91 protein-coding genes and 1 tRNA gene are annotated in these 100,232 nt (G+C 60.5%); 49 read left to right on the top strand and 43 right to left on the bottom strand.

What is annotated here, in order from left to right:
- The first annotated feature begins 182 nt into the window (after window positions 1–182).
- Window positions 183–851 (top strand): PAQR family membrane homeostasis protein TrhA, encoded by a 669-nt coding sequence (gene trhA, locus ACPYOP_RS17420; RefSeq protein WP_481411611.1) that lies wholly within the window; start codon window positions 183–185, stop codon window positions 849–851.
- On the opposite strand, the gene ACPYOP_RS17415 is transcribed toward trhA, so the two are convergent.
- On the bottom strand, window positions 826–1,341 hold the full coding sequence (locus ACPYOP_RS17415) for a hypothetical protein (RefSeq protein WP_481411610.1): 516 nt from the start codon (window positions 1,339–1,341) through the stop codon (window positions 826–828). The two genes, trhA and ACPYOP_RS17415, sit on opposite strands and share 26 nt — an antisense overlap.
- A gap of 345 nt (window positions 1,342–1,686) precedes the next feature.
- Here ACPYOP_RS17415 and ACPYOP_RS17410 point away from each other — a divergent pair, with 345 nt between their 5' ends.
- The 8 genes from ACPYOP_RS17410 to ACPYOP_RS17375 all read left to right on the top strand — a co-directional run bounded on the left by ACPYOP_RS17410 (window position 1,687) and on the right by ACPYOP_RS17375 (window position 8,613).
- Complete coding sequence (locus ACPYOP_RS17410; protein ID WP_481411609.1) at window positions 1,687–4,083, top strand: putative monovalent cation/H+ antiporter subunit A; 2,397 nt, start codon at window positions 1,687–1,689, stop codon at window positions 4,081–4,083.
- Complete coding sequence (locus tag ACPYOP_RS17405) at window positions 4,080–4,499, top strand: Na+/H+ antiporter subunit B (protein WP_481411608.1); 420 nt, start codon at window positions 4,080–4,082, stop codon at window positions 4,497–4,499. Before ACPYOP_RS17410 ends, ACPYOP_RS17405 begins: the two co-directional genes overlap by 4 nt.
- Entirely contained in the window at window positions 4,499–4,876 is a 378-nt protein-coding gene (locus tag ACPYOP_RS17400; RefSeq protein WP_481411607.1) for a Na+/H+ antiporter subunit C, read from the top strand. Before ACPYOP_RS17405 ends, ACPYOP_RS17400 begins: the two co-directional genes overlap by 1 nt.
- A 4-nt stretch (window positions 4,877–4,880) precedes the next feature.
- The gene (locus ACPYOP_RS17395; RefSeq protein WP_481411606.1) at window positions 4,881–6,443 is read left to right on the top strand and encodes a Na+/H+ antiporter subunit D; all 1,563 of its coding nucleotides are present in this window, start codon (window positions 4,881–4,883) and stop codon (window positions 6,441–6,443) included.
- Window positions 6,440–6,913, top strand: a complete 474-nt coding sequence (locus ACPYOP_RS17390) for a Na+/H+ antiporter subunit E (RefSeq protein ID WP_481411605.1) — start codon at window positions 6,440–6,442, stop codon at window positions 6,911–6,913. Before ACPYOP_RS17395 ends, ACPYOP_RS17390 begins: the two co-directional genes overlap by 4 nt.
- Window positions 6,910–7,287, top strand: a complete 378-nt coding sequence (locus ACPYOP_RS17385; protein ID WP_481411604.1) for a cation:proton antiporter — start codon at window positions 6,910–6,912, stop codon at window positions 7,285–7,287. Before ACPYOP_RS17390 ends, ACPYOP_RS17385 begins: the two co-directional genes overlap by 4 nt.
- The gene (gene mnhG / locus ACPYOP_RS17380) at window positions 7,287–7,652 is read left to right on the top strand and encodes a monovalent cation/H(+) antiporter subunit G (RefSeq protein ID WP_481411603.1); all 366 of its coding nucleotides are present in this window, start codon (window positions 7,287–7,289) and stop codon (window positions 7,650–7,652) included. Before ACPYOP_RS17385 ends, mnhG begins: the two co-directional genes overlap by 1 nt.
- 529 nt (window positions 7,653–8,181) lie before the next feature.
- Window positions 8,182–8,613, top strand: coding sequence for a Ros/MucR family transcriptional regulator (locus tag ACPYOP_RS17375; protein ID WP_047627360.1), 432 nt, complete (start codon window positions 8,182–8,184; stop codon window positions 8,611–8,613).
- Window positions 8,614–8,689: 76 nt separating this feature from the next.
- Here the strand turns inward: ACPYOP_RS17375 and ACPYOP_RS17370 are convergent, their stop codons facing one another.
- Window positions 8,690–9,112, bottom strand: a complete 423-nt coding sequence (locus tag ACPYOP_RS17370; protein ID WP_481411602.1) for a SufE family protein — start codon at window positions 9,110–9,112, stop codon at window positions 8,690–8,692.
- A 129-nt stretch (window positions 9,113–9,241) separates the two neighbouring features.
- Window positions 9,242–9,706, bottom strand: a complete 465-nt coding sequence (locus ACPYOP_RS17365; protein WP_481411601.1) for a DUF5330 domain-containing protein — start codon at window positions 9,704–9,706, stop codon at window positions 9,242–9,244.
- Between the two features lie 470 nt (window positions 9,707–10,176).
- Here ACPYOP_RS17365 and ACPYOP_RS17360 point away from each other — a divergent pair, with 470 nt between their 5' ends.
- The 3 genes from ACPYOP_RS17360 to ACPYOP_RS17350 all read left to right on the top strand — a co-directional run bounded on the left by ACPYOP_RS17360 (window position 10,177) and on the right by ACPYOP_RS17350 (window position 13,172).
- A complete protein-coding gene (locus tag ACPYOP_RS17360) occupies window positions 10,177–11,712 on the top strand; it encodes a sensor histidine kinase (RefSeq protein WP_481411618.1) in 1,536 nt (511 codons plus the stop codon).
- Window positions 11,684–12,718, top strand: a complete 1,035-nt coding sequence (locus tag ACPYOP_RS17355; RefSeq protein ID WP_481411600.1) for a peptidoglycan-binding domain-containing protein — start codon at window positions 11,684–11,686, stop codon at window positions 12,716–12,718. Before ACPYOP_RS17360 ends, ACPYOP_RS17355 begins: the two co-directional genes overlap by 29 nt.
- Window positions 12,719–12,812: 94 nt before the next feature.
- Window positions 12,813–13,172 carry a DUF1491 family protein gene (locus tag ACPYOP_RS17350; RefSeq protein ID WP_481411599.1) on the top strand — a complete coding sequence of 120 codons (360 nt, stop codon included), beginning with the start codon at window positions 12,813–12,815 and terminating at the stop codon, window positions 13,170–13,172.
- A 7-nt stretch (window positions 13,173–13,179) separates the two neighbouring features.
- Here the strand turns inward: ACPYOP_RS17350 and ACPYOP_RS17345 are convergent, their stop codons facing one another.
- Entirely contained in the window at window positions 13,180–14,187 is a 1,008-nt protein-coding gene (locus ACPYOP_RS17345) for a DUF2336 domain-containing protein (RefSeq protein ID WP_481411617.1), read from the bottom strand.
- 454 nt (window positions 14,188–14,641) lie between these two features.
- Entirely contained in the window at window positions 14,642–14,848 is a 207-nt protein-coding gene (locus ACPYOP_RS17340) for a hypothetical protein (protein ID WP_481411598.1), read from the bottom strand.
- A 521-nt stretch (window positions 14,849–15,369) separates the two neighbouring features.
- On the opposite strand from ACPYOP_RS17340, the gene ACPYOP_RS17335 reads away from it, so the two are divergent.
- Complete coding sequence (locus tag ACPYOP_RS17335; RefSeq protein ID WP_481411597.1) at window positions 15,370–15,537, top strand: hypothetical protein; 168 nt, start codon at window positions 15,370–15,372, stop codon at window positions 15,535–15,537.
- A gap of 138 nt (window positions 15,538–15,675) precedes the next feature.
- Here the strand turns inward: ACPYOP_RS17335 and ACPYOP_RS17330 are convergent, their stop codons facing one another.
- From ACPYOP_RS17330 to ACPYOP_RS17320, 3 genes are all read right to left on the bottom strand, one after another.
- Window positions 15,676–16,224 (bottom strand): DUF1254 domain-containing protein, encoded by a 549-nt coding sequence (locus tag ACPYOP_RS17330; protein ID WP_481411596.1) that lies wholly within the window; start codon window positions 16,222–16,224, stop codon window positions 15,676–15,678.
- Window positions 16,217–16,807 carry a DUF1214 domain-containing protein gene (locus tag ACPYOP_RS17325; RefSeq protein WP_481411595.1) on the bottom strand — a complete coding sequence of 197 codons (591 nt, stop codon included), beginning with the start codon at window positions 16,805–16,807 and terminating at the stop codon, window positions 16,217–16,219. The genes ACPYOP_RS17330 and ACPYOP_RS17325 overlap by 8 nt, the downstream gene beginning before the upstream one ends.
- Window positions 16,808–17,077: 270 nt before the next feature.
- On the bottom strand, window positions 17,078–19,273 hold the full coding sequence (locus tag ACPYOP_RS17320) for a transglycosylase domain-containing protein (protein WP_481411594.1): 2,196 nt from the start codon (window positions 19,271–19,273) through the stop codon (window positions 17,078–17,080).
- 166 nt (window positions 19,274–19,439) lie between these two features.
- On the opposite strand from ACPYOP_RS17320, the gene ACPYOP_RS17315 reads away from it, so the two are divergent.
- Window positions 19,440–19,928, top strand: coding sequence for a YcgN family cysteine cluster protein (locus tag ACPYOP_RS17315; protein WP_481411593.1), 489 nt, complete (start codon window positions 19,440–19,442; stop codon window positions 19,926–19,928).
- Here the strand turns inward: ACPYOP_RS17315 and ACPYOP_RS17310 are convergent.
- Window positions 19,906–20,235, bottom strand: coding sequence for an MmcQ/YjbR family DNA-binding protein (locus tag ACPYOP_RS17310; protein ID WP_481411592.1), 330 nt, complete (start codon window positions 20,233–20,235; stop codon window positions 19,906–19,908). The two genes, ACPYOP_RS17315 and ACPYOP_RS17310, sit on opposite strands and share 23 nt — an antisense overlap.
- A 157-nt stretch (window positions 20,236–20,392) precedes the next feature.
- Here ACPYOP_RS17310 and ACPYOP_RS17305 point away from each other — a divergent pair, with 157 nt between their 5' ends.
- Window positions 20,393–20,701 carry a Dabb family protein gene (locus ACPYOP_RS17305; RefSeq protein WP_481411591.1) on the top strand — a complete coding sequence of 103 codons (309 nt, stop codon included), beginning with the start codon at window positions 20,393–20,395 and terminating at the stop codon, window positions 20,699–20,701.
- A 93-nt stretch (window positions 20,702–20,794) separates the two neighbouring features.
- On the opposite strand, the gene ACPYOP_RS17300 is transcribed toward ACPYOP_RS17305, so the two are convergent.
- The gene (locus tag ACPYOP_RS17300; RefSeq protein WP_481411590.1) at window positions 20,795–21,115 is read right to left on the bottom strand and encodes a hypothetical protein; all 321 of its coding nucleotides are present in this window, start codon (window positions 21,113–21,115) and stop codon (window positions 20,795–20,797) included.
- 140 nt (window positions 21,116–21,255) lie between these two features.
- Between ACPYOP_RS17300 and ACPYOP_RS17295 the strand changes: the two genes are divergently transcribed.
- The 12 genes from ACPYOP_RS17295 (at window position 21,256) to ACPYOP_RS17240 (ending at window position 35,741) form a co-directional block, all read left to right on the top strand.
- Window positions 21,256–21,510: a hypothetical protein gene (locus ACPYOP_RS17295; RefSeq protein ID WP_481411589.1), complete on the top strand. Its 255-nt coding sequence runs from the start codon at window positions 21,256–21,258 to the stop codon at window positions 21,508–21,510.
- A 137-nt stretch (window positions 21,511–21,647) separates the two neighbouring features.
- Window positions 21,648–22,319 (top strand): response regulator transcription factor, encoded by a 672-nt coding sequence (locus ACPYOP_RS17290; protein WP_481411588.1) that lies wholly within the window; start codon window positions 21,648–21,650, stop codon window positions 22,317–22,319.
- On the top strand, window positions 22,309–23,706 hold the full coding sequence (locus tag ACPYOP_RS17285; protein ID WP_481411587.1) for an ATP-binding protein: 1,398 nt from the start codon (window positions 22,309–22,311) through the stop codon (window positions 23,704–23,706). Before ACPYOP_RS17290 ends, ACPYOP_RS17285 begins: the two co-directional genes overlap by 11 nt.
- A gap of 90 nt (window positions 23,707–23,796) precedes the next feature.
- Window positions 23,797–24,228 (top strand): hypothetical protein, encoded by a 432-nt coding sequence (locus ACPYOP_RS17280; protein WP_481411586.1) that lies wholly within the window; start codon window positions 23,797–23,799, stop codon window positions 24,226–24,228.
- Between the two features lie 95 nt (window positions 24,229–24,323).
- Complete coding sequence (gene ccmI, locus ACPYOP_RS17275) at window positions 24,324–25,466, top strand: c-type cytochrome biogenesis protein CcmI (protein ID WP_481411585.1); 1,143 nt, start codon at window positions 24,324–24,326, stop codon at window positions 25,464–25,466.
- Window positions 25,463–25,912 carry a cytochrome c maturation protein CcmE gene (gene ccmE, locus ACPYOP_RS17270; protein WP_481411584.1) on the top strand — a complete coding sequence of 150 codons (450 nt, stop codon included), beginning with the start codon at window positions 25,463–25,465 and terminating at the stop codon, window positions 25,910–25,912. Before ccmI ends, ccmE begins: the two co-directional genes overlap by 4 nt.
- Complete coding sequence (locus tag ACPYOP_RS17265) at window positions 25,909–27,897, top strand: heme lyase CcmF/NrfE family subunit (RefSeq protein ID WP_481411583.1); 1,989 nt, start codon at window positions 25,909–25,911, stop codon at window positions 27,895–27,897. The genes ccmE and ACPYOP_RS17265 overlap by 4 nt, the downstream gene beginning before the upstream one ends.
- Before the next feature lie 65 nt (window positions 27,898–27,962).
- Window positions 27,963–28,418: a cytochrome c-type biogenesis protein gene (locus ACPYOP_RS17260; RefSeq protein ID WP_481411582.1), complete on the top strand. Its 456-nt coding sequence runs from the start codon at window positions 27,963–27,965 to the stop codon at window positions 28,416–28,418.
- 166 nt (window positions 28,419–28,584) lie between these two features.
- Complete coding sequence (locus ACPYOP_RS17255) at window positions 28,585–30,138, top strand: Do family serine endopeptidase (RefSeq protein ID WP_481411581.1); 1,554 nt, start codon at window positions 28,585–28,587, stop codon at window positions 30,136–30,138.
- 318 nt (window positions 30,139–30,456) lie between these two features.
- Window positions 30,457–31,215: a response regulator transcription factor gene (locus tag ACPYOP_RS17250; RefSeq protein WP_481411580.1), complete on the top strand. Its 759-nt coding sequence runs from the start codon at window positions 30,457–30,459 to the stop codon at window positions 31,213–31,215.
- Complete coding sequence (locus tag ACPYOP_RS17245; protein WP_481411579.1) at window positions 31,212–32,627, top strand: sensor histidine kinase; 1,416 nt, start codon at window positions 31,212–31,214, stop codon at window positions 32,625–32,627. The genes ACPYOP_RS17250 and ACPYOP_RS17245 overlap by 4 nt, the downstream gene beginning before the upstream one ends.
- 153 nt (window positions 32,628–32,780) lie before the next feature.
- Window positions 32,781–35,741, top strand: coding sequence for a bifunctional [glutamine synthetase] adenylyltransferase/[glutamine synthetase]-adenylyl-L-tyrosine phosphorylase (locus tag ACPYOP_RS17240; RefSeq protein ID WP_481411578.1), 2,961 nt, complete (start codon window positions 32,781–32,783; stop codon window positions 35,739–35,741).
- On the opposite strand, the gene ACPYOP_RS17235 is transcribed toward ACPYOP_RS17240, so the two are convergent.
- Together ACPYOP_RS17235 and pepN are read right to left on the bottom strand one after the other, a co-directional pair.
- On the bottom strand, window positions 35,742–38,057 hold the full coding sequence (locus ACPYOP_RS17235) for a PAS domain-containing sensor histidine kinase (protein ID WP_481411577.1): 2,316 nt from the start codon (window positions 38,055–38,057) through the stop codon (window positions 35,742–35,744).
- A gap of 229 nt (window positions 38,058–38,286) precedes the next feature.
- Window positions 38,287–40,935 (bottom strand): aminopeptidase N, encoded by a 2,649-nt coding sequence (gene pepN / locus ACPYOP_RS17230; protein WP_481411576.1) that lies wholly within the window; start codon window positions 40,933–40,935, stop codon window positions 38,287–38,289.
- A gap of 489 nt (window positions 40,936–41,424) precedes the next feature.
- Between pepN and ACPYOP_RS17225 the strand changes: the two genes are divergently transcribed.
- Window positions 41,425–42,303: a hypothetical protein gene (locus ACPYOP_RS17225; RefSeq protein WP_481411575.1), complete on the top strand. Its 879-nt coding sequence runs from the start codon at window positions 41,425–41,427 to the stop codon at window positions 42,301–42,303.
- Window positions 42,304–42,687: 384 nt separating this feature from the next.
- Here the strand turns inward: ACPYOP_RS17225 and ACPYOP_RS17220 are convergent, their stop codons facing one another.
- The 6 genes from ACPYOP_RS17220 to ACPYOP_RS17195 all read right to left on the bottom strand — a co-directional run bounded on the left by ACPYOP_RS17220 (window position 42,688) and on the right by ACPYOP_RS17195 (window position 51,049).
- On the bottom strand, window positions 42,688–42,879 hold the full coding sequence (locus ACPYOP_RS17220; RefSeq protein ID WP_481411574.1) for a hypothetical protein: 192 nt from the start codon (window positions 42,877–42,879) through the stop codon (window positions 42,688–42,690).
- A 138-nt stretch (window positions 42,880–43,017) separates the two neighbouring features.
- The gene (locus ACPYOP_RS17215; RefSeq protein WP_481411573.1) at window positions 43,018–43,902 is read right to left on the bottom strand and encodes a uracil-DNA glycosylase; all 885 of its coding nucleotides are present in this window, start codon (window positions 43,900–43,902) and stop codon (window positions 43,018–43,020) included.
- Window positions 43,903–43,956: 54 nt separating this feature from the next.
- Window positions 43,957–45,246 (bottom strand): Hsp70 family protein, encoded by a 1,290-nt coding sequence (locus tag ACPYOP_RS17210; protein WP_481411572.1) that lies wholly within the window; start codon window positions 45,244–45,246, stop codon window positions 43,957–43,959.
- A gap of 229 nt (window positions 45,247–45,475) precedes the next feature.
- Window positions 45,476–48,595 (bottom strand): efflux RND transporter permease subunit, encoded by a 3,120-nt coding sequence (locus ACPYOP_RS17205; protein ID WP_481411571.1) that lies wholly within the window; start codon window positions 48,593–48,595, stop codon window positions 45,476–45,478.
- Entirely contained in the window at window positions 48,592–49,833 is a 1,242-nt protein-coding gene (locus tag ACPYOP_RS17200; RefSeq protein ID WP_481411570.1) for an efflux RND transporter periplasmic adaptor subunit, read from the bottom strand. The genes ACPYOP_RS17205 and ACPYOP_RS17200 overlap by 4 nt, the downstream gene beginning before the upstream one ends.
- Before the next feature lie 427 nt (window positions 49,834–50,260).
- Complete coding sequence (locus ACPYOP_RS17195) at window positions 50,261–51,049, bottom strand: SDR family oxidoreductase (protein ID WP_481411569.1); 789 nt, start codon at window positions 51,047–51,049, stop codon at window positions 50,261–50,263.
- 290 nt (window positions 51,050–51,339) lie between these two features.
- Here ACPYOP_RS17195 and ACPYOP_RS17190 point away from each other — a divergent pair, with 290 nt between their 5' ends.
- On the top strand, window positions 51,340–53,004 hold the full coding sequence (locus ACPYOP_RS17190; RefSeq protein WP_481411568.1) for an electron transfer flavoprotein-ubiquinone oxidoreductase: 1,665 nt from the start codon (window positions 51,340–51,342) through the stop codon (window positions 53,002–53,004).
- Between the two features lie 6 nt (window positions 53,005–53,010).
- Entirely contained in the window at window positions 53,011–53,538 is a 528-nt protein-coding gene (locus ACPYOP_RS17185) for a GNAT family N-acetyltransferase (protein WP_481411567.1), read from the top strand.
- A gap of 86 nt (window positions 53,539–53,624) precedes the next feature.
- Here the strand turns inward: ACPYOP_RS17185 and ACPYOP_RS17180 are convergent, their stop codons facing one another.
- Window positions 53,625–54,539, bottom strand: coding sequence for a DMT family transporter (locus tag ACPYOP_RS17180; RefSeq protein WP_481411566.1), 915 nt, complete (start codon window positions 54,537–54,539; stop codon window positions 53,625–53,627).
- 96 nt (window positions 54,540–54,635) lie between these two features.
- Between ACPYOP_RS17180 and ACPYOP_RS17175 the strand changes: the two genes are divergently transcribed.
- The gene (locus tag ACPYOP_RS17175) at window positions 54,636–55,157 is read left to right on the top strand and encodes an Lrp/AsnC family transcriptional regulator (protein ID WP_481411565.1); all 522 of its coding nucleotides are present in this window, start codon (window positions 54,636–54,638) and stop codon (window positions 55,155–55,157) included.
- 52 nt (window positions 55,158–55,209) lie between these two features.
- On the opposite strand, the gene mgtE is transcribed toward ACPYOP_RS17175, so the two are convergent.
- Together mgtE and ACPYOP_RS17165 are read right to left on the bottom strand one after the other, a co-directional pair.
- Complete coding sequence (gene mgtE, locus ACPYOP_RS17170) at window positions 55,210–56,583, bottom strand: magnesium transporter (RefSeq protein WP_481411564.1); 1,374 nt, start codon at window positions 56,581–56,583, stop codon at window positions 55,210–55,212.
- Window positions 56,584–56,936: 353 nt separating this feature from the next.
- Entirely contained in the window at window positions 56,937–57,950 is a 1,014-nt protein-coding gene (locus ACPYOP_RS17165) for a zinc-binding alcohol dehydrogenase family protein (protein WP_481411563.1), read from the bottom strand.
- A gap of 104 nt (window positions 57,951–58,054) precedes the next feature.
- Here ACPYOP_RS17165 and ACPYOP_RS17160 point away from each other — a divergent pair, with 104 nt between their 5' ends.
- On the top strand, window positions 58,055–58,459 hold the full coding sequence (locus tag ACPYOP_RS17160) for a winged helix-turn-helix transcriptional regulator (protein WP_481411616.1): 405 nt from the start codon (window positions 58,055–58,057) through the stop codon (window positions 58,457–58,459).
- On the opposite strand, the gene ACPYOP_RS17155 is transcribed toward ACPYOP_RS17160, so the two are convergent.
- Window positions 58,424–59,632, bottom strand: coding sequence for an MFS transporter (locus ACPYOP_RS17155; protein ID WP_481411615.1), 1,209 nt, complete (start codon window positions 59,630–59,632; stop codon window positions 58,424–58,426). The genes ACPYOP_RS17160 and ACPYOP_RS17155 overlap by 36 nt on opposite strands.
- A 329-nt stretch (window positions 59,633–59,961) precedes the next feature.
- On the opposite strand from ACPYOP_RS17155, the gene ACPYOP_RS17150 reads away from it, so the two are divergent.
- Window positions 59,962–60,909 carry a diacylglycerol/lipid kinase family protein gene (locus tag ACPYOP_RS17150; protein ID WP_481411562.1) on the top strand — a complete coding sequence of 316 codons (948 nt, stop codon included), beginning with the start codon at window positions 59,962–59,964 and terminating at the stop codon, window positions 60,907–60,909.
- Between the two features lie 5 nt (window positions 60,910–60,914).
- Here the strand turns inward: ACPYOP_RS17150 and ACPYOP_RS17145 are convergent, their stop codons facing one another.
- On the bottom strand, window positions 60,915–62,255 hold the full coding sequence (locus ACPYOP_RS17145; RefSeq protein WP_481411561.1) for a glutamine synthetase family protein: 1,341 nt from the start codon (window positions 62,253–62,255) through the stop codon (window positions 60,915–60,917).
- A 289-nt stretch (window positions 62,256–62,544) separates the two neighbouring features.
- Here ACPYOP_RS17145 and ACPYOP_RS17140 point away from each other — a divergent pair, with 289 nt between their 5' ends.
- Window positions 62,545–63,912 carry an aspartate aminotransferase family protein gene (locus tag ACPYOP_RS17140; protein ID WP_481411560.1) on the top strand — a complete coding sequence of 456 codons (1,368 nt, stop codon included), beginning with the start codon at window positions 62,545–62,547 and terminating at the stop codon, window positions 63,910–63,912.
- Here the strand turns inward: ACPYOP_RS17140 and ACPYOP_RS17135 are convergent, their stop codons facing one another.
- On the bottom strand, window positions 63,913–64,533 hold the full coding sequence (locus tag ACPYOP_RS17135) for an NUDIX hydrolase (RefSeq protein WP_481411559.1): 621 nt from the start codon (window positions 64,531–64,533) through the stop codon (window positions 63,913–63,915). It lies immediately after the preceding gene.
- A 50-nt stretch (window positions 64,534–64,583) separates the two neighbouring features.
- Window positions 64,584–65,603 (bottom strand): glycosyltransferase family 2 protein, encoded by a 1,020-nt coding sequence (locus ACPYOP_RS17130; RefSeq protein ID WP_481411614.1) that lies wholly within the window; start codon window positions 65,601–65,603, stop codon window positions 64,584–64,586.
- Between the two features lie 95 nt (window positions 65,604–65,698).
- Between ACPYOP_RS17130 and ACPYOP_RS17125 the strand changes: the two genes are divergently transcribed.
- Window positions 65,699–66,658 (top strand): lysylphosphatidylglycerol synthase domain-containing protein, encoded by a 960-nt coding sequence (locus tag ACPYOP_RS17125; protein WP_481411558.1) that lies wholly within the window; start codon window positions 65,699–65,701, stop codon window positions 66,656–66,658.
- Window positions 66,659–66,663: 5 nt separating this feature from the next.
- On the opposite strand, the gene ACPYOP_RS17120 is transcribed toward ACPYOP_RS17125, so the two are convergent.
- The 4 genes from ACPYOP_RS17120 to ACPYOP_RS17105 are packed head-to-tail and all read right to left on the bottom strand — an operon-like array spanning window position 66,664 to window position 69,043.
- Window positions 66,664–67,905: an RNA polymerase sigma factor gene (locus tag ACPYOP_RS17120; protein ID WP_481411613.1), complete on the bottom strand. Its 1,242-nt coding sequence runs from the start codon at window positions 67,903–67,905 to the stop codon at window positions 66,664–66,666.
- A 10-nt stretch (window positions 67,906–67,915) separates the two neighbouring features.
- A complete protein-coding gene (locus tag ACPYOP_RS17115) occupies window positions 67,916–68,293 on the bottom strand; it encodes a YciI family protein (RefSeq protein ID WP_481411557.1) in 378 nt (125 codons plus the stop codon).
- A gap of 17 nt (window positions 68,294–68,310) precedes the next feature.
- Window positions 68,311–68,673 (bottom strand): YciI family protein, encoded by a 363-nt coding sequence (locus ACPYOP_RS17110; RefSeq protein ID WP_481411556.1) that lies wholly within the window; start codon window positions 68,671–68,673, stop codon window positions 68,311–68,313.
- Window positions 68,674–68,683: 10 nt separating this feature from the next.
- The gene (locus ACPYOP_RS17105; protein WP_481411555.1) at window positions 68,684–69,043 is read right to left on the bottom strand and encodes a YciI family protein; all 360 of its coding nucleotides are present in this window, start codon (window positions 69,041–69,043) and stop codon (window positions 68,684–68,686) included.
- Between the two features lie 154 nt (window positions 69,044–69,197).
- Here ACPYOP_RS17105 and ACPYOP_RS17100 point away from each other — a divergent pair, with 154 nt between their 5' ends.
- A complete protein-coding gene (locus ACPYOP_RS17100) occupies window positions 69,198–69,428 on the top strand; it encodes a hypothetical protein (protein ID WP_481411554.1) in 231 nt (76 codons plus the stop codon).
- 32 nt (window positions 69,429–69,460) lie between these two features.
- Here ACPYOP_RS17100 and ACPYOP_RS17095 read toward each other — a convergent pair whose 3' ends face one another.
- The 3 genes from ACPYOP_RS17095 to ACPYOP_RS17085 form a co-directional block, all read right to left on the bottom strand.
- Window positions 69,461–70,963, bottom strand: a complete 1,503-nt coding sequence (locus ACPYOP_RS17095; protein WP_481411553.1) for an AMP nucleosidase — start codon at window positions 70,961–70,963, stop codon at window positions 69,461–69,463.
- 119 nt (window positions 70,964–71,082) lie between these two features.
- Window positions 71,083–71,244 (bottom strand): hypothetical protein, encoded by a 162-nt coding sequence (locus ACPYOP_RS17090; RefSeq protein ID WP_162737025.1) that lies wholly within the window; start codon window positions 71,242–71,244, stop codon window positions 71,083–71,085.
- A 221-nt stretch (window positions 71,245–71,465) separates the two neighbouring features.
- Window positions 71,466–71,804 carry a DUF2147 domain-containing protein gene (locus ACPYOP_RS17085; protein ID WP_481411552.1) on the bottom strand — a complete coding sequence of 113 codons (339 nt, stop codon included), beginning with the start codon at window positions 71,802–71,804 and terminating at the stop codon, window positions 71,466–71,468.
- Window positions 71,805–72,274: 470 nt separating this feature from the next.
- Between ACPYOP_RS17085 and ACPYOP_RS17080 the strand changes: the two genes are divergently transcribed.
- Entirely contained in the window at window positions 72,275–72,538 is a 264-nt protein-coding gene (locus tag ACPYOP_RS17080; RefSeq protein ID WP_481411551.1) for a sel1 repeat family protein, read from the top strand.
- Between the two features lie 222 nt (window positions 72,539–72,760).
- Here ACPYOP_RS17080 and ACPYOP_RS17075 read toward each other — a convergent pair whose 3' ends face one another.
- Window positions 72,761–73,873 (bottom strand): pyridoxal phosphate-dependent aminotransferase, encoded by a 1,113-nt coding sequence (locus ACPYOP_RS17075; RefSeq protein ID WP_481411550.1) that lies wholly within the window; start codon window positions 73,871–73,873, stop codon window positions 72,761–72,763.
- Between the two features lie 308 nt (window positions 73,874–74,181).
- A complete protein-coding gene (locus tag ACPYOP_RS17070) occupies window positions 74,182–74,805 on the bottom strand; it encodes a pyridoxamine 5'-phosphate oxidase family protein (protein ID WP_481411612.1) in 624 nt (207 codons plus the stop codon).
- A gap of 175 nt (window positions 74,806–74,980) precedes the next feature.
- Here ACPYOP_RS17070 and ACPYOP_RS17065 point away from each other — a divergent pair, with 175 nt between their 5' ends.
- Window positions 74,981–75,919 carry a LysR family transcriptional regulator gene (locus ACPYOP_RS17065; RefSeq protein ID WP_481411549.1) on the top strand — a complete coding sequence of 313 codons (939 nt, stop codon included), beginning with the start codon at window positions 74,981–74,983 and terminating at the stop codon, window positions 75,917–75,919.
- A 13-nt stretch (window positions 75,920–75,932) separates the two neighbouring features.
- On the opposite strand, the gene ACPYOP_RS17060 is transcribed toward ACPYOP_RS17065, so the two are convergent.
- Window positions 75,933–76,325 carry a PilZ domain-containing protein gene (locus ACPYOP_RS17060; RefSeq protein ID WP_481411548.1) on the bottom strand — a complete coding sequence of 131 codons (393 nt, stop codon included), beginning with the start codon at window positions 76,323–76,325 and terminating at the stop codon, window positions 75,933–75,935.
- A gap of 309 nt (window positions 76,326–76,634) precedes the next feature.
- Here ACPYOP_RS17060 and ACPYOP_RS17055 point away from each other — a divergent pair, with 309 nt between their 5' ends.
- Window positions 76,635–77,069 (top strand): glyoxalase superfamily protein, encoded by a 435-nt coding sequence (locus ACPYOP_RS17055; RefSeq protein WP_481411547.1) that lies wholly within the window; start codon window positions 76,635–76,637, stop codon window positions 77,067–77,069.
- A gap of 60 nt (window positions 77,070–77,129) precedes the next feature.
- Window positions 77,130–78,497, top strand: a complete 1,368-nt coding sequence (locus tag ACPYOP_RS17050) for an MATE family efflux transporter (protein ID WP_481411546.1) — start codon at window positions 77,130–77,132, stop codon at window positions 78,495–78,497.
- Between the two features lie 194 nt (window positions 78,498–78,691).
- On the opposite strand, the gene iolB is transcribed toward ACPYOP_RS17050, so the two are convergent.
- The 5 genes from iolB to ACPYOP_RS17025 all read right to left on the bottom strand — a co-directional run bounded on the left by iolB (window position 78,692) and on the right by ACPYOP_RS17025 (window position 85,507).
- A complete protein-coding gene (gene iolB / locus ACPYOP_RS17045) occupies window positions 78,692–79,489 on the bottom strand; it encodes a 5-deoxy-glucuronate isomerase (RefSeq protein WP_481411545.1) in 798 nt (265 codons plus the stop codon).
- 174 nt (window positions 79,490–79,663) lie between these two features.
- Window positions 79,664–80,581 (bottom strand): myo-inosose-2 dehydratase, encoded by a 918-nt coding sequence (iolE, locus tag ACPYOP_RS17040; protein ID WP_481411544.1) that lies wholly within the window; start codon window positions 80,579–80,581, stop codon window positions 79,664–79,666.
- A 67-nt stretch (window positions 80,582–80,648) separates the two neighbouring features.
- Window positions 80,649–82,499, bottom strand: coding sequence for a 3D-(3,5/4)-trihydroxycyclohexane-1,2-dione acylhydrolase (decyclizing) (gene iolD, locus ACPYOP_RS17035; RefSeq protein WP_481411543.1), 1,851 nt, complete (start codon window positions 82,497–82,499; stop codon window positions 80,649–80,651).
- Between the two features lie 25 nt (window positions 82,500–82,524).
- Window positions 82,525–84,459: a bifunctional 5-dehydro-2-deoxygluconokinase/5-dehydro-2-deoxyphosphogluconate aldolase gene (locus ACPYOP_RS17030; RefSeq protein ID WP_481411542.1), complete on the bottom strand. Its 1,935-nt coding sequence runs from the start codon at window positions 84,457–84,459 to the stop codon at window positions 82,525–82,527.
- A 178-nt stretch (window positions 84,460–84,637) separates the two neighbouring features.
- Window positions 84,638–85,507, bottom strand: a complete 870-nt coding sequence (locus tag ACPYOP_RS17025) for a MurR/RpiR family transcriptional regulator (RefSeq protein ID WP_481411541.1) — start codon at window positions 85,505–85,507, stop codon at window positions 84,638–84,640.
- Between the two features lie 232 nt (window positions 85,508–85,739).
- On the opposite strand from ACPYOP_RS17025, the gene ACPYOP_RS17020 reads away from it, so the two are divergent.
- The 5 genes from ACPYOP_RS17020 to ACPYOP_RS17000 all read left to right on the top strand — a co-directional run bounded on the left by ACPYOP_RS17020 (window position 85,740) and on the right by ACPYOP_RS17000 (window position 91,696).
- The gene (locus tag ACPYOP_RS17020) at window positions 85,740–86,858 is read left to right on the top strand and encodes a Gfo/Idh/MocA family protein (RefSeq protein ID WP_481411540.1); all 1,119 of its coding nucleotides are present in this window, start codon (window positions 85,740–85,742) and stop codon (window positions 86,856–86,858) included.
- 141 nt (window positions 86,859–86,999) lie between these two features.
- A complete protein-coding gene (locus ACPYOP_RS17015; protein ID WP_481411539.1) occupies window positions 87,000–88,217 on the top strand; it encodes an NAD(P)/FAD-dependent oxidoreductase in 1,218 nt (405 codons plus the stop codon).
- A gap of 130 nt (window positions 88,218–88,347) precedes the next feature.
- A tRNA-Ser gene (locus tag ACPYOP_RS17010) sits at window positions 88,348–88,437 on the top strand.
- Between the two features lie 681 nt (window positions 88,438–89,118).
- Complete coding sequence (locus ACPYOP_RS17005; RefSeq protein ID WP_481411538.1) at window positions 89,119–90,180, top strand: porin; 1,062 nt, start codon at window positions 89,119–89,121, stop codon at window positions 90,178–90,180.
- Window positions 90,181–90,628: 448 nt separating this feature from the next.
- Window positions 90,629–91,696 carry a porin gene (locus tag ACPYOP_RS17000; protein ID WP_481411537.1) on the top strand — a complete coding sequence of 356 codons (1,068 nt, stop codon included), beginning with the start codon at window positions 90,629–90,631 and terminating at the stop codon, window positions 91,694–91,696.
- A gap of 126 nt (window positions 91,697–91,822) precedes the next feature.
- Here the strand turns inward: ACPYOP_RS17000 and ACPYOP_RS16995 are convergent, their stop codons facing one another.
- Both ACPYOP_RS16995 and ACPYOP_RS16990 read right to left on the bottom strand, forming a co-directional pair.
- Entirely contained in the window at window positions 91,823–92,716 is an 894-nt protein-coding gene (locus ACPYOP_RS16995) for an alpha/beta fold hydrolase (protein ID WP_481411536.1), read from the bottom strand.
- Window positions 92,717–92,791: 75 nt separating this feature from the next.
- Window positions 92,792–94,843 carry a lytic transglycosylase domain-containing protein gene (locus tag ACPYOP_RS16990; RefSeq protein WP_481411535.1) on the bottom strand — a complete coding sequence of 684 codons (2,052 nt, stop codon included), beginning with the start codon at window positions 94,841–94,843 and terminating at the stop codon, window positions 92,792–92,794.
- A 217-nt stretch (window positions 94,844–95,060) separates the two neighbouring features.
- Here ACPYOP_RS16990 and dapA point away from each other — a divergent pair, with 217 nt between their 5' ends.
- Both dapA and smpB read left to right on the top strand, forming a co-directional pair.
- A complete protein-coding gene (gene dapA, locus ACPYOP_RS16985; protein WP_481411534.1) occupies window positions 95,061–95,945 on the top strand; it encodes a 4-hydroxy-tetrahydrodipicolinate synthase in 885 nt (294 codons plus the stop codon).
- 137 nt (window positions 95,946–96,082) lie between these two features.
- Window positions 96,083–96,562, top strand: coding sequence for an SsrA-binding protein SmpB (gene smpB / locus ACPYOP_RS16980; RefSeq protein WP_481411533.1), 480 nt, complete (start codon window positions 96,083–96,085; stop codon window positions 96,560–96,562).
- Between the two features lie 174 nt (window positions 96,563–96,736).
- Here the strand turns inward: smpB and ACPYOP_RS16975 are convergent, their stop codons facing one another.
- A complete protein-coding gene (locus ACPYOP_RS16975) occupies window positions 96,737–97,321 on the bottom strand; it encodes a LabA-like NYN domain-containing protein (protein ID WP_120663417.1) in 585 nt (194 codons plus the stop codon).
- Window positions 97,322–97,632: 311 nt separating this feature from the next.
- Here ACPYOP_RS16975 and rpoZ point away from each other — a divergent pair, with 311 nt between their 5' ends.
- Together rpoZ and ACPYOP_RS16965 are read left to right on the top strand one after the other, a co-directional pair.
- Window positions 97,633–98,031 carry a DNA-directed RNA polymerase subunit omega gene (gene rpoZ / locus ACPYOP_RS16970; protein WP_069616142.1) on the top strand — a complete coding sequence of 133 codons (399 nt, stop codon included), beginning with the start codon at window positions 97,633–97,635 and terminating at the stop codon, window positions 98,029–98,031.
- Between the two features lie 100 nt (window positions 98,032–98,131).
- Window positions 98,132–100,232, top strand: a 2,101-nt coding sequence (locus tag ACPYOP_RS16965; RefSeq protein ID WP_481411532.1) for a RelA/SpoT family protein, incomplete at its 3' end; no start/stop codon positions are given.

Below are 100,232 nucleotides of genomic sequence, written 5' to 3'. Positions count from 1 at the left end.
AGATGTGTATAAGAGACAGGTTCACAGAAGCCTATAAATTGCGGATTGAGCGTTCGCTTTCCATTGACGGATGGGGTGGGTAGGCTGTTTACGAAGATTGATCGATGCGCGCGTTTGGCGCAGTTGCTTCCGCATCGTCCCGGTGCAAAGATCGATTGCGGACGGAAACGGAACCGAATGAAATGACCGAATATAGGGGCATCCGTTGGGCCTATGATCGCTATGAGATTATCGCCGACAGCATAGTCAATGGTGTCGGCGTCGTCTTTGCATTGATCGGTGCGACCGTATTGATCTTCTATGCGACGGTCTGGAGCTCCCACGGAGGAATTGCAGCGGCCTGGATCTATGGGGTCGGCCTGGTGCTGACGCTCGGAATGTCCTTCACCTATAATCTCTGGCCGGTGTCGAAGACGAAATGGTTTCTCCGGCGTTTCGACCATTCCTTCATCTATGTCCTGATCGCCGCCACCTACACGCCCTTTCTCGAGCGGGGAGCCGAGGACCCGCTGTTGCTCGGCGTGCTGATTGTCGTCTGGATCTTCGCCGCCTTCGGCATCATCCTGAAATGTCTGTTTCCAGGGCGCTACGACCGATTGGCGATCCTGCTTTACCTGGCCATGGGGTGGAGCGGCATCCTTGTCGCCAAGCCGGTTTCCATGCATATCCCATTCGCCTCGATGCTGCTCATCGTCATCGGCGGCGTGATCTACTCGCTTGGCGTGATCTTTCACGTCTGGGAAAAGCTGCGCTTCCAGAATGCCATCTGGCACGGCTTCGTCGTCGCCGCGGCCGCCGTGCATTATTCGGCGGTGCTGACCTGCTTCAGCCTGTCACCGGAAAGCTTTTGACGATCTCAGCCGTTGGCGTGCACTTCCTGGTCGAGCGCAGGCTGCGCACCAGGCGCATGACAATGGCGTCGTAGCGCTGCATATCCGTTTTTGAATAATCCATCTGGAAGAAGGCGGCCGCCCCATTGCAGAGCGCGACGCCGCGCACATAGACGATCCGTCCCTGCTTGGTGCCCGAGAAGCTGATGCCGCGCGAGTTCGATTTGGAATAGGAGATCTTCCAGCCGTCGTCTTTCGCCAGCGCCACGCGCCCATTCGCTTCCGACGCAAAGTCGCCATTGGCGATCATCGTGCTGAAAACCTGCAGTGTCGCCGAGCGGTCCGCCGGCGACAGCGAGAGCCGATCTGTATCGCTGGAGGGAGCCGCAGGATGGAATTCCGGCGGCAGCTCAATCGCATAGCCGAGACCTGCATTGTCATAGGGCCGCCAATCCGCGGCAAAGGCCGAGGCGGGGGAAAGAAGCAGGAGAGCGATCAGGCGGGCGAGCATTGCGGTTCCTGGGAGGCTGGATCTGCATACCGATCAAGATTAGCGCATTTTTCGGCAAAAATTCCATAGCGATTCAAGATGCGAGCGTAAATTAGCGCCAATTCGTTACAACTTCATTGCGAGCTATGCGCAATTGGCTGTTTACCGCGATCATATCAAGCAGTTTGCGGAGCTGCGGTGGCTCCAGAATTTGCAACTTCTACAGGCTGCCGTTTCAAAACCGATTTCGGTGGTTTACGTCCGCTTTTCCTTCTCCAGGGCTTGAGGCGATGTGCCCTTTCGCCTATCCCTTCAAGTCAGCTCCGGTATTGACGGATTCGATGATCATTCAGCAAAGGGGGGAACATGGCCGCCGCCACCGCGGGCCTGACATTCCTGGCACTATGCCTGCCCTTTCTCGGTGCATTGATCGCGCCCATCGCTGTTCGGCGGCTAGGTCATAACGCGGCCTGGCTCTTGGCGTTGTTCCCAGTGCTCGCCGTCCTTCATTTCGTGGGTTTCCTTCCTGCAATCGCAGCCGGGCAGGTTGAATCGGGCGGCTTCGATTGGGTGCCAAGCCTCAATCTGCGGTTTTCCTGGCTGATCGACGGCCTGTCGCTGACTTTCGCCTTGCTCATCACCGGCATCGGCGCGCTGATCGTCCTCTATGCCGGCGGCTACCTGAAGGGGCACGCGGATCTTGGCCGCTTCTTCTCCTTCATCTTCCTCTTCATGGGCTCGATGCTCGGCCTTGTCGTCTCGGATAGCTTCCTGACGCTGTTCGTCTTCTGGGAGCTGACCTCGATCACCTCCTTCCTCCTGATCGGTTTTGACCATCAGCGGGAAGCCTCGCGCCGGGCGGCGCTGCAGGCGCTGGTCGTGACCGGCGGCGGAGGGCTGCTGCTGCTGGCCGGCCTGTTACTGCTCTGGCAGATAACCGGCATCACCGCCATGTCCGACCTGTTGAAAGCCGGCGATGTCGTGCGTGCGAGCCCGCTCTATCTTGCGGCCCTGATCCTGGTGCTGGGCGGCGCCTTCACCAAGTCGGCGCAGTTTCCGTTTCATTTCTGGCTGCCGAATGCCATGGAAGCGCCGACGCCCGTTTCGGCCTATCTCCACTCGGCAACCATGGTGAAGGCGGGCGTTTATCTCGTGATGCGGCTCAATCCGGTCCTCGGCGATACGCTGGCCTGGCAGACGATCCTGCCGGCTTTTGGTGCCGCCACGCTGCTCGTCGGAACACTGCTTGCCATCCGCCAGACCGATCTGAAACTGAAGCTCGCCTATACGACGGTTTCCTCGCTCGGCTTGCTGGTAATGCTCACCGGCTTCGGCACGGATTATGCCATCGAAGCCGCCGTCCTCTATCTGGTGGCGCATTCGCTGTTCAAGGGCGCGCTGTTCATGGTCGCCGGCATCGTCGACCATGAGACGGGAACGCGTGATATCACCCGGCTGGGCGGCCTGCGCTCGGCCATGCCGCTGACCTTTGCCGCGGCTTTGGTTGCGGCGGTGTCGATGGGAGGACTGCCGCCGGCTTTCGGTTTCCTGGCCAAGGAAGAGATTTACGCCGCGCTGGCGCAGACATCGCCGGCTGCGATCATCCTGACGATCATTGCCGTAGCCGGCAACGCGCTGATGTTCGCCATCGCCTTTGCCGTCGCGCTGAAGCCTTTCCTGGGGCCGCTGACCGAGACGCCGCGCCATCCGCATGAAGCGCCGCCCTTGCTTTGGCTCGGGCCGGTCACGCTTGCCTTGCTCGGCATCGCGTCGGCTTTGTTCGCGGCGCCGTGGCACGCCTATGTCTCCTCACCGATGGCAAGCGCCGTCAGTGGCAAGGGTTTACAGATCGCGGTTTCGCTGGCCCCGCATATCGGCGTGCCTTTGGTACTCTCCATCGTGACCGTGCTGATCGGCATCCTTGTCTATTGGCAGCTCGACCGCGCGCGTTTTTTCATGTCCGTTGTCCTGCGGATGCTGGGACCGGGGCCGGACCGTGGCTTCGACGGGTTCATCTCCGGCCTAGTGCGGCTGTCGCATGCGGTATCGCGTGTGCTGCAGCCTGGGCGGCTGGAAATCTACGTCACCGTCACCTTCCTCTGCCTGGCGGCGATGCTGCTGATCCCCCTTGTCATCCACGGTGAATTGCCTCACATGCCCGCCTGGCCGAACCTGCAGTGGCACGAAGCGACGATCTTCCTGATCGCCATTATCGGCGTTGCCGCGGTCGTGTTTGCGCGAGACCGGCTGACAGCCATCGTTTCGCTCGGCATTCAGGGCTTTGCCGTCGCCGTCATCTTCCTCTTGTTCGGGGCACCGGATCTATCCTTCACGCAGTTCATGGTCGAGACTCTTTCGGTCGTGATCCTCGCCCTGGTGATGACGCGCCTGCGCCTCTCGCCTTCGGATCGCCGGCCGCTGCTTGCCAGGGTCGCTCATGCCGTGCTGGCGATTGCCTGCGGCATCGGCTTTGCGCTTCTGTTGCTGAAGGCGACCCAGGCGCCGTTCGACCTGACGCTGACGGCCTTCTTCAATCAATATTCGAAGCTGATCGCGCATGGCGACAATGTGGTGAATGTCATCATCGTCGATTTCCGCGGCACGGACACGCTCGGCGAGATCGCAGTCGTCGCCATGACCGGCCTTGCGATCCTGGCGCTGATCCGCATCCGCACAGGCGGCGGGCGCAAGCTCGCGGCCAACGACCCCGATCTTGAGGAGAAGGCCGGTCTCGGCGAGAGGATGGAGGCCGAGCGCTCGTGAATACGCTGATCTTCCGCACCGCCGCGCCGTTTCTGACCGCCCTAATGCTGCTCTTTTCCGTTTTCGTGCTGCTGCGCGGCCATAACGAACCCGGCGGCGGCTTTATCGGCGGCTTGATCGCAGCCTCGGCGCTGGCGATCTACGGCATTGCCTGCGGCGTGACGGCAGTCCGGCAAGCCATCATCTTTCATCCGCTGGCGATCGCCGGCTTCGGCCTGCTGGCGGCGACCCTTGCCGGCTTCCTGTCCGTCTTTTCCGGCGTGCCGTTCATGACCGGCCTTTGGATCTATCCGCATCTCTTCGGCGTCGAGGTGCCGCTTTCGACCGTCATGCTCTTCGATATCGGCGTCTATCTGGTGGTCGTCGGAGCCATTACCTCGATCGCGCTGGCGCTCGAAGAGCGGGAGGTGGATTGATGGAGGTTGTCTTTGCCCTCGTCGTCGGTCTCTTCTTCGCCGCCGCGATCTATCTGATGCTGTCGAAATTCACGATCCGCATCATGCTCGGCATCGCCATTCTCGGCAATGCCGTCAATCTTCTGCTTTTTACCGCCGGCCGGGTCACGCCCGAGGTGCCTCCCATCATCCAGAAAGGGGCGAGCACGCTCGACAATGCAGCCGCCAATCCGCTGCCGCAGGCATTGATCCTGACGGCGATCGTCATTTCCTTTTCGTTCCTCGCTTTTCTGCTTGTCCTGACCTATCGCGCCTATCAAGACCTGAGGACCGACAATACCGGCGAGATGCTGGTGGCCGAACCGGACGAGCGGCCACTGCCGCCCTTGGGATACTGACGCAATGGCCGGACCGACCGATATTCCCGTCGATCTCTCCGCCGCGCTGGTCGCGGCCCCCGTGCCGCTGGGGCATTGGCTTGTCATCCTGCCGGTCGCTCTGTGCATCGGGCTCGGTGCTATTCTGCTGATGGTGCGCAACCGCACCGAATGGCATGCCGCGATCGCTATTCCCGGGCTCGTATTGCTGGTGCTCATCGACGCCGCCTTGCTCTACAAGGTCGTCAGCGACGGCGCCATGACGATGGTCATGGGACGATGGCTGCCGCCGTTCGGCATCGCCTTCAGCGTCGATATTTTCAGTGCGCTCATGGCCCTGACGGCGGCGATCGTTGCCCTGTTGGCGAGTTTCTACGCGCTCGGCGAAATCACCGTAAGCGGCCGGCGATACGGTTTCTTCCCCTTCCTGATGCTGTTGCTGGCAGGCGTCAGTGGTGCCTTCCTGACGGGCGATGTCTTCAATCTCTATGTCTGGTTCGAGGTGCTGCTGATCTCGTCCTTCGGCCTGCTGATCCTCGGCTCGGAGCGCGAGCAGATCGACGGCGCGCTGAAATATGCCGTCCTCAATCTCATCGCCACCACGCTGTTCCTTGTTTCCGTCGGTTATCTCTATGCCGTCTTCGGCACGCTCAACATGGCCGATATCGCCATGAAGGCGAGAGCGGACGACGGCAATGCGCCGCTGACGACCTTGGCAGGCCTGTTCCTGCTGGCCTTCGGCATGAAGGCGGCGGCCTTCCCGGTCAATTTCTGGCTGCCGGCTTCCTATCACACGCCCCGTATCACCGTTTCGGCGCTTTTCGCCGGTCTTTTGACCAAGGTCGGCATCTATGCGCTCATCCGGGTTCTGGTCATGCTGCTGCCGGTCGAGCGGGCAGGGCTGGATCCGCTCATCACGGTCATCGCCATCGCGACCATGCTTGTCGGGGTCATGGGTGCGCTTGGGGCAAACGATATCCGCCGCATGCTGGGCTATATCGTCATATCGGGCATCGGCACGATGCTGGCGGGTGCGGCCCTCGGCAACGCCGACGGCCTCAGCGGGGCGATCTTCTATGCGTTGCATTCGATGGTATTGATGACCGCGCTTTATCTACTTGCGGGGCAGGCGGCACGGCTCGGCGGCAGCTTTTCGCTCGCGGCACTCGGCGGGCTCTATCGGCGGAGCGGCTGGTTTGCCGGCCTCTCGCTGGTGCTCTTCTTTGCCATCAGCGGTTTGCCGCCCTTTTCGGGCTTCTGGCCCAAGGTCGTGCTGGTAAAGGCTGCGCTCGCAACGGGCGCTTGGTGGCTCGCTGCAACAATCCTGCTGGCCGGTTTCCTGACGATGATCGTTTTCGGGCGGGTGTTCCTCCTGGCCTATTGGCGTCCCGCGGCGAATGACGCCATGGCGGCGGAGCCGATCAGGTGGCAGGCCGCTTTGCCGCTCCTTGCACTTTCGCTGCTTGTTATCGGCTTCGGCCTGTTTCCGGAGCGGCTCCTGCACCTGACGCAGGCGGCCGCTACCGGCCTCGAGCAGCCATCGGCCTATCTGCACTCCGTCTTTCCCACGGCGGGAGGGGCTCAATGATCCTCTTTATCTTCAATCTGCTGCTTGCCATCGTCTGGGTCGCCGTAACCGGCAGCGCGTCCTTCATCAATCTGGTCTTCGGCTTCGTCCTTGCGGCGATTGCGCTCGCGACCGTGCGATCGTCCTACGGAGGCGTGCTCTATCTCGGTCGTATCAGCCGCATCCTTGCGCTCCTGGTGCTGTTCATATGCGAGCTCGCAAAGTCTGTCTGGGCGGTTGCTGTGGCCGTCATGAGCCCCAGGATCGATGTGAAACCCGGGATTTTCGCCTTTCCCCTGACGGTCGACCGCGATTTCGAAATCACGCTGCTTGCTAATCTCATCACGCTGACGCCGGGCACGCTGTCCGTCGATGTTTCCGATGATCGTAAGATACTCTATGTCCATGCGCTCGATTGCTCCGATCCGGACACCATCAGACGCGGCATTGCCGACGGCTTCGAGCGCCGCATCATGGAGGCTTTCCGATGATGGCCGCATCCATCGTTTCGGTAGCAGCCATGGTGGCGCTCGGCATTCTGAGCATCGCCTTCCTGTTTACGGTCTATCGCGTGGTTGCCGGTCCGACATTGCCGGACCGGGTTCTGGCGCTCGATATGCTGGTGGCAATCGCTATCGGCTTCATTGCCGTCATCGCCATCAAGACCGGCTTCACGCTTTACATCGATATTGCCATTTCGCTGGGCCTCGTCGGTTTCCTCGCTACCGTCGCCTTCGCCCGGTTCATCCTGACGCGGGCGCAACCCGATATTTCGAGCCGGCATGCCGAACGCCCGGACACTATAGGCGCGTCCAAAAGCAAGAAGACGCGCAAGCGGAACAAGCCGCAGAAAGGAGGGCGCTGATGGATTTGCTTTGGGCTGTCCTGGTTGCCGTGCTTTTACTGGCCGGCGCATTGTTCTCGCTTATTGCCGCCATCGGCATTGTTCGTCTTCCCGATCTTTATAGCCGCATGCATGCGGCATCGAAGGCAGGCACGGTGGGTTCCGGCCTGTTGCTACTTGCGGTCGGTATTCATTCGCAGGACCTGTCGATATTGGCGCGGGCGCTGGCCGGATTTGTCTTTTTCGTATTGACCGCGCCGATTTCGGCACATCTTCTTGCGCGTGCGGCGCACAAGGCGGGACATCGCTTAACCGCACCTTCGGTGCGCGATGAATTGTGGCGGCAGGGGCCGCTCGCGAAACGCGGGAATGGAAAAAAGAGCTAACAAACGCAGAAATTGTTAATGAAGGAATATCTGTTCGCGTTATTAGTTATCCATTTTTTAGTAGATGAATTTTTTGCGAAGAAATGTTGGGATTAAAAACTGGACATTTGGGTAAAGAGTGCTAATTCAGATTCAAGTAGAGTTCTGATGTTAAGTTAGTCTCGACCGGGTTTAAGCTCTCAATGCTTTTATCTTTCCTTGATACAAAGCTGAGCAAAACTTTGTTCCGATCAGCGATTAGAGATCGCTATCGTGGTCGCTAATTCTGATATCAGGCAGCAAGGGGCGGTTTTCCCTCGCATGAAGTCTAGGGGTGGATTTCACGCGTTAAGAAATGTGGCGTTATGCACCGTTTTCTTGCTGATGGCTGCTACGAATACGGGCGATACGTTTGCGCGGATTGCTCGGCGCTGGGACACTCCGGAATCAGCAGATTTCCGAAGCCAGGCGCAGATTATACAGCAACGCTGTGCCCTGTGCTCTTTTGGAGGCTCGGCGCGGCAAGCAAGCCGATGAACAGGAGAACACAATGACAGATGCGGCCCTTGGCAACGGGCAGGAGTTACTGGTTGAACTGACCGCCGACATCGTTGCGGCCTATGTCAGCAACCATGTCGTACCGGTCAGCGACCTTCCGAACTTGATTTCCGACGTACATTCCGCCTTGAGCAACACCTCGGCTCCGGCACCTGCCGTAACCGTGGTCGAAAAGCAGAAGCCGGCCGTATCCGTTCGTAAGTCCGTGCAGGATGATCAGATCACCTGCCTGGAATGTGGTGGCAGCTTCAAGTCGCTGAAGCGCCATCTCATGACCCATCATGGTCTTTCGCCGGAAGAATATCGCGAGAAGTGGGATTTGGCCGCCGATTACCCGATGGTGGCACCGGCCTATGCCGAAGCCCGTTCGCGCCTTGCAAAGGAAATGGGCCTCGGCCAGCGCCGCAAGCGCGGCAGCCGCTGAGAGTTCCATTGCTGAACCAAAGAAAAACCCGGCTCTCGAGCCGGGTTTTTTATCTACGGATATCGTAAATCCGAGCCTATGCCGCGGCTCTGACGCGGGCTTCCTCGCGGATGCGCTTGATCATCGACCGCAGCCCATTGGCGCGCTGCGACGAGAGATGCTCCACGAGACCGATCTTGCCGAAGACGTCGAGTGCATCGAGCGCAGCGATTTCAGAGGCGGGCTTGCCCGAATAGGTCGCCATCACGATTGCCACCAATCCACGCACGATATGAGCGTCGGAATCGCCTTCGAACGTCAAGACCGGGTTCTCGGGATCGCCGGACGTATGCGTGACGAGCCAGACCTGGCTGGCGCAGCCCTGTACCTTGTTTTCCAGCGTCCGCTTCTCTTCCGGCAGATCAGGCAATGCCTTGCCGAGTTCGATCACGTAGCGATAGCGATCCTCCCAGTCGTCCAGGAAGGAAAAGTCGTCGATGATCTTTTCAAGCGATGCCATTGCAATGATCCAGATTGTCCATATGCCTTGGATATAGGCGAAGTGACGGGCAATTTGAACCCGTGACAAAAAAGAACGCCGCTGACCATGGGCAGGTCACGGCGTTCAGGCTGGGCCAATGGAGAAGCGTCAGATGCGTGGGCGCGGCGTCGGCAGCGGAATGGAGGATGGCAGCCGGACCGTGCCGGTAACGACCACATCGGCCGTTTCGGCGTTGGTCACGCGCTTGGCCGGCATCGGCTGGGCCATGGCGGCGACCTGATCGACGCTTGCGTTGATCGATGCGGCATCAGCGGATGCATTTGCCGGCTGATCCTTGAAGTGGCGGCCGAGCATATCGTAGGCGACGCGGGCGCCGTCACCAACCTGATATCCGAGGGCCGTCAGCGTTTCGCCACCCTTTAAGCAGACATCCGGTTTCTCGGTGCACATGGCGCCGACATATTGAACGACGCCCGAGGCAGCCGAAATCGCGTCGGAAACCTGTACCGTCGATTCGCCTGCCGGCCGCGGATCACCCTGGGGTTTTGCGAAGATCGGCAGGAACATGAGAACCAGCGAAAACCAGAACCCCGCTCTAATCAGAAACCACATTGCCTTGCCCATCCTCTCTGTCGTTCGGCCCGGCGGCCGATTCGGACTTGCTCGTCCGATCTGCTTCGAAGCCTATCCGGCAGAGGACAACAGCGCTTTTCAAAACTCGGCGGCATTTTTCGCTAATTTGATTCAAATTTTAGCTTTCCAAATTCGAGCCGGATTTAGATCAAATTGTAGCGTTTGCTGTTAAGCATGTCTCGTCTGATCCTGTTGATATGCAGGGCTTTGCGGGTTTCAGTCTTGTCACAAAAGTTAACGCACGCCGGAAATATGAATAAAATCCGTTGCTTACCTGCTGTTAACCACAAAAAACAAAGGTCCCGCATTCTGCGCCAAAACGGGATTTTGGCGCCTTTTGAACCATCCGGCGCGTTCCTCCTTTATTCTTTCCTTAAGCCCGCAAGGCCTATTGTGCAGTCCAATAAGTGACCGTTTTGACGGGTTGTAGTGTGCGTGTATTGAGTGACATGGCTGTCGGGGCTGGGGCCTTCGTAGACCGGGTGGGCGGAAGCTGGCTCTCCCGGACGAGCGGGAATGGCGAAGTCCATGGGCAGGAGCTGGCGATCCTTCGCCGGCTTGCGCTCGTCTCCTCCGTTGCCCTCTTTGCTGTTCCCGTGGGCCTCTCCTTCGTTACCAGCCCGGCCGTGGCCCTGCCCGTGGGTGTCGCCACGGTCTGCGCCGCTTTCCTGTTTTCGGCCGTCGGCAGCATCGCGCTGTCGCGTCAGCGGCCATCGTCTCTTCCCGCGGAAGCCGTGGTCGTCGAACACCGCGACCTGATGCTGGAAGCCGCGTTCGGCCTGGTATTGCTGCTTGATCCGCAGGGAAACGTGACGACCGTCGGCGGCCGTGACCGTGTCGAATTCCTGAGCTGGATGCGCGATCCGACGGGCCGCGGCTTCGTCGAGCAAATCCACGTTTCGGACCGCATCGTCTTCCTGCAGGCGATCGACATACTTCGTCAGGGCCGGGATTCTTACGGCGTCGATCTGCGCCTGGAACGTTCCGCGGTTGTCGGCGGCGACGCCCAGTTCGTCCATGTCCGCATGGAGCTGACGGCGCGCCGGGACGGCGAGGGACGCCTGACCGCGATCGTCAGCCAGCTGCGCGACATCTCTCAGGACCAGCAGCTTCGTGAAGACGCAGCCCGCAAGGCAGCCGAGGCGGAATCGGCCAATGATGCGAAATCGCGTTTCCTGGCTGCTGTCAGCCATGAACTGCGCACGCCGCTCAATGCGATCCTGGGCTTCTCCGACATCCTCAGCGGAGAATATTTCGGCAAGCTCGAAAACAACCGCCAGCGTGAATATGTCGGCCTGATCCGCCAGTCGGGCGCGCATCTGCTGTCGGTGGTCAACACCATGCTCGATATGAGCAAGATCGAGGCGGGCCGCTACGAATTGCTGCTCGAATCCTTCTCGATCGAGGAATCCATCGCGACATGCGAAGCGATGCTGGGTCTGCAGGCCAAGGAGAAGGGGCTCACCTTGACGAGCCGCATCCAGCGCGGCCTCGGGGAGATCGTTGCCGATCAGCGTGCCATCCAGCAGATCCTCATCAACCTCGTCGGCAATGCCATCAAGTTCACCGATGCGGGCGGCGCGATCACCATCGATGCGGCATTGACCGATGGCATGCTGAAGCTGTCGATCGGCGATACCGGGATTGGCATCGCAAGCGAGCGGTTGGCCTCCCTCGGTCAGCCTTTCGTGCAGATCCAGAACGACTATACGCGCCGATATGCCGGCACCGGTCTCGGCCTGTCGCTGGTCAAGGGCCTCGTCGGCCTGCACGGCGGAAACTTTTCCATCGCCAGCGCACCGGGTGAAGGCACGGTGATCACCATCCTGATCCCGTTCGACGGCTCGGGGGTCGTGGCGGTGCAACAGCCTGTGGATGTCAATCGCCCCGTCGATTTTCCGCCACGCCTGAAACATACAACGGAGACGAACGAAGGGCGAAACAAGGAAGGGATGAATGGCCCCGCAAAAGCGAAAATCGCCTAAGGGAAGAGGAAAGGGCAGGCGCAAGCAGCCCGGTCTTGCTTCTCGTGGAGCGGTTGCCCTGGGCAGCCTCAGCCTGCGCGGCAGTACTGCGCTGGGTGGCCTCGGCCTTCGCGGTATGGGCGCACTCGCCGGTCTGATCGGCGGCGCGGTCGGTCGCCATCCCGTCATTGCCGGCGGTGTCGCGCTCTTCTTCGGCGTTTTCGGCTTCGTAACCGCAAACGCACTTTGGTACCAGACCGGCACGCACCCATCACCCATGCTGCGCACCCGTGATCCCGGTTCGCCCTATCAGATTCCCGGCCGCAGATCGTTCCTGCACGCACAGCAGGCCGATGCCGGCAACGTCACGACATTCCGGATAGAGCGGCAGGATTCGGCCTCCGGTCCCGCCGCACCCGCATCAGGCGGGCAGGTAGCGAGCCCGCCCTCGGCGCAGCCATCCGCCGCTCCATCGAAGCTGGTTGCCGATTTGCAGGCGGAACTTATCCGTCACGGCCTTTATGATGGCGTTGCCGACGGAAAGCCTGGATCGCGCACGACATCGGCCATTCTCTTCTTCCAGGAGGCCTCTGGCCTGGCTCAGACCGGCGTACCGACGCCGGAGCTTCTGGCGGCCCTGAAAGCCGGCAATGTTGCCGACACGACGCCGGCCGGCGGCAGGGCAGGCGCTGCCGCCGTGCCTGCCGAGCGTCCCGTCAATGTGTCCGCCACCGCAGGCGCTGTCGATCCGGTTGCCGCCGCCATTCAGAACGCGGAGAAGAATTTGAAGACCGGCGCCGTCGCGGTGAAGGCTGTCCCGAGCGATGCGGTCAACAAGATCAATCTGGTCATGCAGATCCAGAAGGGCCTGAGCAACATCGCCTACACCAATGTCAGCATCGATGGCGTCGCCGGGGAGCAAACCAAGGCCGCCATCCGCCGCTTCCAGAAGCACTACCGTCTGCCCGAGACCGGCGAGCCGAATATGGCGGTGCTGAAAAAACTGCAGGATATCGGCGCGCTCTGAAGCTTGCCGAAAGCATATCTGCAAACTCCGCATATCGATGCACTCCGAGCCGGCTTGAATTGCCTTGGCCGCCTCGCGCCGCTATAGCTCGCCTATGAGATTGCGCAGCGACATCTTTGTTTCCGCTCTTGTCCGCCGCCTGTTCGCCCGTGGCGATTTTGCCGCCGTCGAGCGGAAGGGGGAGGAGCACGCGGGCGCGATCTTCATTCGGCAGCGTTTCCGCGATGGTACGGAAACCCTTTACGCACCCGCTCCGCAGAGCCTGTTCGATGAGGAGGAGAGCGGAACGCGACTCTTCGAAATCCGCATCGAGCGGAAGGAACCGCATGATATCCGCGAGACCCTCGATCGCGAACTGAAATTCGATCCGGATTTGTGGGTCGTCGAGCTGGAGACGGACGATATCGCCGATATCGTCCCCTTGGCCGGTTTACGCGCCAATCCGCTGGATTGAGCCGTCTTTATCGCCGGTTTGCCACCCGCAATTCGCGGATACTACCTGACTTCGCGCCAAACAACGACGCTGCGGGCCGCTGTGCCGGCTTTTCCTGCGGTAGATAGGTGTAGCTGTCGGCGCGGCGCCACGCCTCGACGCGGGCCTGGCTCTCTTCCGCATCGATATCGTCGAGCACCAGCCATGCCCGACTGACGCTGCCATGCCGTTCCGCCAGATGCGGATAGAAGCGTTCGAGCGAATAGACGGCATCGGCGATGCCCATGCCGAGGCTGACGAGCGTGACGGCAAGCTGTTGGCCCGAGGTGTCGAGCAGGATGCGCTCCGCGAGCCAGTGGCTGGAGGAAAGCGCGTCCGCGAGCGTTGTCGCAAATTGCCGCGCATCGCGTTCGCGGGCAAACCGCACAAGCAGGGCTTCCTGCGTTTCGTTGAGGCTGCGCAGGCCGAGGCGATCCTTGTCGTCACGGCCCATATGGCGGGCGGCCTGCTTTATCTGCTGACGCAAGACCTCTTCGCGCGAAAGCCGCTCGGTTTCCGTTATCTCTGCCTGAGTCGAGATAGCTTCCGTTTGCTGCTCCGCCACAGTCATGCCGCGCTCCGGCTCGGCCTGATGCAGGCCGACGAGAGCGTCGATGACTTTGGGGGAGAGGGACGACCGGCGGACGATCGCCCGCGCATGGGCAGCGCCCTGCGTGCGGGCGATGGTGATCAGCGTGTCGTCGTCGATCGCCTGCGAGCCCGTGAGGAAAGGGGCGGCGATGGCGATCGGCTGACAGCCGATGAACAGCGCAACCGCCTGCGGCACAGTCTGACATTGGGAAAGGGCGGCGACGGCCTGTCGCTTCGCCTCCTCCGAAGACGCCTGGAAAACGGGCGTGAAAAGCTCGGCGAATTGGCGGAGTTCCGATTTGGATGGGTGCCCCATGCTCTCGAAGCTGGTGATCGTCGCCATCAGAACCACGTCCTTCTTGCGGACTGTCGCAGGCTCTTCAAGGTCTCGAAACCGGTCACGCACGCCAACACCCATACTGATACTCGGAACAAAAAAGCAGGGAGCCGGACGGTCGACCATGGATCCCGCAGCGCTTCTTTCCGATCGTGCCGAACGGCCCTTTCGATGAAGAAGGCGTCTTCGGCGGCGAGTGTCGAAACGGGTATGGACACGGTCGTCCTTATCTGGCTTTCGCGAAAGACTAAGGCCGCCAAGGTTAATGGTTCGTGAAAACTTTATTAAAATCCGAATAAAAATTACGCGTTAAGCTTGCGCGGGGACGACCGCCCGACATCGGCCATATCCACGGCGGCTTAGCGGACCAGGCCTCCTGTGGATAACCTTTCGCAGGATGCGCGTCAGTGTAGGTGTTCAACCTATGGGGGTTTTACTTGAAAAGCGTTACCGGCGCCATACTGCCATGTCTGCGAAATGCAGTCTGGGTCTCGGCCGGTGCCGTGATAAGAATGAGGATAGTTCAGAGGCCTTTATGCTCGCGCATGGCGGCGAGCAGCTTTTCCGAAGTGTTATAGCCCGATTGAAAAAGGCCGATCGCGGCCGTGGCCGCGAACTCAGCTTCGGCACTTTTTATATCGATCCGCTTTTCCTGACACCACTCGTCAAGCGCACCGCGCAGGATGATGACATCCTCTGGAGAAAAGACGGAACTGCCCGCCATATTCATTGATCGCCCTCGAATTTCAACATTACAATACGTTAATTTTTCGTGAGCGCAAATAATATTTGCGTGACGTTTTTCTGCAACGGATCGGCTCAATTTCAATTACCGGCAACACCATCCGTTTACCTAAGAATTTGATATCGCTTGATTTCCCGGCGAAATCGGTTCCGACGATTTTTCGTCGGCCGATGAAACTAAAGCCGTCGCCACAGCGTTATTAGGGCAGTACGACTCATGCCGAGGGTGACGAGCGACGATGATTAGCATTCTGTTAACTGCGATATGTCTGAATTCCGACTGGAAGCAGCGATTGGCAGAATGTGATTGAGTGTAAGAGGAGCATGGAGGTCGCAAATGGCGGACCATGCCACGGTGTCAGGGAAATGCCGTGAGAAGGCGCGAATGCCTCTGTTGTAGCCCAGGAAACAAGGCTGAATGGAGGGAAGCGTTAGCCCGTTTCAGCGGCGGGCAGGGTGAAATCAAGTCGCAAGTTCATCCGTCTCGAGACATAAATGGAGACGAGAATGGCAAAGATTATATCTCTTTCGGATTGGCGATTGCGCATGATGCCGCGCGCCCAGAAGGAGCCGGTGGAAGCAAAGATCCTTTTGTTTACCGGCGTGCGCTACGAACATCTGGATACGCCCACTCATCGGCCGGGAGCCGGGCCGAAGCGGGCAAAGGGAAAGTAGTGCTCGGGAAGGGCGCGTCCATGCACGCATCTCCCGGTTGCTGATATAATTCAGCCGTCGCCCATTGCGGCGAGACGGCGCGTTAGATCGCGCAAATCCCCCTGCCGCCAGAAGCCCAGGTCTCCCAGCCCAGTTATCTCAGCCATTGTCAAATTCGTCGCAACCCGCTTCCGATAGGAATTCGCGGGCGGCGTTATCAAAGCTGCCTTGCGGCGCCATCGTATGCAGCACCGCATAGCCTTGGGCGCGCGGCACTTCCACCAGGATCGATTGGGCGAGGGCTGGCGGCAACGCCTTGCGTATGCCCGTGAGCTGGACAGGGGATGCGAGCAATAAATCGAGCGCACCGCCGACGGATGTGCGGTCGCTCATGCTGAACACTTCATTCGATGCGGCATCATAGACGGCGAGCGACCAGAAAGGCACTTTGCCTTTCGCGGTCAAATGAACGGGAGTGTCCTCGATATCGAATGCGCAGACGGCGGTGCGGATATAGGGATCGGTGTTGGAAAGCCCCGCCTCGTCATCCTTGTCGTCGAGCATGTAGAAATGGTTCTCGTCGCCCTCGTCCGATACGCGGGTATAGGCATCGCGGTCGGAAAAATGCGGCAAGGAGAGGATGATGACAATGTGCAGCAGAGCTGCGCCGAACAAGCCTGTCATGGTCGCGAAAACGAATCTAAACATTGCCGCACCCGATTTTTTCGAGTTTCGGCATGCCGAGATCGATCAGGCCGGAATTGCCGGCGGCCGGCGAATCCAGCAGCGTCCACACGAGACGGAAATTGCCGGCGGCGGGCAAGGCGAGCCAGTTGCCCGCCTCGGCATTGGGCGAAACCGTGATGCTGAAGCTCGAATCCGGATTGCGCAGGACGATCCAGGAATTGATAGTGGAGGGACGTCCGGCGGCGACGCCTTCGATCGGTTGCCCGTCATTGCCCGCGATGAACAGCGTCCAGAGTCTTGCCGGCGGTGTCTGACCGCTGATGCGGTAGCTGCAAGATGTCGTCAGCCGCGCGCCGGCATCGTCATCGGAGGCGGTAAACACCAGCCCCTCCGCGGTGCCGTAGAGCAAGCGTCCGGCGCGAGCCCTATGGGATTTCGCATAAGGATCGGCATCGGCCGTCTGCATTTCCGGGAAGGCCTGCCAGGCACCGAGCTTGATCGCGCCAAAACCGGAGGTCGCATCCAGCGCCAGGAGCGTGAACACGATCCCGCCGCCGAAGGCGATGACAAGCGAAAGCGCAACAAGAAGGGGAACTCGGAACACCCTAGGATCGTCCTCGTGACAAATCAGTGTCGATTTATTCCTGATTCTGCCGGAAGGGGGAAGGGCGGGGCTCTCTCGGACTGCGGTCATACAGAAATGCAGCCGGCAAAAGAACCAAGGGGTCTGCGGCCGAAACGCCAGCTGCTGTCGGGCCATTCGCCTGTCGGCCGGCCTTGTTGCGACCGCGGCGTATTCCCTCATATTTTCGTTGGAAAACCTGCCCCGAGGCCGCCTATGCGGCCTCCGTTATCGTCTCTGCTTGGATAATCTCTATTCCGCCGTCGCCACCTTCTGCACGCCGAGCCGGTTTGCGGCCTTCAGCCTTTCGCCGATATCACGCAGGATATTCGTGGAATCCACCGAAAGCGAGCGTGGTCGCATGAGGGGAGGCAGGCTGGGAGTGGAGGTTTCGGCCGGCTTCTTGGCTGCGACGGTTTGCGGCTTCTGCACCGGGAACGGGTTGCTGATGCCGGGTATGGGTTTCAAGACGATGCCCTGATGCGCGTAGTCCATGATCTTCTTGAAGGTCATCGCCGGCAGCGTGCCGCCCGTCATGTTGTTGGTCGAGGTATAATCATCGTTGCCGAACCAGACGGCGCAGGTGTAGTTGCCGGTAAAGCCGATGAACCAGGCATCGCGGTAGGCCTGCGTGGTGCCGGTCTTGCCGCCGACCACGATGCCGTTGTCGAGCGCTGCCCTGCGGCCGGTGCCGATGACCGGAACCTGTGTCAGCATCTGGTTCATATAGGACGCCGCCTTTTCGCTGAGGACGCGCTTGGGCAGCTGCTCGTCATGACCGAAATCGTAGAGCACCTTGCCGTCATAGCCGGTGATCTGATCGATGCCGTGACGCCGCGACTGCATGCCGTTGGCCGGAAAGACGGCATAGGCCGTCGCCTGGTCGAGAACGGTCACTTCCGAGGTGCCGATCGGAATGGTCTTGTCGTTGCGGATCGGCGTTTCCACGCCCATGGCCTTGGCCATGTTGCGAATGGGCTGGATGCCGAACTTCTCCTTCGCCAGCCGCACCGGGATTGTGTTGATCGACTGCGTAATTGCCTGCGTCAGCGTCACCTTGCCTTCATAGCGGTTCTCGTAATTGTGCGGGCTCCAGTTGCCCCAGGAAATCGGCGCGTCGACGATGGTGGATGTCGGCGTCATGCCGTTCTCCATCGCGACGGAGTAAGTGTAGATCTTGAAGGAGGAGCCCGGCTGGCGCAGCGCCTTGGTCGCGCGGTTGAACTGGCTTTCGCCATAGTCGCTGCCGCCGACCATGGCACGAACGGCGCCGCCATTTTCGATCATGACACTGGCGCCCTGCTTGGCATGGTAACGTTCGCCGAACTCCATCAGGCTGGATTGAACGGAATCTTCCGCCGCCTTCTGCAGCCCCATGTCGATGGTAGTGCGAACGATCAGCGAACGCTCGGGGAACCGCGTCGCGAGCCGCTGCACTTCGTCGAAGGCCCAGTCGAGGAAATAGTCCGGGGATTCGATTTGGGCGCGGTCGACGATGGAGGCCGGATTGCGCCGTGCGGCGATCACCTGCCCTTCGGTCATCAGCCCGCTCTGAACGAGGTTGGAAAGCACATCGTTGGCGCGGGCGCGGGCGGCTGGCAGATTGACGTGCGGCGCATATTTCGCCGGCGCCTTGAACAGGCCGGCCAGCATCGCAGCCTCCGCCAGATTGACGTCGGCAATGCTCTTGCCGAAATAGAATTGCGCAGCTGCCGCCGCGCCGAAGGTGCCGCCGCCCATGTAGGTGCGGTCGAGATAGAGGCTCAGAATCTCCTTCTTGGAGAGATTGGCTTCGAGCCAGATCGCCAGGAAGGCTTCCTTGACCTTGCGTTCGATGGAGCGCTCGTTGCTGAGGAAGATGTTCTTGGCGAGCTGCTGTGTCAGCGTCGAGCCGCCCTGGACGACGCCGCCGGCCTGCGCATTGACACTCACGGCACGGAAAAGGCCGATCACGTCGATGCCGAAATGGTCGAAGAAGCGCCGGTCCTCGGTGGCGAGCACCGCCTTGACGAAATAGTCCGGCAACTGGTCGACCGGCACGGAATTCTCATGAATGATGCCGCGGTGGCCGATGACATTGCCGTAGCGGTCGAGGAAGGTGACGGCGAAATTGCCGCGATTGCGCCAATCGCCCTGCGTCGCCTCGAAGGCGGGCATCGCAAGCATCAGCATCACGACCGAGCCGGCCGCACCCAGCGTCAGGCCTTCGCCGAGCAGCTCGAAAACGATGCGTTTCCAGCCACGCACGCGGAAACGGCGGAAGAAGATCGTGATCTCCTCCCAGGCTTCCGCAAGGCCGAAACCGGCATTCCATAAGGTGGAGTCGATCCATGAATCGAGGCGCAGAAAGAAGTAACGTTTCCGCCGCCGCGGCTTTTCGGCCCTGCTGTCCTTCTGCGTCTCAGGCTCCGCCTTCGGCCCGTTTTCTGGATTGGATGGGTCTTCCACGCTCTACTTCCCGACCACACTATTGCTGCGTGCTTCCTTGTGGCGCACACAAAGCTCATTATCTCATAGAACGGCTATTTGAATAATTGGTTGATTTAGAGAAAAGAACAAGAGACATGCATGCCGCAGCCCGAATTCTCCTTCTCGGGTGGCGAGGAAGACGATGATGACAGACGAGCTACCCTTCTGGAAAACCAAGACCCTGGCGGAAATGAGTTCGTCGGAATGGGAAAGCCTTTGCGACGGCTGCGGTCTCTGTTGTCTCAACAAGCTGGAGGACTGGGATAGCGGCGATGTCTATTTCACCTCCGTCCGCTGCAAGCTCATGGATGGTGAGAGCTGTCGTTGCACCAGCTATCCGAACCGTTGGGATTTCGTGCCGGATTGCGTGCAATTGACGCCGGAGAAAGTGCCGGAGCTGGCATGGCTGCCACCCACCTGCGCCTACCGTCTCGTCGAGGAAGGCCGTGATCTCTACTGGTGGCACCCGCTGATCTCGGGCGATCCGGAAACGGTGCATATCGCCGGTGTTTCCGCCCGAGGACGCACCATCAGCGAGAACGATGTCGATGTCGAGGATTTCGAGGATTACGTCGTCGATTGGCCGCTGACGGTCGAAGACGACATGGAGCCTAATCCTCCGTCAAAGCCATAGATTTCGGCGCCACGTTTCGCCATGCACGATGCATCAGCGCCTTGATCGCCTCGTGATCGGCGTCGTGATGGAATAGCCGCGTAAAGCCCTTCAGACCCCAGCCGCCCGGCACAGCCATGACGTCGTCGGGCATGGTTGCCAATGCCATTTGCTGCTGATCGGGTGTCAGTTTGACGACGCAGAAATCCGGGCTCGGAAGGGTCATGAAGATCTTGCCCCGAACCCGAAAATCGCGGGTTCCGAAGTGTGAGCTCTCTGCTGCCTCCGGCAGGTTGAGGGCAAGGGATATAAGGTCTTCGTCGGTCATGGCCCCGATGATAACATGCCTCGCCGCCATGCGGTAAATGGCAGCCCGCGCGTGGCCTGCGACGAAACGGTCCCGGAGGCGAAGCGTCAGTTTATTGAATTGCGCCTATACGCATGGTATCGCGCCTTGCCCTCGCATATGCACAAGGAGCCGCCGGGTGATCCGTCATATCGTCTTCTTCACCGTTCCTGATCGCGCCAATCTTGAGGAGGTCCGCTCCGGCCTCTCGATTCTGACAGCCATTCCGCATGCGAGGCTCTTGGAAATCGGCACGAATGTAAAGACCGACCAGCTCGGAACCGAAGTCGATCTCGTCGTCTATGGCGAATTCGATGATGAGGCAGCGCTGGCTGCCTACAAGGCGCATCCAAATTATCAGCGGTCCATCGAGCGCGTCCGTCCGCTGCGCGAAATGCGGATCGCTGCCGATTACGAGACCGCGACGGCCGTCCGCGAACCGTTTTGAGCGCGGGGCGACGGCCCCCGACAGGCATTTCAATGGATTGAGCATTCGAGCGGAATCGGATTGTCAGTGATCGGATTCTTTTCGTGAGGCTCTTCAATCAGCCTTTGAAGTCGCGGACTCGATTTTAGAAGAAATCGCCCCAAGCAATTCAAAGGACTCAAGGAAATCCCAGCGCCTTACCTTGGCAACGCGCTTGAAGGCCTGTTTGCATCGGTCCGTGGTGGCGCATGCCCAAGTCGCGCCCACGGCCAGATGATAAGCAGGAATGATTAAAAATGGTTGACCCTGCGGCTCGAAGAAGGGTGCTTCGAAGCCAAATATGCGCCGTCGCGGACATATCGCTGATAGATTGTATCGATGCGAGGCGATGGAGCGCCAATCGGTTGCCGTCGTCGCGAGCTTGTCACTTTGCATTCAATCATTTCAAATGGTTAAGACACAGGGTGCGTGCCTTGCTTGCCCAGTAGGCCGAAAATTACAGCCCATTCATTTGCCATTCAGACGTGTTTGGGTAAATAATCACCAAGTTAATATCCCGATGGGAAGTCCGAAGCATGGCCTCATTTTCAAGCATAGCAGCGGCGGCCCTCGTCCTGGCCGGCTCGGCTGTTCTGCCGGCGCCAGCGCCGACGTCGACCATGGTGGCTCGCGCCAGCAGCGACTGTAGCGAGGCTGCCGCCGAGGTCGTCGAGAAGACCGGAGGACAGCTCCTATCCGCACAACCTGCCGGCGACAGCTGCATCATCACCGTTCTCGTGCAGGGCAACGGGCAGCGCCCGCGCAAGGTGACGATGAAAGTGCCGATGTGACGCGGGGCACGTGAAGCGCCGACGTGCAATTGACAATCTAAACCCTTGAATCCCACACAAAATCTTATTGTTTCCGTGATTCCACTGCAGCACGATTTACAGTACTGTTTCTCGAACCGGGGAAATTGGATCCAGACATGCGCATTCTCATAGTCGAAGACGATATCAACTTGAATCGCCAGCTTGCCGAGGCCTTGAAAGAGGCGGGCTATGTCGTCGACACGGCCTTTGATGGTGAGGAAGGCCATTTCCTCGGCGATACCGAACCCTATGACGCGATCATTCTGGATATCGGCCTGCCGGAAATGGATGGCATCACCGTACTGGAGAAATGGCGCGGCGCTGGACGTGCGACACCTGTGCTGCTCCTTACCGCTCGTGACCGCTGGAGCGACAAGGTGGCGGGCATCGATGCCGGCGCGGACGACTATGTTGCCAAGCCCTTCCATGTCGAGGAAGTGCTGGCGCGCATCCGCGCGCTCATCCGCCGCGCCGCCGGCCATGCCTCCTCGGAAATCGTCTGCGGCCCGGTGCGGCTCGATACCAAGAGCTCGAAGGCGACCGTCGACGGCAAGCCGCTGAAGCTCACCTCCCACGAATATCGCCTGCTTGCCTATCTCATGCATCACAAGGGCGAGGTCGTCTCGCGCACCGAGCTTGTCGAACATATGTACGACCAGGATTTCGATAGGGATTCCAACACGATCGAGGTCTTTGTCGGTCGTCTGCGCAAGAAGATGGGTGTCGATCTGATCGAAACGGTCCGCGGCCTTGGTTACCGAATCCAAGCTCCGACCAATGCGAATTAAGTCGCTCACCGCTCGCGTCCTTCTGCTGACCACACTGTGGTCCGCCGCGGCGCTGGTGGTGATCGGCCTCGTCATCTCGAATATTTATCGCAAGAGCGCCGAGCGCGGTTTTCAGGACCTATTGCGCGCACAGCTATCCAGTGTGGTCAATTCGGTTACGATCGGCGATCAGGGCGCGCTATCAGGCGACCCGAAGCTCGGCGACCTGCGCTTCGCGCAGCCAAAGACCGGCTGGTACTGGATAGTCGAGCCGCTCGGCACCTATACGGCAACGCCGCTGGTCTCGCCATCGCTCGGTGCGTCGAATCTGCCTGTCCTTTCGGTGCTGGAAGCGCCCTTCGACAAGCGTTACGAGCGCTATTACACCGTCAACGACGCGTTCGGGAACCGCGTACAGGTGGTTGAAACCGAAATCGTGCTCGATGGGGATGGTCACGCTGCTAGGTTTCGCGTGACCGGCAATGTCGCCGTCGTCGAAGACGATGTTCGCAATTTTTCCCATAGCCTTTATTTCTCGCTGGTCGGCTTTGGTGTCGGCAGTCTGATCGTCAATGCGCTCGCCATTCTCTATGGCTTGAAACCGCTCGATAAGGCCCGCGCCGCATTGGAGCGTATCCGTGCCGGCGACAGCGAGCGGCTGCAAGGCGATTTTCCGCGCGAGATCCTGCCGCTTGCCAACGAGGTCAATGCGCTGATCGAAAGCAACAGGCGCATCGTCGAGCGTGCCCGCATGCAGGTCGGCAATCTCGCACATTCGCTGAAAACGCCGATCGCGGTGCTGCTCAACGAATCCCGAGTGCTTGAACCCTCACATGGCGATCTGGTGAAGAACCAGGCTGAAGCGATGCAGGGACAGGTGCAATCCTACCTCAATCGCGCGCGCATCGCCGCGCAGCGAGAATCCGTGCTGGCCCGCACCGCAGCCGAGCCGGCGCTGGAGCGGCTCGTCCGCGTGATGCGACGGTTGAATTCGGACAAGGAGTTCGAGCTATCTGTTACTCCCAATCTGACGCTTGCCATGGAGCAGCAGGATCTGGAGGAGACCGTCGGCAATCTTTTGGAAAATGCCGCCCGCTTTGCCGAACGTAAGGTGCGCCTTTCGGCGAACGAAGCGCCGCCGGAGATCAAGGGCATCGACCCCGTGCGGCGTCATTGGGTGGAACTGGTGGTTGAAGATGATGGGCCAGGGCTTGAGCCGGATCAGATCCGCGAGGCGATGAAGCGCGGGCGCAGGCTCGATGAAAGCAAGCCGGGCACCGGGCTTGGCCTGTCCATTGTCAGCGAGATTACCAATGAATATCAAGGCCGGCTCGAACTGTCCCGAGGCGCCTGGGGCGGGCTTCGCGCCAGCCTAATTTTACCGGGCCTGACGAAGGATGTTGCGTGAGGCACGGCATGATGCCAAAAGACGTTGTGGGTCATGACGATGCCGCAGCGCAGTACCTATGGTTTTGCTTTTCGATACTGGTTCGGTTGTATGAAGCTTCGTACCTTTTTTCTGGTCGCTCCCTCTCTTTTCGCCGCGATTGCGCTTTCCGGTTGCTCGACGACGAGCGGCTTGGGGGGCGGCAAGAGCCTGTTTTCGTCTGCGAAGCCTCCGGCCTCCGCAACCTTCATCAATGCTCTTGATGGTGGCATCGTCGAGCGCACCGGCATCAAGCTCAGCGATAGCGACAAGCAGCGCGCGCTGGAAGCGGAATATCGGGCGCTTGAGACCTCGCCTCTTGGCCAGCCTGTGGCATGGAAGGGCAGGAATGCGAGCGGCGAGGTAGTCCCTGCCGCGCCTTATCAAGTCGGTTCGCAGAATTGCCGACAATATACCCATACCATCACCGTCGACGACAAACCGACGACGGCAAGGGGCGCGGCCTGCCGCAATGACGATGGCACTTGGACGCCGCTCGAATAGGTTTCGACGCCGAAAGGCGCGGCCAAACGCCTCAAATCTTCGTTAGAAGGCCTTTCTCGGTTGGAATAAGCGCCCTGTTAAAGTATTGGGCGTATATGCTGTTCTGGATTCTCGTGGCCGTTCTCACGGCGGTTGTCGGCGCTGTGCTGCTCTATCCCCTTCTGCGTGGTGCAAAGGAGGCGGGCGACTGTCGTTCCGGCGAGACCGAGGTCTATCGCGATCAACTCCGCGAACTGGATCGGGACCTCGCCGGCGGCCTGATTTCCGCCGAGGAGGCCGGCTATGCCCGCGCCGAGGTCGGCCGGCGCCTCATCGCAATCGCCAAGGATGGCAAGGCGTCGGCGAAATTGCCGGCGCGCGGCAATTATCGCCTTGCCCAGGCCTTCATCATTGTCATTCTTCCAGCCGTCGGGCTCTGTCTTTATCTTGCGAACGGCAAGCCGGGATTGCCGGCGCAGCCGCTGGAGGCACGGCTTGAGAAGTCCGGAAACGATCTCGCCATCTCGATCGTCAAGATCGAGCAGCATCTGGCCAAGAACCCGGATGATGCCAAGGGCTGGGAAGTCCTAGCGCCGATCTATTTCAGGAGCAATCGTATTGCCGATGCCGAGCTTGCCTATCGCAACGTCATTCGCCTGGAAGGGCCGAGTGCCGCCCACCTCGGTGATCTCGGCGAGGTGCTGGTCGTCAAGGCCGATGGCATCGTGACCGCCGAGGCACGGGGCGTGCTGCAGCAATCCCTGGCACTCGATGCCGCCAATCCGCGCACGCTTTTCTATCTGGCGCTGGCACTGGAGCAGGAAGGCAAGGCGGCCGAAGCGAAGACTGCCTTCGAGACCCTGGCGAAACAATCGCCGCCGGATGCGCCGTGGCTCGCCGCTGTCGACGCACATATCATCAAGAATGGCGGCCAGCCCGTAGCATCCGCCAATGGCAATGCGCCCGGCAACCCGACAGCCGAGGACGTCGCCGCGGCGAACGCGCTCAGCAGCGGCGATCGCCAGCAGATGATCCGTGGCATGGTCGATAGCCTCGATGCCAAGCTCAAGGAGGATCCGAAGAATTTCGAAGGTTGGATGCGGTTGATCCGCTCCTATGCCGTATTGAACGATCGGAATCGTGCCGCCGATGCGCTGAAGCGCGGCCTTGCGGCGTTTCCGGCCGATGGCGGGGAGGGCCGGCAGCTTCTGGCGCTGGCGAAGGAATTGGGACTGCCGACGGAGGTGACGCAGCAATGACCCGTAAGCAGAAACGTCTGGCTGTGATTGCCGGCGGCATGGGTTTCATCGCCGCCGCCGTGTTGCTCGTGCTCTTCGCCTTCAGCCAGTCGGTCGCCTATTTTTACATGCCGGCGGACCTGGCGAAGACGCCGGTCAATGCCGGGACGCTGATCCGCCTTGGCGGGCTGGTCAGCGAGGGCTCGATCGTGCGCGGTCAGGGCACGCAGGTGCAGTTTTCCGTTACCGACGGCACCGATGCGATCAAGGTCAAATATGATGGCATCCTGCCGGATCTCTTCCGCGAAGGGCAGGGTGTGGTGACCGAAGGCAAATTCGAGCCTGGCAGCGACGTTTTCGTTGCCGACAGTGTGCTCGCCAAGCATGATGAGCGCTACATGCCGAAGCAGGTCGCCGATAAGCTGAAGGCCGATGGTGTCTGGAAAGGCGAGGAGGCCACCCAATGATCATCGAGCTCGGACATTATGCCCTCGTGCTGGCGCTCGCGACCGCGCTCGTCGTCTCCATTCTGCCTGTCGTCGGTGCCCGGCGCGGCGATGTCTCGATGATGGATATCGCCCCGGTCGGTGCGATCGTCATGTTCCTGCTGGTCGCCTTTTCCTTCGGCGTGCTGACCTACGCCTATGTCGCTTCCGATTTCTCGGTGCTCAACGTCTGGGCCAATTCCCATTCGCTGATGCCGCTCATCTTTAAGATCTCCGGCGTTTGGGGCAATCACGAGGGGTCGATGATGCTCTGGCTGCTGATTCTGGCGCTGTTCAGCGCGCTTGTCGCGCTGTTCGGGCGCAATCTGCCCGATGTGCTGCGCGCTAATGTGCTGGCCGTGCAATCGTGGATATCGTCGGCCTTCCTGGTCTTCATCCTGCTGACCTCCAATCCGTTCATCCGCCTCAATCCGGCGCCGGCGGAGGGCAAGGATCTCAATCCTGTGCTGCAGGATATCGGTCTGGCGATCCATCCGCCGTTGCTCTATCTCGGCTATGTCGGCTTTTCCGTCTGTTTTTCCTTCGCCGTCGCGGCACTGTTGGAAGGCCGCATCGATGCCGCCTGGGCGCGCTGGGTCCGGCCCTGGACATTGGCAGCCTGGAGCTTCCTGACGCTCGGCATCGCCATGGGTTCCTATTGGGCCTATTACGAGCTCGGCTGGGGCGGCTGGTGGTTCTGGGACCCGGTGGAAAATGCCTCCTTCATGCCCTGGCTTGCCGGCACGGCGCTGCTGCATTCGGCTGTTGTCATGGAAAAGCGCGATGCCCTGAAGATCTGGACCGTGCTGCTGGCGATCCTCACCTTTTCGCTGTCATTGCTCGGCACCTTCCTTGTCCGCTCCGGCGTGCTGACCTCGGTCCACTCCTTCGCCAGCGATCCGACACGCGGCATCTTCATTCTCTGCATTCTCCTGATCTTCATCGGCGGTGCGCTGTCGCTTTTCGCCTTCCGTGCACCGAAGCTTGCTGCTGGCGGATTGTTCGCGCCGATCTCGCGCGAAGGCGCGCTTGTGCTGAACAACCTGATCTTGACGGTCGCCTGCGGCACGGTGCTGACAGGTACGCTCTATCCGCTGGCGCTCGAAACGCTGACCGGCGACAAGATCTCCGTCGGTCCGCCCTTCTTCAACATGACGTTCGGGCTGCTGATGACGCCGATCCTCATTGCCGTGCCGTTCGGCCCACTGCTGGCCTGGAAGCGCGGCGACCTGCTCGGCGCATTGCAGCGGCTCTATGTCGTGGCAGGCTTGGCCTTCATCGCCGGATTGGTCTTGTTTTACATCAGGCATGGCGGCCCGGTCCTTGCCGTTCTCGGCCTCGCCGCCGGCTTCTTCCTGATCTTCGGCGCCTTGGCCGATCTCTGGTATCGCGCCGGTGTCGGCAAGGTGGCTGCGAATGTGGCTTGGCGGCGCCTCAGCGGGCTGCCGCGCTCCGCTTTCGGCACGGCGCTGGCGCATGGTGGCCTCGGCATTACGGTCCTTGGCATCATTGCGGTGACGACCTTCGAGGGCGAGAACATCACCAGCATGAAGCCGGGCGAGACCGCTGAACTCGGCGGCTACAGCCTGCGCTTCGAGGGCATGCAGTCGGGCGTCGGTCCCAATTTTACCGAGGATCGCGCTCGCTTCACGGTCAGCCGCGGTGGGGTCGCCTTTGCGGACATGTCCTCCGCCAAACGCGTCTTCACGGCGAGCCGCACGGCCACCACCGAATCCGGCATTCTCACGCTCGGGCTCAGCCAGCTTTATGTGTCGGTCGGCGATGCCAGCAAGGATGGCGGCATGGTCGTGCGCATCTGGTGGAAGCCCTTCATTCTCTGCATCTGGATGGGTGCGCTCGTCATGGCGATCGGCGGCTTCGTGTCGCTCAGCGATCGTCGCCTGCGCGTCGGCGCCCCCAGCCGCAAGCCGAAGCCGGCTCGCCCGGCGATGGAGCCGGCGGAATGATGCGTTTGAACCGGTCCCCCTCATCCGCCCTTCGGGCACCCTCTCCCCATGGGGAGAGGCTAGGGATGGTCACCCGCCTGCTTATGCTGCTGGCATTGCTCTTTGCCGCTGCCCCCGCATTCGCCGTCAATCCCGACGAGGTTCTGTCCGACCCGGCTCTGGAGGCGCGGGCGCGTACGATTTCGGCGGAACTGCGCTGCATGGTCTGTCAGAATCAATCCATCGATGATTCCAATGCCGATCTTGCCCGCGATCTGCGCCTGCTCGTGCGCAAGCGCCTTGCCGATGGCGATACGGATCGGCAGGTGCTTGACTACATCGTTTCCCGCTATGGCGAGTTCGTGCTGCTCAAGCCGCGCCTGAGCGAAAAGACCTATATACTCTGGGGCGCGCCGATCGCGCTCTTCGTTGTCGGCGGATTGGCATTGGTCGTCTACGCCCGGCGCCGCGCCGGCAAGCCCACCGGCAAGCCTCTGAGCGATGAGGAAGAGGCGCAATTGAACGAGATCCTCGGAAAATAACGCCGCCGTCATTTCCTTCACCTCATTGCCACCATTTCCTTACATTACGAATTTTTCATGGGGCGGACAGTTCGCTGTAAGGTGTCGCGCCCTATATACTTATCACTACGAACCAAAGCCGGTTTCGCCGGCCCAATCCGACGAGAAAAGAAAAGGTAACTTGCATATGTTCAGGAATATCAAGAACAGCCTGTCCCGCAGCACCGCTATGAAGGCCTCGGTCGTCGCCGGCCTCGCTGTTGCTGCCCTGGCCACGGGTGTTCCGGCCGAAGTCAGCCGTTCCTATGCCGATGCCGTCAATGTTCAGGCGCCGCAGGTTCCGAGCTTTGCCAACGTCGTCGATGCCGTATCGCCGGCCGTCGTCTCGGTTCGCGTCGAATCCCGCGTCAACGCGGCTGCGGATGAGGATGACTCCTTCGGTCTCGGCCGTGGCTTCGATGATCTTCCGGACGATCACCCGCTGAAGAAGTTCTTCCGCCAGTTCCAGCAGCAGCAGGGCCGCGGCCAGCAGCATGGCCAGAACCAGCAGAAGAATCCCGATGACAAGGGCCACCTGCGCCCGGTCGCTCAAGGGTCGGGTTTCTTCGTCTCGGAAGATGGCTATATCGTCACCAACAACCACGTCGTTTCCGATGGTGCTGCCTTCGTCGTCGTTCTCAATGATGGCACCGAGCTCGATGCCAAGCTCGTCGGCAAGGATTCCCGCACCGATCTCGCAGTCCTGAAGGTCGATCCCAAGGGCAAGAAGTTCACCTATGTCGGCTGGGCCGATGACGCCAAGGTTCGTGTCGGCGATTGGGTCGTTGCCGTCGGCAATCCGTTCGGCCTCGGCGGCACCGTCACCGCGGGTATCGTATCGGCTCGCGGCCGCGACATTCATTCCGGTCCCTATGACGATTACATCCAGATCGACGCACCGGTAAACAAGGGCAACTCCGGCGGCCCGACCTTTAACCTCAATGGCCAGGTGGTCGGCATCAACACCGCCATCTTCTCGCAGTCTGGCGGCAGTGTCGGCATCGCCTTCGCAATTCCGGCGACGACCGCGAAGGATGTCGTAACCGACCTGATCAAGAGCGGCACCGTCTCTCGCGGCTGGCTCGGCGTGCAGATCCAGCCTGTCACCAAGGATATCGCTGAATCCCTCGGCCTTTCCGAGGCAAGCGGTGCGCTCGTCGTTTCCCCGCAGGACGGTTCGCCCGGCCAGAAGGCCGGCATCAAGAACGGCGACGTCGTGACGGCAGTCAATGGCGAACCGGTCAAGGATCCGCGCGATCTCGCTCGCCGCATCGGCGCGATGCAGCCGGGCTCCAAGGTCGAAGTTTCGATCTGGCGCGCTGGCAAGTCGCAGTCGGTCACGGTCGAGCTCGGCACGCTTCCGGCCGATCAGAGCCAGGCCTCCAACGACGACTCGCAGCCGAGCCAGCCGCAGCAGCCGTCCTCCGAAAAGGCGCTGGCGGACCTCGGCCTCACGGTCGGCCCGTCCGATGACGGCAAGGGCGTTGCGATCACCGGCGTCGATCCTGACTCCGATGCCGCCGACAAGGGCGTGAAGGAGGGCGAGAAGATCACCTCGGTCAACAACCAGCAGGTCTCCAGCGCCGGCGACATCGTCAAGGTCATCGAGCAGGCGAAGAAGGACGGCCGCACGCGCGCCCTGTTCCAGATCCAGTCCGGTGACGGCAGCCGCTTTGTTGCTTTGCCGATCAACGCCGGCTGAACCCTTCAGCGTGTGAAATGCATTCAGGAGGCCGCGCAGGCCACGGCTTGCGCGGCCTCTTTTTTAGAGCAACTCCAGGAAAAGTGCTGAGCGGTTTTCCGTCCGGAATTGCCAGGAAACAAAGCGATGGAGCGGTTCAGAGAACCCGTGAAAAACTGAACCGCGCCAGAGCCTGATGGTTTTAGGTCGAATCGACCAAAAATCTGAATCCGCTCTAGAATCAAAGAAGTAGAGCATGATGTCGTCCGAAAACCGCTCACACTTTTCGGCATCATGCTCTAGGACCTTCAATAAGGCTGACCCCAAGGCAGGTGAAAGATGACAACCACTGGCCAACATGCCGTGAATTCTTCCGATTCTGGTTGTGCCGAGACACCCTCGGCGGGTAATGTCGCCCACATGAAGATTCTGATCATCGAAGACGATCTCGAGGCGGCGGCTTATCTCACCAAGGCGTTTCGCGAAGCCGGCATCATTGCCGATCACGCAAGCGACGGCGAGAGCGGTCTCTTCATGGCCACCGAGAACACTTACGATGTCGCCATCATAGACCGCATGCTGCCCCGCCGCGATGGATTGTCTGTTATCAGCGAACTGCGCCGCAAGGGCGTGCATACGCCGGTTCTGATCCTTTCCGCGCTCGGCCAAGTCGACGATCGCGTCACCGGCCTGCGCGCCGGCGGCGACGACTACCTGCCGAAGCCTTATGCGTTCAGCGAGCTTCTGGCGCGCGTCGAGGTGCTCGGCCGCCGCAAGGGCACGCCGGAGCAGGATGTCCTTTATCGCGTTGGCGATCTGGAGCTGGACCGGCTCTCGCATGAAGTGCGTCGCGCTGGCAAGGAAATCCCGCTGCAGCCGCGCGAATTCCGTCTGCTGGAATATCTGATGAAGAACGCCGGCCAGGTCGTGACCCGCACCATGCTGCTCGAAAATGTCTGGGACTATCATTTCGATCCGCAGACGAACGTCATCGACGTCCATGTTTCGCGCCTGCGCTCCAAGATCGAGAAGGATTTCAGCCAGCCGCTGCTGAAGACGATCCGTGGCGCCGGATACATGATCAAGGACGAGGGATGAGTCGCTTCCGCGTCCTCTTCAAGTCCACCGCCGTCCGCCTTTCCGCCCTTTACATCCTTCTCTTTGCGCTTTGCGCCGCGACGCTGGTCTTCTACGTCACGGCCATGTCCGAACGGTTGCTGACGGGGCAGATCCGCGATGCCGTTCAGCAGGAGGTCAATCAGGTCAAGCGCGCCTACGACATTGGCGGGCTGAACCTGCTTCTGCGCACGATGGAGCGCCGCGCCCGCCAGCCAGGCGCCAACCTCTATGTCATTGCCGGTCCTTCCGGCGACATTCTGGCCGGCAACGTTGCCTCCGTGCAGCCCGGCGTACTCGGCCAGGCCGGCTGGACGGAGCTGCCTTTCGCTTACGAGCGCTATACGGACGCTTCCAACGATCCGGAACGGCGCCATCTGGCGATCGCCAATATCTTCATCCTCGACAACGGCCTGCGCATATTGATCGGCCGCGATCTCGGCGAGCCGGAACGCTTCCGCGTGCTGGTGCGCCAGGCGCTGATGCTGGCACTGGCGATCATGGGCGTCGGCGCGCTGGTCATCTGGTTCGGTATCGGCCGCAACGCGCTGAAGCGCATCGACCGGATGACGGATGCCAGCCGTAAGATCATGGCCGGCGACCTTTCCCAGCGCCTGCCGGTCGGCGGCTCCGGCGATGAGTTCGATCGCATGTCGGCGTCGCTGAATGCGATGCTCGGGCGCATCGAGAAACTGAACGAAGGCTTGCGGCAGGTCTCCGACAATATCGCGCATGACCTAAAGACCCCGCTGACACGCCTGCGCAACAAGGCCGCCGATGCGCTCGGCAATGCCGATAGCGACGGCCGCCGCGTCGCTCTCGAGGGCATCATCGGCGAGTCCGATCAGCTGATCCGCACCTTCAATGCGCTTCTGATGATTTCGCGCGTCGAGGCGGGATCGGTGGCGGCCGAAATGACCGATGTCGATCTTTCCTCGATCGTTGCCGATACGGCCGAACTCTATGAGCCGGTTGCCGACGAGGCTGGACTGGCGCTGACGGCGGATATCGAGCCTGATGTCGAGGTGCAGGGCAACCGCGAACTGATCGGCCAGGCGCTTTTCAACCTCATCGACAATGCCCTCAAATATGCCTCGGGCTGCAACGGCAAGCAGGCGATAACCTTCAGGCTGGCGCGCACGCATGAAGCGGTCACGCTCGCCGTCGCCGATCACGGGCCGGGCATTCCCGCCCATCAACGCGCCGATGTGGTCAAGCGCTTCTTCCGCCTGGACGAAAGCCGTTCCAAGCCTGGAACCGGCCTTGGCCTCGCTCTGGTCGAGGCGGTCATGGAGCTGCATGGCGGCCGGCTGGAGCTTTCCGATACCGATCCCGACAGTCCCGACGCCAAGGGACTAACGGTCACCATGATCTTCCCCATGCAGAAACAATAGGTTAATCCTGCACTAGAGCCGGATGATTTTAGGCCGAAAAGACCTAAAATCTGAATCCGCTCTAGCGTCAAAGAAGTAGAGCATGATGTTGTCCGAAAACCGCTCACACTTTTCGGCATCATGTTCTATCCACTTGCTGTTGGAGAGAGCTGCATGACGACGACGCAAAGCGATTTGCTGCGGGATGTTCCGTCTGGGCGGTTGCGGCCCTTGAACCAGACCGAGACGAAGTCGGTACTTGCCGATCTCAAGCAGATCGGCGGGGCGGAGCCTGCCATCGCCGCCTTGCTCGTCGAGGAGAGCGCATTGCGGGATTTCATCGTCGCTGCGCTCACTCTGTCTCCTCATCTGCGCGAGATCGCCAATCTCGAACCGTCGCTCCTTGTCGCCGCCATCGAGAGGCCGTTGTCGCCTCAGATCGAGGCGCTGGTCGAAGAGGCCCGCCGCGCCTGGCTGCCGGCCGGGGAAGGAGCTGCTTCGCCTTCTGAATCCGAGGTGATGAGCCGCCTGCGCATCGTTAAGCGCCGTGCCGCTTTTCTGATCGCTCTCGCTGATCTCGCCGGCATCTATAACGGCAAGGCGACGACCCTTCGGCTGAGCAGACTTGCCGAAGGGTCGATTTCCGCGGCGATCGACCATCTGCTGCTGTCGTCACACGAAGCCGGCAAGATTTCGCTCCCCGATCCCGCATCTCCGAGCCTGAAGTCGGGACTGATCGTGCTCGGCATGGGCAAACTCGGCGCCGAAGAATTAAACTATTCTTCCGACATCGATCTGGTCGTCTTCTTCGATGAGACGGCGGGCATCGTGCCCGATCCGGATGACGCCATCGAGATTTTCCCGCGGCTGATGAGACGGTTGGTACGCATCCTGCAGGAGCGCACGGCGGACGGTTATGTCTTCCGCACCGATCTTCGCCTGCGCCCCGATCCCGGCTCGACGCCGCTGGCGATCCCGGTCGATGCGGCGATGATCTATTACGAGGGCAGGGGGCAGAATTGGGAGCGCGCGGCCTTCATCAAGGCGCGTGCCGTTGCCGGCGATATCGCCGCCGGCCAGGCCTTCATTCGCGATCTCGTGCCCTTCGTCTTCCGCAAATATCTGGACTATGCGGCGATTGCTGACATTCATTCGATCAAGCGGCAGATCCATGTGCACAAGGGGCACGGAGCCATCGCCGTCAAGGGCCACAACGTCAAGCTTGGCCGCGGCGGCATTCGCGAGATCGAGTTCTTCGTGCAAACGCAGCAGCTCATTGCCGGCGGCCGCATGCCGGCATTGCGCTGCCGGTCGACGGAGCAAACGCTCGCCGAGTTGACCGAGGCCAAGTGGATCGACGCGGAAACCCGCGACGAGCTCATATCCGCCTACTGGTTCCTGCGCGATGTCGAACATCGCATCCAGATGGTGCGCGACGAGCAGACGCATCTGCTGCCGGAAACCGATGCCGAGCTCCGGCGCATTGTCTTCATGATGGGCTTTGCCGACGTAACGGCCTTCTCCGCGGCGCTGGTGACGACGCTGAAAACGGTCGAGCGGCGCTACGCGCGCCTGTTCGAGCAGGAAATGAAATTATCGTCCGGAACGGGCAATCTGGTTTTTACCGGCCAGGGCGACGATCCCGATACACTGGAGACCTTGCGCCGCCTTGGCTTCGAAAGGCCGTCGGCCATCGCCAATGTGATCCGCACCTGGCACTACGGCCGATATCGCGCGACCCAATCGGTGGAAGCACGCGAGCGGCTGACGGAATTGACGCCCGAACTGCTGCGCGTCTTCGGCGAAAGCAAGCGGGCGGACGAGGCGCTGCTGCGCTTCGACAGCTTCATCTCCGGCCTGCCTGCCGGCATTCAGCTCTTCTCGCTGCTCGGCACCAACCCGGCGCTGCTTTCCCTGATCGTCAACATCATGTCCTCGGCGCCGCGTCTTGCCGAGATCATCGCGGCCAAGCCGCATGTCTTCGACGGCATGCTGGACCCCGGCCTCATGGCCGAGTTGCCCACGCGCGATTATCTCGCCGAGCGCATCAGGGGCTTCCTGGCGCCTGCAAGACATTATGAAGAGGTGCTGGACCGTCTGCGCATTTTCGCATCCGAACAACGCTTCCTGATCGGCATCCGTCTGTTGACAGGCGCGATCGGCGGACAGATGGCGGCTCGGGCCTTCACTTACCTTGCCGATCTGATCGTCGAGGCGGCGCTGGATGCCGTGATGAAGGAAATCCGCGCCGCGCATGGCGAATATCCCGGCGGTCGCATCGCTGTCGTCGGCATGGGCAAGCTCGGCAGTTTCGAGCTCACGGCCGGCTCCGACATCGATATCATCCTGCTCTATGATTACGACGACGCAGCCGGTGAATCGACCGGGACGAAGCCGCTCGATGCCACCCGCTATTTCACGCGCATCACCCAGCGCCTGATCGCCGCACTCTCGGCGCCGACGGCCGAAGGCATCCTCTACGAGGTGGATATGCGCCTACGTCCCTCCGGCAACAAGGGACCCGTCGCCACGCGCATCAACTCCTTCGAGAAGTATCAGCGCACGGAGGCCTGGACCTGGGAGCACATGGCGCTTTCGCGGGCGCGCTTGATCGGGGGTGACGAGGCGTTGGTGAACGACGCCGAGCGCATTATCGGCGAAGTTCTCTCGGCAAAGAGAGACACGACCAAGATTGCTAGGGACGTTCGCGAGATGCGCGGCCTGATCGAGCAGGAAAAGCCGCCCGAAAACATCTGGGACCTGAAGCTGATCCCCGGCGGCCTGATCGATATCGAATTCATCGCGCAATATTTGCGGTTGATCGCACCCGAACGTGGCGTCGGGATCGACGCGAACGGGCTCAGCACGGCGGAAGCGTTGAAACTGCTGGGCGCCAGCCTGATGGATCGCAACGATCTCGATGTCTGCCTGGAGGCCCTGCATCTCTATACGGAACTGTCGCAGCTTATCCGGCTCTGCATCGACGGCTCGTTCGATCCGCAGAATGCGCCTTCGGGGCTGATCGAACTGGTCTGCCGCGCCGGCGATTGCCCGGATATCCGCACCCTGGAAGCGGAGCTGAAGCGGCTGTCGAAGGCGGTGCGGAAGATATTCCAGGCAACCGTTGGAAGCTGATCAGTTCTGATCCGGGATACGGATCGCGATGACCGTGCCGATGCCTTCGCGGGAGCGGATGCGCATCCGGCCATGATGCAGAGCGGTCAGCGATCTGGAAATGGCGAGCCCGAGGCCGGAGCCTCCCTTGCTCTTGGCATATTGGCTCTGCACCTGTTCGAAGGGCTGGCCGATCTTGCTCAGGGCAGATTTCGGAATGCCGATGCCCGTATCGGCGATGACAAGCATGACAGCATCCTCGACCTTGCGCGTGCGAACCGCGATACGGCCGCCGTCATTGGTGAATTTCACGGCGTTGGAGAGCAGGTTGAGGACGATCTGCTTCATCGCCCGCCGGTCGGCACTCAGCTTGATCTCGGAGGAAATGCTCTGCTCGACGAGAATGTTCTTCTGAGCGGCCGGAATGCTGGTGAAACGCAGGCACTCCTCGATGAGCGGCGCCAGATTGATCTGCTCGCAGGAGAGCTTCATATGCCCGGCTTCGATCTTGGACATATCGAGAATATCGTTGATGACGTTAAGCAGATGCTTGCCGCTGTCGTGGATATCCTTGGCGTATTCGTCGTAGCGGGCGGAGCCGAGTGGACCGAACATCTGGTCCTGCAGGATCTCCGAGAAGCCGAGAATGGCGTTGAGCGGCGTGCGCAGCTCATGCGACATGTTGGCGAGGAACTCCGACTTGGCCCTGTTGGCCGCTTCTGCGCGCTCTTTTTCTGCGAGGTAGTTGGCATTGGCGGTCGAAAGCTCGGCCTTCTGGCGCTCCAGGATCTGCCGCGAGGCGGAGAGGTCGTTGATCGTCGCCATCAACCGGCGCTCGGACTCGCGAAGGCGCTCCTGGTTGCGCTTCAGTTGCGTGATATCAGTGCCGACGGAGACGAGGCCGCCGTCTCGGGTGCGGCGTTCGTTGATCTGCAGCCAGCGCTCGTCGGCCAGCTGCACCTCCGTCGTCTGTGAATGGTTGGAGCGGCCGGGATCGACGATGCGCCGCTCGATGACCGGCCGCGCTGCCGCCGCGTTGACGACGGCGCGCTCGGTGCCGGGCACGAGCACATTGTCGGGCAGGTCGTAAGCCTGCTGGAAATGCGCATTGCACATGACGAGACGATCGTTCTTGTCCCAGAGCACGAAGGCTTCGGAGGTGCATTCGATGGCATCGGCCAGGCGCTGATCAGCCTCTGCATAGCGCTGAGCCAGCCGGTGCTGCTCGGTCACATCCATGGCGATGCCGATCATGTGCACGCGGCCGGAATTGGTGCGGATCACCTGGGCGCGGGCGCGCATCCAGACATAATGCCCCTTGGCGTGGCGGATGCGCAGGATCTGGTCCACCTGGCCGGCATTGCCGCGGGTGACGGAGCGGGCGAGCATGTGAAGGCTGTTGTCGTCCGGGTGCATCAGCCGCGCCGCATCCGTGAAGGCGAGGGGCTTGTCGGCGGCCGGCATTCCGAGCATGTCGTACATCGAGCGCGACCAGAAGAACTTGCGGTTGGTGAAATCGAAATCCCAAAGGCCGCAGCGGCCGCGAGAAAGCGCCGTCTCGACCCGCAGGTTCGATTCGAGGAAGATCTCATCCGCGTCGCGAGCCCGCTTCACCTGGGTGTAATAGGCATAGAGAATGACGAGCAGGATGGAGGAGATGCCGGCAAAGAGCGTGACGTTCAGCGTAAGTTCGTCGCGCCAGAGCTTGTCGATCTGATCCATCGATGCGGCCGACAGGATGAAATCGCCCTTGTCGCCGATCAGGGAAATCGCCGCATAATAGGGTTCGCCGCCGATCATGGTTTCGATCACGCCGGCATGGTCGCCGAAATTGCGAATGGCCGACACTTCAGGGAAGAAGTCGGAGATCAGCATGCCGATATAGCCCGAGCCGGCGGCAGACGATCCGAACACCCGGCCGCTCGACTGTACGAGCAGCACGAAGGCGCCGGTATCCAACCGATCCTGCGGCAAATAGGAGGCCAGTTTCCGCTCTGCGCCGCCGCGGTCGCCGGCCTGGAACAGGCTGGCATCGTTCGAAAAGGCGGCGGATGCGGCGGCGATGGAGAGCGAAGTCGTTCGGCGGGCCGAAGCCGCCATCCGGCCATGTTCCGTGATCATGCCGAAGAAATGCGAGGCGGCAACCACCATCAGAAAGGAAACGATGAGGACCGGAATGATGCGCTTGAGAATATGTTCCGTTTGCGGAAAACGACGCGAGATCGTTTCCACCCGCACGCCGGTTCGATCGGTAACGCCGCTATGCCAGGACTTCAGACCGTCGAAATTAACACGCAGCCGTCCATCGGCCGCGGTTGCCCGCCGCACGTCCACCATTGCTTTAGCCTTGTCCCTCGTGTGATTCGCTGCGCCGCTCGCCCGAATCTGCCTTAATGAATCATTCGTGATTCGCCTTGTCCAGAGGGTGCGGTAAAACTTTCTTAACCATCTGCGATTTCAGCGCATTTTACACACGCAGCGGTACGTTGCGCATATTCGGGACTCGCTGGAGCTGAAAAGGCCGACGCAAATCAGCCTTTGAAATCGGTATGTGGGGAGATCGAAATCACTCCTTCAGGATGCGGTCCACGATGTCGCGCACGTCGGTCGAAAGATTGTTCGAGCGTTCGATCCGCATCAGCGCCGAGCGGGCATGGTCGGCGCGCACCGGTTCCAGCAGGCGCCAGGAGCGCATCGACGTCAGGATGCGGGCGGCGAGCTGCGGATTGCGCGGATCGATCTCAAGGATCTCGTCGGCCAGGAAATGGTATCCGGCGCCATCGGCCCGGCCGAAGCCGGTCGGGTTCGCGAAGACGAAAGTGCCGAGGACTGAGCGTACGCGGTTCGGATTGGTGCGGTTGAAGAGCGGCGTATCCATCAGCAGCCGAATGCGCTCCTGCGCGCCTGCGCCGGGAATTGCGGCCTGAATGGCGAGCCACTTGTCGATGACGAGCGCATTGTCCGCGAAGCGGTCGCGGAAATGCGCAAGCGCTGCTGCCGTCTCCGCCGTATCCGGGAAGCGCTGCGCCAGAATGGTCAGCGCGGCACTAAGATCGGTCATGTTGTTCGCAGCATCATAAGCCGCCTTGGCTCGTGCCGGCGTCTCATGCAGCTGCGAGAGATAGCCTAGCGCCGCATTGCGCAATGCCCGGCGGCCGGCGCTTGCGGCGTCAGGCGTGAAGGGACCTAGCGTCTGCATGCTGTCATAAAGCGCGGTGAAGACGTCTTTTCCGACCTCGGCGACCCGTTTGATGATTATCTGGCGTGCGGTATGAATGGCATCGGGATCGTTATTGCCGCCAAGTTCGCGAGCGATATCAGCCTCGCTCGGCAGGGCCAGCGCCTGCGCACGGAATGCCGGCTCCAGGCTTTCGTCGGCCGCGGCTGCGAGCAGTGCGTCGGTGAAGGCTGAATCGCAGGTGATGTCGATGCCTTGGCGTGCATCCCGCGCCGCCTGCAAGAGATTGGGCAGGCCAAGATCGATCAGCGCCTGCCAGCGGGCGAAATGATCGGTCTCGTAGCGCGCGATCAGCGCGAGATCGCGGGGGCTCTGGCTGAATTGCAGGTTGATCGGCGTCGAGAAGCTGCGATTGAGCGACAGGACCGGCCGTGAGGGAATGCCGTGGAACGTCACCGTCTGCGTCTGCTTCGTCAGGTGCAGCACGTCGTCGGTAAGCTCTGCCCCGGTAACGGATGCAGGCGTGATGACAGTGCCGTCTTCGGCCAGCAAGCCCATGCGCAGCGGGATATGCATCGGCTTCTTGGCGGTCTGGCCGGGTGTCGCCGGCACCATTTGCTCGAGCGACAAGGTGAATGTCTTGGCATCGGCATCGTAGGCGCCGGATGCGGTGACGAGGGGTGTGCCGGCCTGATGATACCACAGCGAAAACTGCGTGAGATCGCGGCCGCTGACATCCTCGAAACATCTGACGAAATCTTCGATCGTCACGGCCTGTCCGTCATGCCGATCGAAATAGAGATCCATGCCCGTCTTGAACAGATCGCAGCCGAGCAGGGTTGCGATCATCCGCGTGACTTCGCTACCCTTCTCATAGACGGTCGTTGTGTAGAAGTTATTGATTTCACGGTATTTTGTCGGGCGAACCGGATGGGCGAGCGGCCCGCTGTCTTCCGGAAACTGTTCCGATTTCAGGTGCCGGACTTCGGCAATGCGCTTGACGGGACGCGAGCGCTGGTCGGCGGAAAACTCGTGATCGCGATAGACGGTCAGGCCTTCCTTGAGGCAGAGCTGGAACCAATCGCGGCAGGTGATGCGGTTACCTGTCCAGTTGTGGAAATATTCGTGGGCGATGATGGCTTCGATATTGGCATAATCGGCATCGGTCGCCGTCTCGGGATCGGCCAGCACGTATTTGTCGTTGAAGACGTTGAGGCCCTTGTTCTCCATCGCCCCCATGTTGAAGTCCGACACGGCGACGATCATGAAGATGTCGAGATCGTATTCGCGGCCGAAGCGCTCCTCGTCCCACTTCATCGAGCGTTTCAGCGCATCCATGGCATAGACGGCGCGCGGCTCCTTGCCATGCTCGACATAGATCTTCAGCGCCACTTCGCGGCCGGACAGGGTGGTGAACGTATCCTCGACGACACCGAGGTCGCCGGCGACGAGCGCGAACAGATAGCTCGGCTTCGGATGGGGATCGAACCAGGCGGCGAAATGCTTGCCTTCGCCGTAGCCGGCGCCGCCGAGGAAGTTGCCGTTCGACAGCAGCAGCGGATTGGCGGCCTTGTCGGCGATGATATTGACTGTATAGGGCGCAAGAACGTCAGGCCGGTCGGGGAAATAGGTGATGCGGCGGAAGCCTTCTGCCTCGCACTGCGTGCAATAGATGCCGCCGGTGCGGTAGAGGCCCATCAATTGGGTATTGGCCTCTGGATTGATCACGGTCGTGATCGTCAGCTCGAAAGGCGTGCTCTCGGGCAGGTCGCGAACGGTCAGGCTTTCCGGCGTGGCGTCATATTGTTTGGCGGGAAGTTCGTTCTGGTCGAGCAGCAGCCCGGACAAAACCAGCTCGTCGCCATCGAGCACCAGCGGTGCCTTTGGATCGATGCCTTCGCGCCGATGGAAGATCAGCCGCGCTTCGACCTTGGTTTCGGTTGGATGCAGATCGAAGGTAAGGTCCACGCGTTCCAGAACGAAGTCGGTGGGACGGTAGTCTGCCAGATTGACGATCTGGCCGGTGTCTGTTCGCATGGTCTATCCTGATCAGGCTAAGCTATGGCGGGTGCAGTCCGAAGCCTCCCTCGGACTGAGGTGTCTCATCATTACATCGAAATCTGAACCAAAGTTAAAGTCATGTCACGACATCGATATGTTTTGTTATGGCACAGTAAGTATTCACCCGGCAGCCTGTCTCCGTTTCAGGTTGAACGCAACTCTTGAACGGATATCGGATTGATCAGGCGCCAATTTCGGCCTGAATTTGCAGACTGATGCTACAATTGCTACGATCGCGTTCAGGAGGATCATCATGGCTGCACTGCCGGCGAACGCAGCTGTTCGGGCGAGGAAACAATAATTTAAGTAAATTATTTGTTTAACCTCTTCCGATATAAGCGCTCTTGCATAACTATAGCATGCTATTAAATGTCGGAATTATGATCGATTCCGGTGAACTTGTTCACAAAAATAAAACATCCTCTTTTTGTCACTGATTGAAATGGGCACCCCAAGGAGGCCCGATTGAGTTTTTCCATTGAGCAGCTTGCTCGTCATCCCAAATTCGTCGCGTCATTGCGCTTTCTTGCGGAGGCGTTGCGCAACCGTTACGACAGTGGCCCGAGGATCGCGCGCATGCTCGCCTCGCACCAGCGGTGGCTTCTGACGCAGACGGCCTATGCGCTTCATCTTGAGTATGACCCCGCCGTTCCCGGTTCGGGGCTGACCGTCGTCGCGCTTCGCGACCTCATCACGCGTTATCGTGTCGCGAGCCGCAATACGGTCTTGAGCTTCATCGAAGAGCTGCTGACCTATCGTTTCCTTGAACTGGCTCCCGGCCCGGTTCGCCGCCCCCGCCGTTATGTGCCGACCGAGATGAGCTTCACCGCGATGTTCGGTTGGTATCTCGCCAACCTGACCGCGCTCGATCTGCTTGACGATGGCGCGCGGGCCGCGGCGCTTGCTGCCTCGCCGGCGCTGATGGATCTCGCCCAGCCGCGCATGGCACGCAATTGTCTGGAAATGGAAATCTGGCGTGAACCGCCCGAATGCATTGGCCTGTTTCTTTGGACGGAAGCCGGCGGCCTAGTCGTCGATCAAATCATGTCGAAACTGGATCTTACCGAGGAGGGAGACAAGATCGACATCGGTCGCGTCGATGCGCGGGCGCTGGCAGCCCACTTCATGATATCGCGAACCCACCTGCAGCGCCTGTTGCGTAAATCCGCCGAGCGCGGCGACATCGGCTGGCACGACGAGGTCAAGAAGACGCGTATGTGGGTGTCCCGCGATTTTCTGGATCAATATTGCGGATGGCAGGCCGTGAAGCTAGCCGCGATCGACGAGGCTTTCGCCTGGGCGCGATCGATCGAGGGACGCTCCGCTGTCGCTATTGATGAGTAGAGGTCGGCGCTGGCTTGGCCATCAGAGCATTTCCAGGAAAAGCGCGTAGCGGTTTTCCGTCCGGAATGCGTAAGGAAACAAAAAGATGGAGCGTTTTGGCGATTCGAAGGAAAGCGGAAATGCTCTCAGCAGTGGCCGACGGGGGTGATGTAAATCCGCCTGTGAAATCTCAAAGGGGAATGCTTGCCGATGCCCGCGCGGCGCTTGTCTCGCGGCATTCACCCTTGCGGAAGTTGCGCGCACGTTCAAATTCCTCTGCCGCTCGCACTGCGGAGCCGATATGGCCGACCGAATCGAACAAAGCGATGAGTGAACGCAAACCCGAAGACATGATGTAATTCCTGATAATCAAGCGCTACCCTGCGGCGCTATTGGCGCCTGTGTTCAGCAGCTGCGGAAATCTGCAAAAATGGCCGTCGGCCGGCTGACGCGAGCCGAAACGCCGGTGCCCCGTGCAACCATCTGCTCATTGGCAGCGATGCCGAGGTTGCGATGTCCATTTATCGCGCGCACGGGCTCGAGGGCGCGGCGCAGGGTATCAAACCCGCAGTGAATAGGGCGCAAACGTGCAGTCATGGCCTTGGTTCCTTTCGATTCCTCCCAAGACACGACTCTATATTGCAATGCAACATTGATTCCGCAATGCACAACGCCGGAAGACTGCCATGCTTAAAATGCATGGCTAGCGTCATTTTTTATTAATAATGGCGAAAATCAGCCTAATATTTCGGCGTCGATATAATGTTTGAAGGCCAAGAGGTCGTTCCAGGCCAGCCGCTTGTTGATCGGCGCGGTCAGCAATTCCTGCGGATGGAGACTGGCGATTGCCGGCACCGCGCGGCCGAGAATGCTTAACTCGCGCCATTGTCCGCGCAGTCCATGAATGGTTTCGCCTCCACCGAAGAAGTATCGGGCGGTAAAATTGCCGAGCAGCAGCAAGGCCTTCGGTTCGGCGAGCGCAATCTGCCGTTCTATGAACGGACGGCATATCTCGATTTCGGGCGCTGATGGCGCGCGGTTGCCGGGCGGCCGCCACGGAATGACGTTGGCGAGCAGGATCCCGTCGCGTTGCAGGCCGATGGCGGCCAGCATCTTGTCCAGCAACAGGCCGGCGCGGCCGGAAAATGGTGCGCCTTCCCTGTCGTCATCGGCGCTCGGCATCGGGCCGATCACCATGATTCGGCCTTCCGCCGTACCGCTCGCGAAGATCGTCGAGCGCGCGCTGTTCTTGAGATTGCAGCCGTTGAAGGCTTCGATGGCGGTTTTCAGCTCGCTGAGCGAGCGCGCGCTTTCAGCGGCAAATCGCGCCTGTTCCACGGCCTGCTCATCGGGAATGGCGGGCGCGGCGCGCGGTGGTGCCGCAGCAGGCGCGGCCGGCTTTGTGACCTGGCGACGATCCGGCTGTGCCCGTGCCGCAGGTGACGGAGCTTCGGCGCGGGGCTGCACGGCGCGCGCGCCCTGCCTAGCCGCACGCATGGCCTCGAATTCGGCAAAGCGATCCACCGGCTGTTCTTCCAGCAGCCAATCGACGCCAGCATCCGCATGAAAATGCAGAAGCGCGGCAAGTTCGGCCGGGGTGAGGTCGCTGGCGGAAATCATGGCTGAACTTTAGCTAAAGCCGCGCGGGAACGAAAGAGCGGGGCGGGTGCTATATCAGGCCGTCCACTGGGCGATATCGTCGCGCTCGCCGATCAGGGCAAGACCATGCGCGATCGACAGCAGTTCGCCGCCCGTCTCGATCCGCTCGTGACCGAAACGCTCGGTGAACATGCGCCGCACAGCCGGCACGAAAGAGGTGCCGCCGGTAAGAAACACCTTGTCGATCGCATCGGGCAATGTATTCGTGGTCGTCAGCACATCGTCCAGCGCACCCTCGATGCGGGCAAGGTCGTCGGCAATCCAATTCTCGAAATCAGCCCGGCGAACGTGCTTGCGGCCGGCCTTGCCGAGCGGCGGGAAGTTGAATTCGGCTTCTTCCTCGCTCGAAAGAGCCATCTTCGTCGCCGATACGGCCTGATAGAGCGGATAACCCTCGTCATGTTCGACGAGATCGATGAAGGTCTCCAGCTTTTCCGGCTCCAGGCTGCTGCGCACGAGCGTCTTCAGATCGGCATATTCGCGCGAGGTCTTGAAGATCGAAAGCTGGTTCCAGCGCCCGAAATTGGCGTAGTAGGAGGTCGGCACCTCCAGCAGCTTGTCGAAGCTCTTGAAGAAGCTGCCCTTGCCGATCGCAGGCGAGACGATATTGTCGATCATCCTGAAATCGAAATGATCGCCCGCGATACCGACGCCGGAGTGGCCGATGGGAGTGGCCGTCAGCTTTCCGGCCTGCGTTTCGAAGCGGATCAACGAATAGTCGGTGGTGCCGCCGCCGAAGTCGGCTACCAGCACGGTCGCGTCCCTCTTCAGATGCTGGGCGAAGTAAAAGGCGGCTGCCACCGGCTCATAGACATAGTGGACTTCCGGAAAGCCGAAGCGCGTCAGTGCTGCATTGTAGCGCTGCGTGGCAAGAGCGGCGTCCGGATTGGCACCGGCGAAATGCACGGGGCGGCCGGTGACGATGCGGGAAATGTCGCCCGGCCAATTGTCTCCGGCATAGGCGCGCAAGCGCCGCACGAAGATCTCCATCAGGTCTTCAAAGCTGTGCCGCTTGGCGTAGATCAGGGTGCCCTGAAAGAGCGCGCTCGCCGCAAAGGTCTTGATCGACTGCAGGAAGCGACAGTCGCCGGGATTGTCGATGAACTGCCGGATGGCCGCATGCCCGGCCTCGACCTTCAATGCTGCCGCGCCAAGCCCCGGATCCTTCATGAAGGAGAGCGCCGTGCGCATACTGTCGGCCGTGCCGGCTGCGCTATGGAAGGCGACCGATTGTGTCGCGGCTCCATCGGCCATCGCCAGAACCGTGTTCGTCGTGCCGAAGTCGAAACCAAGCGCCCGAGCCATGCCCGCACTCCCTTCCGTCAAAATTGTCTGGATTGAGGCCAAGCCCCGTACGAGACGCAAGACGCGCCCCTGTCGCAAAGAGGGCGCGTCATGACATGGCTTGATGCCAAGTTCAAGACGCGAGGGCGCTTTTATTTCCGCCGGTCGCAATCTCCATTGCGAGCACTTCACAGGCAAAGCCCTTCGAGTCTCGTGCAAAAGAAACGGGCGCTTTCGGCGCCCGTTGCTGTCACTCGGCTGCGATGGCCGCCGGCGGTTCCTTGTGGTGCGGCTCCTTGTCCTTGCGCTTGACCAGGCGGCCAAGAAAGTCGTTCAGGCGGTTCATCTCCAGGAAGATGACCGGCGTGATGAACAGCGTCAGAAGCTGCGAGACCACCAGGCCGCCGACGACGGCGATACCGAGCGGCTGCCGAAGCTCGGAGCTTGCACCGCCGCCGACCGCGATCGGAAGAGCGCCGAGCAGGGCGCAGAAGGTGGTCATCATGATCGGACGGAAACGACGCACGCAGGCTTCGTGGATCGCTTCCGCGGGCGATATGCCCGCACTCGAGCGCAGCGTTTCCAGTGCCACGTCAATCATCATGATCGCGTTCTTCTTGACGATGCCGATCAGCATCAGCAAGCCGATCAGCGCGATGATCGACAGGTCGAACCCGAAGACCTTCAGGGCAAGCAGAGCGCCGAGAGCGGCGGCCGGCAGGCCGGAGAGAATGGTCAACGGGTGGATGAAGCTCTCGTAGAGAACGCCGAGGACCACATAGATCGTCAGCACGGCCGCAAGGATCAGATAAGGCGTGCTGCCCTGCGACTGCTGGAAGATCTGGGCGGTGCCGCCATAGGACGTGAAGATGTCCGCCGGCATGTTGATATCCTTCTTGATCTGCTCGATCTGTGCCGTGGCATCGCCGAGCGCTTCGCCGGCCGGCAGGTTGAAGGATACGGTGGTCGAGACGAGCTGCCCCGTCTGGTTGATGGTGACCGGGCCTGTCTTGCGCTCGACATGGGCGAAGTTCGACAGCGGAACCAGGGCGCCGCTCGCTGATGCGATCTGGATCTCCTGAAGCTTCTGGTCGTCCCAGGGCTTGCTGGTGTCGAACTCGACTATCACGTCATAGCTATCGCCGGTCGACTGGATTTGCGCGGCGGTGAAACCGCCGAAACCTTCTTCGAGTGACGTGCGCAACTGATTGTTGTTGATCCCGTATTGCGCTGCCTTTTCGGTATCGACGACGATATTGGCCTGCAGGGCGTTGTTCTGCTCATCCGAGGCGACATCGGTGAAGCGCGGATCGCGGCGCATCGCATCGAGCATCTTGTTGGCCCAGAGATTCGTCTGGTCGGCGCTCAGCGCCTGGATGACGAGCTGATACTGGCTGGCCGTCTGGCGGCCGCCGAAGCGCAGGCTCTGCTGTGGGGTGATATAGGCTTTCAGGCCGGCGATCTTGCTGATGCTGGCGCGCAGCTCCCGCAGGGTCTGGTCCAGCGGCTCTCGTTGGTCCTTCGCCTTCAGTTCGACATACATGGTGCCGTTGTTCAGCGGCTGGCGCGCGTTGCCGCCGACGATGGACATGACGTGGGCAACGGCCGGGTTCTGTTTCACAAGCGCGGCGGCCTGATTCTGCAGGTCCTGCATCGCCGGATAGGAGATATCCTGCCGGGCCTGCGTGGAGATCGTCAGGCGGCCGATATCTTCCGTCGGAAAGAAGCTCGCGGGCAGGACCATGAAGAGATATGCCGAAAGCGCCACCGAGCCGAGGAAGCTTAGGAGCACCGTGCCGCGATGGCGCAGGCACCAGGCAACGCCTCGGTCGTAGCCGCGCTGAATCCAGTCGAAGCCCATATTGAAGAGGCGCACCGGGTAGGGCGGCTCGCCATGGCCCGCCGAAAGACGCGAGCTGAGCATGGGCGTGACGGTCAGCGAAACGATGGCCGACGATACGATGGCGATGGCAACGACCATGCCGAATTCGTTGAAGATGCGGCCGACGACGCCGCCCATCAGGAGGATCGGGATGAACACCGCGATCAGCGAGATCGACATGGAGATGATGGTGTAGCTAACCTCAGCCGAACCCTTCAGCGCCGCCTCGAGCACCGGCATGCCTTCTTCGACATGGCGCAATATGTTCTCGAGCATGACGATGGCGTCGTCCACCACGAGACCGACCGCAAGCGTCAGGCCTAGCAGGGAGATGTTATCGATGCTGTATCCCAGCACATACATCATGCCGAATGTCGCGATCAGCGACAGCGGCACGGCAAGGCCAGGGATGATCGTTGCCGTGACGTGACCGGTAAAAAGATAGATCACCAGCACGACAAGGCCGATCGTCAGCATCAGCGTGAATTTGACGTCGGAAATTGCATCGCGGATCGGCTGCGCTGAATCGTTCATGACCGTCGTCTTCACCGATGCCGGTATTTCCGCATGCAATTGCGGCAGCTTGGCATTGATGGCATCGACCACGTCGACCGTATTGGCATCCGGCTGGCGCTGGATGGCGAGAATGATCGCGCGCTTGCCGTCATACCAGGAGCCGGTATTGGTGTTCTCCACACTGTCCTGCACGTCTGCGACGTCGCTCAGATGGATCGGCGCGCCATTCGGGTTCGCGATGACAAGCGAGCGGAATTGCTCGGCATTGGTGCGCTGGGTATCGGAGTTGATGGTCATGCTCTGCGAATTGTTCTGCAGGGTGCCGACCGGAACCTGGCTGTTGGCGTTGACAAGCGCATTGTTGACGGTGTCGATGCCGATGCTGCGGTTCTGCAGCTTGGCGGGATCGACTTCGACCCGCACGGCATACGTCTGGGCACCGAAAACAGTCACTTCCGCCACGCCGGGCAGTGTCGAAAGCGACGGCGAGATGATGTCCTCGGCGATCTCGTCGAGCTTGCTGCGCGGCATCGTATCGCTCTGCACGGCCAGCAGCATGATCGGCGCATCCGCGGGATTGGTCTTGCGGTAGCTTGGCGGCACAGTCAGATTGTCAGGCAATTGGCGCGTTGCGTGCGAGATTGCGGCCTGAACGTCGGCGGCAGCGGCATCGATATCGCGGTTGAGGTCGAATTGCAGCACGATGCTGGTGTTGCCGAGCGAGTTGGTCGACGAAATCTCGCTGATGCCGGGGATCGTCTCGAACTGTTTGATCAGCGGTGTCGAAACCGATGTCGCCATGGTCTGCGGCGAGGCGCCATTCAACTGTGCGGTGACGTTGACGGTCGGGAAATCGACTTGCGGCAAGGCGGCCACGGGAACAAGCTGATATCCCGCCAGGCCAGCCATGACCACACCTAGGGCCAGAAGCGTCGTCGCCACCGGCCGCCGGATACAGAAGGCGGGAATCATTGCTGTGCTCCGACGGAAATCGTTTCGGTTTTCTGGCCTGACTGATCGTCAGCCGAGGCGACTTTCTGCGGCGTGCCATCACTGAACTGCTCGACGACGCTTTGGCCGTCGTTCAACTGCACCTGTCCTTCGGTAACGACATGGTCGCCTTCCGACAGGCCCTTGGCGACGGCTGTAAATGCGCCGTTCTGCCGTGCGATGGTGACCGGCGTCAGATGCACCTTGTTGTCCTTGACGACATAGGCGAAAAAGCCTTCCGGGCCGGGGCTGATCGAAACCGTGGGCGCGACGACGACCGGCTGGTTGTCATTGAAGTGCATGACGATGTTGACCGACTGGCCGGGCCAGATGGCACCATTCGCATTGTCGAACTTCGCCTTGGCGAGAATGGTGCCGGAAGCGGCGTCGACCTGGTTGTCGTAGAAGCTCATGGCGCCCTGGCGCGTCTTGCCTTCGGCCGATCGCGGCACGGTGCTGACCGGCACGGTGCCGCCCTTCATGGCCTCTTCGAGTTCGCGAAGATGGCTTTCCTGCAAATGGAACTTGACGTAGATCGGGTCATATTGCGCGATCGAAACAATCGCGGTCCCAGCGCTGACATAGGCGCCGACGCTGAGCTGCACGTCGCCAAGGCGACCGTCATACGGCGCCCGAATTTCGGTATGCTCCAGAAGCACCTGGTCGGATGCGAGCTGCGCCTTGTCGCCGTTGACTGTCGCGACCGCTGTATCGCGCGCGGCAACCGCCTGATCGACCGTCTGCTGCGTGCCAGCATTGTTAAGCAGGTTCTTGGCGCGGGTAAGTGCGGCTTCCGCCTCGACGAGGGTGGCCTGATCCTTGGCGAGGTTTGCCTTATCCTTGTCGACCGAGGCCTGCGCGGTGCGCGGATCGAGCTTGGCAATCAGGTCGCCCGCCTTGACCATGGCGCCATCCTGCGCCTCGATCTCGGTGATCAGGCCTGCTTCCTGCGCGGCAATGGTGGTGGTGTCCTGCGCGTCAGCCCAGCCGGTGGCGGTCACGTCGTTCGGCAGCGACCTTTTCGTTACGGCTACGGTCCTGACGGCGGTGGGAGCGGCTTCGCGCTTGTGACCGCCTGCTTGCGCCGTCTTGCCGGCGTCTTTGGTTTCTGCGGATGCTTGATCGACAAATGCGGAAAGGAAAGGAATACGGTCGCGGTAGCCCCAGGCAACAAGGGCTGCGACGACAAGAAGGCTAAGGGGAAGCCAGAATTTTTTCATATTAAAGAACCGGTCGAGGCGAGTTGCAGGAAGCGCGATGACGTTGAAGTGTATTTATTGCGCCGCACAACAAAAACGAGCTTCGCCGCAATCCATCACATCGCTGTTTACCGCTAACGTTCGGTAATTCTGTCCCTATAACGTGAATTGTTGAACGCTGATCGAGCGCAATTTACCACAGTTCGGCGGGGCGAAAAATTAAAGCTTGGAAAGCTTTGGGATTGCTTCTGTTTGTGCCGTGCAACAAACAGTCAAATGGCTATTTTTTGATTGCTGTTATGTAATAATCAGACGGCTGCGCGGCGGGATACAGTATTTATAGTGGCGAAGCGGGTCACAAAGCTCATGGCAGGCGCCATCATCGCTCACGCAAATGTGTTGTCGGGGCCAGTTTAACCAAGCCCCTTCTTTGTTCGCGATTGGGACTTTAAAGGGAGCGCGCAGCCCCTCCGTCGCAACGGACCAGCGTTCCCGTGACGTAGCTTGCCGGCTCGCTGCAGAGGAAGGCGGCCGTCGCGGCGAATTCTTCGACACGGCCGTAGCGGCCGACGGGAATACGCTGCTGACGCTCGGCGCTGACGTCTTCCAGGCTCCGGCCTCCACGTTTGGCCGCGGCGGTGTCAAGCTCGGCCAATCGGTCGGTGGCGATGCTGCCCGGCAGAAGCATGTTCACCGTGATGCCATGCGCCGCCACTTCGCTCGCCAGCGTCTTGCTCCATCCGGCCAATGCCGGGCGCAGCGTGTTGGAGAGCGCAAGGTTGGGAATGGGTTCGATGACGCCGGAGGAGGCGACCGTCAGAATGCGCCCCCAGCCTTGCGCCTTCATGCCCGGCAGCAGGGCGTTGGTCAGCGTGATGATCCGCGACACCATGGAGATGAAATAGGTCTCCAGTCGCTCCGCGGTCATATCCTCCGTCGTTCCAGGCGTCGGGCCGCCGCTATTATTGACAAGAATGTCGATACCGCCGAGCTTCTCGGTCGCGGCCTTGGTGACGACATCAACGAAATTCTCGTCGTTGAGGTCAGCCCAGATCCAGTCGGCGCGGCCTTTGCCCTCGGCATTGATGGCCTTGCAATTACCGTCGAGCCTTTCGCCGCTGCGGCCACAGAGCAGAACGTTCACGCCCTCGCGGGCCAGCGCCACGGCGATCCCATGGCCGAGCCCCTTGGATGAGGCAAGCACCAGCGCGCGCTTTCCGCCGATACGAAGATCCATTTTGATCACCCTTCATGCTATCCGCAATTCCCGATCGGCTCTTATAGAGCGCCATCGGGCGATTATGGAAGTCACGCTCCGGAGAGGGCGGCAAATACCTTCAAAATATTGGCGTTAACGTAAAAGTAACTTAACTTGTTTGCGCGTTGGACGAATTGGAGGATTGCCTGTCGCTTCCCGGCTCGACAATCCTCTCCCGTTTTGACAAGAGATAAACGAAACGGGGAAGACGCCCAAGGGGATAAGGCTGCGATCCGATATCATCGGACGCTGCCAAGCGGAGAAGATGAATGACTAATGCGAGCGAGCTGCCGGAACGCGAGAGCATGGAATTCGACGTTGTGATTGTTGGCGCGGGTCCTGCGGGCCTGTCAGCTGCGATCCGGCTGAAGCAGATCAATCCCGATCTGACTGTCGTCGTGCTCGAGAAGGGGGCCGAAGTCGGCGCACATATTCTTTCGGGCGCCGTCGTCGATCCGATCGGCATCGACCGCCTGCTGCCGGGCTGGCGCGAGGAGGAGGGGCATCCCTTCAAGACCGAGGTGACTGATGATCACTTCCTGTTCTTAGGCCCCGCCGGCTCCGTTCGCCTGCCGAATTTCATGATGCCGCCGCTGATGAGCAATCACGGCAATTACATCGTATCGCTTGGGCTTGTCTGTCGCTGGCTGGCCGAGAAGGCCGAGGCGCTCGGCGTCGAAATCTATCCCGGCTTTGCCGCGACCGAAGTGCTCTATAATGACGAGGGTGCGGTCATCGGCGTCGCCACCGGCGACATGGGCATCGAGAAGAATGGCGAGCCCGGCCCGAACTATACCCGCGGCATGGAATTGCTCGGCAAATACGTGCTGATCGGCGAGGGCGTGCGCGGCTCGCTGGCCAAGCAGCTCATTGCCAAGTTCGATCTGTCGCGGAACAGCGACGTGCCGAAGTTCGGCATCGGCATCAAGGAACTCTGGGAGGTCAAGCCGGAGAACCACAAAAAGGGTCTCGTGCAGCACTCATTCGGCTGGCCGCTCGGAATGAAGACGGGTGGCGGCTCGTTCCTCTATCATCTTGAGGACAATCTGGTCGCCGTCGGCTTCGTCGTGCACCTGAACTACAAGAACCCCTATCTCTATCCCTTCGAGGAATTCCAGCGCTTCAAGACGCATCCGGCGATCCGTGGCACCTTCGAGGGCGGCAAGCGCATTTCCTATGGCGCCCGCGCCATCACCGAAGGCGGATATCAGTCGGTGCCGAAGCTGACCTTCCCGGGCGGCGCCCTGATCGGCTGTTCGGCAGGCTTCGTTAATGTTCCCCGCATCAAGGGCAGCCATAACGCGGTGCTGTCGGGCATGCTGGCGGCCGACAGGATCGCCGAGGCGATTGCGGCCGGTCGCGGCAACGACGAAGTGATCGAGATCGAGAACGAATGGCGCGCTTCCGACATCGGCAAGGACCTGAAGCGGGTGCGTAACGTCAAGCCGCTGTGGTCGAAATTCGGCACGGCGATCGGCGTGACGCTGGGCGGTCTCGACATGTGGACGAACCAGCTCTTCGGCTTCTCCTTCTTCGGCACGCTGAAGCATGGCAAGACGGATGCCCAATCGCTGGAACCCGCGACCAAGCACACGAAGATCGACTATCCGAAGCCGGACGGCGTGCTGACCTTCGACCGTCTTTCCTCGGTGTTCCTGTCGAACACCAATCACGAGGAAGACCAGCCGGTGCATCTGCAGGTCAGGGACATGGCACTGCAGGTATCGTCGGAACACGACATCTATGCCGGTCCGTCGACGCGCTACTGTCCGGCCGGCGTCTATGAATGGGTGGAGAAAGACGGCAAGGAGACCTTTGTCATCAACGCCCAGAACTGCGTCCACTGCAAGACCTGCGACATCAAGGATCCCAACCAGAACATCAACTGGGTGCCGCCGCAGGGCGGCGAGGGGCCGGTCTATCCGAATATGTGAGATGCAATGACGGAAATCGGAGACGGCACCTGGATGATCCGCTCAGCCAGGGCCGACGAGCTGCATTTGCTTGCTGATATCGAGATCGATGCCTTTGGGGCTCTGCAAGAGGCCGGCGCTGTCGGCTGCGAGCCGACATCCCTGCCTCTCGATGTCCTGCAACAATCCCTGGCGGAGCAATTACTGTTCGTTGCCGTCGACGGCGAGGATAAGCCGATCGGTTTCCTCACGGGCATCCGTAGGGACGGCTCTGTATATATCGCCGAAATCGATGTCGTCAGGCGCTGGCAGAAGCGAGGCGTCGGGCGCCGGCTGATGGAGACGGCCATTGCCACCGCGAGAACGCAAGGAGCCACAGGCGTCACGCTGACGACGGACCGGCAGGTGGCCTTCAATGCGCCGTTCTACGCGTCTCTGGGATTTCGCATCCTGGAGGGTGAGGACAGGCCGGTGGTTCTCACTGAGATCCTGGAGAAAGAGGTTGTCCATGGCGCCGATCCGGCCAGACGCGTGGCAATGGCGCTTCGATTTTGATCCTTGTTCCCTGAATTGCGTTGGAACAAACAGAAAGAGCGATTCAGTATTTCGCTGAACCGCTCCGTATTTCCGCAAGGTGCGAATTAGTGTTGGGCAGGCTTCCGGGCGAGCGGGCCAGTGGAGAGTGCGACGCCGACGCCGGTCACGATCGCCGCGGCAATCCCTGCCGTTCCGATTTCCTCGCCGAGCAGGAAGCCGCCGCCGATCGTGGCGAGCACCGGCGTGATCGCGGTGAAGGCCGCGGCCTGCGTGCCGCCGAGAGCCTGGACTGCAAGACCGTAGGCGAGGGTGGCGGCGAGGCCGGACAGCAGGCCCTGGCTGACGATCTGCAGGCCGATTTCCGGCAGCGGCACCGAGGTCAGCGAGCTGCCGAAGATGGCGGCCAGCCCGACATGGATCAGGAATGACCAGACGGCGATGATGGCGCTGGATTGCACGGCGTTCAGCCCCGAGCGGCGGAAGGCGTGAGTATAGCTCGCCCAGAGGAGGGCGGAAAGCGGCAGCAGCGTGAAGCCCTCCCAGGAGATCTGCACGCCATAGAGGCTGCGGGCAAGCAGGATCACGACCCCGGCGACGATGCCGCCGAGGCCCAGCCAGCGGGTGACATCAAGCTGCTCGCGAAAGATCAGCACGCCGATCAGGGCGGTCGCCAGCGGCATGGAGCCACCGAGCAGGATGCCGGCCGAGGAGGCGGGCGTGAATTGAATGGCAAGGGTGGTCAGCTGGAAGAAGAGGGCGCCGGAACCGCAGACCATCAGCGCCAGCAGCTTCAGCGGCACGCCCTTCGGTAGCAGGCCGATCCGCCGCCAGACAGGGGCCAGCACCAGCGCCGGCACGCCATAGCGCAGTAGGCCGAGGTCGATCGTGCTCATCTGGGTCTCGGCGGTATGGCGCGTGGCCAGAATCCAGTTCGCCCAGATCAACACGGTGACGACGGCGCCCGCATAGCCGATCGCAGTTGGGGTTGCCTTGCGGGTGGAGAGAGACAAAGCGGTCATCGACATATCCTTTCCAACGTTCCGGTTAACTTTCGAATGAGGAAAAGATAGCGCCGAAGGCCGAGGCATGTCCTTGCTAGTTATAGCTCAGAAATCATGCTATCAGCAATAATCTGCCAATATTGGCAATTGGGTTTGTTGGATATGCTAAAACTGGATAAATTCGATATCGCGATCCTCAACTGCCTTCAGGAGGATGCGCGCGCCACCAATGTCGAGATCGCCGAGCGGGTGAATCTCTCTCCATCGCCCTGCCTGCGGCGCATTCGCAATCTGGAAAAATCGGGACTTCTGCGCGGCTATCGCGCCGATATCGACCGCAAAGAGGCCGGGCTTGGCCTCACGGTCTTTGTGGAACTCAAGGTCGGCCATCATTCGAAGGAGAATTCCGAAGCGCAGCAGGCGGCACTGCTCGCCATTCCGGAAATCGTCTCCTGCCATCTGATTTCGGGAACGGCCGATTTCCTGGCGGAGGTCGTGGTGGCGGATCTCGCCGCCTACGAGAAGGTAATGTCGGAAAAACTTCTGGTCCTTCCGGGGGTGGTCGACCTGCGCTCGAACTTCGCGATCCGCACCCTCAAGACCAATGGCGTGCTGAAACTGCCTGCGCCGGAGTGAAAATGAAAAGGGGCCGTTGCCGGCCCCTTTTGTCGTCAGAGTTTCGTCACCCTCAGAGCATCGTGCCGCTGAGGATCAGCAGTGCCACAGAGAAGTAGATCACCAGGCCGGTGACGTCGACCAGCGTCGCGACGAAGGGCGCCGATGCGCTGGCCGGGTCGAGCCGCAGCTTCTGCAGGATGAACGGCAGCATCGAGCCGGCGAGCGAACCGAAGGTGACGATGCCGATCAGGGCCGCAAAGACGGTAAAGGCGACCAGCTGCCAGTGCGGACCATAGTCGAACAGGCCAATATTCTGCCAGAGCACGATGCGGGCGAAGCCGACAAGGCCGAGGATCGCGCCGAGCACGATGCCCGTCGGCAGTTCGCGGAATGCCACGCGCCACCAGTCGGAAAGCTTGAGTTCGCCGAGCGCCAGCGCCCGGATGATCAGCGACGTTGCCTGCGAGCCGGAATTGCCGCCCGAGCTCATGATCAGCGGGATGAAGAGCGTCAGCACGACGGCCTTTTCCAGCTCGCCCTCGAAGTGCTGCATGGCGCTTGCCGTCAGCATTTCCCCAAGGAAGAGGGCTGCGAGCCAGCCGGCGCGCTTGCGGATCATGCCGGCAAAGCTGATCTTCATATAGGGCTGGCCGAGTGCTTCCATGCCGCCGAACTTCTGCGCGTCTTCGGTCGTATCGGCGATCATCGTGTCGATGACGTCGTCGACGGTGACGATGCCGAGCATCATGCCTTTATCATCCACGACCGGAAGCGCCAGCAGATCGTGCCGCCGGATCAGGCGGGCGACATCCTCCTGCTTCATCAGCGGCGGCGCCGTGACCGGCGTGCCCTTCTGCGCCACGGTGAGAATACAGGCATCGGGCTCGCCGGTGATGAGACGGCGCAGCGTCACGACATGCAGCAGCACATGCGTCTCATCGTCGAGCACATAGATGGCATAGACTGTTTCGCGCGAGCGCTCGACCTGGCGAACGTGATCGAGCGTCTGCGCAACGGTCCAGCTGGCGAGCACGCTGACGAATTCCGTCGTCATGATGCCGCCAGCCGTGCGCGGCGGATAGCCCATCAGCCCCTGGATTGCCAGCCGGGCATGCTCGTCGAACGTGGCGAAAAGCCGTCCGCGCGTCTCGACATCCATTTCGAGCAGCACGTCGGCGACGCGGTCGTTGGACATGCCATGCAGCAGCCGCGCGGCATCCGCATTGCCCATGACTTCGAGAATGGCGGCTGCGTTGCGTAGTTCCGGCCGGTCGAGAATGCGCACGGCGCGCTCTTCCGGCATTTTGGCGAGGATGCGCGCAGCCTCGGACGCCCCAAGCGCATTCAGCGACTCGACACGCTCGGCGATGGTTACGGCACGGTTGTTATTGATGAATGCACGAGCGGCGTTGCCGGCCCGCACGGGGAAGCTGTTCATGTTCATTATAGCTCGCCTTTCCGGTCGATCCGCCGTCGTAGCGGATCGTGGCGAGCCGACAGGAGTCGGTTAGTGCACGAATGCTACTGACGGCAAAGGCAATCGACTACTACTGTCGCTAGGCATCGAAAGATGACTCCGGTTGATCGGTGTGGAAAACGCTGTTCCCCACGTGCGGAGAAGTCGCGCCGAAGGCATAAAAAGTCAAGAGGTGGAAGCGTTTAAAGCCACAATGTCGCAGTAAAAATTTGTTTAGGCGGCTGAAAGTTTGTGCGATGCAACAAAACGTCGTGCAAATGCGTTGAATTGTAATGGCCGGATGTTCCGCATCCGGCCTGAATTGTCACGAATTTCCGTCTTTAGAAGCCCGCCAGAACGACCTTGCCCTTCATCTTGCCGGTCTCGACAAGGGCATGCGCCTTCTTCAGGTTTGCGGCATTGATCGTGCCCGCGGTCTCGGTCAGTGTCGACCTGATCTTGCCGGCATCCACCAGTTCGGCGATCTTCGTCAACAGCTTGTGCTGCTCGATCATGTCGGCCGTGTTGTAGAGGGGGCGAGTGAACATCATCTCCCAATGGATCGATACCGCCTTCCACTTGAACGGCACGACATCGAGCGTCTTCGGATCGTCGATGAGGGCGAACCGGCCTTGGGGTGCGATAGCCTCGACAATTGAGCCGGTATGATCTGACGTGTTGGTCGTCGAGAAGACGAAGGCGGGTGCACCGATGCCGAGCGCCTCGATCTCAGGCGCAAGCGCCTTCGAATGATCGATGACGTGATGGGCTCCCAATTCCTTCACCCAAGCCTGCGTTTCCGGCCGGGATGCGGTGGCGATGACAGTCAGGTTGGTCAAGGCGCGCGCGATCTGGATGGCAATGGATCCGACGCCGCCGGCGCCGCCGATGATGAGGATCGTATTGGCAACGCCGGGGACGGGATCCTGCACCTTCAGACGATCGAATAGCACTTCATAGGCGGTGATCGACGTCAGCGGTAGTGCAGCGGCAGCCGGAAAATCGAGGCTCTTCGGCTTGGCTCCAACGATGCGCTCGTCAACCAGATGAAATTCCACATTTGAGCCGCTACGATTGATGGCGCCGGCATAAAAGACTTCGTCACCCGGCTTGAACATGGTGACCTCGGGACCGACAGCCCTAACGATGCCGGCCGCGTCCCAGCCGATAATCTTATATTCGCCCTCGGTGGGAGCGACATTGCCGCGGACTTTGACATCGACCGGATTGACGGAGACGGCCTTCACTTCGACGAGCAGATCATGGCTCTTTGCCTCGGGCATCGGCAGCTCGATGTCGATCAGCGATGTCTCTGCGGAAATGGGTTGCGGTTGTTTATAGGCGACTGCGCGCATGGGAGAAGCTCCTGGTTTTGTTGCACAGAGGCTAGATGCGCATTATCATCATAGGGCGCAAGAATGCACAAATTCTGTACGTAGGTACAAAAAGGATACTGTCCATGTCGCTTCCCCGCTCTAAGCTAGTTGGAAATTTTCCGGGATGTCCGGTCGAGGCGACGCTGAGCCTTCTCGATGGCAAATGGAAGGGAGTGGTTCTTTTTCACCTGATGGAAGGAACGCTGCGCTTCAACGAAATCCGCCGCAAGCTGCCGTCGGTGACGCAGCGCATGCTGACGAAGCAATTGCGGGAATTGGAGGAATCCGGGCTGGTCTCACGGACCGTGTTTCCGGTCGTGCCGCCGCGTGTCGAGTATGCTCTCACGCCGCTTGGCGCGAGCCTGGGGCCGATCATCAAGGCGATGGCCGTATGGGGCGAGGAGAACGTGTTCTGCCACAATGGCAGGCAGGAGCTGGCTGCTCCCGCAGGCTCATGCGTGTCCGGTGCGGCGCTCCAGGCCAACTGAGACGGCGAAGACGGCAAGGCCGCCAACGGAGAGAACCGCGCCGACATAGCCGGTCGCAGCCGCCGTGAAGCCCCAGGAAATCACCAGGCCGCCAAGCCACGCGCCGAGCGCATTGGCGATGTTGAAGGCGGAGTGATTGGAGGCGGCGGCCAGCGTCTGCGCATCCGCGGCCACATCCATCAGGCGTGTCTGTACGGCCGGACAGGCGGCGAAGCCGCAGCCGATCAGGAAGACGCAAATGCAGAGCATGATGGGATTGGCAGCCGTCAGCGAGAAGAGCGTCATGATGACGATGTTGAAGATCATCATGCCGCCGATCGTTCCCTTGATCGAGATGTCGCCGAGGCGCGAACCGACGACATTGCCGACGTTCATGCCGATGCCGAAGAGTGCAAGCACGACCGGCACCATGGCGGCGCCGAGGCCGGCGACGTCGGTCGTCGTCGTGGCGACATAGCTGAAGATCGAGAACATGCCGCCGAAGCCGACGGCGGCGACGCCAAGCGAAAGCCAGACCTGGATGCGCTTCAGCGCGCCGAGCTCACGGGTGATGCTGGCGCCTTCCTCGACCTTGTCCTTCGGCAGGAAGAGGGCGATCAGCAGCATGGTCGCAAGACCGATAGCGCCAACCATCATGAAAGCCGCGCGCCATTCGAGCTGCTGGCCGAGAAAGGTGGCAATCGGCGTGCCGATGAGCGTCGCGATCGTGAGACCGAGCATGACCTGCCCGACGGCGCGCACGCGGCGATGGACCGGCACCATGGAAGCGGCGACGAGCGCTGCGACACCGAAATAGGCGCCATGCGGCAGGCCGGTGATGAAGCGCAGTGCCGTGAAGCTTTCGAAGGTCGGCGCAAAGGCGCTGGAAATATTGCCGGCGGCAAAGATCGCCATCATCAGCAGAAGCAGTGTGCGGCGCGCCATCTTGGCGGCAAGCACGGCGATAACAGGCGCACCGACGACGACACCGAGCGCATAGGCACTGATCACATGGCCTGCTTCCGGTGTGGTGACGCCGAAGGTGTTGGCGACGTTGGGCAGAAGTCCCATGATGACGAATTCGCCCGTACCGATGCCGAAGCTGCCGACGGCCAGTGCCAAGGTCACCAGCGCGATGGCGGCTCGCGACGGCGCTTCCAGCGAGGTTTGGGTATCGAGGGCCTCGACGGCGATATCGCTCACGAAAACTCCTTGGGCGGCAAACCGGACTAAGCGCCGCGAATGGCGCAACGAACCCCGGTTTCGGCGTTCAGTGCATCAAGACGGAATAAGGGACTGAAAGGGCACGAACATGCCTCGCGCGATACTATCGATGACGCTGGTACTTCTGTCGCGTGCATTTCTTGCAGTGCAGCATGTCGTATGATGCATAAGTGCGCGCTGCACAATCCGAGAAGAGATGGCGATTCTTGAAATCGCTTCATCCGGAACCATTTGTGAAGGAGCGCACAGCGCTTCAGCCCCTTACTGAAATAAAGTTTGCGGAAAAACCGAGAGCCCCAATGAAACTGATCGGCTTTTTCAATCGTGATGGCGGTACTTTCCGCACGACGGACATGACCGCCTACGAGAGGACGGCAGAGCAGGTCTTCCGTGACGCCGGTCACGATTTCGAGGCTGTGGTCGTCGAGGGACGCAATATCGTCTCGGCGATGGAGCGCGCGGCGCGGCGCGACGATATCGACGGGATCGTTGCCGGCGGCGGGGATGGCACGATTTCGGCCGCTGCCGCCATCGCCTGGAAGAACGGCGTCGCGCTTGGCGTCATTCCGGCCGGCACCATGAACCTCTTTGCCCGGTCGCTGCGCCTGCCGCTTGACATCTGGCAGACCCTAGGCGTGCTGGCGAAGGGCGAGGTCGACAATGTCGATATCGGCAGCGCCAACGGTCGCGCCTTCGTGCACCAGTTTTCGGCGGGCCTGCACGCGCGCATGGTCCGATATCGCAACGGCTATACCTATCGCTCGCGCATCGGAAAGATGTCCGCCAGCACGCGGGCTGCTTTCGGCGTCATTGCCAATCCGCCGGAATTCGACGTCGACTTCGAGGCCGGCGATATTCGCGAGCGCCGGCATGTCTCGGCGATCTCCGTCTCCAACAATCCCTTCGGCGCCAATGCGCTGCTCTATGCCGATAGCCTGCGCAGCGGCGAGTTGGGCTTCTACACCGCAAAGCCCCTGCGGCCGCTCGGCGTTGCTCGCCTCGCCATCGACATGTTGCGCGGCCGCGTGCGCGAAAACAACGACGTCATGGTCATGCATGCGCCGCAGGTGCATCTGCACTTCCCGAAGCTGCGTCATCTTGCGAACTGCGTCATGGACGGCGAGCTCCTGCCGCTTGAGCGCGACGTGACGCTCAAGGTCCATCCCGGTGAACTCAAGGTGATGGTCCGAGACGGGACCGCCGCCAGCATCGCCCGCGAGGGCGCCGTCGACAGCGTCGCCATCTGACGGCTTCAGAGGCGGGGCAGGTAGGTCCTGTAATCGAAATCGGAAACCGTGCGCAGGTAGCGGATCGCTTCCTTATGCTTCGTCTCGCCATAGAGCTTCTGATATCGCTCGCCGAAAATATCGGCAATGAAGGCGGAAGCGCGGAAGCGCTCGACGGCGGTCAGGAAGTCATGGGTCAGACGCGGCGCATCGGCAGGCACATGCGACGGCGTGGTTTCTCCGCCGGGATCGAGGTCGTTCTGCAGGCCTAGCAGCATGCCACCGAGGATTGCCGCCAGCATTAGATAGGGATTGGCATCCGCGCCGGCGACACGGTGCTCGATACGCGCGCCTGGCCCGTCCTTTTCGGGGATGCGCACGGCCGTGCCGCGATGGCCGAAGCCCCAGGTGAGATCGACGGGCGCAAATGAGCCCGGCTGGAAGCGGCGATAGGAATTGGCATAGGGCGCAAAGACCAGCTGCGCATCCTGCAGCGTCTGCAGCAGCCCAGCGCAGATCGACTTCAGCCTCCTCGGCTCGCCGCCTGCCGCATCGAGGACGTTGCGGCCCTGGGCATCGATGATGCTCGCATGCACATGCAATCCCGAGCCGGCATGGTCGGTGTAGGGCTTGGCCATGCAGGTCGATTTCAGGCCATGCTTGCGGGCGGCTTGCTCGGCCACACGTTTCAGCATGATGCAATCGTCGGCAGCGGCCAGCGCATCCGGGCGATGCAGCAGGTTGACTTCGAACTGGCCGGGGCCGAACTCCGCCGTCGTCGCATCCGCCGGCAATCCCTGCGCTCGCGCGTAAGCGCGCAGCGTTTCGAGGTAATCGTCAAGGAGATCGACGGCATCCATATCGTAAAGCTGGAAGCCGTTCGGCTCGCCCTGATAGGTCAAGGCTGCCGGCGGCGAGGGGATGCCTCTGTCGCGCCAGTCTCCAGCCAGCAGATAGAATTCCAGCTCGGTCGCGATGACGGGTGTCAGGCCGAGTGTCTTGTAGCGATCGACCACGGCGGCAAGAATGGCGCGCGGATCCTGAAAGCTCGGACTGCCGTCGAGCTCATGCATGGTGGCCAACACCTGCTTCGATCCTGGCTGCGCCCAGGGCATGTCGGCCAGCGTGCGCTCATCGGCAACGCAGGTCCCGTCCGGATCGCCGATCGTCAGCGACAGGCCGGTGATGTCGTCATTGTCGTCGCCCCAGATATCGAGCGATTGCGTCGAGGTCGGCAGACGCACGGCGCCGGCCCAGACCTTCTTTTCGGCCGCCATCGGGATCTGCTTGCCCCTGAGCCGGCCGTTCATGTCAGAGATCAGCACTTCGATGCGCGCGTTACCTTCGGTTGCGTTGTCGGCCGCCATGCTCTTGTAAATCCCCAATGCTCACGGCATGGTCGTAAACCAAGATAGCTTTCAGTCAAGTCTGGCCATGCTGCGGCTTCGTGCCGGCCCCCTCACCCTAGCCCTCTCCTCGCATTTGCGGGGAGAGGGGACGCATCAATCTCGGTCCGTAATAAAGCGGCTGACTTGGCGCGAAAACTCCCTCTCCCCGTTGGACGCGGAGAGGCTGGGGGTGAGGGGCCATGCATATAATCGCAACGTCGACCGGCTTGCCTGACAAGCACCAATTCAAATAGGGTTCGAATAAATCATGTCCAATACATCCAAGCGCTCCAATCTCGCCGCCCTCGATGCCGCCCATCATCTTCATCCCTTTGCGGATATGAAGAAGTTGAACGCGGACGGCGCGCGGGTCATCCAGCGCGGCGAGGGCGTCTATATCTTCGATGCGGAAGGCCGGAAGTATCTGGATGGATTTGCCGGCCTCTGGTGCGTGAATATCGGCTACGGTCGCACCGAAATCGCCGACGCCGTTGTGAGGCAGATGAATGAGCTGCCCTATTACAACACTTTCTTCGGCACCACGACCACGCCTGCGACGCTTCTCGCCGAGAAGGTCTGCGCCCATGCCGGGCCGCGGTTCAACCATGTCTTCTTCACCAATTCCGGTTCCGAGGCCAATGATACTTGGTTCCGCATGGCGCGGGTCTATTGGAGTGCGGTTGGCAAGCCGATGAAGAAGACCATTATTGCCCGAAGGAACGGCTATCACGGCTCGACGGTTGCCGGCGCCAGCATGGGCGGCATGAAATACATGCACGAGCAGGGCGATCTGCCGATCCCGGGCGTCGTCCATATCGGCCAGCCCTATTGGTATGCCGAGGGCGGCTATCTCTCGCCGGAGGAATTCGGTCTGAAGGTTGCCCGCGAGCTCGAAGCGAAAATCGACGAGCTGGGCGAGGATAATATCGCGGCCTTCGTCGCCGAGCCGGTGCAGGGCGCCGGCGGCGTCATCATCCCGCCATCCACCTATTGGCCGGAGATCGCGCGCATCTGCAAGGCACGGAACATTCTGCTCGTCTGCGACGAAGTGATCTGCGGCTTCGGCCGTCTCGGCGCATGGTTCGGCCATCAGCATTTCGGTGTCGAGCCCGATCTCGCGCCGATCGCCAAGGGACTATCGTCAGGCTACCTGCCGATCGGCGGCGTGCTTGTCAGCGACCGCATCGCCGATGTGCTGATCAACGAAATCGGCGAATTCAATCACGGCTTCACCTATTCCGGCCACCCGGTCTGCGCGGCCGCCGCCCTCGAAAATCTGCGGATCATCGAGGAGGAAAGGCTGGTCGAACGCGTCCGTGACGATATCGGCCCCTATTTCGCGAGGGCATGGGGCAGTCTTGCCGATCACGACATGGTCGGCGAAGCTGTCAGCATCGGCCTGATGGGCGGGCTGCAGCTCGCCGCCGACAAATCGACGCGCCGCCGCTTCGAAAAGCCTGATGCGATCGGCTCAGCCGTGCGCAACCATGCCCTGGCGAATGGCGTGGTGCTGCGCGCCACCGGCGACCGCATGCTGGCCTCGCCGCCGCTCGTCATCAGCCATGAGGAAGTGGATGCCATGGTGCGCATTGCACGCGGCGCTCTCGATGCCGTCTGGGCGGAAGTGAAGTCGTAACTAGAGCTTGTGCGATGGCGCAGGCACTTCCCACTTGCCCGCCTTGTGAAGGGCAAGCGTCAGTGCCGCAACATGGATGACCTGGATCATTTTGCCTTCCAGCGCCAGCTCTATCGCCTGGCGGATCGGCATGCGGATCAGGCGGATGCGCTCGGTCGGGTCCTCCGCCGGCTTGGTGGCGAGCTCGACATTGCGGGCAATGACGATATGCGAATGGTTCGTATGCGTGGCCGGGTTGGGTGCAAGCTTGCCGACATACTCCCAATCGGTGGATGAAAGGCCGGTTTCCTCGCGCAACTCGCGCGCTGCCGCCTCGACCGGGCTTGCATCGCTCGCATCCATGGCTCCGCCGGGAAGCTCGAGCGCCACGACACCCAATCCATGGCGATATTGCCGGACGAGATAGATATGATCCTCGGCATCGAGCGCGATGATCCCGACCCAATCGGGATATTCCAGCACGTAATAAGGCGCTATCTCCACACCATCGGCCGTCACGCAGTTATCGGCGCGGACTTTCAGCCAGCGATCATGAACCAGATGCGTTGAGCTCGTCGTCTGCCAGGGCGGAAGATCCGCGGTGTCTGACAGCAGGCTTGTGATGTCGTCTTTCGAGCTCATGCGCGGTTCAGCTCCTGTTGCGGATAGGCCCGCGCATAGGCGAGAGACGTCTAGACATCCTGATGGTCACGATCGAAGATCTTGCGCACGATATAGTTCGGCGAGAGGTCATCGCGGTAGTAGATGCGCGCGATCATCTCAGACAGGATGCCGGTCGTGATCATCTGCACCGACGACAAGAGCAGCACGACGCCGACCATCAGCAGCGGACGGCTGCCGATATCGTCGCCGAAGATGAATTTGTCGATGAAGAGCCAGAGCAGGACCAGGGCCGCGAGCGCGCCGAGGCCGAGACCGAGCGAACCGAAGAAGTGGCCGGGCCGCGCCTTGTAGCGCATGAAGAACATCACCGACAATAGATCGAGGATGACGCGGAAGGTGCGGGAAATCCCGTATTTCGAGGTGCCGTGTTGGCGGGCGTGGTGGGTGACGGGAACTTCGCCGATCCGCGAGCTCGGCACGACGCCGGCGACCCAGGCGGGGATGAAGCGGTGCATCTCGCCCATCAGCTTCACCTGCTTGATGATGGAGGCGCGGTAGATCTTCAGGCTGCAGCCGTAATCATGCAGCTTGACGCCGGTGATGCGGCCGATCAGGTAATTGGCGCACCAGGAGGGGATCTTGCGCAGCAGGAGGCCGTCCTGGCGGTTCTTGCGCCAGCCGACGAGCAAGTCGAGCTGCCGACGTTCCAGCTCTTCGACCATGGAGGGGATATCCTTCGGGTCGTTCTGCAGATCGCCATCCATGGTGGCGATCAGGCGGCCGTTCGCCGCATCGATACCGGCCTGCATGGCCGCCGTCTGGCCGAAATTGCGTTGCAGCTCGACGATGCGGAGCGTCAGCCCTTCTTGCGAAAGCGACCGGCGGGCATTGACGAGGGTGGCGTCCGTGCTGCCGTCATCGACCAGGATCAGTTCCCAGGACTTGTCAAATCCACGCATGGCGGCACAGATGCGCTCGATGAGCGGTCCGACGCTTTCTTCCTCGTTGAAGACGGGCACGACCAGCGAAAGCTCGAGAGGGCTTGCCGGATCGGCCTGGGGGAGGGTCGACTCTGCCGTTGTCTGCAACACTTCTTTCTCCTAAAAGACCGGCAGTACCTGCCGGACGAAACGAGCGAGAAGTCCGGTTTCAGCCTCCGCTCGCCTTTGGGTGCCCTAACTACATGAAGACTCCGACGGTTGCCAGCCGACAGAATTGGTTTATTCGCAACCGAATGACGCTGCTGACGCTCGCGGTCGTCGTGGCTTATGCGGCCTTCATCGAATGGTTTTGGGGATGGAGTTCCATCCTGGCGCAATGGGGCAAGGTCGGCGCCTTGCCGATCCTGCTCGCCCTCGCGCTTCTGACCGGCACCTATTTCCTGCGCACCTGGCGTATCTACGACTATTTCCCAAAGGAAACTTCAGGCCATTTCGCGGCACTGTTCCGCGTGACGCAGGTTCACAATCTGCTGAACATCATGATGCCCTTCCGTACCGGCGAAACCAGCTTTCCGGTGCTGATGCGCTCGGAATTCGGCATTCCGCTGGCACGTGGAACCTCGGCGCTGTTCGTCATGCGGCTCCTCGACCTGCATGCGCTGCTGGCGGCCGCCGGCATCGGTCTTGCGCTTGCCTCGCCATATCATGTCCTGGCCTGGATCGTATGGGTGGGTTTCCTGTTGCTGCCCGTTGTGGGCTTTGCCTCCCGCCGGCCGCTGATCCGCCTTGCCGCACGTATCCTGCCGAAGAAGGCGCAAGGCCTTGTCCACGAGCTGGAACGCGGTCTGCCGGTCGATGCCGGTGCCTTTGCGCGCGCCTGGCTGACGACGGTGGTCAATTGGCTGGTGAAAGTCGTCGTACTTGCCTGGGCGCTCGGCCTGATGAACGTCACGCCGCTTTCGGCAAGCTTCGGTGGTGCGCTCGGTGGCGAATTATCATCGGTCCTGCCGGTGCATGCGCCGGGTGGTGTGGGCACCTATCCGGCCGGCATCACCGCCGGCGCCATGGCCTTCGGTGCTTCAGGCGAGAAGGCAGCGATCGAAAATCTCGCCCAGGCCAGCATCAATGCCCACCTGTTGATCGTGGTGTCAGCGCTGACGGGAACTGCGATCGGATTGCTGGTTTCGCGCAAGCGGGGCTGACCCAGCTATTGTCGTGTCTTGCTCTCAAGCTCGGCCAGGCGTTTGCGCAGAAATGCCTGTTCCGGCGCCTGCTGACACAGCGAAAGCGCCATCTCGTAGGATTGCCGCGCCTCGTCCGATCGTCCGAGCTGCCTGAGGAAATCGGCCTTCGCGGCGTGGGTGAGGTGATACCGCGCCATGCGCTCCTCCTGCAGCAGCCCGTCGACGATGGAAAGTGCCGCCGCCGGACCGTCGCACATGGAGATGGCGACCGCACGGTTGAGTTCGATCACTGGGGAGGGGCTCGCCGTCAGCAGCAGGTCGTAAAGCGTCACGAGTTGGCGCCAGTCGGTATCATCAGCGGTCACGGCACGGGCATGTTCCGCCGCGATAGCGGCCTGCAGCGCATAGCTGCCGACACCATCGGCCGCCATTGCTCTTGCCGACAGCGTCAGGCCCTCGCTGATCTGGGCATGATCCCAGCGCGCGCGATCCTGGTCGACAAGCAGCACCAGATCGCCTGCAGCATCGGTGCGCGCATTCCGCCGCGAATCCTGCAGCAGCATGATCGCAAGCAATCCTTCGACCTCCGAATCCGGCAATAGCTGAAGCAAAAGCCTGCCGAGCCGGATGGCTTCGGCCGCGAGGTCGGCGCGGACAATCGCCGAACCTGATGATGCCGAATAGCCCTCGTTGAAGACGAGATAGATGACATGCAGCACCTGCGCCAGACGCTCCGGCAGCTCGGTCTTGCTGGGCACTTCATAGGGAATATGGGCGTCGCGGATGCGGTTCTTGGCGCGCACGATGCGTTGGGCGACAGTCGGCGCCGGGATAAGGAAAGCGTGGGCGATCTCTTCCGTCGTCAGGCCGCAGACTTCGCGCAACGCCATCGCCATGCGCGCTTCGGCAGGCACGAGCGGATGGCAGCAGGTGAAGATCAGCCGCAGCATGTCGTCTTCGATCTCTTCGTTTTCGGCGATTTCCATCGCCTCTCCCTCCGGATAAAGGCTGTCTGTAATGTCCGAGCGGGCTGCGTCGAAGCGCGTCCGGCGCCGGATATGATCGATGGCGCGAAAGCGACCGGCCGAGACGAGCCAGGCATAGGGATTTGCCGGGATCGTCTCGTCAGTCCATTGCTGCGCCGCCGCCGCGAAAGCATCGTGGAGCGCTTCCTCGGCCCGGTCGAAATCGCCGAGCAGACGGATCAGCGTTGCCAGCACGCGGCGCGAATGGCTGCGATAGATGCTTTCGATGGTCTGGTTCAGTGACACGGCATCAGCCTTCCTCCGCCAGATCTCCCCGAAGGGTCAGGATGCGCACCGGACGGATCTCGATGGCGCCGTAGCGCGCCGAGGGAATGCGCTTAGCTATATCGGTCGCGCTATCCAGGTCGGGCGCCTCGATGAGATAGAACCCGGCCAGATATTCCTTCGTCTCCGCGAACGGCCCGTCCGTCACCGAAAACGTGTCGCCATCGGGGCGAATGACGATCGATTTGTTTCTAAGCTCCAGCGCATCCGAAACGATCAGCGTGCCGTCCTGCCGCAAGCCTTCGTCAAAGACGAGATGCTCGCCGATCAGATGGTTCATTTCGTTCGGCGTCAGTCTTCCGTCGACGTCGACGGATGTATAGATCTGGCATAGAAACCGCATGTCTTTTTCCTCCGCATTTATTCGTCCGGAAAGCGGATGTCATAGGCCGCGCGAACCTCGATCATGCCGTAGCGCGCGACAGGGAAGGTGGCGGCGATGCGGGTCGCTTCCTCCATGTCCGGGGCTTCGATCAGCACGAAACCGCCGAGATGCTCCTTGATCTCGGCGAAAGGGCCGTCCGTGAGGACCGCGTCACCCTTGCGTACCCGGACCGTTCTGGCGGTCTCAGGCTCGCGCAAGGCATTGGCGACGAGGAGATGGCCGCTCTCGCGCAGCCGGTTATCGTTGTCGATCGAATCCCGGGTCAGCTTTCGCCCTTCCTCTTCGGAAAGCTTGCTGATCTCGGCGCTATCGAACCATACTTGGCAAAGGAATTTCATCTTAGCCTCCTCAAACGTCTGGGCCGAAGGAATAGATCGGTCGCACTTCTATGCTGCCGAGCTTGGCGAGCGGAATCCCGGCGGCGACGCGGATCGCATCGTTCAGGTCTTTTGCTTCGATCAGGATAAAGCCGCCGAGATATTCCTTGGTTTCGATGAAGGGGCCATCGGTCACCGACGTCTCGCCGTTGCGGACCCGCACCGTCACCGCCGAGCTGGGTGATTGCAGTGCCTCCGCATGGATCATGTGGCCGCTCGCCATCAGATCGCGGTCATAGCCGAGCGAATCCGCATCGAGCTTGTGCTTTTCCTCCGTGGTCATGAGGTCGAGCCTCGTGCCATCGAACCAGACTTGGCAGAGATATTTCATCAGAGCGTCTCCTCTCTCGATTTGCTGACAGCCATAGACGAGTGGTCCGCGTGCAAATCGACATCCCATCCGCAGCATGACAAAAATTTTCGGCCCTGTCGAAAAAGGCGATCGCCGGTCGACCAGTCCCGTCATCTCAAAAGGAGAAACGGAAATGTACAATCTGGAAGCAGCACTCATCTACCAGTGGCACAAGAAGACACTGTCGGAGGAGGACATACTGCAAATGTCGAATCCCGGCCAAGTCGTTCTTCGCATGGTAGTCGGATTTGCCATTTTTGCCGCCGTGATCCTCAGCCTGAATTGGTGGGCGGCACCAAACGACGAACGGCCGCAAGTTGCGGCCGCCTATCAAATGCAGTCTGTGTCAGTCGAGAAGCAATAGGGCGAAAGCACCATTGCTTGCCGGTGCGTGGCTTATTGGAACGCCGTTTCGAAGAAGCTGCGCAGCTTGCGCGAATGCAGCGCTTCCGGCGGCATGGCGGCCAGCTTCTGGATGGCGCGGATGCCGATCTGCAGATGCTGGTTCACCTGGGTGCGGTAGAAGGCGGTCGCCATGCCTGGCAGCTTCAATTCGCCATGCAGCGGCTTGTCCGAGACGCAGAGCAGCGTGCCGTAGGGAACGCGGAAGCGGAAGCCGTTAGCGGCGATCGTTGCCGATTCCATGTCGAGTGCGACGGCGCGGGCCTGGGACAGCCGCTTCACCGGACCGGCCTGATCGCGCAGTTCCCAGTTGCGGTTGTCGATGGTGCCGACGGTGCCCGTGCGCATGATGCGCTTCAGCTCGAAGCCCTCATAGCCGGTGATTTCGGCAACAGCGGCCTCAAGCGCCACCTGCACTTCGGCAAGCGCCGGGATCGGCACCCAGACCGGCAGGTCGTCGTCGAGAACGTGGTCCTCGCGCATATAGGCATGGGCGAGCACATAGTCGCCAAGCCGCTGGCTGTTGCGCAGGCCGGCGCAATGGCCGAGCATCAGCCAGGCATGCGGGCGCAGCACGGCAACGTGGTCCGTGATCGTCTTGGCGTTGGAGGGACCGACGCCGATATTGATCATGGTGATGCCGGCATGGCCCTTCTTCTTCAGATGGTAGGCCGGCATCTGCGGCAGCCGCGGCGGCGTGGTGTCACCCTCGGGGTGGTTTGCGCCGGCCGGCGTGATGATGTTGCCTGGCTCGACGAAGGCGGTGTAGCCGTCGCCGCCCTTGGCCATCAGGTCGCGCGCCCAATTGCAGAATTCGTCGATGTAGAACTGATAGTTCGTAAACAGCACGAAATTCTGGAAATGCGCCGCGCTGGTGGCGGTGTAGTGGACGAGGCGGGCCAGCGAATAGTCGATGCGCTGCGCGGTAAACGGCGCAAGCGGTGATGGTTCGCCCGGCGGCGGGATATATTCGCCGTTGGCGATCTCGTCGTCTGTCGTGTTCAGGTCCGGCGTATCGAAGAGGTCGCGCAGCGGAATATCCTCGAAGACGGCGGCGGATGCCTCGACATGCGCACCCTCGCCGAAGGCGAAGTGCAGCGGAATCGGCGTATTCGATTCCGATACGACAACCGGCACATTGTGGCTGCGCATCAAGAGCGTCAGCTGCTCCGTGAGGTAGTGCTTGAAGAGGTGAGGGCGCGTGATCGTCGTCGTGTAGACGCCGGGCGCCGTGACGTGGCCGTAGGAGAGACGCGAATCGACATGTCCGAAGCTTGTCGTCTCGATGCTGACCTGTGGATAGAAAGCGCGGTAGCGTGCCGTGATCGGCGCGCCCTTGGCGAGCTTGGTGAAATTGTCGATCAGGAACGCGGTATTGCGCTCGTAAAGCTCCCTCAGCGCCTCGACGGCTTTGCCCGGATCATCGAAGGTCCGCGGCTGGAACGGGCTGGGGGAGGAGATGTCGAGGGGTGAAAAAGGAGAGATTCTGTTGCTCATGAGCCATTATAGAGTGTCGTTGGTAACAAGCAAACGACGTCACAAGAGGCGGCCCGGATTCTCGCAGCTATTTTTCAGCCGCCTCAAGGCCTGCGCGGGATCGCCGCGCAGGGCATTCGTCATTGCACCGTCGTGCAATAAGGCGCGCCGGTCTCCACGCAGGTGAAGCTTGCACCGAAATGCGATTGCGCGCCGCTGCGGCCGGCGTGCTCGACCGCAACCGAGAAGCTGAATGCAAAGATGGCGGCAAACAGCATGATGATGACAAAACGCCGTGCCATGATGATCGAGTCCATGTCCTTGGCCCTACCCGTGCCCTATACTGGACACTGTTTTGCCATGGTCAGGCTGAACAGGTGCTGAGATACCAGTTCATCCGGCGTTCATAAATATGACCGGTCTCGAATGGTCGCCCTGCGTCTCTTTACAGGCAACAATAGGAAGAGGCCTGCCGACCGGTGGCGGGCAGGCCGATAATGTGTCCTGGATAGAAATCGCCTTTTTACAGCCTCGTCCAGGTCTGCGACTTGCAGAATACCTTGAGCACGCAGCCCCTCATCTTCACGCTATTGCCGCTCACGGTGCCGGAGCCGCTATAGGTTTTGTCTTCGGAAGGGTCGGTGAGCTCCCCCGTATAGCTGCCGCCCTTACCCTGCATCTTGCCGATCTGCTTGCCGGCATATTTTCCGGTCTTCAGCGTCACGCAATAGCTGTCCGAGCATGGCGCGATGACGGCGGTATCGCCCTCAAGTGTTTTCCAGTTGCCGACGATCGGCTCTTCGGCGAAGGCCGCACTCGCGCTCAGCAGCAGCGCGGCAGCAAGAATGGTGGCACGGATCATGATGTTATTATTCCTCCCCCAAGGCGCCATCCGGCTCCATGGCCGGGAACGCGGCGAGATTATCTAACGCGAACGTAAAGGTAAATATGGTTTTCAGCACGCAAATCTCCTGTGTCGCCGGCTATCCATGCATCATCAAAACAAGCCATCGGATTGAAGTGCGCTGATTTTGTGGTGAAGGAAGGGTTTAAATTCAAATCCTAACGGAAGGTTAAACTCGGCCGAAAATCCTTAATTTGCAAGGGAAGCGATGTTTAACAAAATCCCAAGTTTACCAAGCATTTGCACTTTGTTTGCATCGAATTAATCATGCATTTTAGGCGTTTTTTGAAAGCCGTCTGCGATAGTGAAGCCATCAAACGAGCGGGGCAAACCCGCCGGCCGGAAGAACCGGAAAGCCGCGAACGACGGCAAGGTTCAGACGGAAAACAGGGCAGATACGAACAGAAGTAAAACAGGGATAGTGACCAATGGCACGCTTCGAAACGACCATGTCTGGAAATGCCATGCTGGGTGGTAACAGCGCCGATGCCCTTTGCGAACTGGGCGTGAACTACGCGACCGGCAGGGGCTGCAACGCAGACCTCGTTGCCGCCCACAAATGGTTGAATATCGCCGCCATCCGCGGCAGCGAGCGGGCCGCCGAGCTTCGTGCCGACGTCGCCGCGACCTTAACCAAAATGCAGCTTGCGGCAGCGCTGCGCGCCGCTCGCGACTGGATGACCACGCACTGACGCGTGCCGCAAACAATACGACGTACTGACTGAGCTCGAAGGAGGGGATGTCGGCGGTCGACGGGAGGCGAGCGCCGAAATGATGAAAACCGCGACCGGCCGGGACAAGGCAGGCGCGGTTTCGTCGTTTTAGGGCAATTTCAGGAAAAGTGCCCGGCGGTTTTCCGTCCGGAATTGCGTGAGAATATCGACGTAGAGCGATTCCGCGAAACGCTCTACGTCTCAGCCGATCGCCTTCAATACCATTGGCAGCGCCTCGGCCAGCAGTTCCAGATCTTGGCTAGGCCCGACGCTGACGCGGATGCAGCGGTTGAGTGGCGCAACCCCCGGCATGCGGATGAAAACGCCATGCTGGATCAGCCCGTCGACGATCGCGCGGGCATAGGTACCGTCGCGCCCGCAGTCGATGGCGACGAAATTGGTGGCGGAAGCAAGAGGCAGCAGCCCGTTGTCGCGAGCGATCGTGCCGATCTCTTCGCGCGCGGCCGCGATCCTGCCGACCACTTCGGTGAGATAGGTCCGATCCTTCAGCGCGGCCAGAGCCGCTACGGTTGCGAGCCTGTTCATGCCGAAATGGTTGCGGATCTTGTCGAAGGTCAGCACCGTCTCGGGCGCGCCGATGGCATAGCCGACGCGGGCGCCGGCCAGTCCATAGGCCTTGGAAAAGGTGCGCGTGCGCAAGACATTCGGCAGGTCGATCAGATCAGAGATATCAGGCAGCGAGCTGGCAGGCCCGGTCTCGCTATAGGCCTCGTCGAGGATCAGCAGGCAGCTTTCCGGCAGCGCGCGGGCAAAGGCGACGATCCTGTCGGCCTCCCACCAGCTCCCCATCGGGTTGTCGGGATTGGCGAAATAGACGAGCGGCGCGTTCTCGCGCTTGACCGCCTCGAGCAGCCCATCGAGATCCTCGCGATCGTTGACGTAAGGTACGGTAATCAGGCGTCCGCCGAAGCCGGTGACATGGAAATTGAAGGTGGGATAGCCGCCGAGCGAGGTGACGACGGGCGTGCCGGGCTCGACGACCATGCGCGCGATCAGGCCAAGCAGACTGTCAATGCCTTCACCGACGGCGATATTGGCGGATTGAACGCCAAGATGAGCCGCAAGCGCCTGTTTCAGCTCGAAATTTTCCGGATCGTTGTACATCCAGATATCGCCGGCCCGCTCGCGCATGGCTGATAGAACGGAAGGCGCCGGCCCGAAGCCGTTTTCATTGGCGCCGATGCGGGCCTTGACGGACAGCCCACGCTGACGCTCCAGCGACTCGGGGCCGACGAAAGGAACGGTGGAGGGAAGGGCACTGATCAGCGGCGTGAAGCGCGAGAAGGCGGACATGCTGGCTTTGTTTCCCGAAATCAGTTGTAGGGTGCGGCAGAATAGGCGCTTGGCGGGTGGTTGCAAGGGCGGAGGCTCTGGAATCCACACGCGTGGGAGGCAAACTCTACCGGGCCCCTTGAGACGACACTAAAGCGCGTCGCGATCTTTCAGATTCGCTTTTCGCGCTTTAGGTCTTTGATTTTACGCATGTCGTTGCCGCAAAACCGCTACACACTTTTGCGCGACATGCATTAGCCGACCATAAGCACGCGCCAACCGCGCGGAAAACGCGTCTGGAACACGCTGCCAGCGCCCTAAGGCCGCCGCTATTCCCGTGGTGCGGACATCGCCGCGATCCGCTTTTCCAGTTCGGCGATCTTGTGATCTTTCTCCGTAAGCAGGTTTTGAACGGTGGCAGCATCAATAAGCTGCGGTATGTGCTGCGGGCAGTTCGCGTCCCATGCCGTTACGGTGAACAGGATTACCTGTTCGACCCGGGCATTATACCCGTCCGGAAAGAGGCGCTCGGCGAGTTCGGCATCACCCTCGATCACTCTTGCCTCGCCCCAGATTTTGACGCGCTGCCGATAAGTATAATCCATCAGAAACAAGTGAGCCTTGGGATTTTCGGCGAGGTTGCCCTGGGTGATGTATTGGCGATTTCCGGTGAAGTCGGCAAAACCAATGGTCTTTCGATCCAGGACCTTCAGAAAGCCGGCCGGACCGCCGCGATGCTGGATATACGGCTGTCCCGCCGCGTTTGCTGTCGCCAGAAACGCGCTCGTGCGGCTCTCGATGAAGGCGGCGATCTCAGCCGTGATGTCGGTCTGCCATGACCCTCCGATTTCCATTTTGGCATAACCACGCCTGGAACCCTTGCGGCTCTGGATAGCCTTCACGGCGGGAGTAAAGGCGACGTCGCTCGAAAACTCGAAATCTGCACTGGACATCGCCAGCTCCTGACGGTTCGTTATGATCTGAATGGGGTTCAACAAATGCCCGCTGCCTGCGATGCGAGACATTGGACTTCCTTTTGCTTCAAGCTTGGTGACGCAAAGGTATTTGCTTCCGATTTATGTGAATATCTGCTATATTCAGAAATAATCCTCTCATTTTTTGGAAGTCATGCCTGATCGCCTGGAAGCCATGTCCGTCCTTCTCTCCGTCGTCGACGCCGGAAGTCTTTCCGCGGCATCGCGTATTCTCGGCGTGCCGTTGGCGACCGTCAGCCGCAAGGTGTCGGAGCTTGAGAGCCATCTCGGAACGCGCCTCTTCCAGCGCGCCGGGCGCGGCCTCATCCTGACCGAGACAGGCCAGACCTATGTGTCGTCCTGCAGACGCATCCTGGATGACATCGCCGAGGCGGAGCGTACGGCTGCGGGTGAGTTCCAGGCGCCAAAAGGCAATCTGACAATCACCGCGCCGGTCGTCTTCGGTCGATTGCACGTACTACCTGTCGTCACCGAATTTCTGAAGATCCACCCCGAGATTGACGTCCGGCTCATTCAGTCGGATAGGTTGATCGACCTGCCGGAGGAGCATGTCGATCTGGCCGTCAGAATCGGTAAATTGCCTGACAACAGCTTGATCTTTCGCAGCGTAGGAGAGGTCAGGCGGGTCGTGTGCGCAAGCCCAGCATATCTACAGGAACGGGGAACACCCGCAGTTCCGGATGATCTCCGTATGCACGACTGTATCACCTTCGAAAATCTGATGTCGATACGATCATGGTCCTTTTGGAAAGAACGATCGGAAACCAATGTTCCAATCCATTCCCGGCTCGTCGTCGATACCGCCGAGGCAGCCATCGGCGCCGCGGTCGGCGGGCTCGGTCTTGCCCGCGTGCTTTCCTATCAGGTGAGCAAGCACATATCCGAAGGGGTGTTGAGAACGGTTCTTGACGATGCCGAGCAAGACCCTTGGCCGGTCAGTCTGGTCTATCCTTCGCGAGGGCTTATGGCGTTGAAAATCAGAGCCTTCCTCGATTTCGCCGCCCCTCGGCTAAAGGAAAGTCTCGGTAGCCACAGCGAATTGAGAATCGCCGGCAGCGGCGCTCCTGTATAATACCGGCTCTGGATTATCGCCTCTTGCCGCGCGCAGCCATTGCTTCGGCATTGCCGATCATGAAATCGGCGCGCACGACACGGCGCAGCGTTTCCGGTTCGATCAGGTTGATGAAACGGACGTGGACGCGGTTTTCATGGCGGCTGACCTCGGCGCAGGCGATGCGGTAGGCAAGGCCGAGAATGTTCAGGTAGTAGTGGCTCGGCAGGCCGACGGTCGTGGCGACGGTAAAGCTGGCGCCGCCGCGCGAGATGTCGGTAATTTCGGCGCTGCGCACGGAAATGCCGGTCAGACAGGGACGAACAGCCACGAGACGCGCCGGCCTCTGAACATAGAACCGTTCCCAGCTTCGTTCGTAGACTTCGGATTTGACTTTCGCCAGATGAGTTGCGCGAAGCATTGTCATTCCCTGTTGAAGAACAGACCGAATTCATCTCGGTTACACCATGAACCTTGCACGGAGATTTTGCGGAAGCGTCAATTGCATTGGTAGAATTTTAACGGGTTTGTCTTTTGTGCCGATTTGGGCGTATCTTGACAGCGGGATCGGCTTCGATCATACGAAAGCTCGGTTCGAGGCACCTGCCGCTCGCGGATGGAATCCAAGGTGAAGTCCTCGCTGTTCTTGGTCACAGCCATTTAGGGCATGCTGACTGACGGTAATGCGGGCTCCGTTTCACGGTCGTAATTGCGTGCCTTAGCAAAGGCTGATCCTATGACGACGTATCCGTCCATAGATGAACTGAAGGCCCAGGCCCGACGTTTGCGTCAGGCGATGGCCGAGCGCGGCGACGACATGAGCCACTCGACGGCGCTGGAGCTCATCGCCAAGCAACATGGGCTGCGCGACTGGAATACGCTGTCGGCGCTTGCGGCAAAGCCGAATGATAGGCAGGACGCACCCTTCGATGTCGGTTCCGCCGTGCGCGGGCGCTATCTGAACAAGCCGTTCACCGGCAAGGTTCTCGCGATGTCGACGAAATCCGGCGGGCTCTACAAGATAACGATCCATTTCGACGAACCGGTCGATGTGGTGGAGTTCGAGAGCTTCTCGGCATTCCGCCAGCGCATCAACGCCCAGGTCGATGCCGACGGCATTTCGCCGCGCAAGACGTCGAACGGCGTGCCCCATCTGGTTCTCGACATCTGAACCGTCTTTCATCGCCCGATCACTATCCGCCGATAGCGATTAATTCCGTCCGGATTCCCCATGACGTACAGTACTGAAACCAATATGTTCCTCACCGGCTGGCTGCCCGGCGTCTTTGCCAAAACCGCCGCGCCGATCATCGTCATCACCACGGTCAGCGGCCTGTTTGCCGTGGTCGACGCTTATTTCCTTGGTGTCTATGTCGGCGCGGACGCGCTGTCTGCCGTAAGCCTCATCTTTCCGGCGCTCATGCTGCTGATCGCGCTGCAGACGCTGGTTTCCAACGGCATGGCGAGCATTCTCGCCCGCCGCCTCGGAGCCGGAGATCGCAATGGCGCGAGGTCGGTGTTTACCGGCGCCCACACGCTGGCAATCGCCGTCGTCGTGCTCGTCAATCTTGTCTACTGGCTTGTCGCCCGGCAATTCATTGCCGTGGCTGCGGCTGGAAACGCCGATGTTATCAGCAGTGCCGAGGCCTTCATGGGCGTCATGGTCGCCTTCGCGCCGATCAGCTTTTTCCTGTCGCTGCATCTCGATGGGCTGCGCTGCGAGGGCAAGCTCGGCTTCATGACGCTGGTGACGCTCGCCTCGACGCTGCTCAACATCCTGGCAAACTGGCTGCTGATGGCCGTTGCACACTGGGGCGTGGTCGGCTCCGCCGGCGGCTCGGTCCTGGCGCAATTCATCTGCCTGATGATCGTCATCATCTATCGCCTGCGTCGGCCGAATGGCCTTCGGGTCGACATGGCGCTACATGTTCGCGAGTGGCGTGGCATCTTTGCCTTCGGCGCGCCGATGAGCCTCGGCTTCATCGGCATTTCGCTGAGTTCGGCGGCGATTCTCTTCAACGTGTCGATCTGGCACCAGGGGGATTATGTCGCGACCATTGGCGCTTACGGGATTGTGACGCGCGTGATGACCTTCGCTTATCTGCCGCTGCTGGGTCTGAGCATCGCGCTGCAGACCATATCCGGCCATAATCACGGCGCGGCCCTTCCGGCGCGTGTTGGTCATAGCGTTGTCATCGCCATGATTTCGGCTCTGGTCTATTGCGCCGCCGTCGAACTGATCGTCGAGCTTTTGGCAGGGCATCTGGGATCGATCTTCGTGGCCGATCCCCTGATCGTCGAAGAAGTCGGCCGCATCCTGCCCTGGACGATCGGCGCCTATTTCCTCTTCGGCCAAGCGATCATCCTGTCATCCTATTTCCAGTCGATCGGTGATGCGAAACGCGGCGCGATCTTCGGTCTGTCACGGCCCTATCTGTTCACCTTGCCGCTGACATTCCTCCTGCCGCTCGTCTTCGGCGAACGCGGGATCTGGATGACGCCGATCTTCGCTGAGATGGGAATGATCCTGCTCACCTGGCTGATATTGTCGCGCAATGCCAGGGATCGCAAATGGCGCTATGGCCTGATGCCCACGTGACATGGAAAAGGCCACGCTCTCGGGCGCGGCCTTTTGGATGGGAAGGTCGGGGCCATCCTCGCCCTTCGAGGCTTCGCTCCTCAGGGTGAGGATGGAGCGCAGCTGTCGTGCGTGGGGAACTAACCCTCATGGTGAGGAGGCCCAAAGGGCCGTCTCGAACCACGAGGGCGGGTGATTGAGAACCCGACACTTCTTCAGGACTTGAGCAGCCACTCATGCTCCACGGCATTGTGGAATTTCCAGATGCGCTTCGGGCCGGCCATGACGTTGAGGTAGTAGAGATCGTAGCCATGGCAGGCGGCGCAAGGGTGATATCCCCTAGGCACCAGCGTCACGTCGCCATCCTCCAGCACCATGACTTCGTCGAGCGATCGGTCGTCCGTATAAACGCGCTGGAAGCCGAAGCCCTGCGGCGGGTTGAGGCGATGATAATAGGTCTCCTCCAGAAAGCTTTCGTTCGGGAGGTTGTCCTGATCGTGCTTGTGCGGAGGGTAGGAGGAGGTGTGCCCGCCCGGCGTAATCACTTCCACGACGAGCAGTGAATGGGCCGCACCATCGTCTTCAGGCATGATGTTGTTGACGTGGCGGACATTGGTGCCCTTGCCGCGCGTCAGCGCCGGATGGGTGCCCGGCGGAATGGCGCGCGCTTCATAGGGGCCGCCGCCTGGTGCCGAGCAGACGGCCAGTTCGAGATCCGTCTCGGCGGTCACCGACCAGTTCGATCCGGAGGGAATATAGAGCGCGTGGGGCGCGCCCTCGAAGGGGCTCATGCGCCCGCCGAGCGAGCCGAAATCCTTCGTCCCCGCCTTGGCGCTTCCCTTGCCGCTGACCCATACGAGGCAGACTTCGCGGTCACCCGTCTCGGCCGAAGCGGTTTCGCCGGGCTTCAGGCGGTGAAGATCGAAGCCGACATAGGTCCAGCCGGCGCTTTCGGGCGTGACGTGAGTGACGCGGCCATGGGAGCCGTCAGGTTTAACCTTGAGATTGGGCATGGTTCTTCCTCCATCGCTTGGGAGAACGCCCCTCGCCAGCCTTGGGCCGAGGAGAGGGGCGCTCATCTCTCGAGCAATTCCAGGAAAAGTGCGCAGCGGTTTTCCGTCCGGAATTGCGTAAAAACAAAGAGCTAGAGCGTTTTCGCGATTCGAAGAAAAGCGGAAGCGCTCTAGCTATCCCTTCGGAAAGCCTTCGGTTTCCACCGTATAACCTGCTGCCGTCATGACGCGCATCAATTCGGCATGGCCGATCTCGGCCATCTTCTGCGGCGGTGCTTTGCGCGGGTCCTGCTCGGCCTCGACCACGAACCAGCCCTCATAACCGTAATCGGCGAAGCGCTTGACGATGGCGCCGAAATCGAGCGAGCCGTCGCCTGGCACCGTGAACGCGCCGAGCGCAACAGCATCAAGGAAGGACTGCCGGCTGCGATCCAGCCCATCGACGACGGACTTGCGGATATCCTTGACGTGAACGTGGTTGATGCGGGCGTGGTGGTTGTCGATGGCGCGCAGCACGTCGCCGCCGGCAAAGGCCAGATGGCCGGCATCGAGCAGCAGCGGAATGCCTTCGCCGGAATTGCGCATGAACGCGTCGAGTTCCGGCTCGGTCTCGACAACGGCTGCCATGTGATGGTGGTAGGAGAGCGGCATGCCCTGGTCAGCGCACCATTCGCCGAACTCGGTGACGCGGCGGGCATAGGCCTTCATCTCGTCATCCGAAAGACGCGGCTTGGTGGCGAGCGGCTTGGAGCGGTCGCCCTGGATCGAGCGGCCGACTTCGCCATAGACGATGCAGGGTGCGTTGACGGCCTTGAACAGCTCGATCATCGGCGCGATGCGGTCCTTGTTGGCGGCAAGCTCCTCATTGACGAGCGTGCCGGAAAACCAGCCGCCGCAGAGCGTCACGTCGGCGGCGCGCAGGATCGGCAGCATCTCATCCGGGTTGCTGGGGAAGCGTCGGCCCTGTTCCATGCCGGTGAAGCCCGCACCACGCGATTGCCGCAGGCATTCCTCAAGGGATACGTCGTCGCTGAGCTCAGGAAGATCGTCGTTCCACCAGGCGATGGGCGACATGCCGAGTTTAGCCTTCATCAATGGTCTCCTTGAAAACACTGTTGGAGGAGCTCAAACGCTCCTCCGGAAATAGGACGGAAATCGATCAGCCGATGCGCTGGGAGGCGCGGGCCTGTTCATAGGCGGCGCGGGCTTTGTTGACCTCGGCGCGCGGGCTGACCTCCGGAACGGCGACATCCCACCAGTGGCCGCCTTCGTCCGTCGTAATCAGCGGATCGGTGTCGATGACGATAACCGAGCTGCGGTCGTTCTTCCTGGACGCTTCGATCGCCTGCTCCAGCTCGCCGATGGAGGAGACCTTCACGGCAATCGCGCCCATGCTGGCCGCATGCGCCCGGAAGTCGATCTCCGGCATCACTTCATAGCGCGAGTCCTTCAGCAGATTGTTGAAGTTCGCGCCGCCGGTCGCCATCTGCAGCCGGTTGATGCAGCCATAGCCGCGGTTATCGAGGAGAACGACGGTGATCTTCAGCCCGAGCATGACCGAAGTCGCGAGTTCCGAATTCAGCATCATGTAGGAGCCGTCGCCGACCATGACGACGACATCCTTCTCCGGCCGCGCCATCTTGACGCCAAGCCCGCCGGCAATCTCATAGCCCATGCAGGAGAAGCCGTATTCCATGTGATAACTGCCGGGCGCCGTCGCCGGCCAGAGCTTGTGCAGCTCGCCAGGCAGACCGCCGGCGGCGCAGACGAGGATACTATCCTTGCCACCGAGCGTGCGCGTGACGGCGCCGATGACCTGGGCGTCGGACGGCAGGGCGGCATTGGTCGTCGCCATCGCCTTGGCGGCGGCTTCCATCCAGATCTTCTTTTTCTGCGTTGCCTTTTCAGCAAGCGACGCCGGAGCGCGCCAGCCGGTCAGGCCGGCGGAAAGCGCCTTCAGTCCTTCGCGCGCATCCGTCACCAGTGCGTGACTATTGTGCTTGAGCGCATCGTAGGCTGCGATATTGAGGCCGATCATAGCCAGCTTCTCGTTCTTGAACAGCGCCCAGGAGCCGGTCGTGAAGTCCTGGCAGCGCGTGCCGACGGCAATCACGAGATCTGTATCCTCGGCAATGGCATTGGCAGCCGACGTGCCCGTCACGCCGACGGAGCCGAGCGCCAAGGGGTGCGTCTCGTCGATGGCCGACTTGCCGGCCTGCGTGACGACAACGGGAATGCCATGGGCTTCCGCGAAAGCGGCGAGCTCCTTGGTCGCCTGCGAATAGAGCACGCCGCCGCCGGCAAGAATGACCGGCTTTTCGGAGCGGCGGATCAATGCAATGGCATTGGCAAGTTCGTCGGCATCCGGCTGCGGGCGGCGCTGCGCCCACACATGCTCTTCGAAGAAGCTTTCCGGATAATCGAAGGCTTCAGCCTGCACGTCCTGGCAGAGCGAAAGCGTCACCGGGCCGCAATCGAGCGGATCGGTCAGGACCTGCATGGCGCGCTTCAGCGCCGTCATGATCTGCTCGGGGCGCGTGATGCGGTCGAAATAGCGCGAGACGGGACGGAAGGCATCGTTGGCGGACACGGTGCCGTCGCCGAAATTCTCGATCTGCTGCAGCACCGGATCGGGCGCGCGGTTGGCGAAGACGTCGCCGGGCAGGAACAGGACCGGAATGCGGTTGACGTGCGCAACGCCGGCGGCGGTCACCATGTTCAGCGCGCCGGGGCCGATGGAGGTCGTGCAGGCCATGAAACGCTGACGGAAGCTCGCCTTGGCATAGGCGATAGCGGCATGCGCCATGCCTTGCTCATTGTGAGCGCGGAAGGTCGGCAGCTCCTCGCGCACCTGATAGAGCGCCTCGCCGATGCCGGCGACATTGCCGTGACCGAAGATCGCCCAGACGCCGCCGAAGATCGGCTGCTTCTGCCCGTCGATGATGGTCATCTGCTTCTTGAGGAAATGCGCGACGGCCTGTGCCATCGTCAATCGGATCGTCTTGCCCATCGGGCGCCTCCCAAATGCTTCTAAACTATTGCAGGCCGCGGGTTTTCAACCATGCCTGGGTCAGTTGCTGGAAACGGCCGGCCATGTCGGCAATCGCTTCCTCGTCGTTGATGCCGCCCGAGAGCCACGCGCGAGCCGCATCGGAGAAGATGGTCCGCCCGACGGCGAAACCCTTGACCGAGGGCGCGGCGAGCGTTGCCTCGAAGCTTCGGATCAGTTCCTCCGCCGGCGCCTCCAGGCCAAGCAGTACGATACCACGGCACCATGGATCATTTTTGGCGATCACGGCATCGATTTTTTTCCAGGCAGCGGTCGATTCCTGCGGTTCCAGCTTCCACCAGTCCGGCTTGATGCCGAGCGCGTAGAGCTCTTCCATCGCCGTCGGGATCGTATCGTCGGTTAGCGGACCATTCTTGCCGGCGATGATTTCGATCAGCAGCTCGCGGCCGACCTTGCGCGCGGCTTCGAACAGCGTGCGCAGCTTCTCCTGCTGCTCCGCTTTCAATTCCTTCGGATCGTCGGGGTGATAGAAGCACAGGCATTTGATGCAGTGATTGAGCGGCCATTCGACGAGCTGCGAGCCGATATCCTGGCTGAACTCGAATTTCAGCGGCTTCGAGCCCGGCAGCTCGACGGGGCGCCCGATCCAGGAAAAATCCTTGGTGGCGGCATCGAAGAAGGCGTCGCGCCCGAAGCGTTCGTCGATCAGCATGCCATAGCCGGGCCGGCCGTCGGCTACCCGCGCCGCCGCCTCGACGGCAAGCCGCTTGAAGGCGACGATCTTGTCATGACCGATACCCAGCTCATCGCAGACGCTGACGAGCTGCGAGCGGTGATCGATCGCAAGCGCCATCAGCAGCGGGATATCGCCCCGCCGGTTCGTCGCCCAATGAATGTGATTGATCGCTTCGTCCTTGCGCAGCGCCCGGTGCTTGCTGCCCGTCTTCAGGAAGAAATCGAGCTCCGTCCAGGTCGGATATTCCGGCGAGCAGAGCAGGCGGGAAACGGCAAAGGCGCCGCAGGCATTCGCCCAGGTGGCGCAGGTCGCGAGTGGCTCGTCGCGCAGATAGCCGCGCAGGAAACCGGACATGAAGGCATCGCCCGCGCCGAGAACATTGAACACCTCGATCGGGAAACCCTGACCGACGATGCCAGCTTCGAGATCGTCGGCGATTGGGCCGTCATAGACGATGCAACCCATGGCGCCACGCTTGAGCACGATGGTCGCCGGAGAAAGGTGGCGGATTTCCTTGAGCGCGCCGAGCACGTTGTCGACGCCCGAGCCGATCATGATCTCCTCTTCCGTGCCGATGATGAGATCGCAATCCGGCAGCGTCTCCCTCATCTTCGAGGAAACGCGATCCGATTTCACATAGCGCTCGAAGCCCTCGGCATGGCCGGCAAGGCCCCAGAGGTTCGGCCGGTAGTCGATATCGAAAATCACCTTGCGGCCGGCGGCTTTGGCGATGCGGATCGCCTTGCGCTGCGCCGCCTCGGTGTTCGGCTTGGAAAAATGCGTGCCGGAAACAAGGACCGCCTTGGAGGATTTGATGAAGTTTTCGTCGATGTCGTCTTCGTCGAGCGCCATGTCGGCGCAGTCGGAGCGATAGAAGATCATCGGCGAGACGCCTTCCGCCTCGACCGCCAGCAGCACCAGCGCCGTCAACCGCTCCCTGTCCGTCGCAATGCCGTCTACGGCGACACCCTCGCGCGCTGCCTGTTCGCGGATGAAGCGGCCCATCTGCTCGTCGCCGACGCGGGTGATGAGGCCGGATTTGAGGCCGAGCCGGGCGGTGCCTATGGCAATATTGGCCGGGCAGCCGCCGACCGATTTGGCGAAGGAGGCGATGTCCTCAAGGCGCGAGCCGATCTGCTGGCCGTAAAGGTCGACAGAGGAACGGCCGATGGTGATCACATCGAGTTTTGCTTCCGGCTGAGCGCCAGGATTGTCGTGTGCCATGATGTCCTCCCGTCGAGGCATGAATCTTTCGCTTTTTAGCCAGCGCCGAGATCATGCGTTATTGAAAGTGCCGGTGTTGGTTTCGTCCCGGTTGCGATGGATCGGGCGGCCATCTCTCGTGGCCGTGATCCTGGCCGTAGTGAAACATTGGTTCCGAGATTTTGTCAATTCGGAATATTTATTCCATTTTCATTTTATCTGCATTTATTGTGCCTTTTCGCCGGCGTTCGGCAATGGCAACCGGAAATGCCATGATCAGCGCCATCGATGCCGATAGCGAGCGGAATCCGGCAAAATCGGCCTCGGCCACTTCGAACCAATGGGTCGCACAGGCGGCGAGCGGGGAAAAGGCCGAATCGGTGATGGCGATGACGGGCACATTGCGCGAGGCGAGATCCTGTGCCTGCGCCAGACTGTCGGCGGCGTATGGCGAAAAGCTCGCGGCGATCGCTGCGTCCTTTTCCGTGGCGAAGCGGGCAATCTCGCCGTCGATACCGTTGGGCGAGGCAACGATCTGGTGGCGTATGTTCAGCTTGGAAAAGGCGTAGGTCATATGTGCCGTCAGCGGATAGGAGCGGCGCTTGGCGATGAGATAGATCGTCTCGGCCGCGGCAAGGACGTCCACCGCCTTGGCGAAACGGTCCGTCTCGATGGTTGCGGCGAGCTTGTTGATGGATTGGCTTGCTGCGGACAGAAAGCCGGAGAGAATGCCGGCCTCCTCGTCCTGAATGCCGGAGCGTTCCAGCGTCACCAGCCGTTCTTCATAGCTCAGCGTGCGATCGCGCAGCCTCTCGCGGAAGATGCTCTGCAGGTCGGAGAAGCCCTCATAACCGAGATGATGGGCAAGACGCACCAGCGTGGACGGTTGAACCTCCGCTGCCGCCGCAATGCTGGCCGTCGTGCCGAAGGCGATTTCGTCGGGATTGCCAAGCGCGAAGGCGGCGACCTGCGCGAGACGCTTCGGCATGGCATTCTTGCGCTCTATGATGATGCTGCGCAGGCTTTCGAAGTCGCGCGGAACCCTCTGCGTCTCGATATTATTGTCCATGCGCCGTCCTTAAGCTTCCCCAACACGCTCAATGAAACAAATATTCCATATTCGCAACGATACTGGATTTTGATTTGCTCGGCACGAAATATTTTAAGCATCTGCTTTAAAATAGATAAATATGAATTTCACACCCTTGGGAGAGTTTCTGGCCGACGAGTGCGCTTGTCAAAACGGTCCAAATATTCCAAAAATCCCTCAACTTCGGGAGCAGTTTGAGGAGGAAGACCAAATGAAGCCGTTGGGCGTTGGATTGATCGGCACCGGTTATATGGGCAAATGCCATGCGCTGGCATGGAATGCGGTCAAGACCGTATTCGGCGATGTTGCGCGGCCGCGCCTGGTGCATCTGGCCGAAGCCAATGCCGAGCTGGCAAAGGCGCGTGGCGACGAATTCGGCTTCGAAAAGGCAACGGCCGACTGGCGCGACCTCATCGCCGACCCGGACGTCGACGTCGTCTCCGTCACGACCCCCAACCAGTTCCATCCGGAAATGGCGATCGCAGCGCTTGAAGCCGGCAAGCACGTCTGGTGCGAAAAGCCGATGGCGCCGGCCTATGGCGATGCCCAGCGCATGCTGGCTGCCGCTAAGGCCTCCGGCAAGGTCGCCATTCTCGGCTACAATTATATCCAGAACCCGGTGATGCGGCACATCAAGGCGCTGATCACCGAAGGCGCGATCGGCGCGGTCAGCCATGTCCGCGTCGAGATGGACGAGGACTTCATGGCCGATCCGAACGGCCTCTTCTACTGGAAGAGCGAGCTTGCCTCCGGCTATGGCGCTCTCGATGATTTCGCCGTGCACCCGCTCTCACTGCTCTGGTTCCTGTTCGGCCATGTCGAAGCCGTCATCACCGATATGGTGAAGCCCTATGCCGAACGGCCGTTGAAGGATGGCGGCCGCCGCGCCGTCGAAAACCACGATCTTGCCAATGTGCTGATGCGGCTCGGCGGCGGCATTTCCGCCGTGCTAATGGCCAATCGTTCGGCCTGGGGCCGCAAGGGGCGGATCGCCCTGCAGATCTTCGGCTCCAAGGGTTCGATCACTTATGATCAGGAGCGCATGAACGAATTCGAACTCTACCAGGCCGAGGGCAGGGACAGCGAGCAGGGCTTCCGCAAGGTGATGGCCGCCCCCGCCCACAAGCCCTATGACCGTTTCATCCCGGCACCTGGCCATGGACTCGGCTTCAACGATCTGAAGATCATCGAATGCCGCGAGCTGATCCGTGCCATATCAGGCGAGGCTGCGTCGGTCGTGGCTTTCAAGGATGGCCTGCGCATCGAGAAATCGGTGCATGCTATGGCGAAATCCTTCCACGAACGGCGCTGGGTGGAAATCGAGGGCTGAGCGTTCGGCCTAATTTTCTCCCGATCCGGGGCGCAGGGTCAGCCATGATTGACGCTTGCGGATGCAAGCGTTACCCCTGAAGTCCATAGGCGTCCTCCGCGTTGCGCGGAGGATCGCTATAATAACAATGGAGTGCGGATCGTGACGGGCAGATTGGTCATAGTCGGGGCCGGGCAGGCGGGTTTCGCGCTCGCGGCCAAATTGCGTGGGCTGGGTGATTCGAGGCCGATCACCATTGTTGGCGCGGAAGAAAACCTTCCCTACCAACGGCCGCCGCTGACCAAGAAGTACTTGCTCGGCGAGATGACTTTCGATCGCCTGCTGTTCCGGCCCGAACATTGGTATTCCGACAACAATGTCGAGATCCGGGTATCGACCTGGGTCGAGCAGATCGATCGCGCCGCAAAGCAGATCGTCATGCAGGACGGCTCGAGACTGGATTACGACACGCTGGCGCTTGCGACGGGTGCGACGCCACGTCGCCTGCCGCCATCCGTCGGCGGTGCGCTGGAGGGCGTCTATCTCGCTCGTGACAAGCGCGATGCCGATCTCCTTGCCGGCGAAATGCGCCCGGGACGCCGGGTGTTGATCATAGGCGGCGGCTATATCGGGCTTGAGGCAGCCGCCGTCGCGCGCCATCGCGGCCTGGAAGTAACCCTCATCGAGATGGGCGACCGTATATTGCAGCGTGTGGCGGCCAAGGAAACGGCCGATATTTTCAGGGCCATCCATCAAAAGCACGATGTGGTCATTCGTGAGAAGACCGGACTGAAGCAGCTCATCGGGCGCAACGATCATGTCGCCGCCGCCGAATTGTCCGATGGGTCTACCATCGATGTCGATTTCGTCGTCGTCGGCATTGGCGTTGCGCCCAATGACAGGCTCGCCAAGGAAGCCGGCCTCGAGGTTGGCAACGGCATCGTCGTCGATTCGTTTGCCCGCACCTCCGATCCCCATATCTTCGCCATGGGCGATTGCGTCGAGCTGCCGTGGGAAGGCGGGCGAATCCGCCTCGAATCAGTGCAGAACGCTGTCGACCAGGCGGAGGCTGCGGCCGAAATCATCGGCGGCGGCGAGAAGGCTTATGATCCGAAACCATGGTTCTGGTCGGATCAATATGACGTCAAGCTGCAGATTGCCGGTTTCAATATGGGCTATGACGAGACGCTTCTGCGTCCCGGCGCTCGCGAGGGCGCGGCCTCGATTTGGTATTTCAAGCAGGGCCGCTTTATCGCCGTCGACGCGATAAACGACGCAAAGGCTTATGTGACGGGCAAAAAGCTCCTGGAAAGCGGCACCAATCCGTCCAAGGCGATCCTTGCCGACCCGGCCGCCGATTTGAAGCAGCTATTGGCCTGATAAGAGTTTTCAAGTCGAACGGACCGCGTTCCGGCCGACAACCGGCTGTTGCCGAATCTCGGAAAAGAACGCAGCTGAAGGCGAAAAAGCGCTTGCGTCGATAAATGAATGGCCCTATCAGGGCCGCACCGGAGAGGTGGCCGAGTGGTCGAAGGCGCTCCCCTGCTAAGGGAGTATACCAGAAATGGTATCGTGGGTTCGAATCCCATCTTCTCCGCCATTTTCCCAAAATATCAAAAATTGATCGCTGTCAGCGCCGCAAACGGAATTATTGCCGGCTTAGAGTACCGTGATGTCTACGGCTCCCGTTTATGCGGAGCCGCTTCGCTCGTCGGGTACAGTGCTTTCCTCGATTCGGCAGCCAATATGCTGCCTTGGGCCGCTGAACCCTCGGAAGTATTGTAGGTGCCTTACCGCCCGGCTGCGAATCGAGTGACAAGAATCATTTGAGCGCCTGCTTCGATTTGGGACGGCTGCAAGCAAGACTTGTTCGTCCCCACCACCGGAAGTCGTCGCCTGAAATGACGCAGATGGGTTGCCTGCTGTCGTGGAGATCCCGAAATCGCCGCGGATTGGCCATTTTGCCGCCCGTTTGCATATCCCGGGCCTCTTTAATCATATGCCGCCTAAGTACCGGTAGATTAAGGGATTTCTTAACGAAGTCTAAATCTTTGTGGCAGCAGTGTCGCCGACTTGTGTCCTTTCGGCAACAGGACTTGCGGAAGGTTCACGCAAATCCCCCTTTCGGAGAAGATGTCGATTGCGTGACAGAGCACGTCTTGTATTTTCACTCTCGGAAGCGAGGGCGATTGATCGTCCACTTCTTGAAACACGAGGATGGGACAGGGAATACCTTCGGGTAGCTCTCATTCTCGAGATAAAACTTTGACTGGAGGTCAATATGAACATCAAGAGCCTTCTTCTCGGCTCCGCTGCTGCACTCGTAGCAGTTTCCGGTGCTCATGCGGCTGACGCTATCGTCGCTGCTGAGCCGGAGCCGCTCGAATACGTTCGCATCTGCGACGCATACGGTGCTGGTTACTTCTTCATTCCGGGCACGGAAACCTGCCTCAAGATCGGCGGCAAGGTTCGTACCGAAGGCAAGTGGTACGACGCCTACAACCCGGACGCACGCGACGGTACGATTTGGCACACCCGCGCTGAGTTGAACGTCAACACCGCGACCGACACCGAATACGGTCCGCTGAAGACTGAAACCATCATCCGTTGGGACTGGAACGACGGCAACGCCACCTCCACAAACCTGCTCTGGGCTTACATCAGCCTCGGCGGCTTCACGGTTGGTAAGACGGACTCGCAGTTCAACCAGTTCACCGGTTATGCCGGCGACGTCATCAACGACGACGTTGTCTATGACGGCCCGTACGAACTCAACCAGATCACCTACAACTACGACGCCGGCAACGGCTTCACGGCTGTGATCTCGCTCGAAGACTCCAACTCGGGTTCGGGCGCAACCGGTTCTAACGGCGAAGACAGCTCCGACCACTACGCTCCTGACGTTGTCGCAGGTGTTGGCTACAAGGCCGGCGCATGGGGCTTCAAGCTCGTTGGTGGTTATGACTCGATCGTCGAAGAGGGCGCTGTCAAGGCTCGTGTCGACGCTGACTTCGGTGTATTCTCGGCCTTCTTGATGGGCGGCTGGAACACCGATGGCGACAAGCTCAACAAGTATGCCGGCGCTGGCGGCGGTGGCTCTGCCTCCGGCATCGGCTGGGGCGACTGGGCTGTTTGGGGCGGCGTTGGCGTTCCGATCAACGAAAAGCTGAAGTGGAACCTGCAGCTCGCCTACACCGACTCCAAGATCTTCGCCGCTACGACGAACGTCAAGTGGAACCCGGTTAAGAACCTGCTCATCGAGCCGGAAGTCTCCTACACCAACTGGGACTCCATCAATCAGGACCAGTGGGCTGGTATCCTCCGCTTCGAGCGTAACTTCTAATCTGATCTGACCTCGGTCTATCCGATTTTCACTACGGTGAAGGAAAAGCCCGGCCATCGGCCGGGCTTTTCTGTGCTTGCAAGTATTAGCAAACCAAAATGCTATATTCTTTACGGGCATGCAGCCGGCGTTAAATACAACGCTCTGAATTCGGTGGTTTTTTAGCTAACCCGAAAGTAGAATTCGACTTTCGTTGCGTCGGCAGTATGACAATTTTGCGACGTGATTTTTGTGCAACGCACACTTTGAAACGCCCGTCACAATTGCTGATAGTCTATCTCTGATATTGCTCTGAAAAAAACCATCTGTAGGTTCCAAATCGGAAGCAAGACTTACTGTCTTGGTTCTCCCAGATCAGGGGTCAACTTTTAAAACTAGGTGGGGTATGGCGCGTCGATTTTTTCGGCGTGATTTCTCATACCTAATTGATATTGAAACTGGAGTTACTATGAACATCAAGAGCCTTCTTCTCGGCTCCGCTGCTGCGCTGGCAGCAGTTTCCGGTGCTCACGCGGCTGACGCCATCGTCGCTGCTGAGCCGGAGCCGCTCGAATACGTCCGCATCTGCGACGCTTACGGTGCTGGCTACTTCTTCATTCCGGGCACGGAAACCTGCCTCAAGATCGGCGGTCGCGTCCGTACGGAAGGTGGCTGGTACAACGCCTACAAGGCTGGCCAGGACGCAGGTGCCCGCGGTACCTATTGGCATACCCGCGCTGAACTCTCTCTCGACACCGCGACCGACACCGAATACGGTCCGCTGAAGACGAATATTGTTGCTCGTTGGGACTGGAACGACGGCAATGCGACCACGACGAAGCTCCTCTGGGCTAACATCAGCCTCGGTGGTTTCCTCGTCGGTAAGGCTGATTCGCAGTATTCGACCTTCCTCGGCTATGCCGGCGACGTCATCAACGACGACGTGATCGAATACGGTATCAATGGTACCGATGAGCTGAACCAGATCACCTACAAGTATGATGCCGGCAACGGCTTCACGGCTGTCATCTCGCTGGAAGATTCCAACTCCGGCACGGGCGCAACCGGTGCTAACGGCGAAGATAGCTCCGACCACTACGCTCCGGACGTTGTCGCAGGTGTTGGCTACAAGGCTGGCGCTTGGCAGTTCCGCGTCGTCGGTGGCTATGACTCCATCGTTGAAGAAGGCGCCGTCAAGGCTCGCGTCGATGCCGACTTTGGCGTCCTCACCGCTTTCGTTATGGGCGGCTGGAACACCGATGGTGACAAGCTCAACAAGTATGCCGGTGCTGGCGGTGCTGGACTCGGCTGGGGTGACTGGGCTGTCTGGGGCGGCGTTGGCGTTCCGATCAACGAGAAGCTGAAGTGGAACCTGCAGCTTTCCTATGATGACGCGAAGACTTTCGCTGCCACGACGAACGTCAAGTTCAACCCCGTCAAGGACCTGCTGATCGAGCCGGAAGTGACCTACGTCAACTACGACGCCGTCAACAAGGATACCTGGGCTGGTATCCTCCGCTTCCAGCGCACCTTCTAATTCGGTTCGCCGAATCGAATTTAATAGATCTTCCGGTCAGACCTCCGATCGGAAGAGGGAAGGCCCGGTCTCCCACCGGGCCTTCTTGTTTCTAGTAGGGACCGAACGCGATTTGAGGCTCCGTTCTCAAAGCCCTGAGATGAAGTTTCGGATCGCCTCTGGAATATCGCCGAAATGCAGGATTGGGGCATGTCCTTGTCCATCGGCGATCTTAACGACGATGCCCGGGTGGCGTTTTGCCATCTCATCGGTGGTGGATTGCGTCAGCAGTTTCGAATTCTCGCCGCGAATCACCATCAGCGGAATGCCCTGAAATCCCTGGAATTGCGTCCACAGGTCGGGAATCGGCGCTTCCAGATTGAGTGCCTGCATCTGGGCCGCGATGGCCGGGTCGGAATCGGCCGCCGGTTTACCGTCGACAACGGTGTAGATCGCCCGCGCCATGTCCCGCCAATCCTCTTCGTCAAGCGCGGTAAAGGCGCTGCCATGGTTCTCCCGCAGGATCTCGATTGCCTCGCTCCAATTGGCAGGCTTCTTGTCGCGGTTGAGATAGTCGCGAATATCCGCCAGCCCGATCTTCTCCAGGACGGGACCGATATCGTTGAGAATGACCGCTTTCAGAATGTCCGGACGGCCGGCCGCAAGCATATGCAGGACCAGACCACCGCGCGACGTGCCGATGAATATGGCTTGCTGAATATCGAGGGCGGCGCAAACCGTCAGGACGTCCTGCGCTTCGACGACGAGATTGTATTGGGATTTGTCGGGATCCCGTTCGGATAGGCCGCGTCCGCGAGCGTCGAGTGTGATCACCCGGTGCGGAGCGGAGGAATCCTGCGATAGAAGCAGCGCCAATTGGTGAAAATCGCGCGAATTGCGTGTCAGCCCCGGCAGGCAGAAGACGGGCGTCCGGCTTCGCGTCGCCGCTTCGTTGCCGGCATAATCCCGCACATGAAGCTTCAGGCCATCCCCGGCCGGTATCGTTCTGGCAAGGAAACCGCTTTCGTCATCGCTGCGCATCCATCGTTCCTCGTGCTTCGGATATCGCGACGGATGTAACGGCATTTCCGCAACGCACACAACTGCGCTTCCGAGTTAACCGCGGCCGTTGACCAGATCCTGTACGATGTCGGCCTTTTGTCCGAGCCGCGCCTTGTAGACCTGGTAGTTTTCCATCACCCGCTGGACATAGTTCCGGGTCTCGGGGAAGGGGATGCGCTCGATCCAGTCGACCACATCGTCGAGCGACTTGCCGCGCGGGTCGCCATAGCGGCTGATCCATTCCGGCACCTTGTTCGGCCCGGCATTGTAGGCGATGAAGGTGAGGATGTAGGATCCGCCGAAGGTGTCGATCTGTTCGCCGAGATAATGGGCGCCGAGCGTGGCGTTGTAGCCGGCATCCTGTGTCAGCTTGTCGGCGGAGTAGGCCATCCCGTGCCGGCCGGCAACGGCTTTCGCCGTCTTCGGCAGCAGCTGCAGCAGGCCGCGCGCATTGGCGGAGGAAACCGCAGCCGGATTGAAGGCGCTTTCCTGACGGGCAATGGCGTAGGCGAGCGCCTTGCCGGAGCCGGAGATATTGGCGTTGTCCGGAATGACGCCGATCGGGAAGGCGAGGGCTGCCACATCGACGCCACGCCCATAAGCAATCTTGCCGATCTGCAACGAAAGCTGGTGGTTGCCGGAACGCTCGGCTCGAGCGGCCAGCAGGGCGATTTCGCCGGGGTTCTCCAGCTGCTTTGCCAACGCACGATAGAGCGCTTCTCCGCGCCAGCCATGTCCTGCCGCCTCGAGCCGTGAGATCGCCTGCACCGCTTCGCGCTCCTGGAAGCGTTGGCGGTCGGCAGCCGAGGGCGAGGGATAGCTGACATTCAGCGTGCGGCGGCCGAGCTTTTCGGCGGCGAGCTGTCCATAGAACGTGCTCGGATAGGAGGCGGCCTTCGTATAGAAATCGGCTGATTTGCCCGGGCCGCCCGCTTCGGCCGCACGGCCGAGCCAGTACCAGCCGCGCGATTGCGAGATCGGCCCATTGGAGACCTGCAGGATCTTGCGGAAATGAGTGGCAGCGTTCGCACCGTCCTGCAGGCCGCGCAGAGCGTACCAGCCGGCATGGAATTCGGCCTCGCCGACATCTTGTGGGCTCTCGGCGACACTGGCATCGACAACGCGATAGGCCGCCTTGAATTCACCCTGGTCCACCAGGCCGCGGCTGACGATGCGCTGCTCGTTCCACCATTGGCCGGGGCTGACAAGCACGCTGCGGTCGCGCGGCATTTGCGCAAGCAGATTGGCGGCATCGTCATATTTGTTCTGGCGGCGCAGGTTTTCGATGCGCATGAAGAGATAGGTTGGGTCCTTGCGCCATTGCGCGTCGACGGCTGCGATCAGCGCGTCCGCCTTCGGCGAGCGATCATTGACGGCGGTCCAGGCTTTGTAGAGCGATTGCGCCTTGCCGAGATCGCCGAAACGTTTGGCCTGCGCAGTCCGGTCGCGGTAGAGCAGATAGTCCATGCGCGCCTTGTGATCGGCAGGCGACAGCAGGCTCGGGAATTCCGCGAGGATCTTGTCCTCGAGTGGCTTGTCGAGCGGCTCGTCGCGCCAGATCTTGCGGATCAGCTTGCCGGCTTGAGCGGATGAGCCGCGCGCCATGAGCGCGCGTGAGAGGATGATGGCGCCTTCCACTGTTTCCGGCTGCGTATTGCCGAAGGCGGCGAGAACTTGATCCGTTGCCGGGTTTTCATTGTAGAGCGCGCGTTCGGAATTGGCGCGCAGGCTGCCGAGACCGGGCCATCCCACGAGCTCGCGGGCGGCGGTGGCAATCTCGCCCGAGGGAATACCCGGCTGGCCCGAAGTGGCAATCGCCCAGGTCAGGATATGGCGATCAAGCGTGCCTTCATCCATGCTGTTGCGAATGGCGAGCGCCTGCATTGGGTTCTTGTTGGAAAGTGCGTCCAGGCCGGCCTTCAGGTCTCCGCTGACAGGCGCGATGGCGCTGCTGCGCGGGATCGCGGCCGTGCTGATGGGATCTGTCGCCATGGCGAGATCGGCGCTGGCGCGTGTCGATGTCTGCTGGCCGGGAAGCTGCGAGGCAACAGCGCCCCAGGCCGCCGCCAAGCCCACAGCGGTCCAGATCATGACTGGTCTCTTCATCCGGCTACTCACAAAACAAACGGTCCCATTCCATTTGCCAAACGCTATATTAACGAAACCTTACCGGTGGTCCGAATTTCAATCAATTATGATATCGGAAGCTGCCCTCTACCATCCAAAGCGTGCTTGTCGCCGTCAAGCCGGCGCTTTATGGTGCGCGGATTCATAACCATGGATTGCGGCCGAAGCATGAATGCCGCGCCGCTAGGAGACTTGCATGTTCCAGGGATCCATTCCCGCACTCGTTACGCCCTTTACTGACGCCGGCAAGGTGGATGAGGCATCCTTCGCCTCGCATGTCGACTGGCAGATAAAAGAGGGTAGCAAGGGTTTGGTGCCTGTTGGCACCACCGGGGAATCGCCGACCTTGTCGCATGATGAGCATAAGCGCGTCGTCGAGCTCTGCATCGAAGTCGCCAACAAGCGTGTTCCGGTCATGGCGGGAGCGGGTTCGAACAATACCCGCGAAGCGATCGAGCTTGCGCAGCACGCCGAAAAGGTCGGCGCCAATGCGGTTCTGGTCGTCACGCCCTATTACAACAAGCCGACGCAGAAGGGGCTTTACGCGCATTTCGCCGCCATTGCCGAGGCGGTGAAGCTGCCGATCTATATCTATAACATCCCGGGCCGTTCGGTCGTCGACATGACGCCGGAGACGATGGGTGCGCTTGCGAAGACCTATGCCAATATCGTCGGCGTGAAAGATGCGACGGGCAAGATCGAGCGCGTCTCCGAACAGCGCATCAGCTGTGGTCGCGATTTCCGCCAGCTTTCCGGCGAAGATGCCACGGCGCTCGGCTTCAATGCGCATGGCGGCGTCGGCTGCATTTCCGTGACCGCCAATGTCGCGCCGCGCCTGTGCGCCGAATTCCAGGAAGCCACCCTTGCCGGTGACTACGCCAAGGCTCTGGACTATCAGGATCGCCTGATGCCGCTGCACAAGGCGATTTTCCTGGAGCCCGGTCTCTGCGGTGCCAAATACGGCCTTTCCCGCCTTGGCCGCATGAGCCGCAACGTACGCTCGCCGCTGTTGCCGACGCTTGAGCCGGGCACGGAAGCGGCGATCGATGCCGCCATGCGCCATGCCGGCCTCCTGAATTGAGACGGCTTGCGAACGTCCTGCCGAAACTCTGCCGGACCGCTCTCTTCACAAGGAGGGCGGTCTCGCTTATTTAGGGGGTCAGGAACTTGGCGCGCCGAAGGCTGCTGCCGGAATGATGCAAGAAAAGAAGAAGAATCATGGCCCCCAAAGGCAGCCAACGTGTAGTGAACAAGGTCGTCGCGGAAAACCGCAAGGCACGCTTCAACTACGAGATCATCGATACCTACGAGGCAGGGCTCGTGCTGATGGGCACGGAGGTCAAATCGCTGCGCGAAGGAAAGGCCAACATTGCCGAATCCTATGCTTCGGATGAAGGTAACGAGATCTGGCTGATCAATTCCTATCTGCCGGAGTATCTGCAGGCGAACCGCTTCAATCACGAGCCGCGCCGCCGCCGCAAGCTCCTGCTTTCGAACCGCGAAATCGGCCGGCTGCGCTCCGCCATCAATCGCGAGGGCATGACGCTGGTGCCGTTGAAGATCTATTTCAACGACCGAGGCCGCGCCAAGCTGGAACTGGCTCTCGCCAAGGGCAAGAAGCTGCATGACAAGCGCGAGTCCGAGAAGGAGCGCGATTGGAACAGGCAGAAGAGCCGCCTGCTCAAGGACAACGGGTGAGAGTGAAGGTGAGGAGCGGTCGGGCAAAGCCCGAGCAATCGATCCAGTGAATCGATTGCAGCGACGAACGCCCTGAGCCCTAGCGAAGGGCCGGCTGCCGCAGCATACACGAAACGCTTCCGGCGCGCGCAACTACCCTTCGATAAACATCGAACCTATCTGACGCAGTCCCAACTACTCTTCGGCATCCGTCGCGGCGGGCGCCGGTTCGACGGGACGTTGCGGACGCTCCGAAGCCTCGCGGCCGATCTCCGCTTTCAGCGATACGAGATCGATGAAATGGTCGGCCTGGCGGCGCAGGTCGTCGGCGATCATCGGCGGCTGGGTTGCCATGGTCGAGATGACCGACACCTTGCGGCCACGGCGCTGCAGGGCTTCCACGAGGTTCGTGAAGTCACCATCTCCGGAGAAGATCACCAGATGATCGACGGTTTCGGATTGCTCCATGGCGTCGATCGCCAGCTCGATGTCCATGTTGCCCTTGATTTTGCGGCGTCCCATGGAGTCCGTGAATTCCTTGGCCGGCTTGGTGACGACCTTGTAGCCGTTATAATCGAGCCAATCGATCAGCGGGCGGATCGAGGAGTATTCCTGATCCTCGATAAGAGCGGTGTAATAATAGGCGCGCAGGAGATATCCGCGTTTCTGAAAAGCTTTCAGGAGCTTGCGATAGTCAATATCGAAACCGAGGCTCTTGGATGCGGCGTAGAGATTGGCGCCATCTATAAAGAGTGCAATTTTTTCGCGTGGGTCAAACATCACTTAGATATCCACTGTTATAAAAACGTAATGATCTCGTTCAAAGTTCAGCTAAAACAATCCGTTGCAAGGCGTTGCAGAATAATTCGTAGTACTTTATGAATTATTCATATAACCGAGATGTAGGGCACGAAATGTGATATTCCAAGCAATCGCAGGTAGAAATCAGCCTTTGTCTAGGGTAATTTTAGCACTTTCCCAGGGGGTGCAAAGGCGCTCAAACAGGAAAAACTTGAATTTGCCATCGTTTGCTTGTATCGGCGTGCTACTCCGAGACATGATGACGACATCACGACCGCAAAGGACAGGCAATGGCCCGTGTCACAGTAGAAGATTGCATTGATAAAGTAGAGAACCGGTTCGAGCTCGTGCTGCTCGCCAGCCATCGCGCTCGCCTGATTTCGCAGGGCTCCTCGATCACGATCGACCGCGACAACGACAAGAATCCGGTTGTTGCATTGCGCGAAATCGCCGATGAGACGCTGTCGCCGGACGATCTTAAGGAAGACCTGATCCATTCGCTGCAGAAGCATGTGGAAGTGGACGAGCCCGAGCCCGATCCGGCAAGCCTGCTCGCAGCCGGCGCATCTGCCTCCAGCGACGAGGAAGAAGATCTGCCGGAGACCGTTACTTTCGACCAGATGTCGGAAGAAGAACTGCTGGCCGGTATCGAAGGCCTGGTTCCTCCGGAAAAAAGCGACGATTACTGATCGTCGACCTTGATGCTCCGGGCAGGAGCGATATGATGCGGAAATGCGTGCGCCGGTCACATGACTGGCGCGCTTTTGTTTTGGCTGGAGTAGCTTTGGAATGATGCGGCAATACGAGCTTGTCGAGCGCGTGCAGAAATACAAGCCCGATGCTAACGAAGCTCTTCTCAACAAGGCCTATGTTTATGCGATGCAGAAGCATGGCCAGCAGAAACGTGCCAGCGGCGATCCCTATATTTCCCATCCTCTCGAAGTTGCCGCCATCCTGACCGATATGCGTTTGGATGAATCGACCATTGCGGTCGCCCTTCTCCACGACACGATCGAGGACACGACGGCGACCCGGGCCGAGATCGATGAACTGTTCGGCGAAGATATCGGCCGCCTGGTCGAGGGGCTGACGAAGATCAAGAAGCTCGATCTCGTCACCAAGAAGGCGAAGCAGGCGGAAAACCTGCGCAAGCTGCTGCTCGCCATTTCAGACGACGTGCGCGTGCTTTTGGTCAAGCTTGCCGACCGCCTGCACAACATGCGCACGCTCGATCACATGTCGCCGGAAAAGCGCGCCCGTATTTCCGAGGAGACGATGGAAATCTATGCGCCGCTCGCCGGCCGCATGGGCATGCAGGACATGCGCGAGGAGCTGGAAGAGCTCTCCTTCCGCCACATTAACCCGGAGGCGAACGAGACCGTCACCAAGCGCCTTGAGGAGCTTTCGCGGCGCAATGAAGGCCTGGTCAAGAAGATCGAGACCGAACTGCGCGATCTGCTTGTTGCCAACGGCCTTGCCAATGCCATGGTCAAGGGCCGGCTGAAGAAGCCTTATTCGGTCTTCCGCAAGATGCAGTCGAAGTCGCTCTCCTTCGAGCAGCTTTCCGATATCTACGGCTTCCGTCTTCTCGTCGACGATATTCCGTCCTGCTACCGGGCGCTCGGCATTGTGCACACCCGCTGGCGCGTCGTTCCCGGGCGGTTCAAGGACTATATCTCGACGCCGAAGCAGAACGATTACCGCTCGCTGCATACGACGATCGTCGGCCCCTCCAGCCAGCGCATCGAGCTGCAGATCCGCACGAAGCGCATGCATGAGATCGCCGAATTCGGCATCGCTGCCCATACACTCTACAAGGACGGTACGAATAGCAATGGCAATGGTGCGGATGGTGAGCTGCTGTCACGCGAAAGCAATGCTTATTCCTGGCTGCGCCATACCATCGAAGCACTGGCGGAAGGTGACAGCCCTGAAGAATTCCTCGAGCATACGAAGCTCGAGCTGTTCCAGGATCAGGTCTTCTGCTTTACGCCTAAGGGCAAGCTGATCGCCCTGCCGCGGGGCGCGACACCGATCGATTTCGCCTATGCGGTTCACACGAACATCGGCGACACGACCGTCGGCGCCAAGATCAACGGCCGCATCATGCCGCTGGTGACGCGGCTGAACAACGGTGATGAAGTCGAGATCATCCGATCCGGCGTGCAGGTGCCGCCGGCCGCCTGGGAAGAGATCGTCGTCACGGGCAAGGCGCGCGCCGCTATTCGCCGCGCGACGCGGCTTGCCATCCGCAAGCAATATGCCGGCCTTGGCCACCGTATTCTGGAGCGCACCTTCGAGCGCGCCGGCAAGGTCTTCTCGCGCGATGCACTGAAGCCGGCGCTGCATCGCCTCGGCCAGAAGGACGTAGAGGACGCCATCGCTGCCGTCGGGCGAGGGGAGATGTCGTCGCTCGACGTGCTTCGCGCCGTCTATCCCGATCATCAGGATGAGCGCGTGACCGTGAAGCCCGCCGGCGACGAAGGCTGGTTCAACGTCCGCAGCGCGGCCGGCATGATCTTCAAGATCCCCGGCAAGACCAAGACCGATCTGGCTGACGGCACCGAGGCCGACGCACCGCCGATTCGCGGCCTGGCAGCCAATGTCGAGGTGCATTTCGCCCCGACCGGCGCGGTTCCCGGTGATCGCATCGTCGGCATCATGGAAAAGGGCAAGGGTATCACCATATATCCGATCCAGTCGCCGGTCCTGCAGCGGTTCGATGATGAGCCGGAGCGCTGGATCGATGTGCGCTGGGATCTCGACGAGGCCAACAAATCCCGCTTTGCGGCGCGTATCATGATCAACGCGCTGAACGAGCCGGGCACCTTGGCCAAGGTGGCGCAGACCGTCGCCGATGTCGATGTCAATATTCGCTTGCTCAACACCG

This window comes from Rhizobium sp. KNZ2-6A, assembly GCF_056755475.1.
This window is presented reverse-complemented; position numbering and strand designations above follow the sequence as displayed.

Bases quoted from the DNA above. Each gene is read 5' to 3' on its own strand.
- ACPYOP_RS17025 (WP_481411541.1), bottom strand. From the start codon at position 85,507: ATGGACAATAATATCGAGACGCAGAGGGTTCCGCGCGACTTCGAAAGC.
- ACPYOP_RS17150 (WP_481411562.1), top strand. From the start codon at position 59,962: ATGAAACTGATCGGCTTTTTCAATCGTGATGGCGGTACTTTCCGCACG.
- ACPYOP_RS17165 (WP_481411563.1), bottom strand. From the start codon at position 57,950: ATGCGCGCAGTCGCCTATAAACAACCGCAACCCATTTCCGCAGAGACA.
- mnhG (WP_481411603.1), top strand. From the start codon at position 7,287: ATGGATTTGCTTTGGGCTGTCCTGGTTGCCGTGCTTTTACTGGCCGGC.
- ACPYOP_RS17185 (WP_481411567.1), top strand. From the start codon at position 53,011: ATGACGGAAATCGGAGACGGCACCTGGATGATCCGCTCAGCCAGGGCC.
- ACPYOP_RS17315 (WP_481411593.1), top strand. From the start codon at position 19,440: ATGACAGACGAGCTACCCTTCTGGAAAACCAAGACCCTGGCGGAAATG.
- ACPYOP_RS17100 (WP_481411554.1), top strand. From the start codon at position 69,198: ATGTACAATCTGGAAGCAGCACTCATCTACCAGTGGCACAAGAAGACA.
- ACPYOP_RS17355 (WP_481411600.1), top strand. From the start codon at position 11,684: ATGGCCCCGCAAAAGCGAAAATCGCCTAAGGGAAGAGGAAAGGGCAGG.
- ACPYOP_RS17255 (WP_481411581.1), top strand. From the start codon at position 28,585: ATGTTCAGGAATATCAAGAACAGCCTGTCCCGCAGCACCGCTATGAAG.
- ACPYOP_RS17195 (WP_481411569.1), bottom strand. From the start codon at position 51,049: ATGGATCTTCGTATCGGCGGAAAGCGCGCGCTGGTGCTTGCCTCATCC.
- ACPYOP_RS17065 (WP_481411549.1), top strand. From the start codon at position 74,981: ATGCCTGATCGCCTGGAAGCCATGTCCGTCCTTCTCTCCGTCGTCGAC.
- ACPYOP_RS17370 (WP_481411602.1), bottom strand. From the start codon at position 9,112: ATGGCATCGCTTGAAAAGATCATCGACGACTTTTCCTTCCTGGACGAC.
- ACPYOP_RS17020 (WP_481411540.1), top strand. From the start codon at position 85,740: ATGAAGCCGTTGGGCGTTGGATTGATCGGCACCGGTTATATGGGCAAA.
- iolE (WP_481411544.1), bottom strand. From the start codon at position 80,581: ATGAAGGCTAAACTCGGCATGTCGCCCATCGCCTGGTGGAACGACGAT.
- ACPYOP_RS17290 (WP_481411588.1), top strand. From the start codon at position 21,648: ATGCGCATTCTCATAGTCGAAGACGATATCAACTTGAATCGCCAGCTT.
- ccmE (WP_481411584.1), top strand. From the start codon at position 25,463: ATGACCCGTAAGCAGAAACGTCTGGCTGTGATTGCCGGCGGCATGGGT.
- ACPYOP_RS17000 (WP_481411537.1), top strand. From the start codon at position 90,629: ATGAACATCAAGAGCCTTCTTCTCGGCTCCGCTGCTGCGCTGGCAGCA.
- ACPYOP_RS17285 (WP_481411587.1), top strand. From the start codon at position 22,309: ATGCGAATTAAGTCGCTCACCGCTCGCGTCCTTCTGCTGACCACACTG.
- ccmI (WP_481411585.1), top strand. From the start codon at position 24,324: ATGCTGTTCTGGATTCTCGTGGCCGTTCTCACGGCGGTTGTCGGCGCT.
- smpB (WP_481411533.1), top strand. From the start codon at position 96,083: ATGGCCCCCAAAGGCAGCCAACGTGTAGTGAACAAGGTCGTCGCGGAA.
- ACPYOP_RS17365 (WP_481411601.1), bottom strand. From the start codon at position 9,706: ATGTGGTTTCTGATTAGAGCGGGGTTCTGGTTTTCGCTGGTTCTCATG.
- ACPYOP_RS17080 (WP_481411551.1), top strand. From the start codon at position 72,275: ATGGCACGCTTCGAAACGACCATGTCTGGAAATGCCATGCTGGGTGGT.
- ACPYOP_RS17145 (WP_481411561.1), bottom strand. From the start codon at position 62,255: ATGGCGGCCGACAACGCAACCGAAGGTAACGCGCGCATCGAAGTGCTG.
- ACPYOP_RS17395 (WP_481411606.1), top strand. From the start codon at position 4,881: ATGGCCGGACCGACCGATATTCCCGTCGATCTCTCCGCCGCGCTGGTC.
- ACPYOP_RS17235 (WP_481411577.1), bottom strand. From the start codon at position 38,057: ATGGTGGACGTGCGGCGGGCAACCGCGGCCGATGGACGGCTGCGTGTT.
- ACPYOP_RS17090 (WP_162737025.1), bottom strand. From the start codon at position 71,244: ATGGCACGGCGTTTTGTCATCATCATGCTGTTTGCCGCCATCTTTGCA.
- ACPYOP_RS17245 (WP_481411579.1), top strand. From the start codon at position 31,212: ATGAGTCGCTTCCGCGTCCTCTTCAAGTCCACCGCCGTCCGCCTTTCC.
- ACPYOP_RS17360 (WP_481411618.1), top strand. From the start codon at position 10,177: ATGGCTGTCGGGGCTGGGGCCTTCGTAGACCGGGTGGGCGGAAGCTGG.
- ACPYOP_RS17075 (WP_481411550.1), bottom strand. From the start codon at position 73,873: ATGTCCGCCTTCTCGCGCTTCACGCCGCTGATCAGTGCCCTTCCCTCC.
- ACPYOP_RS17030 (WP_481411542.1), bottom strand. From the start codon at position 84,459: ATGGCACACGACAATCCTGGCGCTCAGCCGGAAGCAAAACTCGATGTG.
- ACPYOP_RS17260 (WP_481411582.1), top strand. From the start codon at position 27,963: ATGGTCACCCGCCTGCTTATGCTGCTGGCATTGCTCTTTGCCGCTGCC.
- ACPYOP_RS17005 (WP_481411538.1), top strand. From the start codon at position 89,119: ATGAACATCAAGAGCCTTCTTCTCGGCTCCGCTGCTGCACTCGTAGCA.
- ACPYOP_RS16995 (WP_481411536.1), bottom strand. From the start codon at position 92,716: ATGCGCAGCGATGACGAAAGCGGTTTCCTTGCCAGAACGATACCGGCC.
- trhA (WP_481411611.1), top strand. From the start codon at position 183: ATGACCGAATATAGGGGCATCCGTTGGGCCTATGATCGCTATGAGATT.
- ACPYOP_RS17105 (WP_481411555.1), bottom strand. From the start codon at position 69,043: ATGAAATATCTCTGCCAAGTCTGGTTCGATGGCACGAGGCTCGACCTC.
- ACPYOP_RS17070 (WP_481411612.1), bottom strand. From the start codon at position 74,805: ATGTCCAGTGCAGATTTCGAGTTTTCGAGCGACGTCGCCTTTACTCCC.
- ACPYOP_RS17295 (WP_481411589.1), top strand. From the start codon at position 21,256: ATGGCCTCATTTTCAAGCATAGCAGCGGCGGCCCTCGTCCTGGCCGGC.
- ACPYOP_RS17125 (WP_481411558.1), top strand. From the start codon at position 65,699: ATGAAGACTCCGACGGTTGCCAGCCGACAGAATTGGTTTATTCGCAAC.
- ACPYOP_RS17350 (WP_481411599.1), top strand. From the start codon at position 12,813: ATGAGATTGCGCAGCGACATCTTTGTTTCCGCTCTTGTCCGCCGCCTG.
- ACPYOP_RS17115 (WP_481411557.1), bottom strand. From the start codon at position 68,293: ATGCGGTTTCTATGCCAGATCTATACATCCGTCGACGTCGACGGAAGA.
- ACPYOP_RS17110 (WP_481411556.1), bottom strand. From the start codon at position 68,673: ATGAAATTCCTTTGCCAAGTATGGTTCGATAGCGCCGAGATCAGCAAG.
- ACPYOP_RS16975 (WP_120663417.1), bottom strand. From the start codon at position 97,321: ATGTTTGACCCACGCGAAAAAATTGCACTCTTTATAGATGGCGCCAAT.
- iolB (WP_481411545.1), bottom strand. From the start codon at position 79,489: ATGCCCAATCTCAAGGTTAAACCTGACGGCTCCCATGGCCGCGTCACT.
- ACPYOP_RS17190 (WP_481411568.1), top strand. From the start codon at position 51,340: ATGACTAATGCGAGCGAGCTGCCGGAACGCGAGAGCATGGAATTCGAC.
- ACPYOP_RS17210 (WP_481411572.1), bottom strand. From the start codon at position 45,246: ATGGCTCGGGCGCTTGGTTTCGACTTCGGCACGACGAACACGGTTCTG.
- ACPYOP_RS17215 (WP_481411573.1), bottom strand. From the start codon at position 43,902: ATGATTTCCGCCAGCGACCTCACCCCGGCCGAACTTGCCGCGCTTCTG.
- ACPYOP_RS17335 (WP_481411597.1), top strand. From the start codon at position 15,370: ATGGCAAAGATTATATCTCTTTCGGATTGGCGATTGCGCATGATGCCG.
- ACPYOP_RS17340 (WP_481411598.1), bottom strand. From the start codon at position 14,848: ATGAATATGGCGGGCAGTTCCGTCTTTTCTCCAGAGGATGTCATCATC.
- ACPYOP_RS17220 (WP_481411574.1), bottom strand. From the start codon at position 42,879: ATGACTGCACGTTTGCGCCCTATTCACTGCGGGTTTGATACCCTGCGC.
- mgtE (WP_481411564.1), bottom strand. From the start codon at position 56,583: ATGAACATGAACAGCTTCCCCGTGCGGGCCGGCAACGCCGCTCGTGCA.
- ACPYOP_RS17200 (WP_481411570.1), bottom strand. From the start codon at position 49,833: ATGAAAAAATTCTGGCTTCCCCTTAGCCTTCTTGTCGTCGCAGCCCTT.
- ACPYOP_RS17140 (WP_481411560.1), top strand. From the start codon at position 62,545: ATGTCCAATACATCCAAGCGCTCCAATCTCGCCGCCCTCGATGCCGCC.
- pepN (WP_481411576.1), bottom strand. From the start codon at position 40,935: ATGCGAACAGACACCGGCCAGATCGTCAATCTGGCAGACTACCGTCCC.
- ACPYOP_RS17250 (WP_481411580.1), top strand. From the start codon at position 30,457: ATGACAACCACTGGCCAACATGCCGTGAATTCTTCCGATTCTGGTTGT.
- dapA (WP_481411534.1), top strand. From the start codon at position 95,061: ATGTTCCAGGGATCCATTCCCGCACTCGTTACGCCCTTTACTGACGCC.
- ACPYOP_RS17410 (WP_481411609.1), top strand. From the start codon at position 1,687: ATGGCCGCCGCCACCGCGGGCCTGACATTCCTGGCACTATGCCTGCCC.
- ACPYOP_RS17180 (WP_481411566.1), bottom strand. From the start codon at position 54,539: ATGACCGCTTTGTCTCTCTCCACCCGCAAGGCAACCCCAACTGCGATC.
- ACPYOP_RS17060 (WP_481411548.1), bottom strand. From the start codon at position 76,325: ATGACAATGCTTCGCGCAACTCATCTGGCGAAAGTCAAATCCGAAGTC.
- ACPYOP_RS17400 (WP_481411607.1), top strand. From the start codon at position 4,499: ATGGAGGTTGTCTTTGCCCTCGTCGTCGGTCTCTTCTTCGCCGCCGCG.
- ACPYOP_RS17300 (WP_481411590.1), bottom strand. From the start codon at position 21,115: ATGCAAAGTGACAAGCTCGCGACGACGGCAACCGATTGGCGCTCCATC.
- ACPYOP_RS17330 (WP_481411596.1), bottom strand. From the start codon at position 16,224: ATGTTTAGATTCGTTTTCGCGACCATGACAGGCTTGTTCGGCGCAGCT.
- ACPYOP_RS17240 (WP_481411578.1), top strand. From the start codon at position 32,781: ATGACGACGACGCAAAGCGATTTGCTGCGGGATGTTCCGTCTGGGCGG.
- ACPYOP_RS17280 (WP_481411586.1), top strand. From the start codon at position 23,797: ATGAAGCTTCGTACCTTTTTTCTGGTCGCTCCCTCTCTTTTCGCCGCG.
- ACPYOP_RS17375 (WP_047627360.1), top strand. From the start codon at position 8,182: ATGACAGATGCGGCCCTTGGCAACGGGCAGGAGTTACTGGTTGAACTG.
- rpoZ (WP_069616142.1), top strand. From the start codon at position 97,633: ATGGCCCGTGTCACAGTAGAAGATTGCATTGATAAAGTAGAGAACCGG.
- ACPYOP_RS17310 (WP_481411592.1), bottom strand. From the start codon at position 20,235: ATGACCGACGAAGACCTTATATCCCTTGCCCTCAACCTGCCGGAGGCA.
- ACPYOP_RS17160 (WP_481411616.1), top strand. From the start codon at position 58,055: ATGTCGCTTCCCCGCTCTAAGCTAGTTGGAAATTTTCCGGGATGTCCG.
- ACPYOP_RS17135 (WP_481411559.1), bottom strand. From the start codon at position 64,533: ATGAGCTCGAAAGACGACATCACAAGCCTGCTGTCAGACACCGCGGAT.
- ACPYOP_RS16990 (WP_481411535.1), bottom strand. From the start codon at position 94,843: ATGAAGAGACCAGTCATGATCTGGACCGCTGTGGGCTTGGCGGCGGCC.
- ACPYOP_RS17265 (WP_481411583.1), top strand. From the start codon at position 25,909: ATGATCATCGAGCTCGGACATTATGCCCTCGTGCTGGCGCTCGCGACC.
- ACPYOP_RS17415 (WP_481411610.1), bottom strand. From the start codon at position 1,341: ATGCTCGCCCGCCTGATCGCTCTCCTGCTTCTTTCCCCCGCCTCGGCC.
- ACPYOP_RS17085 (WP_481411552.1), bottom strand. From the start codon at position 71,804: ATGATCCGTGCCACCATTCTTGCTGCCGCGCTGCTGCTGAGCGCGAGT.
- ACPYOP_RS17050 (WP_481411546.1), top strand. From the start codon at position 77,130: ATGACGTACAGTACTGAAACCAATATGTTCCTCACCGGCTGGCTGCCC.
- ACPYOP_RS17205 (WP_481411571.1), bottom strand. From the start codon at position 48,595: ATGATTCCCGCCTTCTGTATCCGGCGGCCGGTGGCGACGACGCTTCTG.
- ACPYOP_RS17385 (WP_481411604.1), top strand. From the start codon at position 6,910: ATGATGGCCGCATCCATCGTTTCGGTAGCAGCCATGGTGGCGCTCGGC.
- ACPYOP_RS17175 (WP_481411565.1), top strand. From the start codon at position 54,636: ATGCTATCAGCAATAATCTGCCAATATTGGCAATTGGGTTTGTTGGAT.
- ACPYOP_RS17055 (WP_481411547.1), top strand. From the start codon at position 76,635: ATGACGACGTATCCGTCCATAGATGAACTGAAGGCCCAGGCCCGACGT.
- ACPYOP_RS17095 (WP_481411553.1), bottom strand. From the start codon at position 70,963: ATGAGCAACAGAATCTCTCCTTTTTCACCCCTCGACATCTCCTCCCCC.
- iolD (WP_481411543.1), bottom strand. From the start codon at position 82,499: ATGGGCAAGACGATCCGATTGACGATGGCACAGGCCGTCGCGCATTTC.
- ACPYOP_RS17390 (WP_481411605.1), top strand. From the start codon at position 6,440: ATGATCCTCTTTATCTTCAATCTGCTGCTTGCCATCGTCTGGGTCGCC.